Origin of the sequence: Rhizobium sp. IY2 (assembly GCF_047532935.1) — a bacterium.
GTDB classification, from domain to species: Bacteria; Pseudomonadota; Alphaproteobacteria; order Rhizobiales; family Rhizobiaceae; genus Rhizobium; species Rhizobium anhuiense.
Genome location: NZ_JBLKNU010000010.1, coordinates 169,476 through 262,939, shown reverse-complemented (window position 1 = coordinate 262,939; position 93,464 = coordinate 169,476). Strand labels below are relative to the sequence as shown.

Genomic DNA, 93,464 nt, shown 5'->3' with positions numbered 1-93,464 from the left:
AGAAGCTCGTCATGCTCCGCCCTTGCCGGACGACGTTCAATCCAGGCGCAACCTCCAGCCTATGCCCTCTATCTCAACCGCAGACGCCCTCCCGCGCAGCGGGTTCGTTCTACGGCCCCAAATCGGTCGCTCCAGGATGCCGGCCAACGACTTCCGCTGGCGCGCAGCGGCCCTTGTAAGTTTGGCGGGATTCATCGGCGAATCCCGCACATCAGCAGGCCGCCCGACGCTTTAAGCGCGCTGCCCTCGCCTCACATGGAATTTCGAACGACCCACGCCAAATCCCGGCACGCGCCGCCTGGGCTATTACCTGATCGCGCCGGAATACGCCCTTCGAGTATCGGAGCCAGTCGATCGCCCAGCCCTGCTTGACCAGCCAGGAATTCACGCTCTCCCCATCGGCTCTGAAGCAATCGGCAACAACGCGCCGATATTTGTCCTTGCCTTGGCCCACGCAGCGGATCGGACGCGATTTCGAAAGGAACTCGTCGAGTGCGAACGCGGCATCCTTGCCGCAACGGTACGGCCTCCCTGCCGCGTCGCGACAGACCTGCCAGCTTTCCGGGGCATCGATCCCATTCAGCCGGATCCGCTGCCCGGCGATCTCAATCGTGTCGCCGTCGATGACCGATGCGCGGCCGATAAATTGCTCAGCTCCGGCAGATACGGATGAGAGAACCAGCCCGGCCAAGAGCAACGGAAACAGCGAGATTCGCTTGGGCATCGACTTCATGAATATCCAGACAAAGCAGCAAGTTGGCGACAACGGAATCACTCTTTGGTCAAAACTATTGACATCGAGGCATATCAGAACATAATAAGAACATCCAGGTGACAGAGGTCGCCAATCAAAAAAATCCAGGTGGGAGAACGACGATGCAGAAGCATTCGAACGGCGGCGGAGCAGTGCTCATTGGTGTGCCCGTAGCTCCGATGACCGAGCTTTACTGGGGGCCACTCGCCCCGTTTAAGATAGTCGAGGCCCACGACGAGATGGTGAAGGCGATCCAGGGTAGACCCGACATCCAGCTTCTGACGGCAAATGTTCACAACAAGCACTCGGGCGCTCCGTCGGGCAGGTTCGATATCGCAATCGATGTTCGCTCGGGTGACGGATGCGGAATGTACCGCTCCCTCATGATGGTGAAATCGACTGGCGAAATGCATGACCTCGCTACGCCGCCCCTTTGGTACCAGTTCAACGATCCTCAGGATGTGATCACCAAGGTCTACAAATTCCTGACTGATATGAAATTCTTCGAAAACCTCGACGCTTTCGCCGATCACGCGATCAGTCTCGATGAGGCAGAGGCAAGCGGACAGATCCATTGACTACCTTTCAGCGTGAACCCGAGCCTGCGGGCAGACTGCAATGTGACCTGGGTTGACAAACGTCGCCGACGGCAAGGATTCTGGCGCTCGCAACTGACGTGCCGGAGGAGGTTCGGGCGAGATGTGCAACTTGTACCGCATGGATGACAAAGACTGGATTCGGAAGTGGGCGATCGATGCCGAGAGCATGATCAACTTGATGCCCAGCTATCAAATGAACCCTGACCAGATGGGGCCGATCGTCCGCAACACTGCCGACGGCCGCAAGCAGCTTGTCCATGCCCGCTGGGGTCTGCCATCTCCGACGCGCGTCCAAGAGGAAGCTGCCGAAGGCCGTGCCGCGAAACTCGCGGCCAAGGGGAAGTCTTTCGATATGGACGAACTGCTGCGGATGGAGCCTGATCGCGGCGTGACGAATGTCCGGAAGCTCAATCTCAAGCATTGGAGGCAATGGTTTGGTGTCGAGCATAGATGCATCGTTCCGGTGACAACTTTCGCTGAACCCGATCCCGACAGTCAGGAGCCGGGAGGGAAAGTCCCGAATGCCTGGTTCGGGCGAAACGAAAGCAAAGAGCTTATGTTCTTCGCCGGGATCCACGTGCCGCAGTGGACAAGCGTACGGAAGGTGAAGGACGGGCTGACAACAGACGATCTATACGGTTTCCTGACGACGAACCCGAACGACATTGTGAAGCCCATTCACTGGAAGGCGATGCCCGTCCTGCTGCTGACGAAGGAGGAGACGGATGTCTGGATGAGTGCGCCCTGGGAAGAAGCCCAGCATCTCGCGCGCCCGGCGCCAAACGATGCGATCATGATCACGTCGCGAGAGCCTTACGGATCCAGCATCACCTCGAAAGAAGGCGATCCCATTCAGGAAAGCTTGCTGTGACAGTACAGATCCTGTGGGTCGATACGACAACCAATGAAGAGGCTCGCGCGCTCGACCGCGCCATTTGGGATTTATCAACCCGGGAAGAACCTGACGGCACCATCATAATGCAAGCTCCAGGCCCGGCGCCCGAGAACGGCGAGTTCTGGTCGCACGCCCTCGACCGCATCAAGGACGATCCCGATCAGCGTTATGCCATGGCTCGTCGACACCTGCCCCTGCCCGCAGCATGGCGCGAGATGGCGATCGCTCTTCGTACGAAGATCCGGACGGCGCGCAAGGAGAAGGTGGGATACGAGGATCTACTCCGAGAGCTACACCACCTTGCGGCGATGGCGAGCTATGCCGGATACGGCATCATCCAGCGCGTTCCATATGCCCGCGTCGCCGCTCTCGACCTCTCGTATGACCGCGTCGGTTTCGACCAGCTCCTTCTCCTTGGAGCCACCGATGGAAAATGGATGCGGGAGCTGTGGGGCGAGCCGTCGGCGCATAGTACGGCGGCTGTACTGTATGCGGCCATGCTTGCCGCCGATCTCAAGCGGATCGACGCCGACAAGGAGCGCGAGGATGCCGAACGCATGGATTTGCTGTTCGGAGAACTCAGCTCAAAGACCAGAGTCGAGAGCCGCCCAGACCCGCAGCCCTTGCCTCCGAAGCGTCGCGGCCTGCTCGGTTGGTTGTTCGGTCGATAAGAACGCGGAGCCCCTAGTCGCTCTCATCGACTGCAGGCGTTTCCTTGACGTCCAGCTCCAGAAAGCGCTCGTCCTTCCGTTGACGACAGCGTCCTGCCACGCAGCGACCAGCCACCCCTCATGTTTCTTCGAGACTTGGCGGAGTCGCAATTGCTTGTCTGATTGATAGTAGGCGCCGAGCTTCTCATTGGCACCTTCGCCGAAATCGTCGGGGTGTGCCTTCACCGTGACGAGCAGTCCCGGCCGACCAAAAACATGCTGGGCTTCGCGGAGGAGCCGATGAGCGATGCCGTGCCCGCGCAGGGACGGACTCCGAGGGACATCTCGTGGCTGAGCTGCCGTTCCACTGTTTCAATCAGGTCCAATGACAAGGGTGGACGAAACGCCGACCCGCACATCCGAGACCGCACCTACTTGTGCGAATCCTTCGAAAATTTTCTCAAGGTTTCCCGGCGTTTTCCTTGTCCCACGATTTTGCGCCCACTTTTCGACGGTTTGAACCCGACCTTCAAGAGCGCTTCGCCCACCGTTTCACTCGTTTGCCGGGTTTCGCCGTTTGAGCCGATGGCGTCGACCTTGGGCGCATCGTTCGATCCATTGTCTGACATGCCAGCCTCCCGATCTTCAGATCGTTCTACTACCTGCCGAACACAAGGGCAAATCGGACGACTTCGATGGCAACCGCCAAGCCGGAGCTAACCAGAGACCACGAGCAAATGAGAGAAGCGTGTCCGAGCAGCAGGTGTCTCTAGCAGCCACTCGATTGGCAAATCTGTTGAACGCTGCGCTCGCAGGTCCGTGAGTGGATGCGAGCACCCCGGGGTCTGAAGTGCTTGCGTCCGTCCCCATCCCAGGTCACGCTTGATCAGTCAGAGAGGGGATCTCCATGCCAATGGATTGCATTTATCTAGTCGACGTAGATACCGACGTAGTCATTCCCATTGAGGCTGGAAGATATCGCGTCCTGCGCAACAACGACCAGTTGACATTCACCGTCCTCGAGCAAGGTGGCTGGCAAGTACGTCGCCCGGATGGGCTGCTCGCCGACGGAATGGGCTCCATCGATCTGCGATATGTCAATCTCGGCTAGGCGATCCAACCAACCCCTCCTCTCGCATAGACGAAATTGAGCAGCCGCGGTGTCTCGGACAGAGACCGAATCCGCGAATCAAACGCATTTGAACGAATGCCTTCCCGCGTCTTTAACATCTGTGCCGGTACGAGACATCTGCAGGTCGAGGTAAGCGTAGCGGGGTACCATGAATTCGAAGGCGGAGGCACTATCGGCTGCGAAGCAGCGGATCATCGCGCTCCAAAAGCAGATGGCGGCACGAATCCTCGAAATGGCCGCGGAGGTTGAGAAGCTCACCAAGGAGACGACGGAACGCGAAGCGCGCGAATTCTTGCGCGTCACCTGCAACATGCCGGCATCCGAGTTATCTACCTATGTGCGCTTCAGCAGCACATTGCGTGGCCGAGAGGAGCTGCTCGAGAAGCACCGGGTTTCGTTCCCAGTGTTGAAAGCGCTGGTTGGTGCGGACGAAGAGACTAGGTCAGAAGTGCTCGAGAGAATGGAAATCGGCGCGAGGATCGATCTCAAAGGTATTTCGACCATTCGGAAGCGTTTGCGCGAGGCCAAGCTGACTCCAGAGGAAGTGCTTGCCGACCAGGGGCGAAAGATCGCGTCGGCGGCAGCGCGCAAGCGAGTCCAAGATTCCTCGACCACCTTCCTCGATCGGCTCCATCACTTCGTATCAAACATCATCGATCAGCGATGCGCTGCTGAACTCGCGGCCGACGACGTCCGTCACGACGCCGGTGAGCTGCGGACTGGGTTCGAAGATCTGTTCGGCCCGGATCATCGCGCTCCTGAGGAACTTAAACCGCGGTCAGCGGCCTACGAGCTATCGGTGGCGTACCGCGCCCTGACGCATCTCGAGGAAGGCACGCTGCCCTTTGCAGGCGGCGTCGGCGAGATTGATCCCGACCAGGCGCATCCGTGGCTGCAGTCGCTAAATGCCCTGACGGGCCGAGCGTTGCCCGTGCGCAAAGAGGACGAGGCGAACGTTCGACAACTCCCTACAGATGCCGATCGCCTGACGGTCGTCGAAATCTGCGCGGGAGCCGGCGGGATGTCGATAGGTCTCGAGCGGGCTGGCTTCGAGCACGTTGCGCTCGTCGAGTACGACAATCATGCTGCTGCCACACTTCGTCGCAACCGCCGTGACTGGACGGTCATTCAGGAAGACGTGCGGACGATGGATTTCAGGCTTTACCGCCAGCTTGATCTCGACCTCGTGAGCGGGGGCCCTCCATGCCAGCCCTATTCGTCCGATGGGTACGGTCTCGGCAAGGAAGATCCCCGCGACCTGCTCCCGGAATGCGTTCGCATCGTCGATGAGATCCAACCGAAAGCGTTTCTGTTCGAGAATGTCGATGGCCTGCTACAGGCGCGCCACACGGACCATGTCGCCGACATCCTCCGTGGCTTCAAACGTGCCGGCTACGAGGTCGATATTCATCGCATCCAGGCAAGAGACTATGGGCTGGCTCAGGAACGAAGCCGTGTCCTGTTCATCGGAATCCGCAAGGATCTCGCACGAGCATTCCGAATGCCGCCGAAATTCCCACAGCGGCGCGCCAACATCGGCGACGTCCTCGTTGATCTGATGGCGGCAAACGGTTGGGGAGGAGCCTACGAATGGGCCAAAGAGCGGCGGGAGGCCAACGACGTAGCGTCTACCGTTGTCACGCGCCGCGGCAAGCCACGTGCCAAGGAGGCTGCCCGCTGGGGCTCCAAGGGCGTTGATATCGCTGGCCTCCCAGACGAGGCTCCTACCATGGCGCAGGCATCGAAGCCGGGCTTCATGCCCGCATTGACGGCAAGAATGCGTGCCCGGCTACAAGACTTTCAGGACGACTGGGAATTCGTCGGGGGCAAGCAGGCGACCGCAGATCAGATTGGCAATGCGGTGCCGCCGCGCATGGCGCAGGCGCTTGGCCTTGCTATCCACAGGGCGCTCAAGGACATGACTTGGGACTGGGAGGCGATGCTCTGGCCGGAAACTCCCACGGAACGGAAGTTCGTTGCAGCGCCTCCATTGGAGCCCGAAGAAATCATATCGCGCGAAACCGAGTTGAGTAGCTGATTGAGCTAAGCCCGCGACTTTCCCAGTCCGCCTTGGCTCATACTGTGGCGAAATCGTCGCTCGCGAGTGTGTGACCACGCCTTTCGCGACTAGAGCCAAGTGCGGGTGCCAGTTCTAGGGCGGAGCATTTCTCCCTAGGATTACCTTGTTGACCATTTCGCCTGGCAACACCTCGTGTTCCATGAGCGCTTCCGCGATGCGCATAACATCCGCCCCCCGCTCCTTGACGATCTCCTCCGCCCGCGCCAACTCCTCCGCGAGCAGCCGCTCCACCCGCGTTCGCAGGATAGCGTCAGCTCGTCGAAGCTGGTCGAGATCTCGTGAACGGGAGACGTCGGTGTATCCAAGCGCCTGCACACCGTGGCCGGCAATTAGAATTGTCGCAATGTCCGCTGCCCGATTAAGATCGGATCCCTCAACGCCACCCGAGCCGACGTACATCTCGTCTAGGACTGCCTTTTCGGCAGCCCTGCCACCGAGCAGCATCGCAATCTCGTCCCTATAGGCCCGAAGCGTCCGATTGCGTACATCCGGTCTGCGCCACTCCACGTGGCCGACGCTCTCGTCCCGGTGCGCAGCCTGACGCGCAACGACGATGGCCTCTACATCACCGATACCGAGCGCGAGCCCAACGAGCGCGTGTCCAGCTTCATGCACGCACACTGGCCATCGCTCCTTCTGGGTGAGAGCGGCAACGGGTGGCACGATCGACATGAAGTCGGAACCGCATACTGGCTTCCTGGCTTTTCTAGCGATCCGGCGCGCATCCCTGGCGAGCTGCCGTAGTGCCGCCCCGGAGTAGCCGCCAGTCGCCACTGCGATCGTTCTCAGTTCCTCCTCCGGCAGCGCCACGCCGACATGCGCTGACAGGATCTGCTCACGCGCGGCCTGATCCGGCATCTCCACCGCAACGTGGCGATCCAAGCGACCCGGCCTGCGGAGCGCTTCGTCGATATCGTCCGGGCTATTGGTGGCCGCGATCACGACGACGCCTTCGCGCCCCGCAGCACCGTCAAGTTGTTCGAGAAGTGCATTGATGACTTGAAGGCCATAAGCCGCGCTGTCTCCTCGAAGGTTTTTCCGGGAACCAAAAGAATCGAATTCGTCAATGAGTAGAATCGCTGGCGCGGCAGCGATCGCATCCTTGAATGACTTCCGCATCGCCCGCAACATATCGCCGAGGTGACCGTGGGATTGCCAGACCGCGCTCGATGCCGCGAAGAAAGAAGCTTCACACGATCTGGCTACCGCGCTCGCGAACAGGGTCTTGCCACAGCCTGGCGGACCACTCAGCAGCAATCCCGCATCCACATCGCGCCACTCGACGCCTCCCTGTCTCCACGCGGCGATATCCTCGACGAGGTCCAGCGCCCAATCCGTGGCCTTCCCATAGCCCGCAAGCTGTTCGATCCGCGGCTCCCACGCAACCGCACGCTTCACCTCCGGCACCACCGCTAAATCCCTCGAAGCTGCCAGCTTCTCCAGGGTGAGCTCGATCGGGCGTGATCGCCTCAGAGCGGCGAACATCAATGGCAAGGGATACGAGAACAGCGCGGTCGCCTGATCCCGGGTGATTACCGCATCAAGCACCGTCCTTGCCGCAGCGATCAGATGATACGGCTTGACCGCGGTCACCTGCTCGAGACGATCCAGTGAGACCAAGAGTTCTGGGGGCAGATCGGCACCGTGCGCGATCACGACGATAACTGCGTTGCTCAGCGAGACGGTCTTGACTGCGTCGTCCGCGTCCGTCTCCCGCTTGTAAGCGCTGACGCGCACCAGTGGGACGGCGTAGTGGAGGATCCCGCCGCCAACCAGGATCGATTTGACGGCCCGCTGGTAAGTCTCGAGGTCCGCTTCAGGCGGCAGTAGCAAGCCTACGGCCTTATCGCCCTTCAGAAAAATTCCGCACCGCCTCAACGCGATGCGCAGAGAATTGGCATAGGTAGTCAGTTCGAGCGAAATCTTCCGCTCATCAGGTTTTGCCGATTTCATCACTGAACTCCTACGAACGAGCGCGGCGGACGATCGTGTCCGGACCAAGCAGTTTCTCGTCCAGGTCGACCTCGATCAGGCCACGCAGGATCATGCTGGCGACAGACCCCATTGCTGTTCCCTCCCGGACCGCGGAGAGGCATTCGGCGAGTGAGAGCGATCCCATCTCGTCGAGGCCGGCCAGAATTCGGATGCGGTCGCCGAGAGTGACCTCACGATCCGCGTATCTGACGAGGTCACGCGCGTTCTGAAGGCGGATGGGATCCACGTCACACATGGCAATCGCTTGGTAGCGATAGCCCTTCCGGGAGGCGACGCTGGGAAGCCAGGTGATGATGTCTGGCTTTCCGCGCCATACATCCACGAGCAACGCCTCTTGCGCCGTCTCGACTGCGAAGTCGATGAAGTGATGGCGGGGCTTGCGAGCAGTGGACTCGTTGGTGACTGGCGTTGTTACGCAACGCCAGGAGACCACTTCTGGATCGAGATCGAGTAGGCAGGCATAGTCGCTCGCCTGCTGCGATCTAAACAGTGCGCGACCGATACATTTGACGGCGTTGAGCGGGAAACGAGGTTTGTAAGCATTGCGGAGATCGCAAGCGTCATCGCCTGCGACATGAGCAGTTGAGGTCGTCATGACCTACCCTCCGATGAATATGATGTGGTGGCGGCACCGGGATCCGTCCCGGTCCGGTCAACCTATTCGTATTCGGAAAGTGAGGGCGGTGAAGTTGCTCATAAGCGAACAATTAGAGAACGAAATTTCGGACGTCAACCACTTTTAAACGGGCATCAGCCGCTGGCTCTGCGCCGCCACATATTGCGGCCATAGGATCTGGATTTTTAAGGCCACCGGCACCCAACTCGCACTTGTACAAAAACCCGGTCACCGGCTAACGTTGCGTTCACTCATCATCGGGAATGGGGCCTGGCTTGGAGAAGAGATCTTCGAGTGTTCCCTTTACCGGGATGAAAGTAAGGCTGAAGGTTCCGTCCGTATCCCTCACCTCTTGTGGCCCCGCGGCCTTCGCGGCGTCGAAAAGCTCTCGGACACGTGCTTCGGCGTCGTTTCTGAGCCATGCAGTTTGTTGCTTCATAAACGATCCTCCATGGGTCAGCTAAGGCCTAGCCTCCCACCATACAACCGAAGGGAGGCAATGTGTTGATAATATTCGTACAACCGCAGCAGCCCACAGGAAATGCCGTGGAGAAAACTGTACTTTTACTAGATACAAACATCGTCAGCCTCATGGGCAAGCAGCGATCGCCCGCCGGACTTCGTCCTTGGCTGCTTCAGATAGGAATCGAGCGCCTAGGTATTTGCTTTCCTGTCATAACAGAGCTACTTCGGGGAGCCCATCTCAAAGAGGCCGAAAATCCTGAAAAAGCCCGCGCCATCGTCAAGTGGGTTGATCAGATTCTGAACACGAGTTTTCCCTTGATGGCAATGACCCCGGAGATCGCCTCGATCTATGCCCGGATGACAACGGTGCCCGCGCTTCGGCACATGTGGACCGTGCAGCGAAAGGAAAAACACAACAGGCTCGGACACGACCTGATGATCTCCGCGGTGTCCATATTCTACCAGGCGCCGATTATTACAAACAACATCGAGGACTTTCTCACGATCACGGAGCGATTTCCGCTTCCCGGTGTCTATGATCCCTTCTCGGAGCGGTGGTGCGTCGGGCCGCCGTTCGAGGTACCACTCCCGCCGTTCGACCGCACATCACTGGACCCGATGGAGCTAAAGCTGCCGACGCTTTGAGTGCCAGCACCCACGGGCTACTAAGGAACGCCAGGCCATTCCTGGGACGTTTCCCGTCACTCTCAACGATACGCGCTTTCTCAATGCGCTCGGCGAACTGCTCCAGCTCGATAGCGAACTGCTGGATAATGGAGCTTCTCCGGAGACATTGCGGCTCGTATTCCCAGGCATCTGACGAGGACCTCCGAGCCTTTGCGGCGCGCCGTAAAGCTAGGCGTCGCGGTTGGTACCGCGAAGTTTCAGCGAGTCGAATCCCGGCTCAGGATGCCCTGGTTTCCCGACCGTTTACCGTCTTCGTTTTAGAAAGTGCAACGCCTGGCTGGTAGGGCTCGTTGCACGCATTGCGATAGACACCAACAGGACAACCACCCTTCATGAGCCGGGCCGATCACCACCTAACCCACGCAGCATTGCAGCTTAAGGATCTGATGAAACAGATTTCGGGGCATTATTTCGCTGCCGCAAATGTCATGCGTGAGATACGCGAAATGGGTTCAGCCGACGAGATTGAATCCTTGGTGGGCTCAAGGGCTACGATGTCACCAAAGGATCTCCAGACATTGGGATTCGTGGCGCGTCTGATGCAGGAAATTCCCGACGTCCTCAACGACGCAACGATCTCGCCCGCCGCATTGACCATCCTGTCGCGGGCTTCTGAGGAAGTGCAGGAGCGAGCGCTCCATGTTCTCAAGCACAACAAGCGACTCGATGCATTCGATCTCGAGCAGATCTCGCAGCGCATGTCGCAAGAGTCAGAGACGGAATGGGAGCGCTCCGAAAAGGCCCGGTCGAGATACCTCGAGTCCTTGATGGCAGACCGTCTTTCTCACCTCGAGGGACTGGCGGGCGATCTTCAGGCGCGTCTTGACCGCTTCGTGCTACGCTATTGTCCCCACCCCGAGGACGAAGATGCGTTACTGCGCCCGGAGAGCGATGGATACGGCGAAGCTTTCAATTCTATCGTCGATCTTGCTGGTCGAATCCTTCCGATCATCGACGGCCTTTTTGGCGAGCTGCCTTTCGACGGCGGCTCACCTGATAGTACGGATCTGGCCAATGCCGCGCTGGCTGTACGCCGCCTTGCCGACGGGGCCTTCTCCCACAACGGCGGATTCGGCTTTGATGCCGTGCCGATACCTGTCTGGTCGACGGAACTTCGGGATGCCCTGGACTTTCTCGTCCCCGGCGCGGCGCCCGAGCCAGTTTCGATCAAGCCCACGCGGCGTCTCAAGGTTCTCGAGCTGTTCGCGGGCGCCGGTGGAACCTCGATAGGTCTCATGAGCGCAGGATTCGAGCATGCGGCGCTGATCGAGAAGAGCCCGATCCGCGCCCAGACACTCAAGCGCAACTGGCCGACGTGGAATGTCGTGAACAAAGACATTGCCAAGATCTCATATGTGAATCCGCAAGAGCGCGCCGAGATTGATCTGCTTGTCGCCGGCCTTCCGTTCCCACCGGGGGAGGAAAGCGTTCCGAAGGATGCTTCGATTCCTCAGGTGCTTCGCGCGTTGAAGGGGATTCTCCCACGCGGCGTCATGGTCCAGTTCGACCTAGGCCAAAGGCAAACAGGCGGCGAGGAGGCCATCGCGGCACTTCTTACAGAGGTCAAGGAAGCGGGCTACCGAGTACACGAATTCGCATTGGATACCATCAACTTCGGCATTCCTCATTCGCGCGAACATGGATTCATCGTCGGGATCCGCAACGACGTCGCAGGGGTGCTTCCGGATCCGCGAATGGTGACCCCAGTTGTCCGGGACGTGGTCAAAGCGTTGCAATCTTCGATCGCGCCGCATCAGACACCTCCACCGCTCAGCATGCAGGTTGAGCTGGGAACCCCTCAGCGTGTCTACGATATGTGGGCGCGCAACTGGGCCCAGGTACACAGGGGTAAGATGCTGCCAAGCATTTTCCGAGGAATAGAAAAGAGGAAAGATTGGATGCAGCCTTGGCTCGATGCCGGTTTCAATCCTTCCGATATCCGTGAACCACCGAAGGTTGGCTCCGATGATCTTCGCAACACGGAGTTCAAGCCGTTCATCACTTTGGAAATCCTGGCGGCAGCACAGGGATTCCCGCCCGGATGGAAATTCCTCGCGGAAAAAACGGGGATTATCGATATGATTGCGGATGCGCTTCCGCCCGTGATGGCGAAGGTTGTGGCTCTGTCAATCCGTGCGGTGCTCAGCGGTGAAACCGTGAATCTCGACCAAGCGGTCGTTGAGCCGATCATCGAATTGTCGCGCATCGGCCTCGGGGAGCTCCGTCCCAGGCTAAACGGACCGCGCCGCCGCTGGCCGGGAGATCGCGACACGCCTTCAGCGTGGATTCACGATCAGGCTACGCGGGTCATACTCGGCGCAAAACTGGCCGATGTGGAACGCAATCACAAGAAGCGCGGGGCTATCAGGAAGGAGATACCCCGCGTCTACGAAAAATGGGCCTATCTCATGGAGCTCGAACGGGAAGAGCGGGAAGAATCCGTGGAGGCCAACCGATGGGACGCGCTCAAGGCCACTGGCCAAATGCCCGACCCCTGAGAGGCGCCTGTCCCCTGGGCTGGACCTTGCTCAAGTCTCTGACGATCTCGTTGAAGCGGTCGTGCTCCCACTGGCAGAATTCTGTCTGGAACGCTCCGTTGATATAGACGGTCGCCCTCTGCTCACCTTTTCGCATCCCGATCTGGATCTCCCGGTCGCGACTGTCCTTCAAGACGAAGTACTCGAACGGATGGGGCGACTTTGTGACATTGGACTGCTTGATCTCCAGTTCCGGGAACAGCATGGCCGCACGGAAATACAAATCGCCGAAGTTTGAATTCACGACGCACTTCGGCCCGAGCGATTTGCCGGGAACGAGCCCGTTGTACTCGATCACGAATTTGAGCCAGTCCAACGCCTGCTGGCCCTCGCCCTTGATCTCGTGGCGGGCGGTGTGGAAACACTTCCAGGACACCCACCCGGTCTCGCCAAGTTTTCGGCATCCCCAGTTGTTGATTCTGAGATGCGCTTGATCCCATGCCAGCTCCCTGCCCTGGACCTCATCGAAGATGATCTTGACAGGTGAGAGCCACCCATCCTTTTCGAGCGGTGCGAAATCTATGACCGCGCGAGTTCTGCTCTCCCTTGTGAATGCAATCTCCAGATCCATGTCGGCGAGGACTGGCGCAAGGTGTTCTGCGATTTCAGTTTCCAAATTTCTGCCGGCGTTCGCCATGATGTCCTCCGTTGTGCTGTCACCAAGGATTCGGACGCCGCGTTGCAAGCGACAAACGTCCAGTCCTTGCCGATGGACAATCGGAAGGGCGGCGATCTATAGTAATAGTTGACAATAGTCGCGCACTACATCGAGGTTATAGATGAATAGTTCGCGCGCGCGGAATGATACACACGATGTATACAATATCAATCGCGGCACCCTTAAATAAATAATTAGACAAATAGCGATCATGAAGCTAGCTAAATTGCAGGTACGTCCGCATCAGTATTGGAAGCCGCGATGCTTAACTTAAGAGTTCTCATTATTCGAATACTCTAAGCTTCGTCTCCACAGGAACCATCCTGCGGCTGCGGCGATTTTTGCGCGGCATCGTCCCCGGATACTCCATCCGTTAGCAAGCGCTAATCTGCAAAAAACCTTCCGCAAGAATCCGCTCGAACATCGATGCTGACCCGTTTTCGTATGCCCTTTATACGAGCGGAAGTGAATTGGAGATGACCGATGCCGCTGCCAGTGCCGAACGTTCTCGATGCCCCTTCGCCCCGGACGCATCTGCAGCCCCGCGCCTCGAAAGTGGCCAGGGATCAGCTCCCATGCGTGCTTCCCGCTAAGGGCATAGCATCCCCTTGCGCGTATGCCTGGTCGACGAACGAAAGCGATATCGCTTCGGCCCGCCCCAGGTAGGTCCACTCCTCCCCTTCTGCCACATCCCCACCAAAGAAAGGAACTGCGCCATGCCGCAGAACGAAAAGCCGTGCCCAAATTCAGGCAACCTGATGCCGGAATTCATGAGCGTCAAGATCAGCATCTGGTTGTCCCAACCCAATCGCAGCGAGTTCTCTGACAACGAGTTGGCGCTTTTTCGCGCCGTGGCGCTTGCCTATGCGCATCCCACGCGTCCGAGCATCCGCAAACTCTATCAAACTCTATGCGCGATGCTCGACGAGGACGAACGCCGCAGCGGCCTCATGTCCCGGCGACCTTCCGCGTCGATGTTCCGCCATCTCGTGCTCAGCCTGCCAAGCGTCGTCGTCGACCACATGCGCTACGGGAGCGGCCTCACCCGCTTCCAGATCCTGAAAGGTGCGGAGCGCTTCACCGACCAATCGACCTGCATCTAACTCGACACCGAAGAAAAGGACTGCCATCATGAACCTCAAGAAACTCGCCTTCCTGCTGAGCCAGGCTGCGCTCCCCACCAAGTGTTCGCCGTCGATTGACGTCTCCGAGGCGGGCCGCCCCAAGGAATATATCGAGCTCGAATTCGCGATACTCGATGAGGCAGTTCGCACCGCCGAAGACTTCCCCGGCGAGGAGTGGCAGGTCTGGAGCGTCATGGCAGAGGCAGTCGAAAACATGAACGCGCAACTCACTTCGATCGCCGCGCCGAAGCTGAAGCTTGTGCCCTACAGCCTCTTCCTGGAGACGCTCGGCGCAGGTGACATTTCGCCGGAGGGCTTCGAAGGCCAGACGCTTCCCTAACAGCTTCCAACTTCCAACGTCGTAGCACTCAACCCGCGTCGACCCCGCCGGACGAACCCCGTTCTAAGACTGCCGCAACCCCGATCGCATCGGGGAGTGGCTCCGCACGTCCCGAACTCACCCAAAGGAGCCTGCCATGAAGACCACCAGTTCCGTTCCGACCCATCAGAGCCCCACGGCGCAGCGCCCCTACAGCTCGGAAGAGGCCTGCCTCCACCGGACGTTCGCGCGTCGCTGCATTCGTGCAAATCGCTTCGAGGAGCTCTCGTCCCGCTATCTTGCGATGAAGGACGAGTGCCAGCGCCTTGGGTTGCGCCACTGCAGCTTCACCGAATTCCGCAATGCTGTCCGTCTCAGCCGTCGCAAGTTCGTGCTGCCTCATGACAATGTCGGCGGACCGCAACGGCCCTCCGCGCTTCGTCTCCGAGGCAGCACGGCAGACGATGTGATGCGCGAGATTACAGGCTCCGCGAACATCCTGCGGGAGTGGTGATCCCATGAAAAAGCACATCGCGTCACGCGCGAATGGCCGCTCGGCCCTTTCCCTGAAGACCTCGCGACCGGGCCTGATCGAATCCAGCCTGCTTCAAGTCCTGCCAGACGGATTGGAGCAGGTTCGATGGGACATGCCTCGAGCGCTCCGCGCTGCTGGTCTCTGGAAATCGCTTTCCAAGGGACAGCGAACCAGCATCCGGAGTCTGGCGCCCGCACTCGTCACTGTCGACCTCTCCAAACCGGAAGGTGAAACGCCCTGACGAAAACCGCCGGGACCTCGGCCCCGGCGAAAACCTCCATCGATACAGCTCAACGCGACCGCAGCCGTCGCCATGCATGAAAGGAAATGCCATGTCAGTCATCCATTCACGTTCAGTCGCACGCAAGATCGCACGACGCCGCGCAGGTCTCGGCTTCCTGGATCGTCGCCGCCGCAGCCGCGAACAGCGTGTGACCGGAATGCAGGATCCTGCGCTCCGCAGCACCGTGCGCCTTCCCGAGGGGCGTCTTGTCCTCGCCCCCGAGAACCGTCCTTCGCTGGCGCCGGGGCTCCGCCGCGTCATCCACGACCGGACGCACGGCCTGGCGACCCGAGTTCCGCCGCTGAAGAACATGAAGACGGCACGCGGCTGGACGTACCATCGCGACGTCATCGTCTACCATGAAAGCGAACTCGAACATCGAGTGTCACTCCGGCTCCAGGTCCGCAACGACGTCGCCGCACTGCACTCGCAGTTCCCCGTCTTTCAATACCTCGACGACGACGGAAAACTGCGCCAGCACACGGCAGACCTGTTCGTCATCTACGACGACGGGTCACGGCAGGCGATCATCATCAAGCATGAGCATAAGCGCGAGGAGATGGAGGCCTTGATCAAGCGCATCGAGGCGCACTCGTCCTCGCAGCAGGTAGATGACATCGTGCTGCGCACGGAACTGTATGGCACCATCGAAGCCGCGGAGAACGCGCACATGATCCGGTGGTCGCGCGAATACCACGATGAGGACGACGTCGACGAGCTGATGGGCGTTGTCGGCACCCTCCACGGCTGGTTCCGGTTCGGCTCCCTGCTGAAGAATTGCCCGTCGGTCGAACGGCGGCGCGTCGCGATCTGGCGGCTGATTGACACCGGTTTTCTGTTCTCGATCACGGGCGAGAAGATCACGGAACTTACCTGGCTCGGTCACGCGCCTGCTGGCGGCGCTACCGGTCTCTGCGGCTGAGGGAGGAGATACTCATGAGCCGGACGAAACCTGCGATGGCGTTCCATCCTGACCAACAGTTTACGTTCGAAAAGGAGCGGTACTACCTCCTCGCGATGTCTCCCAGTGGCATCCGCCTCCAGCACCAGGAGCAGCCCTCACGGGCTCTCTTCCTGACCAACGAGCAGATCACCGAGGGATTGGCCAACGGAACCCTCCGGGCGGAATACCCGCCCCCGTAGGCGATCGCTGAGGCGCGTCCCACGACTCATTTATTCCATCCCGTTTGTCAGGATTCTCTCTTGGACTACTACCCTCTTCCCAAGGTCTTGCGACATCCCGTGCCCATGCTTGGCAGCGAGGATATTCTTCGCATCGGAACCGAGGCCTTTGTGCCTGCAGGGCGTCGCCTCGACGGCTATGAATTCTATCTTGAAGAGCATCCTGACCGGACGATCTTCCTGACGCACTCGGACATCAACGAGCGCGTCGACGCGGAAACAGCGCGGATTGAATATGGAGGCAACACGCGCGAGCTACAATTCCTCGAGCTTCTTTTCAGCGGACGGAAGTTCAACGAGTTTGAGGAAAAGGTGCAGCGCATCGCCCGGCTTCGCGAGCGCCTGTTCAAGAAATACGATGAAGAGTGCTTACTTTCCGGCCACGTCAGCCGTTCAAGCCAGGACTTTCAGTCCTGGATCGACCCTCACTGGAGAAAGCTGCTCGGGCCAGTTCGTTCAGACACGCTGAAGGGGATCAGTGCTCCCAGCGTTTCGACGTTCAACCGCCTCTACAAGGAGTGGGTGAAATATAATCGCAACATCCTCGCCATCCTCCCAAGACACACCGGCCCCGGACGAAAGACCCTGACGTTCACCGCGGAGTCCCTCGACTTTGCGGTACTCGAAGCGCGGAACTTCATGTCGCCACTCAAGCCTCGGAAGACCGACGTCTACGAGGGCTACAAGGCTGCTGTGCACAAGGAAAATGAGGCCCGCAAGGCCGCGGGCAAGCTTCAGTTCCACACGTTCGGGAAGACGAAATTCTACGAGATCATCGAATCCTTCGCGGCTTTCGACGTGATGGCGCAGCGCGAGGGTCCAGAAGCCGCCCGCAAGCACTTTGCGCCGAACCTCAGAATGCACGATGAGACCCTGCTCGGACAGCGGATCGAAATCGACGAGGTCAAGACTGACCTGATGACGATCTGGGCGTCAGCCGGGATGCTTTCCACGGCCACCGAAGAGCAACTCAAGATCCTGAAGAAAATCAGGCTTTGGGTTGTCGTGGTCGTCGATGTCGCCACCCGCTATGTCTTGGCCGCCAAGGTGGCGCCGTCCCCCAATGCGCAGGCGGCACTGGACACGCTGCGGCTGGTCATGACCGACAAGACGCACATTTCCGATTATCTTGGCGCTCAGATCCCATGGCTCGGGAAGGTCAAGCCGCACGGCACAGCCTACATGGACCACGGCTCCGCTTTCCTCGCCGAGGAGACGGTCGACGCCTTCCGCGCGCTTGGCGTCGAACCGACGCGGCCGGAAACGGGAAACCCGAAAAAGCGCCCCCACATCGAGAGCCTGTTTCATACGATCGGGCCGATGTTCACGCAGTTCTACCATGGACGCACCTTCCGCAGCATCGCCGAGAAGGGAGATTACGATCCGAAGCTTCACGCCTCGCTGGCGGCGGAGGAGTTCGCCGAAATCATCATTCACGGCATCTGCGACTACTACAACATCAAGGAACACAGCTCCCTCGGGGGACGTAGTCCTCACAATGTGCTGGTGGAGGCAATGGAAGGCTACGGCTGGATGCGCCCGCCACACCGGGAGGAATTGATCAGGGCCTTCGGCAAGCCGGACACGGCCACGATCGGCAACTACGGGATCGTGAAGTACGGAATCCCGTACAACAGCGATTGGCTCGTCGAGCAGCACATGGAACGTGGGCAGAAGCCGTTCGAGATCATCTCGGACCTGAGCTACCTCAACAGTATCCTCGTAAAGGGCAACGACGGCGGCTGGGTGGAGGTGGAGAACAAGATCGACCTTCCGGCGGACATGACCGAGCGCGAGTGGGCGGAGGCCCGCAAGGAAGACCTCGCGCAGAACCGCGCCGAGACTGCCGAGAACTACGTCGCCATCCGGGACTACATCCTCAAGAACCGCGAGAACGGCAAGGCCGCGACACTGCGCGCCGGTCTCGATCCGATCGCTCCTACGGCCGCAAAGCTCGAGAAGCAGCGTCGCATGCTCTACCGCAACTTCGCTGTCCCTCCTGTTTCCGGCGCACCCATTAAGCCGGATGTGCCTGTGCTGCCGCCGCCGGACGACATGCGTGGCGGAACGGTTGCCCGGACGCGGCCCGCGCATCTCGAGCCCGCGCCGATGCCGGCCGAAAAGAATTCGAAATTCAACCGCAACAAATGGGACGACTGATGACCATGATTGCTGCCAGCAACAATCTCCTGCGCGACCTGCGGGTGCGCGTCCGCAAAACCCATATCGAGAACCCACTCGACCAGGATATCGATGACGCGTTAGCCTACATCCTGGAGAACATCTCGGACTTCGAGGCCGGGGCTGCCTCGCCCCGTCGCGGCTACTTCATCACTGGGCCGGCCGGCACCGGCAAGACGACCGGATTCAGGCACGCGCTTTCGAAGGTTCCGGAACTCCAGCCGAGGGTTGATGAATACGGCGAACTTATCCAGCCCGTCATCGGCGCCAAGCTGCCGAAAAAATCCCTGACGCGCGACATCATCGTTGAGCTCCTAAAAGCCATGAAGCTTCCCTTTGAAGGCAAGAACGAGGGAGAGCTGACAAGGTTTTTTCTGGACCAGATCAAGCAGCGGCAGATCAAGATCATTTATCTGGATGAACTCCAGCATACCGTTCGGTCCAACACGACCGCGGCGTTCGAGGCCGCGCAGGATCTCCTCAAGCAGTTGCTCGATACGGAGGACTGGCCACTTCATGTCATCTGCAGCGGGATGCCCCGCATCGAGCGATTGCGCGATGATGATCAGGTTGGACGACGAACGAAGGTCATCCCCTTCCATCGGATGAACTTCTCCGAAGATGCCGAATGGATCGAAAGGGTAATCCGGGCAGTAGCGGTCGAAGGCTGCGGTCTCGATCTCGCATCTGAGCTGAAAGATGGTGAATTCCTGGAGCGACTTTGCCATGCAACCAAGGGCGCCTGGGGCACGATGATCGAGACTACCCAGGAAGCAAGCTTTCGCGCTCGTGCGCGCGGGAAGGCCGTGCTCACCATCTCCCACTTCGGGCAGCAGTACGAGGCATCGAGTGGGTGCTCTCGACAAGACAACATCTTCATCGCCCCGAATTTCCGCGACATCGAGCCCAGGAAATCGCTCGGGGCCATGGAGGAGGAATAACTCAATGACGTTGCCTGTTCCTGTCGCATTTCACTCCGACGAAATTCCCGGGAGTTACGCCGACCGTCTCAGCGCGGCAAACGGCTTTCCCACGAACCGCATGTTTTTCACGATGACCGCCATCGAGCAGAAGGCACTGGAGCGAGGGGAATCCGAACCTGTTTCCCGTCTGGCATACTGGTCCGGAGAGGATCCAGACTGCTTGAGCCGGTTCAGCGCACCACGGCCGCGGAAGCTCCATTGGTCAATGGGAGCGGCTGTTTTCAAACGAGAAGCTCGCGAGGGCAATCGCTTCCGGTATTGCCCAAAGTGTGTCGTGGCTGACTGGGAAAGCGGGCGCGGCCGGCCTGTCGCACGTCCATATGTGCGGGCCACATGGGCAACCCGCTCGATCCGCAGTTGTACGCTCCACCAGAGGCCGTTGGTGGAGGTTGCCGACGCGCCCGAAGTGGGCGACAGTTTCTGCCGATTTGCGATGCACCACAGGAAGATCATCGAGCTGCAGGCGGCAGAGGAAGTTGGGCAGCCTCACATGGGTCTCGACCTGTATGTTGCAGACCGCATTAATGGGCAGTCGAACGAACCATATCTCGATCGCTTTGAAACCCATTTGACGATCGATCTCTGCACATACTTCGGTAGCTTCGTTAAGCGCCACAAATACGCGCTTGCCGAGGTCCCGCGTCACTTGCGCGCTGCTCCCGCCAGAGAGATCGGGTATTACGTTGCGCGCCAGGGAGAGCAACGTATCCGGGAGGTCGCCACCCGGATCCTTGAAGCCGAGCGGCACAAGGCGCAGATCAAGCTGGTGCTGGGATCACTCGGCGCATGGGTTCGGCGCAATGTCGAGCGGGCGGACATGGCCGAGATCGTGGAGCTCTTCCAGGATGTGGCCGAGCGAACCCTAGCGTACGCGGTCGGAGAACCATGCTTTCTCAAAATCCGTCACAGATACCTTCACACGGTGAAGTCGGCTAGCGTCGAATACGGTCTCTTCGAGGATCGTGTGGTCCAGCTCCTCCGTGACGCAAAGTTGATCGACGAGACGGAACTTCCCTACGCGCGCATCTACTTCGATGCAGCGAAGGCTCATGAGATCCTGACGACCGCGAGCCGCACCCTGAACAGCAGAGAGGCCAGGGAGATGCTTGGCGTTACCGAGGAAGTGATGGCGAGGATCCTAGACAAGGGATTGCTTCCGCGTGTCGAAAATCGAAATGGAATCCGCGTGTACTCCCGTATCCTCCGTGAGGATCTTGAAGCGTTCCAAAAGCGCCTGTTCGCGAATGTCACTATGACCCCGCGAGTGAGCGCCCTTAAATCAATCACGACCGTGTGCCGTCTTGCCGGCTGCAACACGGAAGACATGCTATCAGCGATCATCAGTGGTGAGTTTGAGGGAGCTGAGGCTGCTGCCGGTGGCTGGGGGCGGATTGATGCCCTGCGGATCGACGCCCGAAAGGGCATCGACTTCTTCGTGAAGACCCGGAAGAGCTTGAGTGAAGTCGTGGGCGTACCCGTCATGACCCAGCGCGAGGGGTGCGGGTATATGCGCGTGAAACCTGAGACGATGCCGTGCCTGATCAAGCGAGGATACCTGGAAACCACTGCCGTAAACAACCAGGTCAACGGTCGACGCCAGACGGTAGTCACGATCGCCTCGATGGATGCATTCATGGCCGAGCACATGCGGCTTGGCGAGGTGGCGGAGTTCTTTGAAACGAGCCCGCAAACCGTCGCCGATAAGCTTGCCGATGTTGAGATCATGCCGATCTATGATGGCACGAAAGGAACCCGCTTCTATCGGAAATCCGAAATCATAGATGCTCCGATCGAAGTCTTCAGACCTCGCAGCTAGCAGTATCCGCCCTACCGTCATCGCTCGAAGCCCGCTTGCGCGGGCTTTTTTTTGCTTCCGCGCTGCTAGGCTCACAGCTATCGCGAACACTTAGGCGCATACCTACCGCGAACACACGATAAGTTAGCGAAATCAGTCAAAACCTACAACGCTAAAATATTGAAAATACTTCATTTTTAAAGATGCGAACCATTCTTAGGTGCAAACCTACGCGGATCTACTACGCCCCCTTACCGTTTTCACCTGTTTGAGGGTCGATGGCCGACGAGAAGACAGCTCACCCTCCACTTCAACAGGCGGGCACGCGCGCCTCGGATGCGAGAGCATGGATGTAGGCCCTGCGCAATCCTTCCTGCGCCTGATTTTTGTAAGCACGTTGATCCTCGAAGCGTCCGCCACAACCCTGACGTAGAGGCACTACGCAACTCAAAGATTGCCTTGTCATGAACGCCTATCCGCGGCGGTGAATACGGGACATTGTACATTCCGGGTTGGGCGATCTGCATCATCCCTTCCCTCCTGGAATGCCTGCCGGAGTTCGCTCCAGACAGGATTCGGAAACGCCCACTTTGCAGCATCGCCGAACCATCCGCGTCTGGCTCACTTCAGCGTGCGTAACGGAAAAACGGAGCAACACGTGCCTGCCACGTCCATTGGTGATCTAGTAGTGCAACTTCGGTGAACGTAGATACAACGTCCGCTTCGGATCGACCGCGACTGCGGTTTTGATATGCGTTACTCCACCGGATAATTCTACGGTAGGAGCTCCACGATTCGGCTCTGCTTGTGGCCGTTGACGGCAGCAGTGAGCGTGGCGGTCATATAGGCAGACGCATCAAGGGACGCATTGACTGATGGTGTCACCTCCGCTGCTGACATCGACGAATTATTGCGAGTGAGTCGGACTTCGGTCCGATGGTAGACAGCAATCTCTCTGCTAATTTCCGTTCCGCTGAGACTGCAAAACTCAGCACGAAAAGGGTGTCTGCCCCTGATCCGGAGCACCCTTTTCAAACTCGTTTTCGGGAATCCCCCTTAACCCTCGGCACCGACGGTTCGCGGGCGGCCAACCTCCCGAGTGATCATGGGCATAGGTACTCTGTCGGAGCATCCTGCGTGCGATGGTGCTGCCAGTTCCAACGCATCTTAAGCGGGCCGTCATCAAAGTCGAAGTCTGTGATTTCCTTCCACGGCAATAGCTTATCTATGGCAGTGAGTGTGGCGGTGAGATAGGTCTGCGGATCGACGGCATGGGGTTTGCCGGTCTCGATGAGCGAAGCGATGGTCGCCAGTTCTCGTGCCTTGCCCTCGTCTTCAAATCGAACGTAGAACGGGTCGCGCGCGTGAACACCACGTCCTCGCGCAACATCAGTCCGGGTTTGGTATCGGCTTACCCTCGTAGCGCACGCGAAAATTCCTCCTGTGAAAATCCTGCTCGAAGCAGACGAAGACGAGTTCCAGGTCGTTGGCGCTGTCACGCTTCCCGAGGAGGCTGAGCGTAACAACGATAACGCCGCTGTATCCGCGCGTCAGGCGGAAAGCCGCGTTACGGATGTCAGTCCCTTCTGGATCCTTCCGGTCTTCGCGGCGCTCATAAATGACCCAGAAGCGGGCAGCATCCCAAGTCTGTCGCAGGCTTTGGCTGACTTCTGCCTTGAACTCTTCGGCATGCATTGCCGGACCCCACGACAATGCCGTCTCGCCCGCATCGCTAACGACATTGAGATAACCGTCATATTGGTAAACGCCTGACAGTGACCGTTCGATCATCTCGAATGCGGTGTTTTCGCTGATTGTTGTTTTGAAGAGAATTGCCATGGAATCGATGCGTGTCACTGTCGATATGTCGATGAGACGGCGAGACTACTGGGTGTCGCTTGGGCGAGCAACGGAGACTTGGTCATCACGGTAATCGTAGCGAACGGTTGAAACGCGACCTCGTTTTCTTCAGACCTCGCCAGAATGTGAACTATTCGTAACTTGAAACACAACAGGCAAAGCGCTTTATCCGAGCGATGACTCCAAAGCACTTCATCTCGGCAATGAGCATCGCAGCCTTGGCGGCGTGCTCTCATATCGAGCCGCTTGAGACTCCCCTCGCCCAGTCAGCAATCCAGCACCAGACGCCTTTGACCGATCAAGCGGTGATCGCAGATGCAGTCGGTCGCGGTGCCGTCGGTGCGACTGCGCTTGCTTGGGCCAACCCATCGACGGGCAGCGCGGGCGTTATCGAACAGATCGATGCCAGTAACGATGGGCCGGACGGATGTCGCGGTTTTGTAACCAGTCGGCAATCGCTCGACGGCATGACGCGCTTCAACGGCGTAGCCTGTCCGTCTGGGAACAGTTGGAAACTGGGCGGGCAATAGGGTAGCGCTCGACGTCCGGTCTCGCGTCAACGGCATCTTCGCCGTGCTCTCTTCGGATAACGATCAATCGCAAGGGCGCCCCCATGCCCCCGGGGAGGCTACTAGCCTAAATCACACGGGAGGACGATCGCTGTTGCTTTACCGCGACGGCTTCAAGGTCACTACGGTCCCGCTGTCGACAATTATCCAGAGAGTCCGGACCAAATCTGCCGCTTCGCGACGGGTTGCCGAAATATTCGCTTGGGAAAATGTGACGATGCCTTTCGCCACGATATCCAGCCGGACGATTGCATCGTGTTCGGTACCACTTCGAGGGATGCCAGCTTGCTGGCGCAGATCGCGTACCGTGATCATCGCACGAGGCAACAAGCTCTCGATTTCGCCCGCGGTCGGCGGTCAACTTCATTCGCCGCACAAGTTCTGCGACGAACCCCGGGATGCTGCTCGTCTCCGCAGTTATCGTCATCACCCCTCGAATTCAGCGCCGGGCAGCCAACCGCGCGTATAGCCCTTGCTGATGCATGCCCGGGCCATTGCGTCGACGGGGTTGGATTCCGGTGTCGTATGACGTTCAGCAAGCATGTCGGATCCTCGTCATTTCAGGGAGAGCGTGCTCGGAGACAACGTTGCGGCAGCGAACTGCGAATGCGCGAGCATCGAAAAGCTAGACACCAGAACGAGTCGTAACAAGGATTCGTTGTCACTACGGTCAGATTGCGCCAACATCATCCCGCTTTTGTGTTTGGGGAGTCGCGAGGGGAACCATGGACGGCGAAAAGCAATCGGAGCCGCCGCCGCGTGTCGCCCGCCTGGTGCTCGTTACGCCAGAGGGTGCCGTGATCGGCCGACTGGCACTGGTCCCGGTTGATCTTCCTTGGTGGCAGGATGCGCAGTCGGTAGTCCTAGCCGTCCGCGAATACTATGGGATCGATGTCACGATCCTGCGGCTGCTGGAGGCAGTTCGCGACCGACCGCACGGTGGGGAGGTCACGTATCTGGCCGAGGTCGCACAGCCCGTTCCGACCGAGGTCTGGGCAGGGCGACTCGAGCCCCACCCGCTGCGCCAAAGCTACGCTGAGCCCGGCGGGCCTGCCGCCGATCTCGCTTGGGCCGCGCGCATACTAGCCGGGCATGGCTTGGCGCCCGCCGGGATGCCTGTCCAGATCCGAAGCTGGAATCTATCCAGCATCTGGCGCATTCCTGTCGCCCACCAAACTGTATGGCTAAAAGTCGTGCCGCCATTCTTCGCGCACGAGCCGCACGTCATCACAGCATTGGCCGGCCGTCCCGTTCCGGAACTGCTTGGCCACGACGGCGGACGCATGCTGCTCGCAGAAATCGCGGGCGAGGACATGTACGAGGCGCCGTTGCCGCGACTGCTCGAGATGGTGACCCTGCTAGTTGAACTGCAGTCATCGTGGACCGGCCGCGTTGATCAATTGCGCTCCATGGGACTGCCGGACTGGGGCGGTCCGGCTTTGATCGCTGCGATCGGCGATGTGACGGAGCGTGCAAGCGAAGAGTTGCCTCGGAACGAGCTTACGCTGCTCCAGCGTTTCGTCAGCGGTCTCGCCGACCGCTTTGCCGCGCTCGAGTCCTGCGGATTGCCTGATACGCTGGTCCACGGCGATCTTCATCCCGGCAATTTTCGCGGAACAGAACGAACCCTTACTCTACTTGATTGGGGCGACAGCGGGATCGGCCACCCGATGCTAGACCAGCCGGCATTTCTCGACCGCGTCGCGTCCGAGTACGTGGAGACGATCAAGGAGCACTGGGCTCGCGCATGGCTGGCCCGGCTGCCCGGCTGCGAGCCCGCTCGTGCGGCCGGCCTCCTCGCGCCCATTGCCGCGGCCAGGCAGGCCGTGATCTATCGGCGGTTCCTGGACAACATCGAGCCGTCGGAACAGGTCTATCACCGCCACGATCCCGCCGACTGGCTAAGGCGGACGGCGGCATTGCTGAGGGCGGGGAGTTAGAGCGCATATCCGGGTTTGGATCGGGTGATCCACGCCCGGAAGCCGAACGCCCGATGCCTCTGCGGGAAGCGACCTTTGGCTGAAAGACTGCTGGCCGAGCGCGGCCTGAAGTCGACAAGAAGCTGCTAAAGGATGGCTTCGCCAGGACGTGGAGCCCGAAGCCGCGGAACGAATGGTGTGACTGATTAAAAAAATCTGTCGGCACGGAACAATTTGCTCCGTTGATCGTAGAACCTTCGGGCCGTGCGGAGATTTGTTATACAACAGCCACACGACACTTAGCTGTTCGGCCCACCTCAACCTTAGCCCCGCTCAGAAGCGGGGTCTTTTTTGGCATTAGCAGGTCTCTTGACGTCGACAGGACTATTACCGTGCAGAATTGCACCGGAACTATTGTCATACAAAAGTGTTACCTGGCTCGGAGCGGATCGCGCAGAGGAGTCTCCTGTCTCCAGCAGCGCATCCCTCGCAATCTGCGCGATCTGCCCTCTCCTGCCGGTTAGGAGCCATTCATTGGTCAGGAACCTTAAGGAACTTTTCCGGCTATCTACTGTTAGAGCACAAGGATCGCACAGGCGCCCCATAACTGGGGTTGTCCGCTTCCCTTCCTTCCTGTGCGGTCCGTCCTTTCCACAAATAGCCGCGTTTCGGCGGGGCTCCTTTTTGATCCTCGGCGAGCAATGACGGCGCAACCCGCGCCAACATCCGCAAATTGCCGCCGAAACCGGCGTTAGCACAGTGTTAGCGCGAGCCACTTAATGTGGCGGTGACGCCATGGGAATCCCGGTTGTCCGTTGAAAAACAGAACAAGCAGAACGAAGACAAGCCCTGCCGCGGCTTACGGAGATGACATGAAACTGGTTTTAGGCAGCGTGATATTGGCATCTGGCATACTGCTATCCAGTCTGTCGGGATTCGCTGCTTCCGGCGGATGGCATTCGGATGGGCAAGGTACGAGATACTGGCATGTCACTCCGCCGCCCGGGCAATGCAATATAAGCCAAGCGAAAAACCGGGCGATTCGGGCCGGTATCTATCGTAGCGAGATTATACAGCAGGATGAGAATATCATCGTGCTCAGAGGTCTGGATGAATCCGGCGACCGGCGAACGATCGGTTTCGGCAACATCAGGGGGTGCCCTGAGTTGGAGGGCCATGAGAATAGTCCAAACTTCTGAGGACATAGAGTTTGTTCAGCTTTCAGAGCCTGAAGCTGAAGCTCGCTAAGGCGCGAAAACCGGTTCTGGGAAGATTATCGCGAGGTTTCCAGTCGGCCATCGCCGCGCAGAAGGTTCAGCCAGGCCCGCGACAGTTTCTCCGCGCCTGTGCCCCCGATATGGCAATCGTCGTAGCGGTCTTCTCCATCGAGCAACGCGTCGGAATTGACGCCCTCTCGGATACCGGGGCCGCTTCTTGATAGGGCCAGTTGCGCCCGTACTATCGCGTTGTCCGGAATATGCTCCTTGAAGCCGCCGTTGCTCGGTTCGAGGCATTTCGATGCGATCGAAATGTAAACCGGTGCTTCGACGCCGTGCTGACGCAATGTGTCAACCATCGACATGAAATGTTCCTGGTAGGCCTCCGCAGTGGTGCCGATAACGAGGTCCGCCTCTCCTTGCATCCAAAGGACGCTCGTTATCCGATAACCGGAATCCCGAAGCTGTCTCGTTGTATCGACCAGCACAGGATTGAGGTCACCGCCTCTCGCCCATCGCGCGACCTCAGATCCGGAATATGCGAGAGGTGCGAGGATGACGCTGTCATTTTGTCCCGATGCGATCAAATTGTTGCCAAGAAGCGTCCAATACTCTCCCTTGGTATCGGTCGATCCAAGAAGTGGCGACGCGGCGATGAAGCACCGTTTGTCAAAGGCGTTTATAACGCGAGCGCCATAATTTGACTTGTACCGTTGTCCACTGTCGTTGGCCGCGTTCGATTGGCCAAGAATGAGTAAGACAGCCGTTCGGTCAGTTTGAGCCGGGCAGGTCACAAGCGTTTTTGATTCATCCCCGATGAGTCGTTCCTTGTCGTCGAACGTATAACGGCTTGGAGCAGTCGCCTTCTCTCCGCCAACCATTTTCCTCATCGCGGAAAGTTGTGGCCAAGGAAAGGTCTCATGTCTCGCGCTCATGCCGCCGAGAAAGTACATGGCGATCAAGGCGGCGAGGCCGACTGCCATTGTTTTGCGCATGCCGTTACTTTCAACATCATCCGATGACATGGAGCCTCGGACCGATCAAGGCTGCTCCAGCCATGAGGGTTCCTTTACACCAGCCACATCCGCTTGCTTCGGGCATGATCTTTAAAAGAGCGTTCGTCGCGAAGATCGAGCCCAATCGACGACTATTTCTCATGGGGTCGCCGAAACCTGCTCAAATATAGACCGGACCGGTGATTTCAATAATCCGGTTGGGTGAGAGATCGCGCCTGCTATGGAGAAAACTCCCGTTGCTCGTCCATAGAAAGGCGGATTGGGGCGGCGAGGACAGTGTAGGAGCGGAGCACCGGTTACGCTTGTTAGCGATTTGTTGACCATAAGCTGGCTTTACTGGGCGTGATGGATGCGGAGGTTCCCGCACATCGTCGCGTGTTTGGTGTAGGCGGGATTGTTCGTGTTGAAGTATCCAGTGCGAGGATTATCGGGCGCAGGCTTGGGCGGAATTGCCACGCTGCTGTCGCGTGCGGAACGGTTGGTCGCGAAGACCATTCTGCCGGCTCTGTTTGCGCTGCCGGCGCTTGTCGGCTCGGCATCCTTTGCCTCGGCCGAAGACCGGGCCCTGAAGCTGTTCTTTACCCATACCGGCGAGAGGGCCACGATCACCTATAAGCGCGACGGAAAGTTCGATCCCAAAGGCCTTGCCCAGATCAATCGGTTTCTGCGCGACTGGCGAAGGAACGAGCCGACCCGGATGGATCCGCGGCTGCTCGACCTGGTCTGGGAGGTGTATAAGCGCAGCGGCGGCAAGGACTATATCCATATCGTCTCCGCCTATCGTTCGCCCACCACCAACAACATGCTCCGCAACCGCTCGCGCAGCACGGGCGTCGCCAAGAAGAGCCAGCATATGCTGGGCAAGGCGATGGATTTCTACGTTCCCGGCGTGAAGCTTTCGACGCTGCGGGCGCTGGCCATGCAGATGCAGGGCGGCGGTGTCGGATATTATCCGACCTCGGGATCGCCCTTCGTGCATCTCGACGTCGGCAATGTCAGGGCCTGGCCCCGCATGTCCCGGCAGGAACTCGCCCGACTATTCCCGAACGGGCAGACGATGCATCTCCCTGCCGATGGCCGGCCGCTGCCTGGATACAATCAGGCGGTTGCGAACTACAAGAAGCGCGGCGGCCCCGCCGCGATCCAGATCGCCAGCACCGCTGGCGAAGACGAAGAGGTGGGCGCATCGACCAGGCCGATCGGCGACACTGGAGATAACAACCTCGTGACGGCGCTTCTGCCCACGCCCCGAAGCCGGGCATTGAATGCGCTGGCGCTGCAGACCGGCGCGGTCGAGCGGGATGACAAACAGTCCGCTCCAGATGTTTCATCTTTGCCGATTCCGATACCGGCGATGCGGCCGGCCACCCTCGAACACGACGCTGATGTGGATGACAAACTGGAGACGGCATCGATCGGCCCAATTGAAGTGCTTCCGGAGAGACCTGCGCCTGCATTGCCGGGCTATGCGCGCTTCGAACCTCTCCGTGTTGCACACCAGGCCTCCAAGCAGGGCGCTGATATGATCGCCTCCCTGCCGATGACCGCTTCCTGGGAAGAAGCAAGTTTCTTTCAATCGACGTCCGAGGCGGCGCTGATGAAATGGGCGCTGCATTCTCCCGGCGAGGTGATGGAATTGAACGCGCCTCGCGTTTCCCCCCGCACGGTTCATCGTGAGGTCGATGCCGCGACCTCAGGTCAGGACATCACTCCGGTCGCCGCCACAGACCTGTTCGATGCCAGCCGCTTTGCGTCGCCCCCGGAGGGCTGACCGCAATCATCAAGGCTTGATGCGCTAGACGACGCCGATCACCGGCATAACGCCGCGCGCAATGTCAGCAACGAGCACAATTTTAAGTAAATATCTCAGCCGAAGTTAATCGCCCCAGGATAGAGATAGCGGATCATGGAGGATTTGATGATCGCTATCCGTTTTTGCGCCGCCGTTGCCGTCCTAACCCTCGCCGCATCCGGTGCGTATGGTCAAACTGCTCTCCCCCGAAATGGGATGATGCCCGAGGGCTATGTCTCCGTTCAGTCGAGTATTTCGCTGTCGCTACCTTTTGATCAGAGCGCTCCGCTGGACGAGCAGGTGCAAAAGGCCCAGAAGTCGCTCTACGACATTGCGTCGAGGAACTGTTCGGTTGTCGTGGAGACGATCGCGGAGGATTGCAAAATCACAGGAGTGACCAATAACGTCGATATGCAACGCGGCAATAATCGTGACGGTTTCCTCTCGGTTCGCGGTCAGATCAACATGGCGATCAAGCTCAAAGCTTCGATGCAGGGTTTGAAATAGCGGTCGCTATCGCCGGCTCAAGGTCGGGAATACAGATTCTCCATGCCGTCGGCATAAGAAAACTGCCTACAGAAATCTCAGTGAACGACCGCGATGACGCGAATTCCGGCTTCTTCCGCAGCGTGAATGAGTGCTGCGCGGGCTACCGTGGCCGGAATATTGCCCTGGATGGCATCCAGGCATGTTTTTATGGCTGCAATATATTCCTTGCCGTCGTCTGTCGGCCAGGCGGCAATAAGGGCGTCGGCGACCTCATGGAGAGATCGAACCAGCCTGGGCTTGCCGCCGATGACAAGCATCACAGGCGCGAAGTCTTCGCTCCTGCGCCAATCCACTATGCCGATCTTTTGCATGGATAACCGCCTTTTATCTAGCGCCGATCGGCACCTGATGCTTCACCAGGGAGGTTCTGACTGGAGTTCAGCTACAACGACCGAACCTCCCTGATGTCCTTTCAACAAGGATGAGGAGAATCTAGCCCAGAAGGCGCCCAGGGAAAGCCGGACCTAAGTCGGACTGGCGGCCTTAGGACCCGCTGCTCATATATTGGCTTGAGGCAACGTAAGGTCCGTGGAGGGGGCGGAACAGGAGGAGTATATGAAGTTCGGCCCCGAAAACCACAGCCATGAAGAGAGCTGTCCGCAAGGCCATAGTTCTGCATCGACCATCGCAACAATCGAAGCAGCTCTTTCCGCCGATCCGGATCTCGACAGCAGTTCCATAGAGATCAGGATGCTCGGCCCTGTCGTGCTGCTCGAAGGCTATATAACAAAACCTGAAGACCGGGAAAAAGCCACCTCGCTGGCAGCGATGATCGTCGGCCCGGCGAACGTCCAGGATCGGATGTTAAGCCGGTTCCCGACGCAGTGACGGGCACTGTCCGACCGGGCTAGAGGCTCTAGGACCATAGTCCGGGCCAGCCCGGGATGAAGTCCCGGCCCCAGGAACACTTCCTCCATTTTCAGGTTTGCTCTCCAGCGGAACCAACCGCACGAAGGAGGAAAACGAATGAATATCAAAGCAGTAGGAATTGCCGCCAGCGTTCTGTTGGCATCGACATCTGCCTTTGCACAGTCATCGACAGTCACAGGCGCGGCGGGCGGTGCTGCAACGGGCGCGATTGTCGGCGGCCCGGTCGGTGCTGCCGTCGGCGGCATCGTCGGCGGTGTGGCAGGCAGTGTCATCGATCCGCCGCCGCAGAAGGTGGTGACCTATGTTCAGCAAGCTCCAGCTCCGGCCGAACGCATCGTCGTGAAGGAGAAGGTCGTCGTCGAGCAACCTCTGCCGGAGACCGTCGTGTTGACGCCAATTCGCGACGATCCGAAATATGCATACGCGATCGTCAACGATCAGCGTGCGATCGTCGAACCTTCCTCCCGGAAGGTCACCCAGGTCATCCAGTGACCGACGGGCGGCTGCGGCCGCTCCTTCCAACCAACAGGGTACGGATACGACGCATGAGAATGCGGGCGGCATGGCGTGCCCGAATCCTCGGAGTTGATTATGAAAAGCAACCATTTCACCATGATCTTGGCGGCGCTGTCACTTGGCGTATCGCCGCTTGCAACACTGCCGGCCACAGCCCAGCAGGACACCAAGAGCAGCGGCGAGGCGCAATCCGGCTCTCAGACGGGCACGGACGCCGGTTCGCAACCCGGCGCCAGCAAGACGGGCACCGACTGCACCCCCGACGCTTCGGGAGCCTGCCCGCAAGGCAAGGGCCAGTCGACGCAGCAGAAATCCAGCCAGGGTTCCGACATGCAGAAGAACGCCGAGCAGCCTGCAAACGATAATGCGAAGAGCGGAAGTGCATCCGGCAAGGCTTCGACCGAAACCAAGTCCGGATCGCAAGACGCCAGCGGCGGTGGCACGGCCGAACAGAAGCCAGCCGGCAAGTCCGGCACCACGGATGGCAGCGGCACCGCCACCTCGAAGAGCAGCACGCAGAATGCCAAGCCGGCCGAAGGCACGGACAGCGGCAGCGCCACCAAGAGCGGTGATGCGTCGAAGCAGCCGGCCGAGCAGAACGCGACGACGACGAACAAGAGCACGTCCGAAACCAACGTCAACATCTCCGTCGAGCAGCAGACCGAAATTCAAACGGTGGTGAAAGAGGTGCATGTCGCGCCGGTGAAGGAAGTCGATTTCACCGTCTCCGTCGGAACGAAGATCCCGAAGAAGGTCCGGCTTGAACGGTTGCCGACGCGCATCGTGAAGATCGTTCCGCAATATGAAGGCTACCGCTTCTTCATCCTTGCGGACGGTCGGATCGTTATCGTCGATCCCAATGCACTGACGATCGTCTACATCATCGAGGCCTAAACGAAGCAGACGCTGCCGGCGGCGTCTTTGCGCCGCCGGCACGGACGTAGGGATGTTCCTTTCAGCCGATGCCGGAGGCCAGGCGCCATCACCGGCACCAGAAGCTTGTCATGAGCGGTGCAGGCAGGCGGTGATGCAACCATCGCCTTTAGCGCAAAACCGCTGCGCATCTTTGCCCGACATGCTTTAGTATTTTTTAGAGACTCCTAAAAACCCATCTGACAGGCAGCGCTCATACATCGCCAAAAATCGAAAACGATTTTCGGGAACAATGAGGTTGATTCAATGCCTTAGCGCATTATCTCTGCGCCTGAAAAGACCCGCAGGTGCATAGATGAGGACCGTTTCCGCGCAGGGAAAACTCAGACCAAAGTCCGATCCACCCCCGGACTTCGTGCCCATACTAAACTTTCGATCACTGTAATAACAATAATATATTATCAAGTAACGAAGCGAGATGATGTGATAAACGGGTTCGGATTCATTGGATCGCATTTATATGACGAGTTCTACTTGGACGATGATACCCAGAAACCGGTTGTAGTTAACTATCTTTGCACCGGAGCTTTCGAAAACATAGCACACATCAGGGATGCCGCGTTTCCACCGAGCCATATGCTTTTCGATGAGGCAACCTCGGCTCTCTCGATTCGGAACTCGTCGGAGAGGCTCTCGATGCCATGCCGATTCCTTCGATCGAACCGCAAATGGCGGCGGCCGTCTCATGGAACGGATCGTCGAGAGCGGGCAGGTCGTGAAGTATCCGGCTGCTCATTATCGAGCACGGCATTGGCAACAACACTTTAAAGTAGGTACTTCTAATAATTAACATTAATAAGCGAGTAATTCTTAGAACTCTTCTAAAGAATTGTCATGCATTACAGGTGATGCTAATAAACAACTACCTTAATTTCAAGTCACGAGGCACGAAGCAATGAAAAGCGTATTGATTTCTGGCGGGGCTGGCTTCATCGGATCCCACTTGTGTGATCGACTTTTGCTTAGAACGGATATCGAGAAGCTGGTCGTTGTCGACAACCTCTGGACCGGGCTTTTCGAAAATATCGCGCACATCCGGGACCCCCGTTTCCACTTCGTGAAATCCGACGTCGAGACGCTGCAGACCTCGGATAAATTCGACGAAATCTATCACCTTGCATCCCCCGCATCGCCCCCGTGGTACATGAAGGAGCCGAAGAGGACGATCTCCGCCAATCTTCTCGGGGCATTCCGGTTGCTCGACTTGCTGAAGAAGGGCGGACGTTTCGGTTTCACCTCTTCTTCCGAAGTCTATGGCGATCCTCTGGTGTCACCGCAGCCGGAATCCTATAAGGGTCAGGTCGACTGCACCGGTCCGCGCTCGTCCTATGACGAGAGCAAAAGGTGCACGGAGTCGCTGCTGTTCGAGATGCAGCGCACGCAGGGGCTCGATGTCAAAGTCGTCCGCCCCTTCAATATCTACGGTCCGCGGACACGCTTCGACGATGGCCGCGCGGTCTCCAACTTCATCACCCAGGCGCTTTCGGGCCGCCCGATTACCGTGTTCGGCGACGGCCTGCAGTCACGCAGCTGGGGTTATGTCGACGACATTGTCGACGGTTTCGCGCGCTATTTCTGGATCAATCAAACCGACTACAAGGGGCCTCTAAACGTCGGCAACGATCGCGAGATTTCGGTTCTCGAGGTCGCGCAATATGTCTCCAGACTCGTCGGCGGCGTGCCGATCGTCTTCGAGCCGTCACCGCCGCAGGACCCCACGAATAGACGGCCGGACTTGACCAACGCGCATTATGTCATGCCCGAGTGGTCGTGCAAAATCACCTACGAACAGGGCGTGGCGATGACGCTCGATTGGTTCAGGGAGCAAATGAAGGCGCACGCGGCAGAATAAACCATGATGGCTTTCGAGACTCGCGTCCTGAATGCAGTTGGCGTATGTTCACGGTGCGATTGAGAGAGTAATGATGCGAGAACCCATTCCGTCCGATCTGAAGGATATAAGTTTTCCCGTACCGATCGACTATCTTGATCTCGCCACCTCTCACCTCGATGCGGCTTCGCCCCTGGTCTCCGATGGGCTCGTGGTCTTTCTGTCGGATGGTCTTCCCGTTGGACAAGCCTATATCGAAAGGCCCGAGACGGCGGCGGCACTCGCCGAGCGTGTCGTGCGACCCGAGACGCTCGAGCATGCGCGTCACGTCGCGCAAACTCCTGTGCGCAACCGCGACGTCAGCATTCTGATCTGCACCAAGGACCGGCCCGAGGAACTGCGCCGGTGCCTGGCCTCCATCCCCGAACAGTCGCTTGAGCCCGTCGAGATCATCGTGGTCGACAATGCCTCAACAGGCGATGCGACGCGCCGCGTCGTGGAAGAAGCGGGCGCCACCTATGTCCGTGAAGACCGGGTCGGGCTGGATTATGCCCGCAATGCGGCGGTTCGGGCGGCGAGAACCGAATTCGTCGCCTTTACCGACGACGACGTCGTTCTCCACCAGCGATGGCTGGAGAACCTGATGAAGGCTTTCGATCTGCCTGAGATCGCCTGCGTGACGGGATTGGTCCTTCCCGGAGAACTGGCAACGCCGGCACAGTTCATCTTCGAAAAGCATTGGAGTTTCGGCCGAGGTTATCTCAGGCAGGATTTCAATCAGGATTTCTATACCAGGGACACGCGTTACGGCGCTCCGGTCTGGACGATCGGCGCCGGCGCAAGCCAGGCCTTCCGCCGCAAGGTCTTCGACGAGATCGGCCTGTTCGATGTCCGTCTCGACATGGGCGCGGCCGGCTGCTCGGGCGATTCCGAATACTGGAACCGGCTGCTCCATCACGGCCACGTCTGCCGCTACGAGCCGACGGCTGTGGCCTGGCACTTTCACCGCAAGGACATGAAAGGGCTGGCCAAGCAGATCCACCAATATATGAGCGGCCATGTCGCAGCTCTGCTGGTGCAGTATCAGAACACCGGACATAACGGCAATCTCAGGCGCATCCTCATCTCCTTTCCGAAATACTATGCCGGAAGGCTCCGCAAACGACTTCGCAAAGGCGCGACATCGAACGACTTCTTCCTGAAGCAGGAGATGCTCGGCAGCGTGAATGGCGCTTTCTATGTTTTGCGGCGATGGAAGATGCCTGCATGGTGAGCGCTGCGACGCCTGAGATCTCATTCCTCATTCCTGCCTATAATGCAGACGATACGCTTGCCGAATGTCTTGCCAGCCTGCAGCAACAGACGCGCTCGAACTGGCAGGCCGTCGTCGTCGATGACGGCTCAACCGACCGGACCTGGGAGGTTATCGAGGCCATCGCAAGAAAAGACAGCCGCATTCTGCTCGCCCGCCAGCCGAATGCCGGTGCGGCCGCGGCGCGAAATCATGCCGCACGCCTGGCGGCGGCGCCCCTGCTCTGCATGCTGGATGCCGACGACTGGCTGGATCCGACCTTCATTGAAAGCATGCTGCCTGTGGCAGAGGATGCCTCCACGCCTGTTATCGCCTATTGCGCCTACCGCAGAGTCGCCCCGGACGGCCGGCTGCTGCGGGCGGAAGCAGCCCCCATCCTGGCGGGCGATGTCGCCAAGCGCGAGTTCTCCTCCTTCTGCGCGCTCGCCATCCATACGGTTGTCTTTCCCAAAAGCCTTTTCGAGCGGCTGGGAGGCATGGATGAGACCCTACAGACCGGCGAGGACTGGGATCTCTGGATGCGCATGGCCTTTGCGGGCGCAGAATTTCGTCGGCTCGACACGTGCCTGGCTTTCTATCGCATGAAGGCGGGCTCGCTGTCCGGCGATCCGGTCAAGATGGTGCGTGACGCCATTAGCGTGACGGCGAAGGCGCAAGCGCTGCTGAGGCAACAGGGCTTGTCGGCCGAGAGGCCGGAGACAGGCTGGATCACGCCCGCCATCAGCCAGCTGCGCATGCTCGCCTGGGTCATCGCGGCCAAGCGCGACCCGAGCTTGGATGTAGCAGCCCTGACCGCACTGCTGCCCGATATGCCCGATGCGGCGGGCTACGAAAGCTTTTTTGCCGGCGTGATCCTGCACGGCTTGCGGACGGGATTGTTCACCAATGACACCGACGATCTCGTCGATGCGCTCGATCAATGGTTGCCGACTTTCCTTTTGCTCACCCAGCTGATCCAGCGTCATTCCTTCCCCGGCACCGGCCGCAAGATCATTGAGGCCGCCGCCTGGGAAATATCCGCCGCGGATCTCCTGCGATCCTTCACACTTTGCAATGTCCAGGTGGTCAGTGTCGAGCTAGGCGCGCTTTCCAGGCTCGCCAAGGCCGAGCAGGCCGATACGCTCATCATGCACGCTTTCTCAGGCGGGCAGCATGTCGGCACCTTTGTCGGGCCGCTCTGGGGCGATCTTTCGATCCGGGCGCAGATCCGGCTGATCATGCAGGAGATGCAGGCAGGCGAGCATCTCCAGACGCCGCCGACGCTTGCCTATATCAGTTCCTGGACGAGGGAAGCGCTGCGCGGATACCGAGCCTTCGGCGGGATCATCATCCGGCACGGCCGGCGGCGCGGCCGCCTGGAAAGACTGATGGTGGGCCTTGGGCGCAAGGCGCTTCTTGCCTCTGTGCCAAGCGACAGCGATGACAATGATGCGCGGCTCGCCGACAGCCTGCGGACCCTCCAGCGCGACCCGGAGCCACGCCCCCTAAACCCCTCCGGGCCGCGCCCAGAGGAAGAAAAGGCAGCTCCTGCCGTTCACTCGGAGGAGGAATACTGGGAGCATATCTTCGAACGACCGGATCCGTGGAACTACGTCTCGGTCTACGAGCAGGTGAAATATGCCCAGACGCTGAGCCTGATCCCGGAAGGGATCGAAAAGGCGCTGGAGCTCGCCTGCGCCGAGGGGATCTTCACCGAAAAGCTGGCGCAAAAGGTCGCCCGGCTGACGGCGACGGATATTTCCCAGCGAGCGATCGACAGGGCGGTGGAGCGGTGCCGCGACCATCGCAATATCGAGCTTCGCGTTCTCGATTTCGTCAGACAGGATCTTCCGCCCGAGCAAGATCTCATCGTCTGCTCCGAAGTGCTGTATTACATGAAGGATGAGGAGATGCTCGCGGCTGCCTGCCGGAAGATGGCGGCGGCGCTGAAGCCGAACGGCTACCTCATCACCGCCCATGCGCATATCCGCCGCGACGAGCCCACCCGGACGGGTTTCGACTGGGGCAATCCTTTCGGTGTCGGGACGATCCGGCAGGTTCTGGCCGCGCAACCTGGGCTGACCCTGGAAGAGACGATCGAGACCGAACTCTATGCCATCCACCGGTTCCGAAAAGGCCCGGTTGCCGACGCTCTCCTGCGCATCGAGGGGCATGGAATACCATTGGATGCGGATGTGGCAAAACACATCATCTGGGGGCCCGATGGCATCGACCGAGAGGCGGCATGGACGACGGAGGTCACGACCTCGGTTCCCGTCCTGATGTATCACCGGATCGCAAGGGATGGCCCCGCCGCACTCCGGCGCTTCCGCACCTCGCCGGAGATTTTCCGCAAACAGATGCAGTTCCTTCGGCGCCAGGGTTATTACACCGTGACGGCACAGACCCTGGCGGAGCTTTTGCGCAGCGGCAAGCCGATCCAGGGCCGGCCGGTCATGCTGACCTTCGACGACGCCTATTTGGATTTCCTGACGGAAGCCTTCCCGATCCTTGCCGAAAATGGTTTCAGCGCCGAGGTATTCGTCGTGACCGACAAAGTCGGCGGCCGGTCGGACTGGGACTCGGCCTATGGAGAGCCTGCACCGCTGATGGTGTGGTCGCAGATTCAGGAACTGCACCAAAAGGGCATCAGCTTCGGCTCCCATCTCGCATCCCACACACCGGCAAGTGCGCTGGACAACCAAGCTCTGCTCGGCGAAGCCGTGCTGTCGCGCAATGCGCTGCAGAGCCGGCTGGGCATCTCCGCGGCATCCATCGCGCTGCCCTATGGCGCGACGGACTTCCGGGCCCCGGGCATTCTGGCGATCGCCGGCTACAGGGTCGGCTTCACGACACGGCATGACAAGGCCGGCTTTTCCGACAATATCTTCGGTCTGCCGCGCCTCGAAGTGCGAGGCGATCATCCGCTCGAAGCCTTCCCTGAGCTTATGGGCCTGCCGGGAGCCTTTATCGGATGACAATATCAGGCGCAGCCGCCCCTCTCATCACCGTCGTCATACCGGCTTACAATGCCGAGAGGACGCTTGCCGAAACATTGCGAAGCGTCTCTGCCCAGTCCTATGACAAGCTCGAAATCCTGGTGGTCGACGACGGATCGCGGGATGGGACCTTCGAACTTGCGAGCGATTATGGCCTGAGCGACCGCCGTATCCGGGTTCTCCGCCAGAACAATGGCGGGGTTGCACGCGCGCGCAACCACGGCATAAGGGAGGCACGCGGCCCCTATATCGCTCCCGTCGATGCCGATGATGTGTGGCATCCCGAGAAGATCGAGCGCCAGCTTCAGGCGCTGAGGACATTGCCCGGCGGACACGGGGTCGTCTACAATTGGTATGCGGCGATCGACGAGAACGGCATTATTTTCGGCCATTCACGGCCGGTCCTGCATGAGGGGAATATCTTCGAGCCGCTGCTGCGGGAAAACTTCATCGGCAATGGCAGCACGCCCCTAATGCCGCGGGCGGAGATCCTTCGCTGCGGCGGCTATGACGCCGGCCTGCGCGACAATGGCGCCGAAGGCTGTGAGGATCTGAAGCTTTATCTGGCGCTCGCCGAGATCCTGCCCTTCGCCCTGGTTCCCGATTTCCTCACCGGCTATCGCTTCACCAGGGGCAACATGTCCAGCAACGCCTACCGGATGCTGAAGTCACATAGCCTGGTGATGGCCCCGATCATCGCGCGTTATCCGCAGCTTGCGCGGGATATCCGGGCAGCCCAATTCAACACAGCGCGCTGGTATTTCAACAAGGCCCTTCTCGGCGCCGATTATGCGCAAGTCGGCAAACTCACGCCGATGATGGCAAAAAAATACATCCCGCAGCTGATCCGCCATGGCATGCAGCAGGGCTGGCGCCAGACGAAACGCCAGGGCATCCGTATGGCAAGGCATGTCCTTGGAAAGCCCGCCCGGCCAACGAAACGCTTCGCCGCGGAGATTCCGCAAGCCGGAACGGCATTCAGCGATCGTTTCACGACCGTGCCCGCCGAGCAGGCGATCAGCCCGACCTCTTCACGGACGGTCGGCCATGAATAGGTTTCGAAAACCAGCTTCCGCTAAACCGACAGGCGCCTATCTGGTGGTCGCGGCAAGATTTCGCGAGCTTCGCCAACTCGTCCCCTCGCTGCGGCTCAAGATGACGGTGATGATCGTCCTGGGCATTCTCACGGGGTTCTCGGAAATGGTCGGGATCACCTTTCTGGTTAGCCTCGTCTTTCTTCTCGGGCAGGAAGGCCCGGTTGCCGGCAGCGCCGTCGCATGGCTTCCGGCGTTTTTCGGCGGCATCGACCTCAGTCTTTCCAAGCCTGTGCTCATCGGCATCCTGATCGGCTCGATCCTGTTCCGGATTCTTCTCGGATGCGCCAATTCGCTGATTGCAAGCGCCGTCAACCATCGGATCAGCGACCGCATGCGGGACCGCCTCTACGCCAAGGTCCTGACCATGCCCTTCCAGCGCTTTCAGGATTATGAGCGCAGCGACCTGATCAATGTCATCGCCACCGAATCCTACGCGGTGTCGTCGGCCCATGCCAGCCTCGTTCGACTGGGGGTCAATTTCGGCACGATCGTGATCTTCGGCGTCGGCATGCTGGTCATGGCCTGGCCGATTGCCTTGCTCGGGCTCGCCTTCGGCTTCATCCATAATTTCGCATTGGGGTTCTTCGCCGGCGCCTACCGCCGTCTCGGCACCTCCGCCCTGGCCGCGGTCGAAGCCTTGACGCAGCTGAGCTGGACAACGCTGCAGACGTTGAAGGCTGTCAAAAGCTTCGGCCTGGAGAAGCGCCACCAGCAGCTCTTCGAGACGCTTTCCAGGGAGGTCGGTCAGACCTGGCGCCGGTCGGACTGGATGGGAGCGACGACCTCGCTTCTGAGCGAAATCCTGACCTTCGGGGTCATCCTGACGATCATCCTGTCTTCGGAATTCCTGCCGGTCGATTTCAAGGCCGCACTCTCGGCCACCATCCTTCTCTACCGGCTTCAGCCGCATATCAAGGGCTTCGACTCGCAGATCCTCAGCCTTTACGAGATGGAAGCCTCGCTGCAGAACGTCCTGGCGCTGCTTGCCGAAAAGGATGACATCAAGCAAGGGGAGAAGGTCACCCGCCTGGCCGAGGCGATCGTCTTTCACAATGTCTCCTTCGCCTACGAGCGCTCGAACGCGCCAGCGGTTCACGATCTGAGCTTTGCGATCAGGGCAGGCGAGACGACGGCTCTGACCGGGCCAAGCGGCTCCGGCAAGACGACCATCCTCAACATGATCCTCGATCTCAACCGACCGACCCAAGGCGTGATCACGGTCGACGGCCGGGATCTGACAAGCATCGACCGCTCCAGCTGGCTGCAACTGCTCTCCGTGTCCGGCCAGGATGTCGAACTGATGGAGGGCACGGTCCTCGACAACATCCGGTTTCGTCGCGATATCCCGGACGAGGATATCCGCTGGGCCGCCGATGTGGCGTGCGCCACGGAGTTCATCGAAGATCTGCCCTATGGCTTCGATGAATGGCTGGGCGACGAGGCGATCCGGCTTTCGGGCGGACAGAGGCAGCGCATCGGCCTGGCGCGCGCGCTCGCCGGCCGGCCCCAGATCCTGCTTTTGGACGAAGCCACGAGCGCGCTCGACGAAGACACCGAGATGCGGGTATTTTCGGCGATGAGAGAAGACGCGGGCAGAACGCTGATCGTCGTCAGCCATCGGCCGGCTGTGGCCAGGCTGATGAAGAACCGGATCGATCTGCGTCCGCCCGCACTCACATCCAAGCTCGGGTGACGGTGATGGAGATGCCAACCACATCCAACATTCCAGTGGCGGTGATCGTTCCTGCCTATAACGCCAGCTCCTACCTTGCCGAGACGCTGCAGTCGGTCGTCGACCAGACCCACAAGACGCTGGAGATCGTCATCATCGACGACGGCTCGACGGACGATACCGCTTCCATCTGTCGCCGCTTCGCCGATGGAGATCCAAGGATCCGGATTCTGTCGACGGAAAACCACGGCGTCGCTGCCGCCCGCAACACCGGGATTCAGGCATCGAACTCCCCCTATATCGCTTTCCTCGATGCCGATGACATCTGGCATCCGACCTATATCGAAAGAATGCTTTCGGCGCTCCATCGCCTGCCGGACAGCTGGGGCGCGGTCTATTCTCTGCACCGCTTCATTGATCCTGAGGGATATTGCACGAAATCCGGCTCGTCGCTGAGCGCCCGGGACTCCATTCTCAGCCGTCATCTCGTATTCCGCTTCGTCGGCAATGGCAGCGGTTTCATGGTTCGCCGCGCCGTCATCGACAAGATCGGCGGCTACGATCCAAGTTACGCAAGACAGGGGATTGGAGGGTGCGAGGATTTCGATTTCGAACTTCGCACTGCCGAGCATTTCAAGATCGAGACGGTGCCGTTGGGGCTGGTGGGATATCGTGTTCACTCCGAAGCCATGTCTGCCGATAGATCGCGTATGGCGCGATCCCTTCTCGCTGTGAGCGAGCAGTGTATTGCCCGTAATCCGACACTTCCGGCCTTTGTCGTCAGCTGCGCCCGCGCATCGGCGCATCTTTATGCATTTTCAAAATTTGCCGCTTTGAAAGATTGGCCCAGCGCCGCTGCCTCGCTCAAACAGATTTATCATCATAGTCCACTGCTTGCTTCCGGCGTCATAGTCAAATTGATCCTGTCAAAAGCCAACAGGGCCGCACGCAGGGCCTTGTCCAAAGCCTGGCCGGCCAGGCAACCAAAGCAAAAGAATTTCGGGAAATTCGATGAGATAGACCCGCTTATCCCATTGGTCGGCGGTTGGTCGCGCTTTAGAACCAAGGCATTGCTCAGGCGCTTGTCGGAGATCGACCGGTCTGGCGAATGCTCGCCGGCGACCTCGCCGCAGGACGCCTGAGCCTATCGGCTATTAGCTCTGGCGCCTTTGGCTCGGCGCCCATATCGCGCCAAGGATCGAGCATTGTCAAATGTCTAAAGCTTTGACAAATAACACCTCCATCTGCCTCTGAATATCTCGTCATTCCATATTCGAAAGCTCGATTTCAAAGCAGAATTACCGTCAGTAAAAAACAATTAATCTATAAAAATAACAATCATCCCAATAATGATCTGTGACAATATCAAATTTAACTGTCATCATAGCCGCGCACTGTGCAAACATTCCTACCAGAGGACCCGTCACCCACCCCGACGGGTCCTCAACTTTGCCTGATGGCAGGTTGCCGCAAATACGATCGCTGTAATGGCTGCATCAAAGCCGTGGATCGGAGTGGGGGGTGACGATATTGCCCCATTGAGATCGGCCCGACGCGAAACTCCCGCAGCGGCAAATGTCGAAGCGCCGGCTCTCCTTGGTCGATATTCTAACCGAGGCCTCAATCGATTTCAGGATATTTTCGGAGGCGAAACAGTCTTCATCAATCTGATGTCATCACCAGATAGAACTTTATAAGTATCGCAAAACTCATCAAGAATAATGCATCCTGAGACTATTGTAATAGAAGCCCTATATCGTTTTGCAATTGATACTTAAATACAACCATTATTTGAAATCCATAATTTTACCTTTTGATAAATTTGAATTTCTTTCGTAAATTGGCCATCTCAGTCTATTCGGTACATTTCATGTTCACCGATGTCGGCTTTAGCTTTACTTTGGAACCGGAAAATCTGCCGAAAGCGATGTCCGCTTCGAATTCTCAACATCTCCCACAACCTGCCGGTATTGCTGGTGAGGTTACGACAGCCGATGGTCCAAAATTCGGGGATGGCCGCGCCTCGGAAACTTGCCGATACAAAGCCATACGACCAAGCAAAAGGCAACATATTGATAAATATACATTTTTAATAGATTTCCGCGGGTTGAACCGACAAACCCGGCCAGCAACATTCGCTCTATCATTTCGAACGTCGGCATATGGGCTCGCCCTCGCCGCTTGAAATACCGACGCAAAATCCGCGACGTAGGAAGCATCGGCCGTCTTTGGCGAGTGTCCCGAAACGAAACAATAGATATGCCCGAGCGTAGTCAAAAACCCCTGTTTCAATACGCCGGATCCTCGACGACATGCTTAACCTGTGTCGAAATGGTCTCACCTCGGCAGCGAATTAACCGTTCATAAAGCATTTGCTTGCTCAACTTATAATTTGTGTCATGGTCACTGTAAGTAGTGAGGGAGCCGACCTGATGAGTGATATAGCATCGCAGATTCCGGAATTTGGTTACGATGAGCGCGTGATGATCTGCCGGAAGCAGATCGAGAAGGCGGTCTATCAGTTCATTGCAAATACCAAGGTCGACGGATGCGATCCGGCGGAAGTGGCAATGGCCATCGCAGACATTGCCGACGATTACATTTTGCTGCTGGCTCAGAAGCGCAATTTGACCCACTGAAAGCAGGGATCGGCCGGCAAGCGGCCGATGTCCAGAGCACAAGTGAAACCCGAAATCGCCGCCGCTTCCCTGCCGGGAGGCAACGTCAGCGAAAGCGCTTACCCCTCGCTTCGAAGCCATCCGTGAGATGGATATCGAACAGCTTCTAAACCAAGCGCCAGCGGCCGGAAACGAGCCGGCCTTCCCCAACCTAAAATCGACATTAAGCGCCGAACCATGGGCCCGTACCGGGCGTCGGCTTCAGCGCGTTGCCTCACGGCGGTTGAAACAAGCGGCTCCGTTCGATTGACGATTGCCCGGTTGCGCAAGCGCAAGAAATAACCCCGAAAATCGAAGCCGATTTTCGGGGTTATGCGCGGGTTTGAAGCGGTGGAGTTTCTTCAGCCCGTCCGATCGGACGCGCCGTACTAATGACTTCTCACACTCACTTGCGGAACCGGAGAACTCAATTCAGCCAGTTCCCTGGTCAAACCCTCCCCCACCTCCTGCTTGACGGCCTCGAGCGCCAGGTCGAGGCAATTCGTTGCGAATTGCAGTTTGACATCCTGAGCGACCTGTCGCGCATAGGCAATCATTCGCGCCAATGCGACAAGCTCCTCCAGACCGTCTTCCGCCCCTTGGTCTGCGTCTATCTTGACAACCGATGTCACGCCCATGCCCATTTCTCCAACGAATTGAAGGCATGATACGCGCGCAAACGTGATCGAGCCCGTGAAAAAAGCGTGACACAACCCCCGGTGACCATCGTCATCTTCGATTCACAATGCTGGGCGTGTCCGGAACGGCGTTTCGTGCAGTGTCCAGGGCAGATCGGCATTCGAACGACTGTCGCGCGCCTCCTGCACGGCTTTCAGCAATGCCAAGGCATCGATGCGCTTTTGATCGACGGCATTCGACAGAAGGGCCGCCAACAGTCGCGGACGATCCGGTTCGGTCAGCCCTGCGCATTGCTCGACGATCGCCCGCCATGTCCGTTTCTTGAAAAAGATCGCGCCTGCGGCATCGTCGAGCTCCCGGCGCAACCCGCTTGCCAGCAGTCCGCCATCCTCCATCGCATCGAGCGTTGCGCTGACATTGACGAGGGGCACCGTCAGCGCCTTGCTGCCAAGCGCGCTTGGCGCATGCGTAAGTGCGACGGCGGCATCGTCAACCAACCGGCCGCTGCGATAATCGTCGAAAATGCGACCGATCCCGACCATGCCGAACGAATGGCATTCGGCAGCCCGCAACGCGCCCATGCTTGCCGCCCCGAGAACCGTGACGCCCAGCGAAAGAGCATGGAGAATTTCCTTGTGCCAGACCGGCGCGGCATATTCGAAGCCGCCGTCGATCAGGCCGATGACATTGGCGCCCTGCTCCACCTGAGCCAGGACATCGCCTTGCGTGGCAGGCGGCATGACGCGGATCCCCTCGCCGGCCAGCGACGTCGCATCGGGAAGACTGGGGCCTGCGAAAATGATCTTCAAAAGCCTATCGCCCTGGCAAGCGCCCGCGTTCCAAACCGCCGGGCGCGCGCGCCCTCCGGATTTTCAAGTTCGGGGATGACAACCTTGACGACACTGAAGGGAAGCGCCTCCTCGCTGAGGCGCACGGCAATCACCGAAGCGATCTGCCTCTGTCGCAGCGCATCGAGCACGTGCTGCAGCAGCTGCGCCAGATCCCATTGCCGAGATCCGGCCTCCCCACCGCTGCCGATGGCGGCAACAGGCGGTGCGGCAACAGCATCGAAGGCCCGCCGCATCAGCGGCGGCAACGATCTTGAGAAAGTTGCAGGGGTAATATCGTCCCTGGCTCCGCTGATATAGGTCAGCCGGGACTGCACGGCCTCCGTCACCGCCCGAATGGCCGCGCGCACGGGAGACGGATGCGCACCGGCGCCGCCGGTGACCTCGACAAGGCGAATGTCCATGTCGCCGCCAATATCCCGCGGGCCTAGCGTGGCAGTGAAACAGGGGATGCCGATATCGCTGGTGATATCGAAGAGCTTCAGTGCCAATCCCGATGCTTCGATCTTGTCGATCAGCCCGTCCAGGGCGCCATCCTCAAAGCCGCGGGGATCGACGCAGCCGGCATAACGATCCGCTTCCCCGCTCACCTGCCACAGCACATGGGCATCACGCTCGATGCGTTCCAGGACGCCGTGAAGGATCGCCTCCTCGATATTGTTTCCCGATGCCAGACCGTCCGAAGACATCCAGTATCGCGCGTCGCGTGTCCGGTCGAGCACCACCGCTTCAAAAGGGATATAAACCTCATCGCCGGTGAGGATATTAACGCCGGCAACCCATTCAGTCTCCTCGTCCGATCCGAGATCGGATTTATGAAGAGCGGTCAGGCAGTTCAGCGTTTCGGCCTTGTGCCCCATCGCCTGCAGACGGGAAGCAGTGCCGCGGACGAGATCGACGGAGGGTTCGCCCGCAACCGCCCGCTCGAGCGCTTCCATGACGGTGGATACTTTGGCGTCGAGATCGGTCAGGCCCTTTCCCTGGGCAATCACGATCGACCGCGAATTCGGGGCGTATGCGCACCAGACGGGGATTCCGGTGTCATCCAGCCCGGTATGTCGCGCGACCCTGGTAATGCCGAACCTGGCCAAAAGAGGTTCGACGCGGGAAAGAGTTTCCCGCGGCGACATGCTTCTATCGGAATATATCGACCGGTGCGTCAGAATGCTGGCTCAGCCGTCGACGTGACCGGAAAGGGCGACCTGCGCCGACGAAACGGCGACGCCGAGGTCGACGTTCTTTACGAATGTGCCGCCGGCTTTGCGCAGGCCGTTTGCGGTTGCCAAATCCCCCGTCGGATTGAGAGGCTTGACCGTGCCCGCATCGAGGTCGGCGAGCCAGAGACCTGCTTCGCCGGGTATTCCAATAATGACTGCCTTTGCCATGTAATGCCCCTAAGTGATTGTTAAAAACCAGCCCTCAACAGGCCCTCCCGATAAAGCTCCTTTTGCCATTGCTCCTTGAAGGGAACGATGGCGAGCCACTTCTCGACGTCGAACACCGGGTTGATGCTCTCGGCGCGCTGCCGATGGAAGAGCGCCCGTTTTCGATCGCCGATCATTGCGCAACTGGCCGCAGCGATGCGATGGGCCGGCGCTTTGTCTTTCATCGCCTCGACATAGGCAATGGCCTCCTCGTACTGTTCCAGAAAGAAGCTCGCTCCCGCAGCACACCAGAGATAGGCATCAGGCGCGATCGGATTGAGCGAAATCGCTCTCTGGATCTTGGCGAGCGCATCGCCCGGCCGGGATGCATGCACGAGCGTGTCGGCATGGCTGTAGATGACGTCGGCAAAATGCGGGCTGAGCTCCTCCGCCAGATGAAGTGCGGCGACGCTGGCATCGACATCGCCGAGATAGAGTTTGGTGACGCCAAGCTCGCGATGGCCCGCCGCCGATGCCGGATCCCGCTCGATCGCCCGAAGCGCATTCTGCTCTGCCAGATGCAGCAGCTCATTGTTCCCCTGCGCCGTCACAAGCCATTCGCTGGTGAAGGTTCTCGCCAGCCCGGTAAACGATGGAGAGAAATCCGCCTTATGCGACAGCGACTGCTTGAAAGCCTTCCGTGCCCGGCGGATATGCGGCAATGTTAGCTTGCTCATCAGGCTCGAGCCGACGAGATAAGCGTGATAGGCCTCAGGGTTGGCTTCGAAGCGTAAGCGCTCTTCCTCCTTTTCAGCCAGTTCGCGGGCCACCGACAAGGTCAACTGCTGCGCGATCAGCCGTCTCTGCCGGGGCAGCGTATCAGGCGTCATCACAAAGCGATGGGCCCAGATGATCTCGTCCGTGGGGAAGTAAATCAGCTGCGCGAACAATCCTTCGTCGGAGAACCGCGTATCCAGGAGATAGGCGATCGAATGGCGGGCGACGACGGTCGCCTTCTCGGAATCCCGGCGGATTTGTCCGGCCGTATGCGGTGCAACGATGGAAATATTTCGAAGCGCGCAGAGTTCGATCGTGACGTCTTCGATCAGGGCGCTCGCAAGCGCCAGCCCGGCATCTGCGTGTTTCGAAGTCGGGGGAAGCAACACCAGCCGAGGCAGGATCAGCGGCAGCGATGCGCGTTCGATATCGGCAGAGGTCGCGCCACCGGTCTCAGCGCGCTTCACCTCCACCCTTGCAGGACCATTGCCGCTTGGCAATCTCTCGCCGAACGATGAACCGCCCGATAGCTGTTGCAGCAAGGCTCGGACCTGCTCGTCGTTCGGATCCCGTTCGAGGATCTGCAGAGCGGCGCTCGAAATGATGCGCGCAGCCCCCGACTTCTCTACATCAGGCAGCGCATCCAGCAATGCTTGCCGCAGTTGCAGCGCCTGAGCGTCCCGTTGCGCCTTCATCCAGGTATCTATTAGCTTTGTCGCTGGTTTGATATTTCCGATGAAGCCGCGCTGGGTCAGTTCGGCGATCGCATTCAGCCGCTCCAGCGGCGGACCGGCGGTGCGAAAGACATCCAGATCGCTGGAAACCGCCTGCGTGTTGAGACGAACCGTGGTGGCGGTGAAATCGAAGGGTATTTCGGCCCGCCCGCCGTCCGTCTCGCGGATGCGGGAAATCAGTTTGCGCAGATTGAGCCGCGCCAGTTCGGCTTCGACATCGCTCCATAGAAACTGCGCCAATTCATACCGGCTGAGCTCATGGCTCGCACCCGCGTAGAGATGGGCCATCATCAACAGGCCCTTGATCGGATAGCGAACCGGTTCGCCATTCGCGTCGATCAACCGTAGATCGCCGAACGTCTGCAAATGAAGCAAGGTGCACCTTCAGCCGTTCACAACCGGATCCTGCAACTCACCGTCGATGTCAGTCAATCCCGCGACCGCCAGGCTTTTGGCCAATGCTACCAGCTTTTGCCGGATATTCGGGTCCTCGATGGCGATGAACGCCTTGTTGAGCGCCAGCCCCTCCTTCGAGGACAAAAACTTGTTCAACTCGCTCGTCTCGCCCTCGATCGGTCCAGCGCCGCCGTTCTCGAAGAAAAAGCCGACGGGCACGCGAAGAATCTCGGATATGCGCTGAAGACGGCTGGCGCCGATTCTATTCGTTCCCTTTTCGTATTTCTGGATCTGCTGGAAGGTAATGCCCAGAAGTTCGGCCAAACCGTGCTGGGTCATCCCGAGCGTCTTTCGCCGAACTCTCACGCGATTGCCAACATAGACGTCGATAGAATTCGGCGATTTAGCCTTCATGTGAATAAGTCTCCCGCTTTATCAGCACGCCAGCTGTATAATGGAGAGTTTAAGCAAGAATGCAACTAAAAGTAAATATTTCGTAAGGATTTTTTTCAGCATCACACACAGTAAAAAACAACCTGTGGATTATTACAGCGGGCGCCGCTTGGCGCGGATATGCGCTGCGCTCTATCGCCCATTTCGCGGGAACGAATGCTCTCTGGGAGATGCGCCACTGCGACGCCGCCGCCAAAGAGGTTTTTGAGCGACGGCGATCATCGACTTGGCGAAAACAGGAATCCTTCCGACATATTCAAAACGAATATTGTCGAAGCCGGCATCCAGCAGCAGCGTGCTCAATGTGCTTTTCGACCAGAACTTGATATGACCATGTTCCTTCAACGGCATGAAATGGTCGTCCATTTTCCCCAGCGCAGCCAGGGCAAGATTCTTCAGGTAACCATGATAGGGCGTCGACATGACTGCGATACCGCCCGGCTTCACGAGATCGTACACCGTCGAGATGAATGCCTTCGGATCGTAGACATGCTCCACCACCTCAAGGCTGATCAGGGCATTGAATGTGCCATATTCCCTGGAAAGGTCGTCATAGGCCGAGCCGACATTCAACGGCAGGTCGGGATAATTGACATTGGCCTTGGCGATGCCGTCGCTGGAAGGATCGACGCCGACGACATAATACCCATGTCGCGCAAGAGCCGCTGCGGCGCCGCCGGTGCCACATCCCAAATCAAAGACGTCGTTTTCTGCAGAACCTTCGAAATGGCTCTCGAGCACGTCGAGCACGGAAGGCAAGATGTAGGAATGCGCGGTTGTCGGCTTGGCGTGAATATAGGTGGTTGCATCTAGCTCGACGGACATGCCCCTCCCCCTCGGCGATTGCGCGGCAGACCCTATCCAGGAATACGTCGAAAATTTGATTAAACCTGACCAGCAACCGACAGACAATAATAATAGTCAAATTATAATCTAAAGTTTTATAATAAAAAACAAAACCTATACGCGATAAAGGAATTTACAACGCAGAATAGGCAAAAACAATTGTAAGTATTATTTACTTAAACTAGGTTATACATAAATAAACGCCCAACATCCGAAATAACGCTAAAAATCCGTGGGGTTGCCAAGAAAACAAAACGATACAATCGCTTCGAGGTCATCCTGGTATCCATCCCTGCAATTGCAGGGCTGCATTGGAGATTGTCGCGTGTGACGGTGTTGAAGCGTCCCTGCCGAAATCTGCAGCCCTCCCCCGATGCCGGCCCTTAAAGTGCCCAATTGCCGACACGAAGCCAAAGATATTTAACGGATGAATGTATACTGCTTGATTTAGACAGCCGATCGAAACCCTTCTCGCGTGCCGGAGAAGACAAGCTTGCCCGATAATTCGTCGTCCGCATATGCGAAACAGCCGTTGGGGAAACCGCGGGTTCCCGTGGTCTTCTGGTTGCTGCTGACGATTTCCCTCTCGCTAATCATGGGAACGGTGCTTCTTTCCAACGACATGAAACACTTGAAGACGGTCGGCCATTATTTTGGCTACGATCTCTTTCCTCCTGAGGTTAGGCCTCCGCCCAAAGCCCTTCCCCGCCCGAAACCACCTGTCACCTTCACGCTTCCCGTGCATCTCATCGAACCACTGGCGGCGCAGACCGCGTCGACTTTTCTACGGACATGGCGGATATCCGGCGCCGCAATGTGCGCGGCGCTGCGCGATGCCGGTATAGAAACCAGCGATTGGGCGGCGGCGAGCTTCAACGCCGATACGTTCGAATGCTTTTTTGAGCACAGCGGCAAGCGACAGAAGGACCAGCTCCCGAACTCTATCTTTGTGATCGTTCGGGGTGACGCCGCTGGCACGATCAACAATATGCGCGTGAAAATCATCAATCCCGAGACGGATCAAAATGGCCAGCTCGATCCCGGCATTCTGCAAATCTTCCAAATCATGCTGCGGCAGCCACAATGGCTCGATTTTCACGAGACGCTCGACGCGATCAAGAATCTGAAGGACATCAAGGAAGACGGCTTCGGAGCGAGCATCAGCTTCACCCGCGAGGTGCTCAATCCCGGGAATTATAATTTTACACTGTCGTTGGATGCCACTTCAGGACCTCAGAAAAGAACGAGAAATTACTTTTCGAGCAAAATATGGCTTCCATCGCCAGACCCCGCAGCCGAGATCGGCAGCGAGCAACCGGAATCGGTCTCCACGCCACCCGATCCCGAGGCGCCGGCAGAGAGCCGTGAGCATCCGCATTAGCGCTGATCACGCCATGTAACTTGCATCGTCGTGATGTCTGGCCAGAAGCCTGTAAAGCTCTTTCAAACTGTCCGCACTCGGCCGTTCGGTGCTGTCCCCACCCGCCAGACGCCAGACACGCTCGACATTGAGATCCTGCGTGACTTGCGCAAGATCTTCGTTCAGCGAGCGGATGACGATCTCCGACCGACGCAGCCGCCACGACATTCTGACGAGCGCTGCAGAGAGGAGGAAAATGATGCCGATGACGCCGAGAGCAAGGGCTATGAACTGCCAGTCATCGAGAAGGGATAGAGCGTTTCGTGCAGTCGCCATAAAAAAAACGGCATTATGAAATGCCATAGGAAAACAGCTCATCAGATAGCTAAACCAATCTTCCATCACGAGCGACCCTCCGCAAAGATTCATATCTTGGAGCATCCTGAAAAGTCTATCAGATACTGACAATATCCCCTGCGGCGAAAGTATATTTGAGGTTGCATTACTCTACTCAATTGAACGCGAACCCCGCGATGGATCATTGCCGACGAGCCCGGCCCTTCAATTTCCACCGCGGACATGAAAAAAGCCAACAGTGAGAGATAGAATGAATAGAAGACGTTTCCTCGCCTCGGTTCCGCTCGCTCTGTTATATGCCAGGGCGGGCCACGCCTTTGCACAGGTGCCTCCGGCTGCAGGGCTACGCGCCCTTGCCGACAGGAAGTCGTTCCGATTCGGATCGGCAATCGATCTGCAAAACATCAACGATCCAATCGCTTCCGAGATCTACATCGACAACGTCAATTCAATAACGCCGCGAAACGAGCTGAAGTGGAATGCCACGGAAAAGAGACCCGGCGTTTTCAGCTTCGGCAGCGCCGACCGTATGGTTGCATTTGCACGCAAAAACAACATGAGGGTTTATGGACATACGCTGATCTGGTATCGCGTCCCGGAGTGGGTGTCTGATATCACGGATGCAAAGACCATTCAGGCGACCATGAACCGTCACATAAAACAGGTTGTCACTCGCTATAAGAACTCGATCGATGCTTGGGATGTGGTGAACGAGCCGTTGGAGTATGATGCACCGGACCTGCGGGATTGCGTTTTCCGACGCCTTCTTGGCGATGAATATATCCGCATGAGTTTCGACATGGCGCACCAGGCCAATCCCGACGCGACGCTGGTGCTCAACGAAACGCATCTGGAGAAAAAATCCGACGTGTTCGAACAGAAGCGCGCGCGGATCCTGAAAATCGTCGAGGATCTCGTCGCGAAGAAAACGCCGATCAATGCGGTCGGGCTGCAGGCGCATTTCCGCCCCGGCCTCGACCGGATCGATCCGGAGGGAATGGGGCGCTTCTGTGCGGCGCTGAAGGAGATGGGAATCGGCGTTTTCATTACCGAGCTCGATGCCTCCTGCCACTTCCTGAACCGCGACAAAGGCTTCACGCCGGCGTCCTACGCCGATATTTTCAGCGACGTGATCACCGTGGCGGCTGAGCATGGCGACTTGAAAGGCGTGACAGTATGGGGCATGTCGGAAAAATATGCCGATCGCGATGAGAAGGGGGCCGATCCCAATGCGGCTTGCACTAAGCGCGTTAATCTTTACGACGACAATAATGCGCCGAGAAGTGCGATTGATGGTATCCGGCGGGCAATAGAGGCAATGTGATGCGCAAGACAACGGAGACGCGAACAGATTCATGAAAAAGGCCGTTATTTATGTGGAAAAATTTTTGCCTGCCAGCCAGGCATTTGTTCTCAACCAGGCAGTAGCGTTTCGTTCTTTCGAAGCTGAAATTCTTGCCGGCTCGCGCATTTCTTCGGCCCATACGAAAAAATCCACTGTTCCGGTTCATGACATCCGTCGATCCCCCGTTGCGCGAGTCGGTGAACTGCTTCTGAAAATCCCGCAGATCGGCCTTCCCTTCCTCTTTCCTGCGATCGGCAAAGCCGATCTCGTTCACGCCCATTTCGGCAAGAACGGTTATGTCATCGGTCCCTTGGCGCGCGCCGCCGGCAAGCCGCTGGTCACGACGTTCCACGGCTTCGACGCCACCTATGGCGGCGATCCGAAAAAGCCGGGCGGCTTCAATCAGGTGCGCTTCTTCGCCAAAGGCCGAAGCGAGATGGCCGGCTGGAACAGCTGGAACATCGCCGTTTCCGATTTCATCCGCGACCGGCTGCTAGCGCTCGGCTTTCGCGCCGAGCGCGTCTATCGCCATCATATCGGCATCGACCTCGACCTCTTCAAAATGGAGCCTCGTCCGCGAAAAAAAGGGCTCGTGGTTTCCATTGCCCGTTTCGTCGACTACAAGGGCCATCGTTTCATGATCGATGCGCTTTCGCGCGTGGCTGCCGCCGGTACCCCGGTCGAATTCGTCATGGTCGGCCAGGGTCCGTTGAAGGAGGAAATCGAAGCACTGGCACGTCGTTCCTTGCCAAGCGTCACGATCCATGAAAATCTGTCGCAGACTGAGATAAGGGATCTGCTCGCCAGTGCGGAGCTTTATCTCCATGGAAGCGTGACCCTCGATAATGGTCACGCCGAAGCTTTCGGCCTCGCCAATCTCGAGGCGGAAGCCGTCGGGACTCCGGTCGTCGCATTTCGCTCGGGAGGCGTGGGCGAAGCGATCGAAGAGGGGAAAACTGGTTATCTCGTGGAGGAGCGGGATGTCGCGGGAATGGCGGAGGCGGTCGGAAGGCTGCTCAACGACCAGGCCTTGTGGACAGCCTTTAGCGCGCGGGCACCGCTTCTGGTGGCCGAGCGCTTCGACTTACGTCGTCAGACGGGGATGCTCGAGGACTATTACAGTTCCGTGCTAGACGAATTTGCCAGCCGGGGTCGGACTTGATGGTGCAGACAGGAAAAAAGCCGAAGTGGGGACTGAACGTATTTCGCCCGCTGCGGAACGGATTTGTGAAGGCCAAATGGCTCTATTATACGAAGTTCTGGGGAATGGACATCGATCCGACGGCCAGCTTTTCGTTGAGCGTGCGGTTCGACAAGACCAATCCGAAGGGATTGCATATCGGCGCGGAAACCTATGTCGCCTTTGAGGCGGCTATCCTGACCCACGATCTCACACGCGGGCTCTATCTTCACACGAGAATCGGCAAACGCTGCTTCATCGGCGCCCGCAGCATCATTCTGCCCGGCGTCGAGATCGGCGACGAATGCGTCATCGGCTCCGGCTCGGTGGTGACCAAGAGCGTTCCGCCGCGCTCGCTCGTGGCGGGCAACCCGGCAAAGATAATCCGCAGCGACATCAAGATCATTTCGCGTTACGGACGCATGGCCCGCGAAGACGACACGGTCTCGCAGATCGTGACGCACTTGCCGACTGGAGAAGCACGATGAAGATGTTTGCCTACCGGGGGAAACACGAGAATTTTGGCGACGAACTGAACCATTGGCTTTGGGAGCGTCTGCTGCCCGGCTTCTTCGACGAAGACGAAAGCCAGCTCTTTCTCGGCATCGGCTCGATCCTCTACGACAATTTCGATCCGAAGATGCAGAAGATCGTCTTCGGCTCAGGCTATGGCGGATATACCAACCCGCCGAAAGTCGACGGCAACTGGACGTTCTATTTCGTGCGCGGAAAGAAGACCGCGGAAATCCTCGGCATCGACCCAAGCTACGCGATCGGCGATTCGGGCATCCTCACGCGCAGCTGCTGGGATGCCAAAAGCATCGAGAAGCGTTATCCCGTCTCCTTCATGCCGCACTACGAAAGCGCCATGTACGGCAGCTGGGATAAAGTCTGCGATCTCGCCGGCATCCACTATATCGATCCCCGCTGGTCGGTGGAAAAGGTTCTAACCGAGATCAGCGCATCGCATAAGGTCGTCTCCGAGGCGATGCATGGCTGCATCATATCCGATGCGCTCCGCGTTCCCTGGCGGGCGATCCGGCCGATCGCACCCGGCAATCGCGCCAAATGGTATGATTGGGCGAGTGCGCTGGATCTGGAGATCGATTTCGATCCGATCGGCCCGTCGAACCTGGTTGAAGCCGGAGCGTCGCTGGTGCGGAAGAACACCTACCTGTTGAAAAACATCACGTTCCGCCACCGCCGCATCCGGCAGCTGACCGGCAACTATGTCTTCGGCTCTACCGTCAAGACGCTGCAGCGGGTAGCCGAGAAGCAAGGACAGCTCAGCTCCGACGAGGCTATCGTAAGAGCGCACGAGAAAATGCTGGCCGAACTGGGCCGGCTGAAGCAAGATTTTTCCACGCAGACGGCAAGCGCCCTTTAATGTCGCAGACCCCGTGACGAGGCAACAAAGCATGATGCTTTCCAACTCCATCAACACCCTTTGCTCCTGCAAGAGGGAGACGCACTCGGAATGGGTGTGCAGCCCGCTTGGACGGTCGATGTTGTTGACCTCAGGAGCCGTTCGCCCATGAGCAGTGTTACCGACCGCCTGATTCAGGGCAGCATGTGGCTGAGTCTGTCCCGCGCCATCGTCAACGGACTTTCGGCACTCAGCACCTTTGTGCTCGCATGGTATCTCGTGCCGGCTGATTTTGGTCTCGTCGCCATTGCAACGACGATCCAGGTCATCTTGAGTTCGGTCACCGAACTCTCGCTCAATCAGGCGCTTATCCGCCACGAATCTCCAAGCGAAACGCATTTCAGCGCGGTGTGGACGTTGAGCGTGACGAGAAGCGCGGTATTGGCGCTGCTGTTTGCCGCCGCCTCCTATCCGATCGCCGAATTCTATAACGAGCCGCGGCTGACGAGCGTGATGCTTGCCTTGAGTTTCAGCCTGCTGCTCAGCGGGCTAGCCAATCCGCGCCGTGTCATGCTCCAGCGTGACCTGATCTTCTGGCAGGAATTCGTCCTCAACGTCTCGCAAAAGCTGGTCGGATTTGTCGTCACGGTGGGAATCGCGGCCATCTATCATAGCTATTGGGCGCTCGTTATCGGCACCCTCGCCTATCAAGTGACCAATATCATCGTTTCCTACACCGTCCTGCCGTTCTGGCCTCGCATCACCTTTCGTCATGCACGCGAATTGTTTTCGTTCTCGGTGTGGCTGACGGCCGGACAGATCGTCAACACGCTGAACTGGCGCATCGAATACCTGCTGATCGGCAAGATGCTGGGCGCCACACAGCTTGGCCACTATACGGTCGGCAACACCCTTTCGACGCTGCCGACGCGCGAAGCGACCGCACCGTTGAACCAGACGATTTATCCGGGCTTTTCGAAAGTCCGCAACGACCCGGTCCGGCTGATCGCGGCCTATCAGCGCGCGCAGGCGCTTTTGGCGGCGGTGGCGCTTCCGGCGGGAATCGGCATGGCCGTCGTGGCCGATCCAATGATGCGGCTTGCCCTGGGAGAGAAGTGGGTTCCCGCGATCTTCATCGTCCAGGCGCTCGCATCGGTCTTCGCCCTGCAGACCCTGGGTTCGCTCGTGCAGCCGCTGGGCATGGCAAAGGGCCATACCAAGATGCTGTTCATCCGCGACACGCAGATGCTGGTGGTTCGCGTTCCCATCATCATCGCTGGTCTCATGATGGCCGGGCTTCCTGGCGTCGTTTATGCGCGCGTGTTGACGGGCCTGATTTCCACCGTGGTCAACATGCTTCTCGTCAAGCGCTTGATCAACTTGCCATTCTTCCAACAGCTCGGCGCCAACTTCCGCGCGCTTGCCAGCGTTGCCTTGATGGCAGTCGGCGTCCTAGGATTGTCGCATTTCCTCAGCATGCCTACTGATAAGCTGGGCTTGACCCTTCATCTGGCTATTCTGCTCATCACCGGCGGCATCATCTATATCGGTTCCAGCTTTGTCCTTTGGCTCGCGATGAACAAGCCAAACGGGCCGGAAACCGAAGTTCAGCGTATCTTTGTCAAGTTCCTGTCAAAAGCCAAACGTATTGCCGTAGCCAAGTCGGCCTGAAGCTAAACGAACACAAACAAGAGAGGCAGAATGACCAGCCAATCCAGATCGGAGCTGATCGCAAAACTCAATGGCATGATCCATGATTGCCTGAAGGACTATGTCTCGCGCGACGAACCGCTTGCGATTCTCGATTTTCCCGACATCCGCAATTGCGGCGACTCGGCAATCTGGCTGGGTGAGATGGCCTATCTCAAGGATCGCTTCGGCAAGCGCCCGGACTATGTTTCCAGGCTGTACGACTTCTCCGCCGACGAACTGAAACGACGGGTACCGACCGGTCCGATCTTCATTCACGGCGGCGGCAATTTCGGCGATATCTGGGTTGCCCACCAGGATTTTCGCGAAGCCATCATGGAGCGTTTTCCGGATCGGCAGATCATCCAGTTCCCGCAATCGATCCACTACAGCTCGCCTGAACGCATCGAGCAATCCAAACGGGCAATCGGGCGCCACAAGAATTTCGTGCTGCTTGTGCGCGACGAGGAATCGAAGGAGTTTTCCGAAAAACACTTCGACTGCGCCGTACGACTGTGCCCCGATATGGCTTTTGCCATCGGCCCGCTCCCGGAAAGGGCGACACAGATCCCCGTCCTCGCCATGTTGCGCGAGGATGCGGAACGGGTGGGCGGTACCGATCGCGAGATTCCTTCCGATATTCCTGTGGAAGACTGGATTACCGAGTCGAAACGGAAGGTCGATATCGCCAAGAGGTTGGGGGTAGCTTCGGCTTATCTCGCATTGAAGCCGAGCGAAGTTGCCTTGCGCAGGTTGGATGCTGCGGCACACAACCGCTTCGAGCGCGGCATCAGTCAGATTTCGCGCGCCCGCGCAATCGTGACCGATCGCCTGCACGTCCATATCTGCTCGCTGCTGCTCGGTCGCCCGCATGCCGTGCTTGATAACAGCTATGGAAAGATCCGCCGCTTCATGAATGCTTTCTCCGGCGGAACCGACCTTTCATATAAGGCAACCTCGCTCGAGGACGGAATCGAGTGGGCGCGTGGTCAGGCGTCCAAGGGGCGTGCCGATCAAAAAGAAGCTGTGAGCTTGCGGGCTTAAGGGGGTCATTCGATGCCACTTGTCACCTTCATTATCCCGGTTCGACATCAGGACAATGCCCGTGATTGGAGCAGGCTGAAGGCGAACCTCAGCCAGACCGTGACCTCCATTTCCAACCAGACCAATGGAGATTGGCGCGGAATCATCGTCGCAAACGAAGGGGCCGACTTGCCCGATTTGCCGGAGAAATTTTCCGCGGTGCGCGTCACCTTTCCGCCGAACGACCTGCATGAGCTCGGAAAGGGCAGCAAGGAAGACTTCCTTGATGCGTTCCGGGCAGACAAAGGCCGTCGCGTACTCAGTGGCATGTTGAACGCCACCGACAGTCGTTTCTTCATGATTGTCGATGACGATGACTTCGTCAGCTCCAGGATCGTTCAGCACGTATCCGATCATCGGGACGCCAACGGATGGACGATCGACCACGGTTACATCTGGGACGATGGCGGCAATTTCCTGTTTGGCCACGACGACTTCAGCCATCTCTGCGGTACCTCGTTGATCATTCGTGCCGATCTCTATGAACTGCCGGAACGCTTTGAGGATGCTTCGCTCGACTGGATCAAGTCGATGCTCGGCAGCCATGTCCGCATTGCGAACATCCTTGCCCAACGCGGAGCGCCGCTCACGAAGCTTCCCTTTCGTGGGGCGGTCTATCGGGTTGCCCATGGCGGATCGCATAGCCAGGCACCGAGCCTGCTACGACAGTATTTCCTGAATCGCGGCGTGCTGACCAAACCGCGGCGGTGGTTGCGCAATCTTCGTAAGCTGAGGGTACTCGGTGAAAGTCATAGGCGCGAGTTTTTCGGCAAGACGCGGTCAAACCCCGCGTAAGGAATCAGTCCCGTTCGAACATCGCACAGGCAGTCAAAATATGACGCTTTTCTCTTTCGACTTCACCAAGAGGGTTGGTAACTGATGTCGGATCTATTCGTCAGCGTGCTCTTTGCATCCTACAATGGCGCCAGCCGGCGGCTGCGCCACATGTTGGATTCCTTGGTGCGCCAGGAGCTTCCCCATGACCGATGGGAATTGATTGCTGTCGACAACAACAGCAATGACGGCACCTTTGATCTTTTGAAATCGTATAGCGAGACGCTTCCAATCACCATCCTGCAGCAGCGCAAGCCGGGGAAATCCGGCGCGCTGAATTTGGGTTTGGATCGGGTAAAGGGAGATCTCGTTGTCTTTACGGACGACGACATACGCGCCGAACCGAACTGGCTGAAAGCGATCGTTGATTGCGCCATCGCTCATCCGGCCTACGGCGTTTTCGGAGGCCGTATCGTCCCCGATTGGGAAAAAGAACCGAAGGGCCGCTTTATCGACTGGATTCCGATGGGATCCACCTTCGCGATCGTCGACGAAACGCAAAGCGGACCGTGTGATCCGACGAAAGTCTGGGGTCCGAACACGATCATTCGGCGGGAGCTGCTTGGAACGAGCGTGCGCTACCGGGAAGATATCGGTCCTCTTCCCGGAAAGATGTTCGCCATGGGTGAAGATGCGGAGATCATCATTCGCCTGGCGGCAAATGGCGCCAAATCCTATCGATGCGCCGAAGCCGTGGTCCATCACTGGATTCCGGCATCAAGTGTCACCGAGGATTGGGTACAGAAACGGGGCGAACGGCTCGGCTACGGCATGCCGGCACTCTTCCCGGATGAGGTTCCCGAAGGGATGAGGCTAAGTGGCGTTCCGCTGCAAACCTGGGTCGAAAGCGCGCAATGGGCTTGTCGGGCAGCCACGCTTTATCTCCTGCCGCAATCGAAGAAGCGTTTCTGGGCCATCTGGAAATATTACTACATGCGTGGTTATCGTGCCGGAATTCGCAGATACGCGCCCCAGACGCTGGCGCGGTGATCGATTGGTCCAGGAGACGATAATTTGAAACTCTCGGTGCTGATCAACAATTTCAATTATGGGCAGTTTTTGCGCCCATGCATCGACAGCGTTCTGTCGCAGAGCTACCCTGATTTCGAAGTGGTGGTGGTCGACGACGGGTCGACGGACGATTCCCGCGAGATCCTTGCTTCCTACGGGAAACAGATCCGGACCGTATTGAAGGAAAACGGCGGCCAGGCCTCGAGCTTCAATGCAGGCTTCGCGGCGGCAAGCGGCGACATCATCTTTCTCCTCGATGCCGACGATGCGTTTTTGCCCGGCAAGCTCGCGCGGATCACCGAGATCTACGATCGCAACGAGATCGACTGGTGCTTCGATCGGGTGACGACCAATGAAGGCGACCAGCCTCCTGCAGAACTGCAGGTGACGCTGTTCGACAAGCGGGAAACGCTTGGCAAAGGTGGCTTCCCCTCTCTTCCCGTTCCGACATCGGGCTTGAGCTTCCGCCGCGACCTGCTGCGCCAGATCCTGCCGATGTCCGCGGCAGATGGCGTCGTGCTCAGCGACAACTATCTCAAATTCGCCGCTGCCTTTCTCGGCCGCGGCGCCATCGTCGAAACGCCTCTGACATTCCAGCGCATTCATGCGTCGAACCGCTACACGGGCACAAGCAGGGCAAAAACGCTACGCCCGCAGATCATGATCGCGACCGGGCTGGAACTGGCGCGTCGCTATGATGGGCTGCAGGCGCTCGGCAAGAGCCTGGTCGCCGGCGGCATTGCCGAAACGACTTCGCTGCTGAAGCTTCGCAGCGAAGCGCGCAACACGCTGGCCGGCGGTCCGTTCGGCGAGGATGCCGCAACCCAAGTGGCCTTGATGGCCGCGCGCAAGCGCTTGGGAAATATGCTGCGGAGAGGACGGTCATGAACCAGCAAGAAACCTTCCCGCATTCCTCCGTCGGCGCCGGTCAGGCAGGTGTTTCGCCGTTGAAGATCGCCGTCGGCGTGCTGACCTATCGGCGCCTGGACGGGATCGCCAAGCTGCTCGACGTGATGACGCGCCAGGTCAGGCATCCAGATCGTCCCTATCATCTCACCATGGTGATCGTGGACAATGATGCGACCGGCAGCGCAAAGGCGACAGTGGAGGGCTTTGGCCAGACAGGCGCCTACGACCTGATCTATGTCGTGGAACCGAACCAGGGCATACCCTTTGCGCGCAATCGCGCGCTGGATTCGGCGCCTCCCGGCACCGACCTCTTCTGCTTTCTCGATGATGACGAATGGCCGGTCGACGGCTGGCTGGACGCGATGCTGGAGACCCGGGAGAAAAACCGCGCAGATTGCGTCTACGGTCCCGTCCAACCGGTCTATCCCGAAAATCCGCCGGAATATTTCATCAGGGCAAGGGTGTTCGAGCGCAAGAAGAACACCGACGGTCAACGCATTTCCTATGCGGCCTCGAACAACGTCATGTTCGACTATCCGCTGATCCGCTCATGGAACCTGCGTTTTGAAGAGAAGATGCGCTTTACCGGGGGCACGGACTACCTTTTCTTCAACCAGGCCATCCGCCGGGGCATGCAGGTTTTCTGGGCTGACAAGGCACTTGTCTACGACATCGTGCCTGCGAACCGGATGACCTGGAAATGGGTGTTGCAAAGACAATACCGGCTCGGCAATACCTTCGCAGTCAGCGAAGTCCTGCACGGCAACCTGAAGCGCCGGATCTACCGCGCGGCCTATGGCGCCACGAGAGTCGTGCTTGGGTTGGTCATGCTGCCGGCGATCCTGATTTCCCCCTATTGGGGCATGCGTGCCCTCACCCATGTTCTGCGCGGCGCGGGCATGGTTAACGGGATTCTCGGACATGCATATCAGGAATATAGGCCCAATGCTGCTCACTGATATCGTATGCGGAGCGCGCTTGAGCGAGTTTTGGCCGTTATTCTGTTTCGGACGAAAACATCATGCGTAATTGGCGGTTTATCAACTTCAAGGCTTCAACCGACCGGGCCAAAAATGGTACACTTCCGCTGAACGATCGTGACACCACCCGCTGTTCGAACGGAATGGTTTTTCGCTCTTATCATCGGTCAAATATAGGAGATGCCTGTCAATGACTGAGAAAAAATTGAAGGTTCTCGCAGCCTCGTCAGGAGGCGGCCACTGGGAGCAGCTTATGGCCATGCGCAGCGCATTCGAGGGCTGCGATATCATCTTTGCAACGACCATCCCCGGGCTGCTTGCCAAATACGACATTCGTGACGGTCTGGTGCTTCCCGATTGCAGCCGCGACTCGATTCCGATGTCGATCCGATGTTTTTTCAGCGCCTTCTCGATCGTCCTCCGGCACAGGCCAGACGTTGTCATCTCGACCGGCGCCGCGCCCGGACTTTTTTGCCTGCTTGCCGGCAAATTGACAGGCAAGCGAACGATCTGGATCGACAGCGTCGCCAATGTCGAGAAGCTTTCCCTATCGGGTAAATTGGCCGGCCATATTGCGACACTCTGGCTCACGCAATGGCAGCATCTTTCACGGCCGGATGGTCCCCACTACGCAGGAGCTGTGCTTTGATCCTTGTCACCGTCGGAACGCAGCTGCCATTCGATCGCCTCGTCAAGGCTGTCGACACCTTCGCAAAGGATTTGTCCAAACCGGTTCTGGCACAGATCGGCAGGGGCAGCTACACGCCACAGAATATGAAGTGGATCAAGAATATCGAGCCGCAGGACTTCGACAGAGTCTTTCGCGATGCAACCATCATCGTTTCTCATGCCGGGATCGGCACCGTTCTGACGGCCAAGCGTTTTGGGAAACCGATCATTCTCGTCCCCCGGAAAGCGGCTCTCGGCGAGCACCGAAACGATCACCAGCTTGCCACGGTGAGCCAGCTTGCGGGCCGGCCGGGAATCTACGTCGCGCATAGCGATGACGATCTCAGAAACTATCTCCTCGAAGACCTGGATAGTCCGTCTCACGAAGACCCCTCGGAAGCCGGTCGGGCTTCGCTGGTCAGCTACCTGAAAAACTATATCGCAACGGCCTGAACCCGGCTGCAGTCACCGACGGTGACGGGCAAGTCAGGAATTTTCATTCTCCGCAGTTGTTGCCAGCGATATGTTTGACAAGTTCAGGCGCGATGATCCTGGACGCGATGTCGGGCAGAGGATGCGAGCCATCAGGAATCGCCGCGGCCAGGTCATCCGGCGCAAGACGCTGCCAGTTGGGCCGGTGGTCGACAAACTCCAGACCCCGTTTTTGCGCCTCCGCCTGATGAACCGAAATGTAACTATCCACAAAGGGGCGGATCAGCCCACGTAATCCTGAAAACGGATTCATCGCCATGACGATGATCCGAGCTTGCGGCAGGCGCTGCCGAAGCTGGTCGAGAATGTCGCCGATATTCTTTCGGCTTTGTGCGAGCGACACGAACCGCTGCAATGCCGCATCATTGGCATAAAACTCGATGAGGATGATATCCGGCCGCTCGGCAACGACGCGATCAACTTGGGTAAGAGCCCATAGCGACGTCTCGCCGCTCTTTGCAACGCTGTCGACCTTCACGGGCCGGCGCAGACAGGCTGCAAGCTCGGCCTCCAAGGCGGGCTGCCATCCCCCGCGGGCCGTCAAGGATGTTCCGAAAGCCACTATTTTCAACGGCGCAAGACCCTCGGCATAACTGTTCCTGGTGATTGAAAACATCCCGAGGCAAGCCAAAAGCAAAACCAGCCCAGAAGCCCGTCGTCTCCGAATTCGCACTGTTCGCCAAAGCCGCAAACCAATCATCGGGAGACCCTGCAGCTGGCTTGAGACAATTTCGTGAAATGGCCGCTCATGCCTGTTCGATCGTGGCAAAATAACCAAACCCAAGCCTCGAGCATGTTCCGCAGAACTGTGCAGCGGTTACGATATCGACATGCATTAACATAAAGCGCGTCGCGAATCTGAAAGATTCTCGACGCGCTTTAGCGGATGACAACGGCTACTTTGAAACGTTGGCGTTCTTGGCGATCCGATACGACCGCCAATCACTCCTCACGAAATACGTGCTGCATCTGATCGGTCAGCGGCTTCGTGAGATAGGAGATAACCGTCCTGTCGCCGATCTTGATAAAGACTTCAGCCGGCATGCCGGGATAGAGCTTTATTGACTTCAGCTTCGCGATGCTCGCAGCCTCCGGCTTGACGCGAAGAGGATAGTAGCTGATGCCGGTCCGTTCATCCTTGACGATATCAGGCGCAATGGAGGTGATCTCGCCACGCACATCGGGCGTCGTGCGCTGATCAAAGGCGCTGAATCGCACATCGACGAATTGGCCGACGTGAACCTGATCGATATCGCGAGTAGCGACTTTCGCCTCAACCGTAAGGTCGTCATTTTCAGGGACGACGAGCATCAGCGTCTGGCCCGGATCGATGACGCCATTGACCGTGTGGACCGAAAGTTCGTGAACCCGCCCGCTCAGCGGCGCGGTAATGTCGAGACGGCGGAGTTGGTCGACCGCGGCCCCACGGCGCTCTTCATTTTCGGCTATCTTCGCCTCGACGTCGGTCAGATCCTTTGCGATCTCCGAACGACGATCCTCGTCCAGCTGAATCGACTGACGATCGATCTCGATCGCCTTGCCTTCGGCTTCCGCCTTTGCGGCAATTTCCTGGCCACTATTGCCCTGGAGATCGGCGCGCGCGCGCTTGAGCTGATTCAAACGCTGAAGCGTTACGAGCCCCTTCTTGTAGAGAGTGTCGACTCCTTCGAGCTCCTCTTCGATCAAACCCAGGGAATCGTTGGTGGCATTGATCTGAACGACCAACCCTTTGACCTGCTCGGCCAGCTGATCCTTGCGCGACGCCAACTGACTCTTCATTCCGATAAGCGCCGACCTGCGGCTGTCGAACAGTTTCCGCTCGCCATCGAGAAGATCCTGCGCGGCTGTGCCGGATGATGTGAGATCGCTGATGTTCTCCTGAACCTCGAACGAATCGGCACCGATCCGTTCCGCCTTCAGACGGGCGCGGCGCGCATAGAGCTGGGCGAGCGTGCTTTCGACGATCGAAAGGTTCGCTCTCGTCGACGTTCCATCGAGCCGTATCAGGACCTGCCCGGCCGACACGTGGTCATTTTCGGAGACCAGAAGTTCCGACACGATGCCGCCAGTCAGATGCTGGATTTTCTTGACATCGCCGTTGACGACAACCACGCCCTCGCCGATGACTGCGCTCGAAAGCTCTGTCGTCGCCGCCCAACCTCCAATGCCGCAAACGAGGGCTATCGACAATGCGCCGACAACCGCGACATGGCGATTAAGAGAACGCCTGGATTCACTGATAAGCTTAGTCACAATCTTCCCTCCGGCCTATTCGGCCGCATTCATGCCGTCGACGACGACTTTGAGCTGAGCCACGCGCTCGGCAATCGGCGTGCGCGCCGTTTCCGGTCGGCTAACCCGCGCCATAACTTCCTCTTTGGGACCGAATGCGATCATCCGGCCGTCCTGCATCATCAGCACGAAGTCGCACACCGCCAGAACGCCGGATCGATGCGCGATGACGACGACGATGCCGCCGCGTGCACGCACGCTCATGATCGCGGCACTCAGCGCCCGCTCGCCTTCCTCGTCGAGATTGGAGTTGGGTTCGTCGAGCACGACGAGGAATGGTTCACCGTAAAGGGCTCTTGCAAGTGCGATACGCTGCCTCTGGCCGGCGGAAAGCGCAGCACCGCCTTCGCCGATCTCGGTTTCATAACCGTTCGGCAGACGAAGGATGAGATCGTGAACACGCGCCGCCCGCGCCGCGGCTACCACCGCCTCAGGCGACATTTCCTTCGCAAAACGGCAGATATTCTGCGCGACGGTTCCTGAGAAAAGCTCCACGTCCTGTGGGAGATAACCGATATGCCGGCCAAGTGCGTCGCCATCCCATTGGTCGAGTGCTGCGCCATCGAGACGAATGGATCCTCTGACGGTCGGCCAAATCCCCATCATCGCCCGAGCCAGGGACGACTTGCCCGAGGCGCTGTAACCGATGATCCCAAGCGCGCTTCCTGCCCTCAGGCCGAAGCTGACATCGGAAATGACGAGGCGCTGGCCCGCCGGCGGCCCGCTTGCCACCCCCTCGACCGTGACCTGCTTGGTCGGAGCCGCAAGCGCAAGCGGAGTCGGAATCTCCGGAATTGTCTTCAACAGGTTCGACAGCCGCGCCCAACTCTGCTGGGCGGAAACGAAACCGCGCCAATTTCCGATCGCCGCTTCCACAGGCGCCAGAGCCCGAGACGTCAGGATCGAACCCGCAATGATAATGCCCGAGGACGCCTGCCCCTGGATGACCAGGATCGCGCCGGTCGCCAGCGTTCCCGATTGCAGGGCAATACGGAAAATCTTCGACAGCGTCGCATAGCCGTTGCCGACATCCGAAGCTTGCCGGGTGATGCTGCGATATTCCGCGTTTTTGCGATCCCAGATTTCACCCATGGTGCCGGCCATGCCCATGGCATGAATGACCTCCGAGTTACGGATCGAGCTCTGCGCAAAGGCATTGCGCATATTGGCGGCTTCGGATTGCTGTTTTGAGAGCGTGCGCGTTCCCTGGTTGGTCATGAACGTCAGGATGGCGAGAACCAGCGATCCGCCGATCGCGATATATCCGATCGCCGGATGGAACAGGAAACAGATCACAATATAGAACGGAAGCCAGGGCAGATCGAACATCGCCGTCGGGCCCATGCCGGACAGGAAGGTTCTGATCTGGTCAAAGTCGCGCAATGGCTGAAGCCCGTCCCCGCCGATTTTGACCTTCAACGGTGCCTTGATGAGCGCCCGGAACACACGTCCGTTGGTCATCTCGTCGAGCGCGCCGGCAACGCGCACCAACATCCTGCTGCGCAGGACTTCGAACGCCCCCTGAAAAGCGTAGAGAAAGAGCGCAAGTATTGCCAAAGCCGCCAGCGTCGGTATGCTTTTGCTGGGTATGACGCGGTCATATACCTCAAGCATAAAGAACGAACTTGTAAGATAAAGGATGTTGACAAGCGCGCTTGCTATACCAATGAAGACAAGCCCTCCCTTGCATTTCCGCAAGGCTTTGGACGGCTCGTTGACATCCGCTGCTGAACTCTGAAACACGAAATAATCCCTCTCTTACTGCATCGCACACAAGCAAATATGCGAGCGCGCACCGCAGCTACGGGTCCATCAAGCCCGATCAATCACACGACTGCCTTTGGATCCCGGCGTCGGCGCCGAACTCCGCTTGCAAGCCCATAGCTTATTGCATGAATCCAACCGAAAAGTGACCAAATATTCCAATTTATAGCGAGCGATTTCAGGGATTCTAGCCTAACGCTACGCTAAATACACCGGCCGAAGCAAGTGAAAATCGCAAACCGCCCAATAACGGCTCAGAAAGATGAACGTGTCGCGCGCATAGACCGGATGTTTACTAGGCTATTAACTATAAATTCGACCTATAGTTTATTCTTCTGATGAACGGCGGAAATCTTTTGTCATCGACTAGCTCCCCGGTCCCGACCCCCGACATCAATTCATGATCGGGCCTTCAAGCCGGGAACGGTCGGCCGGCCGAAGACGACCGACACTCTCTGGCATTGGCGGGACTCAGACCAGCAGGTGCGAAGCCTGGCTGCTATGGAACGCGTCCACATTGATGCCAACGCTCAACGAGTCCGTATCGATGTGCGACGCACCATCTGAAATCTTGTACTGGAAGGATTCGCTGACTTTTCCGCTAAGGCCGGCGAGTTTAGCGGCATCGACCGTATAGGTATAGTCGCCATCGCTGTCGACATGGATGACGCCGTATTTCCCGGTCAGCGTCAGGCCATGCTTGTCCACCGCGCTGTCACCGAAACGCCGCAGCAGCACGGTCCCGTTGACGGCACTGTCGTTCTCAAGGAGATTGCCGTGATAGGCGCTGCCGGTGTCGGCCGAGATCTTCAGGCTGTCATGGACCGCGACAATCTTCGGAACGACGGCCGCAGCCACCGTGGCGGTAGGCGTTTCGGTCGTGGCCGGCGGGGTGCTTGTCTGCGGCTGCGCCGGCGCTTCCACATGCTGCTCGACGACGGGCACTGCGGGCGTCTGCTCATTGTTCGATGACGTATCGCTGCTTGTGCTGCCAGCGGCGCTGTCGAGTTCGGCCTGCGCTTGTTCGAGCGTTTTGTTTTCGCCGATCGAGAACGTGTTCTGAGCAGCAATTGCTGCCGGCATCGTCAGCGTCGAGACCAAGCTGTCGATGATATTGTCATAGAAGGACCCTGATGCAGGCCTGTCAACCTTCAGCGCTGACGAAGACAGGTCGTCAAAGACATTGTCATGGATATCGATGTTCTCACGGATATAGCTGGGATTGCCAGCGGCGCTGACGAGGACGCCATACACGCCACCATGTACATAATTTCCGCTGATATCATAGTTCTTGGCGTCACCCTGATCGCCAAGGCCGATGCCGTAGGACCAGCTATAACCGCCGTATCCCGAGATATCATTGTCATGGATGGCGATGTTCGTGCCTGCCTGAGCACTCAACCCAAAGCCGCCTCCGACCAGCGTGTTGCCCTCGACCACGGCATTTACAGCCCGAACCAGCACAAGGACACCCTTGGCGCTGTTGGTCTCCGTCTGCTCCAGATGATTGTCCTTGACCAGGATATTGCTGCTGTTGTTGAGTTGGATGGCGTCTGCTGCTGCACCCTGGCTGTTGGTGACGGTATTGTTGATCAGGGTGACACCGTTGACCTTGTCCATCCAAATGCCATCGGCATGTACGCCGGTCAGGGTGCTGTTCTCAATCGTGATGTTTTGGCTGCTTTGGAAGCTGATCGAGCCGGGCTTTCCAGAAAGGCCCGTATTGGTCACCTCGACGTTGCGCACCGTCCAGTTCGACACATTCCCTGCATATATCGCATTGGCGCCGGTATCGGCGATCTTGATATTCTCGATGACGATATTCGAAGCCTTGGAACCGTGGATGCCATCATTGCTGCTGTGAATGACCGGCGCATCGCCGATACCGTAGCTGCCGATCGTGATCGGAGCGGTAATGCTGCCTGAATATTTCAGGTCGAACTGTTCATTGAATACGCTTCCGGCAGCAAGCAGCACGCTGTCGCCGGGGTTCAGCCTCAAGGATTCGACGGCAGATAACGTCGCAAAAGCTGAACTCTCGCTGGTTCCGCTATTGTGGTCGGACCCTGTTGCTGAATTCACGTAATAGACGGTCATGCTGCGATCTCCCAAAGGTATTGGAAAATCTTTTAATCGCGCATCTCTCTCTGCCTGCTAAAATGAAACACTAAAATGCGTGACATCTCGCAATAATTCTTACGCCTTCCACATAAACATCTTTATGTATTGAATATATCGCGTTGCAACAAAGGTGCACCGCACAATTGCGAGATCCGTTACCTCACACCTGTAGAGGATGCAAGTCTATCTTCCAGGTCACTCGGCAGAATTTCGATCAGCAAGAAACGTTACTTGGTAAACATATGTGACAAGGAAATGACATCAGTTACTTCGGCGGATCGAAAGCGCCAAGCTGAGGCTAGTCGAACAAGATCGAACCGCCACATCGATAATCCGAAGTGGTTATATCGAAATTTCATCTGCGCATCAGCCTGGATTCGTATTCTTATAAATTGCTTTTGAATAAAGATTCTTACACCCTGAAGAAATATGAATTCATGTCTACACATCGGCGTTTTCACTTATTATTAATGAAATAATAACCAGGCGTTTCATCGTCTTGTGCACATTGTACGTGTGTCATTATTACACGATACACCCGAAAATGTTCATCTCCTGTTAATTGCGCCCTTGACTCTCTGTATTAAGATATCCTTAATCGAGCCGCTCGCTAAAGGTCAGAATTGACCAGTGAAGAACAATTCAAGGAGAGACATTAATGGCCATTCATGCAACCGATGATACTGCAACATTCTTGGAAACTGACGCCATCTCGGGGAATTTGCTTGCCAACGATACCTCCGACGGCAACCTGTTCCTTCGCTTCTTCGACCAGCAAAGCGTTGGCGCCAAGCAAGGCAACAGCCAGGTCACCGAAATCCAGGGCGACTACGGCACCTTCTTCGTCAAGCCGGACGGCAGCTACACCTATGTCCTGAGCGACGCTGCCAAGGTCAACTTCACCAATGGTGAACTGCTTCAGGAGAAGGTCTCCTACAAGATTTCCGACGGAGCAGGTCATACCGACGTCGGCCTGTTTACCCTGAATATTCAGGGCGTAACCCAGGTGAAGCCGATCGCCGTCGACGACCACTACAGCTTCAACGAAGGCAGCGCCATCGGCGGCAACGTTCTGGACAACGACATTGCCGGCGACAATGGTCATCTCTTTCTTCGCCAGTTTGCCGGCACGAACGTTAGCGGCAGCCCGAGCGCAACGACTGACGTCGCCGGCACCTATGGCACGTTCCATGTCAAGGCGGACGGCAGCTTCACTTATGATCTGGCTGCAGATATCGCCCCCGGCGATCACGTCACGGAAACCATCCAGTATTACAAGATCTCCGACGGCGAAGGCCACACCGATGTCGGCGTTCTGACGCTGAATATCACGGGCACGGATTTTGTTTCGGGCGTCAGCGTCTGATCGTCAATAAAGCAATCCAATGAGCAACGCCCCCCTAAGCGGCGGGCGTTGCTGCCCGTAAACACTTGGTCCAAAGCCGACGTGCATCTGGAACTGTTCTCGGAAAAACTGCCGGCGGATTACTTGCGGCAGCGTTGCCGAAATCGCGCTGTCGCTCCATCACCGACGGCTGCCCAGGTTCGATCGAAGACAGGGCGGAGTTGCGGGCTGATCTCTTTTATGGTGGCGTTGACCCGGCAACGATCGCCCCGTTTCAGCATCGTCATAAGATCGCTATCGAGGGCACTCTTTGCCGCCAAAAGCGTCGCATCGGTAAAATCGTTCCAGAAATAGAACCGGGTTAGAATCATCGACTCGTCGTAAGGCGCGAGAGCGACCGAACGCTTCATCATTCCCGCAAGCGAAAGCGGCTCTTCGGCGATGATCGACTGCACGGCCGCAAGACGAAGCCAAAAATTGCTGTTCGTCGGCATGCACGAAAGCGCATACCGCAGGTATCGGTCCGCACTCGACGCCGCAGCGGCCCAGGCGTCGTAGTTGACATTAACGTTCTGGCGGTCAAGTTGCGCCAGAACAAGGGTCACGCCAGCAGCCACAATGTCGGATCGGCAGTAATGCTCGTCAACCACGTCGGCACTGCGTGACGCATATCTGGTCACGACATCGTCACTTACGGTGTCGCCGTGCTCGATCCTTTCGGCGACGATCGAGATGCTGGCCGTTCTGATCGAAGCGTAGAGCTCCCGACCGGCCAGCATCACAAAGACGACGGTGACGATGATGAAAGCGATCCTGCTGACCGAAACGAACTGACTGCGGATCATCAGCTTTCGGTATAGTATCGCGAATAACGCTTATAATAATATTCGCTCGAACCGAATGTCCGGTAAAGTTTCATCTGCGACGGGTCGACCTTGGTCAATATGGTGCCGACGCACTTCGCGTAGAGTTCCGGCTCGGACAGCAGGGTCGACTGCACGACCTTGCGCGACGTCTTGCCCCACTCGATAACGAAAACCACCGCATCGAGCTTCGAATTGATTGCGCGCGCATCCACAACCGGCGCGAGGGGTGGAAGGTCAACGATAATATAGTCGAAGCTTTGACGCGCCGTTTCAAGAAGCTGATCCATGCCGCGTGACGCAAGCAGTTCCGACGAGTGCGGAACACGATACCGTGCCACCGTCGGCAAAAATGCAAGCTTAGTTTTCGGATCGAGAAGGATCAGATCCTTGAGCGGACGACCATCGACGATCGCCTCGAGCAAGCCGGCCTCGGCATGGCGGCCGATCGCCCGGGTGGCGCCGGGATTGCGCATGTCGCCATCGATAAGCAAGCAACGCGCACCCTGCATTGCCAGAAGCTTGGCAAAATTGATGGATGTCGTCGACTTACCCTCGCCGGGCAAGCTCGACACGACGCCGATGACCTTGCAGCGCTGATCGGCTGCACTGAGGTCGATGGCAATCTTGGCGCTTCGAAGCGTCTCGGCAAATGCCGAAAGCGGATGCTCCTCGACATAGGTCGTGGTCTTCCCGCCCCTGGCGATGCTGCGTGGATTGCTGGGATCAACGAGCGTCGGATCCTCGACGTTATTTTCAACCAGCGGCATGACGCCGAGAGACTCGACGTCGAGGACCTCGCGGACATCATCGCCGGTGCGGAAGAACCGATCCCGGAATTCGCGGAAAGCGCCTATGCCGCTTCCGACTGCACATCCCAGGAACATCGCAAAAGCGACGACCAGGGCGCGCTTCGGAGCACTCGGCTTCGTCGGGGTCTCCGCCGTCGTGATGATGCGTGCGGCGGTGATCGGGAAGCTCTGTTGCTGAATGGCTTCCTGGTAGCGCGTCAAGAAGCTCTGATAGAGATTCTTGTAGGTATCGCGCGTGCGCTCGAGCTCGCGAAGCTGCACCTGCGTTTCACCGGCAGACGCGGCAACGCCCGTCGCCTGCGTCACACTGTCGCGCAGAGAATTTTCCCGCGATTTGGCGACCTGCAACTCGCTCTGATAGCTCTCGGCGATACGGTTCAACTCATCGAACATGAGCCGTTTATATTCGTCCATTTCCGCACGAAGCCGCACCGCCTGGACGTGATCGGGACCAAGCCGCGCCTCGATTTCGGTCTCGAGCTTGGAAGCCTCCAGATATTTCTTGCGCAGGTCGTTCGAAATGGAGCTGTCGAGCACATCTGTGACGATCGCATCGGTCTGCTTGGCGTCGATGATCGACTTGACGCGCGCATATTTTGCCTCGGCCTTCGCCGTCTCGGCTTGCGCATTGATCAATTGGGTGTTGATCTCGGAGAGCTGCTGCTCGCTAAGCAGCGTACCGGAGCCGGCCTCGACAAGCCCATGCTCGCTGCGGAATTTCTGAACCGCAAGGTCGGTGTCCAGCGCCTGCTGGCGCAGCTCTTCGATACGCTCCTGCAGCCACTCGCCGGCCCGGCGTGTCGCCTCATATTTCGAATTGAGCTTGTCAACCAGATAGACGTCGGCGATGGCAGCCGCGATATCACGCGCCAGATCCGGCGACTGCGAGGTATAGCTGACATCGAGAACATAGGATTTGCCGACGCGTTCGACATCGATGTTGCCTGCGACAGTCTCCGCAGCACTTCGCCGCTTCGCTTCCGGATCGGGTGCGACGACTGCGTCATCGGCAAACCATGACCGGAAATTCACGAAGGATTTCAGCGTCGAGACGGAAAAAAGCGAGTTTTTCGGCGCCATGAACACCGGATTGTCGACGAGTTTGAGTTTGTCGACGACGGCATAGGCGATCGTGTCGGACTTCAACAGTTCGACCTGACTGAGCACAGTCCCTTCGTCATCGTCCATCTGGCCGAAAGCCGCCAACTGGTTGATCACCTGACTGTCGCTGCGGTCGATCAGCACGCTTGTATCAGCGGTGTAGACCGGCACCGAAGTCAGGACATAGACAATGCCGAGAATGGCGAAGGCGAAAGCGCACGCCGCAACCATCCGCCACTGTCGGCGGGCAATTGCGATGAGCTTATCGAAATCGATGAAGTCAGCTTCGTTTCCCGTATCGCGGGAGGGGTCGATACGTGGCGTAAGTTTATCTGGCGATAGCAATTTCGATCTCCAACAAAGGCGTCAAGCGCTAAGATCTAAGGGCAATTCCAGCTATTGTATGACCGGCACACTTTGACTCGTCGACTCCGTCGTATCGGTAGACGACTGCCCTCCCGAGCCTGTGCTAACGATGACAGTCGTGGTCGTTGAATCCGAGTCGGCATTCGAAACCTTCAGCGTACCGGCAGTCGTCTCGGCGCCCTCGAAGGGCGTACCGTCGTCGGAACCCGGCCCCGTCTGACCAACCGAGCCGTCGTTGCCGATACCTGCTGCTGCAGAAGCACTTGCACCCGGGCCGAGTGCCGCGGTCCCGCCTTCGGCGAGAACCTTCGCAAAGGCTGCAAGCAGCGGCGCCAGATTGGGATCGGCGGTGGCAGCGTCGGCGACCGCCTTTTCGATTGCCAGCTTGAACTGCGGATCCGACACCAGGCAGCTGTTTGCAGCCCGGCCAAGACCGGAACCGATCGCCGCCATCTGTGCGGCATTGGCCTTTTTGGCCTGCTCGATGACCGGCGCAAGCGCGTCATTGCTGCTTCCGACCAGCGCACGGACACGCGATGACAAAACCAGCGGATCGGACATATCGAGCAGAACGGCCGGGTTAGCCGTAAATCCATTGACGTCGACCGGAGTCAGATTTGCCGGACCCAAACAAGCTGCTGCAAAAGCGCTTGAATTCATGCCGGCAACCATCGCGATGACAATTCCGCTATATGCAAGCTTACGATAAACACCTGACCTTGCCACAACCATAGCCCTTCATCAAATCCGCTATATAGGCCGCCGGCATTGAACATTCGCGATCGATGCCGGCACCTATTTCAAATCAATTTCCAAGATCCTGTACCGCGTTGCGGGTATCATTCGCATCGTCGGCCACTCCGGAAACAGTGGACGATACCGAGTTTACGATGTCAAGGAACTTGACCAGTTCAACAGAGGCCGAATTGGAAATATAGATAATATCCTTGTCTTCCATCTTGAATTGCTGAGCAGCAAACAAGGTGGCCGGATCGCGAAGATTGGCACGGACGATCACCGGAACTGTTTCACCCGCAAATCTCGTCGTGTCCACATGCATCGCCTGAACCGTCTTCTTGGGGACGAGGCGATAAAGCATGACCTGGGCCGGATCCGCGCGGTCGTCACGCAAGCCACCCGCCTTGGCGATAGCCTCGCCGAGGGTCAGGTCGGATTCTTCGAAATCGAAGCGCCCGCTGGTGCCTGTGGCACCCAGGGCAAGGAATGTGCGACGCTCGTGATCGATCGAGATCGTATCATCCGGCGCAACATAGATATTCTCCGCCGGGTTCTTCAAGAGCGTATTGTAGGCGACGGTTGCCGTCTTGCCGCGGCGCTGCAGCGTCACATTCGTTTCGATATTGTTGGTGGTCAAACCGCCAGCGGCGGAAATGACGTCGAGAACACGCTCGCCGGCCGGGCTGATCTCGATACGCTGGGGATTATTGACATCACCGAGCACAGCCACCTGACTGGAGCGGCTCGTCGTTGTCGTAATAACCACCTGCGGCTCGATCGCGCGGCTCGCCAGGCGATCCTCGACATCCTGCTCCACGGTCTCCTTGAGGCGACCGGCAGCCGGAACCCTGCCCGCATAGGGAATTGTGATCGTTCCGTTTCTATCGATAGTCTGGCTCGGCAGAGAGATGTAGTTGCCGGGTCGGCTGCCAGCATCGGACGGAATGAACAGACCGCCGGACTGAGCTTCGAAGATGGCGACCTCAACGACGTCACCGTACCCAAGCGGAATTTCGGGCGCCCCGCCTCGACCACCGCCAAAGCCCTTGAAGGAGGTTGGCTGGGGAGAAGTAAAATACGGGAGAACGTTCTTGCTGAGATCAATCAGGGCGTAGTCGATACCGACGCGACGCTCCTTCGTTGTCACTTTCACTGCCGCATCCCGATCAACATCTTTGTGATCAGGACCGGATCTTGGCAACGAGGTGCAGCTTGCCAATATAGTCGTTAGCGCTACAACAATGGCGACGCGTGTACTACCGATACGAGAACAACCCATAGAATAACCTGTGTTGACGCCCCTGAAGCTACTGCCCCGCAATCTGACAAAATACAAGACGATCCCCGATCAATAACACTGAAAGCCGATTAACATTCCCCTAACTGTGGCAGGCTGGCAACGCCGAGCCCCTTAGGAAGCGAAAAACGACTTCGGTCCGACTTTTCTGGCGTCGCAACAATCCGAAGGCTGCACCCGCTATAAAATTTCTTGGGTTTCAGAGTCAACCGTTCGCACCTGCACAATCGATCTTTTCCGAAAATCTTATTAAAATCCATCCATTTAAACTTTAAGTGGTTAACGGCCGCTCATATGCCATGTCCGCCTCTCCATTGTTGCGCCCGAGACTTATCGCGACAACCGCACTGAGAAAGGCCGAATAAAACACGGCGAAACCCGGTATCTGCAGCGAGAAATCGACCGCTGCATGAAGGGCGACCAAAACCGTCCCCGCCAGACCAAGAAGAACATAATGCCTGAGGCGCCGCCTTTGGGCGAACCCGCGCCAGAAAACTTTGGCAAGGACCGAGAAGGCAAGGATCGCCGCGATCGGGAACAATATTCCGAGGCCCAGAAATCCTTCCAGATAGAAATTGTGTGCGCGGTCGAAGATCCCGAAAATCCCGCAGGCCGGATCGCGGTAGGCGGAAAACACGGTCCGGAAGGTTCCAAGCCCCGTCCCCGTCAACCAATGGTCCGAAACGGCACGCAATATGCCCGGCAGGATGCAGAACCGATCATCATCCTCGAGCCGCCGCTCTTGCGCACGCAAAATCGCCTGGCCTGCAAACATCGCCAAGAGCACCACGACGAAACCAATCGCCGAAAGGAATTTCAGCATCGAACGCCATTTTGGCGCCGGCTTCAGATGACGCCTCGATCCGCGCCAATTGAGAACAAGCCATGGAAAATAGATGAGGGCGGCAACAAAGGTGGCAAATATCCCGGCGCGTGAGCGGCTTAGCATCAGCGCGGTGAAGCATGCGCATAAGAGCAGGATGTAGATCCACGATCTCAAGAGAAGCGCGTTTCGGCCCGGTTCGCCGGGCGGATAGTTCGAATAGGTTCGGAAAATGTCCCGGACCAGGGTCAGCATGAGCAGCGTTCCAAGCCCGAGGAAGGTCGCAGCGGTATTGCGGTTGACGAAGACCGCGGTCAGGCTGTCGAGATAGGCGTGTTTATCCACGACGATCAGGATGTTGGGAAACAGCGAAAACTGCAGCAGACCGAAAACAGCGATGATGCCTGCCGAAAGCCCGAGGCCGGCGAGCACTTTCCGCGCGCGCTGATCTGTATCGCATAACAGAAGCCCGGTCAGGAACGTGACAAAAGGCAGCGCGACCCAGAGGGTCGACGCGAGCGTATCGGCCGGTTCGACCGAGATCGCCGCATACTGGACATCTGCCAGGTCCCGGGCAGCATTCCAGGCAGGATTTGCCAGCCAATCGGAAGGCAGCTCGATGGTCTGGACGAAGGTCCACCCCGTCAGCACGACAAGCAAAAGCAAAGCGACACTGAAAACCCATCGGCTTTGTCGCGGCTCTCCGAACAGCAGTGCTGAAATGATGGCAAGCGCAAACATTGCGATCGCGGCGAAGGCGAAGGGAAAGGGCGTGACGCTGCCGAACGGAATGAGTGTCAGTATAACCAGGCTAATAAAGGCGGAGAGAAGAACCTCTCGCAAGACCGGCCTGTTGATCAGATTGGACAGCATCAGAGTTTATTTACCAAAGCAAACGCGATCAAAAGACGTGAGGCAACCGCTGCGATCATTTATTCATGCTAATTTAAGTTGCAGATCAAGCGCTTGAATGTTAAGGTCTGACAGAAATCCATATCGTTTAAAATTGTCGCGAAAGGTTTAAACCAATCGAGACAAGCCCCGGCTATGCTCCTTCAAGCAGCAGGAACGGGACAGACGTTCTGCAGCCAATACTTGGCAGATCACTAAATCGCCATGCCATTGACTGAGACAAAAGGCAAGCCTGATCTCAATCGGTTGCCCGTAACGGGGATTTAAGAGATGAAGAAAACAGTCGTTACACTTGTGGCACTGGCCTTTACAGCCGGCAATGCATGCTCGGCATTTGCCGCCGGTCCCGCAGGATTTGCCCGCGGTCTGACCGATAGTTCGTCGGTCAGCTATATCTCGGAAAAAGACAAGATCATTCCGCCTTTTGCCCAGGTGCTGTTCTGCGCCCAGAACCCGGCCGAATGCCGCGACAACAATGGCTTGGCAGTCATTGCGCTGACGGACAAGCAAATGCTGCAACTGAAGGATGTCAACACCGCCGTCAATCGTACGATGATCGGCCGGAACGACTCCCGCAGCGAACTGAATGGCGACGTCTGGAAAGTGAATGTGCGCAGCGGCGACTGCGAAGATTTCGCATTGACCAAACGCAGCCGCCTGATAGCGATGGGCTGGTCGTCGCGCGCGTTGCGGATCGCGACCGCATATACGCCCTCCGGTGAAGGACATGCGGTCCTCGTCGTCAGAACCGACAAGGGCGATCTCGTCCTCGACAACAGGAAAAGCACCATCAAGAACTGGCGCGAGACCGACCTGCGCTGGGACAAGATTCAATCGGGAACAGACCCCTACGTCTGGTACCGGCTGTAGCAGCCGAGCAACGACACAGACCGATTGATCCTGTTTCCGGATTGAAGTCGAGCCGCTCTGACGAGCGGCTCGACTTGTCATATCTTCCACATAAACCTATGTTTTGGCTGTCGACGGGGTAGCCGACAGCAAGCTGCGATGCCCGGAGTTCGATGTCCGATGTGGGTACCAAGGCGATCTTCGGTATTGTCTTTTCGTCCAGATTAACTAAGACGAACTCATGCTGCGACGCAGCATGACGTTCTACTCTAATGATTTGAGGGAAATATGCGCATCACGATGATTGGATCAGGCTATGTCGGCCTCGTTTCAGGCGTTTGCTTTGCGGATTTCGGCCACGACGTCATCTGCGTCGACAAGGATCTGAGCAAGATCGAAGCCCTTCGCGAAGGGCGCATTCCGATCTACGAACCGGGCCTGGAGCAACTGGTCGCCGAAAATACCAGCACCGGCCGGCTGTCGTTTTCGACGGATGTCGGCGAAAGCGTCCGCAGCGCCGACGTCGTGTTCATCGCAGTCGGCACGCCGTCCCGGCGCGGCGATGGCCACGCGGATCTCTCCTATGTCTACGCCGCAGCGCGCGAGATTGCCACCTACGTGGAAGGCTTCACCGTTATCGTCACCAAGTCGACGGTTCCGGTCGGCACGGGAGACGAAGTCGAACGCATCATGCGCGAAACCAACCCTGCGGCGGATGTCGCCGTGGTTTCCAATCCCGAATTCCTGCGCGAAGGCGCGGCGATCGAAGATTTCAAGCGCCCTGACCGCATAGTCGTCGGGCTGAACGACGATCGGGCGCGTGAAACCATGACTGAGGTCTATCGTCCGCTTTATCTCAATCAGGCCCCCCTGGTCTTCACCACCCGCCGCACCTCGGAACTGATCAAATATGCAGCCAATGCATTTCTCGCGATGAAGATCACCTTCATCAACGAGATCGCCGATCTCTGCGAACGGGTCGACGCAAACGTCCAGGACGTCTCGCGCGGCATCGGTCTCGATGGCCGTATCGGCGCCAAGTTCCTGCATGCCGGCCCGGGTTACGGTGGCTCCTGCTTCCCCAAGGATACGCTTGCCCTTGCCAAGACGGCGCAGGATTACGACGCGCCGGTCCGGCTGATCGAGACGACAATCTCGATCAACGACAACCGCAAGCGCGCGATGGGACGCAAAGTCATCTCGGCCGTCGGCGGAGACATTCGCGGCAAGAAGGTCGCGATTCTCGGCCTGACCTTCAAGCCGAACACCGACGACATGCGCGACAGCCCGGCGATCGCAATCATCCAGACCCTGCAGGACGCCGGAGCCCAGGTGGTCGGCTACGATCCCGAGGGCATGGAGAATGCCCGCAAGGTGATCGAGAGCATCGAATATGCAAGTGGCCCCTACGAAGCGGCGGCCGGCGCGGATGCGCTTGTCATCGTCACCGAATGGAACCAGTTCCGCGCGCTCGATTTCAATCGCCTGAAGCAGTCGATGCGCGCTCCGATCCTGGTCGATCTGCGCAATATCTACCGCAGTGATGAGGTCCGCAAATACGGCTTCACCTATACCGGTATTGGCACCAATCTCTACCAGGACGTGACCCACTCCTGAAATAGATGAACATCTGATCGTCCTGACGCCGCGGAGCATAGCCCGCGGCGTTTGCTTTTAGAGCGTGATGTCGAAACAGTGTAAGCGGTTTTTGGCCGACACCGGGCTCGTCGATTTAGAGCGCCGCGCGTCCTTTTCGGACGCACAAAGGACGCTCTAACACGTTGAACCTGCGCATCATGCTTTCCGAAAATCGATTCCGATTTTCGGAAAGCATGATGCGCTAGAGGATCCCGACCCGCGTCCCTTTTATCGTCAGCACGGTCAGCCGGCCCGTCGCCGAAACCGCGGTGTCGATGCCGATGCGTTGCGGACCGAATGTCGGGGTTCGCGCCGGGGTATGGCCGTGAATCACGAGGACGGGAAGCTGCGGCCCTTCCTCCAGGAAGGGCTGACGGATCCACATGAGGTCGCTGTCCTTTTGCTTCTTGAGGTCGATGCCCGGCTTGATGCCCGCATGGACAAAGAGGACCCTTCCCATCCGCAGCATGATCGGCAGCGATTCCAGGAATTCGATATGCCGTTCGGGAATCATGTTCCGAATGACGCGGGCAATCGTTTCGCTTCCGGCCGCCGACTGCAGCAGATGCTCGATATCGATACCGTATGAGTGCAACGTCTCCGTTCCGGCAAAGCCGAGCCATTCGAGAATACGCGCCGGTTTGCGATAGAGCTGCACCAGTTCCGAATCGTGATTGCCGCACAGGACGAACCGCTGAAATCCCGGCGGGGGGCTCTTGCTCAGGAACTCCAGCACAGCACTCGAATCAGGCCCGCGATCGACATAGTCGCCGAGCATGACGATGAGTTTCGGTCCCGGAATGCGGGCGGCGTCCGCCTCGATGCGGCGATGCGCCTCGACAAGCTCATTGTAACATCCGTGAACATCGCTCATCGCGTAGACCGCAGCGAATTCGCCTTCGGCAAACGTCAGCCGAGCGCGTCTTTTACGGTTGCCAGCCAGTATCGGTATCTGTTGTCGCCACGGCCCTAGATAGTTAAACATGTAACCCATTTATGAGACCCGACCGGATGACGGGCTGTCGGAAATAATCCATCTCTTGTCCATCGCTGCAACGGCATGAGGCTCAGTGAAGGATGATTGTCCATCCTTGTAGCTGCCGATTGAAAGCGCAAGGGAATCCTGCGTAGTCTTCGCCTGAGCGCGTAGCGCCTGACCGGTTTGCGTGTCGCGGTGAACGGACGACAATGCATTCTCGACCTCTTCGATGGCGCTTTCTCGAAATTTTGCAGGCAGATCGGTTGTCGGAGGCACGTGGCCACGCCCACTCAAGCAACTCGCCAGTGATAGTAACACTACTGTCGCGAGAAACAGCAATCTGTAATTGTTCATATCTGGGAGAGCGCTACGGTTAATATTCCGCTATATTTTAATATATGACGGTTAATCCGTCGTTAAGCGGAGCGCATATGGTGTTTCACGTCATCCTTGCGGTTAATATTTCCCGAGTGGAAGAATCGCGGCTGTCGGATTTCCACAGGAGAGACCTTCGAAAAAGCTGTATTAATCAACTATAACGAGAGCGTACACGAAAAAATGAACGTTAAAGAAGATCGCGCTTGACGCCCCCGCGGGGCAGCATAAAGATGGTGCGTTGCGAGCGTGAATGACATTCTTGATTGGGAATCTCAGATCCAAAATTGCGGGGTGCAAAGTGGAAACTGCGGTTGATTCGAAACTTATCGAGGCAATCACCTACGACGAAGACAGCCGGCATCTACGGGTCTATCTGACCAACGGTCAGAGACGAGAATATGAAGGCGTTCCCAAGGGTGTCGTCGTCGGGTTGACGATGGCGGAATCCCCGGGAAATTTTTATATGAAGGCAATCAGGGGCAAATATCCTCCTCGCCCCTGAAGTCTTATCGATAACGGACGATGGGATCATCGTGCCAGCAAAGATGCGGGACCGGCAATCGTCGGTCCCGCAAATCAGTCTCCCGCCAGCTAAAGCTTGTCGCCCAAAAGTGTGCAGCGGTGTTACGACAATGACATGCGTAAAACCAAGGACCTAAAGCGCCAGGAGCGAATCTGTAAAGATTGCGACGCGCTTTAGCGGTGTACGTTTCAATAAGCGCCGAGAAAATCGCGGACCGCATTGATCTCAAGCGGCGCAATCTCGTGGCCACCGGGATGCCAGATCACCCTGACATCAGCCCCGCGGCTTTTAAGATGGTCGGACAGCGCCTCGGTCATGGGAACGGGAGCGATCGGATCTCGCTGCCCTGCCGTCACCAGCACCTTTTTTCCCGCAAGCGTCGACTGGGCTTCAGGTTGAAACGGAATGAGCGGGTGCATCAAAACCGCAGCATCGAAGATACCCTTCTCGATCAGCACGTTGGCAAGAATATTTGCGCCGTTTGAAAAACCCAGGCCGAGAATCTTGGAAGCCCGGTGCTCGTCGGCAAACGCCTTGACGTAGGCGGCCATCTTTTCCGTCGCTCGCAAAAGGTCGGGCATATCGTAGACCCCCTCCCCGGTGCGGCGAAAGAATCGCGCCGCGCCATGTTCGGAAACATCTCCGCGCGGCGAGAGAATCGTCGCCTCGGGCAGCAGGCGCCGGCCGAAGTCGAAGAACTGGTTTTCGTCACCGCCGGTGCCGTGCAGCATCAACAGGATGGGTTTATCCGGTGCACCGGCATACAGCCGGTGCACATATCCGGTTTCGGTCATATCGCCTCTCCTTACGCTTCGAGCGGCTGCAGATGCTGCTCGAGCAGCGCGCGAAGATGGGCGTGCTGCTGCGGCAGCTTCAGGGCTTCGCCGAGATGGGCCGTATCTTCGTCGCGATCGAAGCCGGGCTCATTGGTCGCGACCTCGAACAGCACACCGCCCGGCGTGCGGAAATAGATCGCCCAGAAATAATCGCGGTCGATCACTGGTGTGACCTGGTAGCCGGTGTCCATCAGTGCCTTGCGCACTTCGAGCTGCTTCTCGCGGTTTTCGACGGCGAAGGCGACATGGTGAACGGAGCCGGCGCCGGGAAGCGCGCGGGCAATGTTCGGCATGGTTTCGAGATCGATGAGATGCGCGCCATTGCCGGAGGGTTTGATCAGCCGCTTGACGCCATCCCTTTCCTCAGAGACCTCGTAGCCCATGAACTTCAGGAGTTCGGCCGTGGCGCCCTCGTCCCTCAGCCGCATGGCGACAGAGTGGAAGCCGCGAATGGCATGGTCCTCGCTGATGCCGCCCTGTGTCCAGGGCTGACGCGCATCATCCCTGACCTCGACGAGCGCGAAGCCGTCGCCATCGGGACCGGAGAAGTTCAGCCTCTTTTCGCCGAAACTTTCCTCCGCCTTCAGTCCGCCGAGACCAAGCGCGGCCAAGCGATCGCTCCAGAAGCCGAGCGAGCCTTGCGGAACGGAAAACACAGTCGTGCCGACCTCCCCGGTGCCGGGACGGCCCTGCGCCATCTTCGGGAACGGGAAATACGTCATCACGCTGCCGGGCGTGCCGATCTCGTCACCGTAGTAAAGGTGATAAACGTCAGGCGCGTCGAAATTGACAGTCTTCTTGACCCGGCGCAGGCCGAGCGCATTGGTGAAAAACTGGTTGTTGGTGCGGGCGTCCTGCGCCATCGACGTGACGTGGTGCAGACCCTTGATCTGATCGAGCATGTGAGACCCCTTTCATGCCCGCCGTTGCGGGCTTTCGATGAGGCTAAGATGCGCGCTGCAGCTCCTGCGGAACAGACCCTTAGATCAAAACGCATTGTCTTCTTTTAGTGAACGAATGCTCGCTTACGTTCACATCTAGGCTTCATGGGGATTAGCCGGCAATTGCCAGTCGATCGGGTCGCGTCCGCGCGACTGCAGGAAGGCGTTCGCCTTCGAAAAATGCCCGCAGCCGAAAAACCCGTTATGGGCCGAAAGCGGCGAGGGATGCGGCGCCCGGAGCACGAGATGCCGCGTCGTATCGACGAAGGCGGCCTTGCGCTGGGCATAGGAACCCCAGAGCATGAAGACGACGGATTCGCATTCATCATTGACCTTGCGGATGACGGCGTCGGTGAAGCGCTCCCATCCCTTGCCCTGATGAGCCGCCGCCTGTCCTTCCTCGACGGTCAGCACGCTGTTCAGCAGGAGCACGCCCTGTCTTGCCCAATGCTCGAGAAAACCGTGACGTGCCGGCGCTATGCCGAGATCCGTTTCCATCTCCTTGTAGATATTGACGAGGGAGGGCGGGATGCGCACACCCGGCCGGACACTGAAGCACAGCCCATGGGCTTGCCCGAGCCCGTGATAGGGGTCCTGGCCGAGGATGACGGCCTTGACGTTGGAGATCGGCGTCAGATCGAGGGCGCGGAAATATTCGCTGCCCTTGGGGAAAATCCGCTTTCCGACTTGCTTCTGCGCGACGAGGAAAGATTTGAGTTGTTGCATGTAGGGGCTTGAAAACTCCCCCTCCAGCGCAGCCTTCCAACTCTCCTCGAGACTGACGGATGTATCGCTCATCTAGGAAAATCCTTCGCATAGGACGAAACAACAGACACACGGTTCTAACAAAATCGATCTACGCTGCAATGCCTGCTGGATCAGCAATGGGTCTACCCCCTCAGAATTCAGCAAGAGAAGATTGCAAAAGCCTGCGTGAAACATCATCCTCCGTGTTTAACTATATGTGAGCTTTGGTGTTTACGCCGGCAGGCGGCCTGAGTAGAAACTTGATCGTGCAATCGGAGCCATGTCTTCCTATGAAATTCGGCACGAGCGGCCTTCGCGGACTTTCAGTCGATCTCAAGGGACGCGCCTCTGCTCTCTACGCCACCGCGTTCGGCAAATATCTGTTGCAGACCGGCAAGGCGCAGGCCGGCGACGTCATTCTGATCGGCCGTGATTTTCGCGATTCAAGCCCCGAAATTTCGGGAAATTGTGCAGGTGCGCTCGCCGCGCTCGGCTTCCGGATATTCGACTGTGGCAATGTCCCCACACCCGCTCTTGCTCTCTATGGCCTCGAGAGCAACGCCGCGTGCCTGATGGTTACGGGCTCGCATATTCCGGCGGACCGCAACGGCATCAAGTTCTATCGTCCCGATGGCGAGATCGACAAATCGGACGAGACCGCAATTACCGCATCGGCGGCCGAGATCGAGCGAACCGGTGAAGCGGTGACGCAGGCGCCGGCCGAGACGGAGGATCATGAAGCGATATGCCGGCAGCTCTTTTTTGAACGCAATGCCGCCCTGCTTCCGCAAGGCGCGCTGTCCGGCCTGAAGATCGGCGTCTACCAGCACAGCACCGTCGCCCGCGATCTGCTGGTTGACGTTCTCGCTCATTACGGCGCTGAGATCACCGCTCTCGGACGTTCGGAGAGTTTCATCCCCGTCGATACCGAGGCTGTTTCCGACGAGACGATCACGCTGATGAAGCGCTGGGTGTCCGAGCACAAGTTCGATGCAATCGTCTCGACCGATGGCGACGGCGATCGTCCGCTGGTCGCTGACGAAACCGGCGCCCCCTTGCGCGGCGACCTTCTCGGCCTTGTGGCAGCCAATTTCTTGCGCGCCGGGACGGTGGTGACGCCGGTTACGTCAAATTCCGGCATCGAGGCCGCAGGCTCTTTCGCCGTCAGGCGCACCCGCGTCGGCTCGCCCTTCGTCATATCCGGTATGGAAGAGGCCGTAGCCGCCGGCGAAGATCATGTCATGGGCTTTGAAGCCAATGGCGGGCTGCTGACAGCAACCCCTTTCGATATCAACGGCAGAGCCGTGCGCGCCTTGCCGACGCGTGATTGTTTTGTCCCGATGCTCGCAATCCTGTCGCTCGCCGCTATCCGCAGGCAGCCGCTCTCAGCCATTGCCGCCTCCTATCACCTGCCCTTTGCCGCTGCCGATCGGCTGGAGAATTTTCCGGTGGAGACGAGCGCGGCACTGATGGAGCATCTGCGCACCTCGGAAGAAAATCTCCGGGCTTTCCTGCAGCCGATCGGCGAGGTGGCCGCGAAATCCGATATCGACGGACTTCGGGTGACGCTAGGAGACGGCGGGATCATTCACTTCCGCCCATCCGGCAATGCGCCTGAGATGCGCTGCTACGTGGAGGCCGGCAGCGAAGCTGCAGCCCTGGACTTGCTGAAGACAGGGCTCAATCGAATAAGAGACTGGGCAAGCGCCCGGTGACATGTGACGAACAAGCCGTTTATCTCAAGGAACCCGCCTATGACGCAGAAAATCGTTCCCGTGATCATGGCCGGCGGCAAAGGCACGCGGCTCTGGCCGCTTTCCCGTGCCACCGCACCGAAACAATTCATCCAGTTCGTCGGCGACAAGACGTTGTTTCAGGAAACTCTCGAACGCGTTTCCGATCCCGAACTCTATGAAGCCCCGATCGTCGTCACCAATGAGGAATTCCGCTTCCTGGTCGCCGAACAGGCTCGAGAGCGCGCCATCCCGCTCGCAGCGATCCTGCTCGAACCGGTCGCCCGCAACACAGCCGCAGCGGTGGCCGCGGCCGCAACGCTTGCAGCTGACCTCTTTGGCAAGCACACCATCATCCAGATGCTCGCCTCGGATCACGAGATCCTCGCCGACAAGAGCTATTTCGATTGCATCCGCATCGCCCGCGATGCCGCTGCCGACGGCAAGCTCGTAACCTTCGGTATCACGCCGACGGAGCCAGCGACGGGTTACGGCTATATCGAGATCGGCGATGCCCTCGAAAATGGTGCGCACAAGGTCGTCCGCTTCGTGGAGAAGCCGGCATTGGAAACGGCCGAACGGATGCTCGCCGACGGCGGCTTCTACTGGAATTCAGGCATCTTCATGTTCCCGGTGGCGGAGCTCGTCGCCGAACTGCAGGAATATGCGCCCGATGTGCTGAAGGCGGCCAGCAAGGCCGTTTCGAAAGCAAGCCGCGACCTCGATTTCACCCGCCTCGACGCCGACCATTTCGCCAAGAGCCCCGATATCTCCATAGACTATGCGATCATGGAAAAAACGTCCAAGGCGGCTGTCGTCCCCTCACCGTTCAAATGGTCGGACATGGGCAGCTGGGATGCCGTCTGGAAATCAGGCGCACGCGACGACAACGGCAACGTCGCCGCCGCCAACACCACCGTCGTCAATACCCGCAACTCGCTCGTCATGACCCATGGCGTGCATCTTGCCGTCCAGGGCATGGATGATGTCGCCGTCATCGCCAGCGAAGACGCCGTCTATGTCGGGCCGCTCAAAGACAGCCAGAATGTCGGACAATTGGTCAAGATGCTGGCCTCTAAGTCCGCCACGGCGAAATTCGCCGAAACCCATCCGACGTCCTACCGTCCCTGGGGCGGCTATACCTCCATCTTCAACGGCGATCGTTTCCAGGTGAAGCGCATCTTCGTCACGCCGGGCAAGAAGCTCTCGCTGCAAAAACACCACCATCGCTCCGAACACTGGGTCGTCGTCAAGGGAACGGCCGAGGTGACAGTCGGCGAGACCGTTCGGATGCTGCGCGAGAACGAGAGCGTCTATATTCCGCTCGGCGAAGTTCATCGTCTCGCCAATCCCGGCAAGATCGTCCTCGAACTCATCGAGGTGCAGACCGGCTCCTATCTCGGCGAAGACGACATCATCCGTATCGTCGATGAGTTCGGAAGAACGTAAAATCGCAGCCGCAGCCGCTGGTCGGCCCGCGGCGCGACCACCTTCGCTGTTGAATTCGCTCTCGGAGTTCTCGTAGAATGGGCGCACCGAAAGACATGACTGGAGATATCCCCCTGATGCGTATCATGACCGCCCTCGCCGGATTTCTTTCAGTCATGTTGCCGGGAATGGCGTTAGCCGAAACGGGAAAGATGCGAACCGCAAGCGAGGCTGAAATTCGCCAGCACCTGCCGGGCACGTCGGAGCTGAAAGAAAGCAGCAACGGTTACGAATATCGCAAGGGCAACGCCAATGGCTATAAGATCACCAACGGCCAAGTGTGCGTCCGGTTTCCCAACAAGTCGACCGACTGCGTCAGCGTGAAGACCGACGGCGAGAAATTTCAGATGATCGACAAAAAAGGCGGCAGAACGAGATTTTGACTTTGCCCCGGGCAAGCTCTCTTGCCCCCGGCAAGGTCACTTTGCCGGTGAAGTTTCGCCATCCTTGTCGAGAACGAATTCGGCGATCAGGCCTGCATGGTTCGAGCCGAGATTGTCATCGAGACGTTTCAGCGATCGCAGATGAAGCGGCGTGCGGGCAAATATGTGGTCGATGGCGATCCCGAGCGCGCCGGCGGCAACCGGCCATGTTGCCGGTTCCGGCACGATCGTTATCAGCTTCTGTTCACGCAGAAAACCTTGGATGCTTGGAGCGATCACCGAGGAGTTGAAGTCGCCTGACAACACCAGAGGGCCGTCGATCGAACCCAGCACTTTGCCGAGATCTTCCAATTCGGCCATCTGGAAATCGTCGAAATATGGTTTGGTCAGGTGCGCCGACACCAGATTGATGGTCTCGCCGCCGAAGTCGACGCTCGATATCACCAGCCTGTTTTTTCGGAGGCTGCCCATGCTGGCGACCTGCCGGCTAACGAACGGGCGCTTGGACAGCACCAGCGTATCGCACGTATCTTTCCCACTGTCGCAGCCGATATGATAGGGATAGGCCTTGAACAATTGCTGCAGATGGAATGTCAGCGGCTTGGCTTCGAGCAGATTGACGACATCGGCATTCGACGCAATCACCATATCGGTAATTTCGGTCGAGTTTTTCCAGTTGTCGATCGCAATGTTGAACGACATCAGACGAAAAAGCGGCGGCGTGTCCGCTGCTCTGCCATCCTGCGAGAACTCGCGCAGCATGACGACGCCGTGAGCGATGAGAAGAAGCGAGACAAGCAGAAGGATAAAGCCGTAGATCTGTCTTTTGACGGCCAGAATGACGAGGCTGGCGGCAACGAAGACGACACCGAGGTGGAGTTGAAAGCTGTAGACGAAGGACAGCAGCCAGAAGTTCGTCACATAGCGCAGCGACACGATCGCGATGGCAACGGTCAGAAACGCGCAGAGAATCCAATAGATTATGTTTCTCATCGATCCTGACCTGCTTGCAGACGACCAGCCGGCCATAACATGCAAGCCTCAATGTTGCAATGCAGCATAATGCCCGGGAGGGATGGCTGCCGGCAGGGCAAAGATCGGCGGCCGGCCGTCATCCGGCAAGACAGCGGCGGGCGGGCCGACGGCAGCCGAGACGAAGCTGTTGCCGTCTCTTTCAAAGACCTATCGACTCGGCCTCTTTTTATCTTGTAAGTGGGGGCACTTTGATGCGGAATCGGCTCTTTGCCGTCGGCAGGGAGCCGAGAAAAGGTGGGAATGCGCTACTTCATTACCGGTACGGCCGGCTTTATCGGTTTTCATCTGGCCAGGCGCCTGCTGCAGGAAGGGCATGACGTCACCGGCTTCGATGGCCTCACTCCCTATTACAACATCAAGCTCAAGGAGATGCGCCATGCGGCACTCTCCCAGTTTCCGGCGTTCAAACCCGTCATATCAATGCTCGAGGACCGGCCGGCGCTGGAATCGGCTGTTCTGGCAGCCAAGCCCGACATCCTGATCCACCTCGCCGCGCAGGCCGGCGTGCGTTACAGCCTGGAAAATCCCGAGGCCTATCTCCGTTCGAACGTCGAAGGCTCGTGGAACATCATGGAAATCGCGCGGCGCGTCGACGTCCGTCACCTGATGCTGGCTTCCACGTCATCGATCTACGGCGCCAATGAGACCGTCCCCTTTCGCGAGACCGATCGCGCCGACGAGCCGCTGACCATCTATGCCGCGACGAAGAAATCGATGGAGCTGATGGCGCACAGCTATGCCCATCTTCACAAGATTCCGACCACGGCCTTTCGCTTCTTCACCGTTTATGGCCCATGGGGCCGGCCCGACATGGCGCTGTTCAAATTCGCCAAGAACATGCTGGAAGACCAGCCGATCGAGATCTACGGCGAAGGCAATATGAGCCGTGACTTCACCTATATCAACGATCTCATAGAAGCGATCGTCAGATTGTCGGCAATCACCCCGAGCGAAGAAAACCGCCTCGACGACGCGGGCATCGAAACGCTTTCGCGCCAGGCACCCTTTCGTGTCGTCAATATTGGCGGAGGCCAGCCGGTCAGCCTGATGGATTTTGTCGAAACGGTGGAAAAGGCGCTCGGCCGTCCCGCTATCCGCAAGATGCTGGCGATGCAGAAGGGTGATGTGCCGCGCACATTCGCCGCCCCCGATCTGCTCGTCGCGTTGACGGGATACAAGCCGGATACGCCCCTGGATGTCGGCGTCAAGGCCTTCGTCGACTGGTATCTCGACGTACGCGGCGAACTTGGCGCCTAATTTTTGCTGAACTGTTTCCAGTCGATCCCGTCAGCGGAGAAATGTCACCGCGCTCACGACATCGACCGCCTTCGAAAACATATAGTCGACGACAACGGTCAGGCTCCGCGAATAGGTCTTGAGCCGATAACCCTCGCCCTCGACCGTCACGGGGCTGCGCAGGACGAGGGGAATGCCGGGGCGCACGAAACCGGCGCGTGTGGTCAAGGGAACCTCAGGCGAATGGCCGATGGCGGATGTGTACATCAGGTCGCGGGCAAGGCTGGCGGGGCCCATAGCGAAGGCCGGCCCGGCAGCGGCACTGATGGTCACGGTCAAGGCGATGGCGGTAAGAGTTCTGCGCATGTCGAGGTCCCCGTTTGCGGATCGGCGGGCTTTCAGCCCGGCTCCAAACGATCGATGCGTCTGTCCACGCTTCGGTCGCTTTCATGAGATCACTCTACACATCAGTATTTTCAGCGCTTTTAAGCGGATCGGTCAAATTTTAAGAAATTTGATTTTCTGTCCGGAAGGGCTCGATACGCAGAAAGAAACAGGGTCCCGGCCGCGGGCCGAGAACGCAATCGGCAAGGACCTGGGAGCTGCATCGCAGTCTACAGAATGCGATCCAGCTTCTTGTTGATATGCAGGTTCGGCATCAATCCCGCGCTTTGCGCGGCATGATAGGATTCCCGGGCCGCATCGAATGAGATCGACCACATGATGGCGCTGAGCAGGAGCGCAATGATATAAATCTGAATACGCATCGAACCGGCGATACGGAAAGAGCAAGGCAGTTTTGTGTCAAAACATGGCCATAGGCTTCACGAAAAAGTGGCAGGCTTTTGGGTCGCAGCCGGCTGATACCAGACACATTAGTGTCGTGAAAATTAGCGGTATTGCAGCGCTACCTGTTAGCAGCCGACCCCGAGGCTTGGTTCCTCTTCCCACTCCGAGAACCCTGAGAGCTCCGTTCCCCACGGGCCTCTTTGCTTCCTTTCCAATCGTTTTCCAGAACAGCCGAGATCGCCTGATCCGATCCACGCTGAACCGCTGAACGCCCATCTCGATCCCAATCCGGCCAACGCATCCACCACGAAACGATGCCACGTTTCTGCCTTTGCCTTTGTACCAGCGAAGGCGTAGGCCGCCGGCTCGGCTCAATAATATATCAATCGATTGACTTATTTGTTTGGCGGCGTTATAAATCTGTCATGACCCAAGAACATGACGCACAGGCACCGGCCTCCGCCCGCGCCGATATCGCGCGGCAGAAGATGCTCTCCGCCGCTCTCGACGTCTTCGGCCGGTACGGCTTCGACGGTGCTTCGACACGCCAGCTGACAGAGGCCGCCGGCGTGAACCTGCAGGCAATCCCCTACTATTTCGGCAGCAAGGAAGGTCTCTACATCGCCACCGCCGAGTATCTGATGGCCCGCATCGACACGCATGTCGGCGACATGAGGGCGCGCATCGGCACGCATCTGCTGGCGCTCGACGCCGCCGGCGAACGCCTCGCCGAAGCTCAGGCCCGCCTCTTCCTCACCGAAATTCTACAGACCATGGTGACGCTTTTCGTCGGCAAGGAATCCGAATCCTGGGCGCGCTTCCTGATCCGCGAGCAGATGGAGCCGACCGAGGCTTTTGCGAAGGTCTACCAAGGTATTATGCGGCCGATGATCGAGATGGGCCGGCGGCTGATCGGCGCGATCCTTCGCGAAGACCCCGCCTCGGAACATGTGCGCCTGCGCACCTTCAATCTTCTCGGCAGCATCCTGGTCTTTCGCGTCACCCACGCGGCCGTGCTTGCTCAGATGGAATGGGACACCATCGGCCCGGAACAGGTGGAAACCCTGCGCGGCCTCGCCGCCGAACTGGTTGATGTCCTCGGCCCGCCGAAGGGAGGCGCAGCATGAAACGCATCCTTCCTCTCGCCATCCTCCTCCTTGCGGCGAGTGCCGCCGCCTGGTGGTACGGCCTGCCCGAAAAGCTCGGCTGGCAAGCCGAGGCCCGCCGAGAATTCGTCCTTTACGGCAATGTCGATATCCGCCAGGTCTCGCTCGGCTTCCGCGTCAGCGGACGCCTCTCCGAACTGCGCGTGGACGAGGGCGATGTGGTCAAGAGCGGAACGGTTCTGGCGAAACTCGACGCCGCCCCCTATCAATTCGCTGTCCGCTCCGGAGAGGCCAATGCAGCAGCCCTTCGAGCGACGCTCGACAAGCTGAAGGCCGGCCCACGGCCGACCGAAATCGCCCAGGCGCGCGCCGCCTATGACGAAAGCCTCGCCGATCTCCAGAATGCCAACCTTGCCTATGACCGCGCCCGCCAGTTGCGCCCGCAGGGCACGATTTCCGAGGCGAGCCTCGACCAGGCGACCGCTGCACGGGCGATGGCCGCCGCCCGCTCCCAATCCGCCAACGAGGCGCTGAAACTGCTGCAGGAGGGGTCACGCGTCGAGGATATCGCGGCCGCCGACGCGCAGGTGAAGGCTGCCGAGGCAACCCTGGCCTCGGCCCGCACCTCGCTGGAAGATGCCGAACTGCGCGCCCCGAACGACGGCGTCATCCTTTCCCGCGTGCGGGAAAATGGCGCCATCGTCTCGCCGGCGGATACCGTTTTCGTGCTGTCCCTGACCGAGCCCGTCTGGGTGCGCACCTATGTTGCGGAGCCCGAT

The 93,464-nt window shown here is 58.2% G+C and carries 88 protein-coding genes and 1 pseudogene (1 of these 89 only partly in view); 54 read left to right on the top strand and 35 right to left on the bottom strand.

All coding sequences use genetic code 11. The features are described 5' to 3' along the window. Nucleotides 1-211 precede the first annotated feature (211 nt). Nucleotides 212-724 (bottom strand): thermonuclease family protein, encoded by a 513-nt coding sequence (locus ACMUVN_RS26455; RefSeq protein ID WP_130827908.1) that lies wholly within the window; start codon nucleotides 722-724, stop codon nucleotides 212-214. A 152-nt stretch (nucleotides 725-876) separates the two neighbouring features. Between ACMUVN_RS26455 and ACMUVN_RS26450 the strand changes: the two genes are divergently transcribed. The 3 genes from ACMUVN_RS26450 to ACMUVN_RS26440 all read left to right on the top strand — a co-directional run bounded on the left by ACMUVN_RS26450 (nucleotide 877) and on the right by ACMUVN_RS26440 (nucleotide 2,919). Continuing rightward, nucleotides 877-1,332, top strand: coding sequence for a hypothetical protein (locus ACMUVN_RS26450; RefSeq protein ID WP_130701927.1), 456 nt, complete (start codon nucleotides 877-879; stop codon nucleotides 1,330-1,332). Between the two features lie 121 nt (nucleotides 1,333-1,453). Beyond that, a complete protein-coding gene (locus ACMUVN_RS26445) occupies nucleotides 1,454-2,224 on the top strand; it encodes an SOS response-associated peptidase family protein (RefSeq protein WP_414815660.1) in 771 nt (256 codons plus the stop codon). After that, a complete protein-coding gene (locus ACMUVN_RS26440) occupies nucleotides 2,221-2,919 on the top strand; it encodes a hypothetical protein (RefSeq protein ID WP_414815659.1) in 699 nt (232 codons plus the stop codon). Before ACMUVN_RS26445 ends, ACMUVN_RS26440 begins: the two co-directional genes overlap by 4 nt. A 410-nt stretch (nucleotides 2,920-3,329) precedes the next feature. Here ACMUVN_RS26440 and ACMUVN_RS26435 read toward each other — a convergent pair whose 3' ends face one another. Then, nucleotides 3,330-3,527, bottom strand: a complete 198-nt coding sequence (locus ACMUVN_RS26435) for a hypothetical protein (RefSeq protein WP_130827856.1) — start codon at nucleotides 3,525-3,527, stop codon at nucleotides 3,330-3,332. Between the two features lie 278 nt (nucleotides 3,528-3,805). Here ACMUVN_RS26435 and ACMUVN_RS26430 point away from each other — a divergent pair, with 278 nt between their 5' ends. Beyond that, nucleotides 3,806-4,009: a hypothetical protein gene (locus tag ACMUVN_RS26430; protein WP_414815658.1), complete on the top strand. Its 204-nt coding sequence runs from the start codon at nucleotides 3,806-3,808 to the stop codon at nucleotides 4,007-4,009. Nucleotides 4,010-4,087: 78 nt separating this feature from the next. On the opposite strand, the gene ACMUVN_RS26425 is transcribed toward ACMUVN_RS26430, so the two are convergent. Continuing rightward, nucleotides 4,088-4,342, bottom strand: a complete 255-nt coding sequence (locus ACMUVN_RS26425; protein WP_414815657.1) for a hypothetical protein — start codon at nucleotides 4,340-4,342, stop codon at nucleotides 4,088-4,090. A gap of 619 nt (nucleotides 4,343-4,961) precedes the next feature. Here ACMUVN_RS26425 and ACMUVN_RS26420 point away from each other — a divergent pair. Next, nucleotides 4,962-6,068 (top strand): DNA cytosine methyltransferase, encoded by a 1,107-nt coding sequence (locus ACMUVN_RS26420; RefSeq protein WP_414815656.1) that lies wholly within the window; start codon nucleotides 4,962-4,964, stop codon nucleotides 6,066-6,068. Between the two features lie 114 nt (nucleotides 6,069-6,182). Here the strand turns inward: ACMUVN_RS26420 and ACMUVN_RS26415 are convergent, their stop codons facing one another. The 3 genes from ACMUVN_RS26415 to ACMUVN_RS26405 all read right to left on the bottom strand — a co-directional run bounded on the left by ACMUVN_RS26415 (nucleotide 6,183) and on the right by ACMUVN_RS26405 (nucleotide 9,160). Next, nucleotides 6,183-8,063, bottom strand: a complete 1,881-nt coding sequence (locus tag ACMUVN_RS26415) for an AAA family ATPase (RefSeq protein WP_414815655.1) — start codon at nucleotides 8,061-8,063, stop codon at nucleotides 6,183-6,185. Between the two features lie 10 nt (nucleotides 8,064-8,073). Then, nucleotides 8,074-8,700 carry a hypothetical protein gene (locus tag ACMUVN_RS26410; RefSeq protein WP_280817709.1) on the bottom strand — a complete coding sequence of 209 codons (627 nt, stop codon included), beginning with the start codon at nucleotides 8,698-8,700 and terminating at the stop codon, nucleotides 8,074-8,076. A gap of 268 nt (nucleotides 8,701-8,968) precedes the next feature. Further along, nucleotides 8,969-9,160 carry a hypothetical protein gene (locus ACMUVN_RS26405; protein ID WP_128408362.1) on the bottom strand — a complete coding sequence of 64 codons (192 nt, stop codon included), beginning with the start codon at nucleotides 9,158-9,160 and terminating at the stop codon, nucleotides 8,969-8,971. A gap of 107 nt (nucleotides 9,161-9,267) precedes the next feature. Between ACMUVN_RS26405 and ACMUVN_RS26400 the strand changes: the two genes are divergently transcribed. After that, nucleotides 9,268-9,831 (top strand): type II toxin-antitoxin system VapC family toxin, encoded by a 564-nt coding sequence (locus ACMUVN_RS26400; RefSeq protein WP_414815654.1) that lies wholly within the window; start codon nucleotides 9,268-9,270, stop codon nucleotides 9,829-9,831. 374 nt (nucleotides 9,832-10,205) lie between these two features. Continuing rightward, the gene (locus ACMUVN_RS26395) at nucleotides 10,206-12,371 is read left to right on the top strand and encodes a DNA cytosine methyltransferase (protein WP_280817708.1); all 2,166 of its coding nucleotides are present in this window, start codon (nucleotides 10,206-10,208) and stop codon (nucleotides 12,369-12,371) included. On the opposite strand, the gene ACMUVN_RS26390 is transcribed toward ACMUVN_RS26395, so the two are convergent. Then, entirely contained in the window at nucleotides 12,340-13,047 is a 708-nt protein-coding gene (locus ACMUVN_RS26390; RefSeq protein ID WP_128408360.1) for a hypothetical protein, read from the bottom strand. The genes ACMUVN_RS26395 and ACMUVN_RS26390 overlap by 32 nt on opposite strands. A 737-nt stretch (nucleotides 13,048-13,784) precedes the next feature. Between ACMUVN_RS26390 and ACMUVN_RS26385 the strand changes: the two genes are divergently transcribed. The 9 genes from ACMUVN_RS26385 (at nucleotide 13,785) to ACMUVN_RS26345 (ending at nucleotide 21,491) form a co-directional block, all read left to right on the top strand. Then, nucleotides 13,785-14,171 carry a hypothetical protein gene (locus tag ACMUVN_RS26385; RefSeq protein WP_414815653.1) on the top strand — a complete coding sequence of 129 codons (387 nt, stop codon included), beginning with the start codon at nucleotides 13,785-13,787 and terminating at the stop codon, nucleotides 14,169-14,171. 28 nt (nucleotides 14,172-14,199) lie between these two features. Continuing rightward, entirely contained in the window at nucleotides 14,200-14,532 is a 333-nt protein-coding gene (locus ACMUVN_RS26380; protein ID WP_128408358.1) for a hypothetical protein, read from the top strand. Between the two features lie 136 nt (nucleotides 14,533-14,668). Next, the gene (locus ACMUVN_RS26375) at nucleotides 14,669-15,025 is read left to right on the top strand and encodes a hypothetical protein (protein ID WP_128409353.1); all 357 of its coding nucleotides are present in this window, start codon (nucleotides 14,669-14,671) and stop codon (nucleotides 15,023-15,025) included. Between the two features lie 4 nt (nucleotides 15,026-15,029). Further along, a complete protein-coding gene (locus ACMUVN_RS26370; protein ID WP_414815652.1) occupies nucleotides 15,030-15,287 on the top strand; it encodes a hypothetical protein in 258 nt (85 codons plus the stop codon). A 91-nt stretch (nucleotides 15,288-15,378) separates the two neighbouring features. Next, a complete protein-coding gene (locus ACMUVN_RS26365) occupies nucleotides 15,379-16,251 on the top strand; it encodes a hypothetical protein (protein WP_128409351.1) in 873 nt (290 codons plus the stop codon). Nucleotides 16,252-16,265: 14 nt separating this feature from the next. Next, on the top strand, nucleotides 16,266-16,472 hold the full coding sequence (locus tag ACMUVN_RS26360) for a hypothetical protein (RefSeq protein ID WP_128408357.1): 207 nt from the start codon (nucleotides 16,266-16,268) through the stop codon (nucleotides 16,470-16,472). Nucleotides 16,473-16,532: 60 nt separating this feature from the next. After that, nucleotides 16,533-18,671 (top strand): DDE-type integrase/transposase/recombinase, encoded by a 2,139-nt coding sequence (locus ACMUVN_RS26355; protein ID WP_128408356.1) that lies wholly within the window; start codon nucleotides 16,533-16,535, stop codon nucleotides 18,669-18,671. Next, entirely contained in the window at nucleotides 18,671-19,633 is a 963-nt protein-coding gene (locus ACMUVN_RS26350) for an ATP-binding protein (protein ID WP_164903061.1), read from the top strand. The genes ACMUVN_RS26355 and ACMUVN_RS26350 overlap by 1 nt, the downstream gene beginning before the upstream one ends. Before the next feature lie 4 nt (nucleotides 19,634-19,637). Beyond that, nucleotides 19,638-21,491, top strand: a complete 1,854-nt coding sequence (locus ACMUVN_RS26345; protein WP_128408354.1) for a TniQ family protein — start codon at nucleotides 19,638-19,640, stop codon at nucleotides 21,489-21,491. Between the two features lie 1,187 nt (nucleotides 21,492-22,678). Here ACMUVN_RS26345 and ACMUVN_RS26340 read toward each other — a convergent pair. Then, nucleotides 22,679-22,792 (bottom strand): annotated as a pseudogene (locus tag ACMUVN_RS26340) (transposase domain-containing protein); the annotation flags it as partial. Between the two features lie 67 nt (nucleotides 22,793-22,859). After that, the gene (locus ACMUVN_RS26335) at nucleotides 22,860-23,309 is read right to left on the bottom strand and encodes a hypothetical protein (protein WP_047614370.1); all 450 of its coding nucleotides are present in this window, start codon (nucleotides 23,307-23,309) and stop codon (nucleotides 22,860-22,862) included. Between the two features lie 197 nt (nucleotides 23,310-23,506). Between ACMUVN_RS26335 and ACMUVN_RS26330 the strand changes: the two genes are divergently transcribed. The 3 genes from ACMUVN_RS26330 to ACMUVN_RS26320 all read left to right on the top strand — a co-directional run bounded on the left by ACMUVN_RS26330 (nucleotide 23,507) and on the right by ACMUVN_RS26320 (nucleotide 27,017). Beyond that, nucleotides 23,507-23,860, top strand: a complete 354-nt coding sequence (locus ACMUVN_RS26330; protein WP_414815651.1) for an RT0821/Lpp0805 family surface protein — start codon at nucleotides 23,507-23,509, stop codon at nucleotides 23,858-23,860. A 764-nt stretch (nucleotides 23,861-24,624) separates the two neighbouring features. Further along, nucleotides 24,625-25,839: a phosphotransferase family protein gene (locus tag ACMUVN_RS26325; RefSeq protein WP_414815650.1), complete on the top strand. Its 1,215-nt coding sequence runs from the start codon at nucleotides 24,625-24,627 to the stop codon at nucleotides 25,837-25,839. An 851-nt stretch (nucleotides 25,840-26,690) separates the two neighbouring features. Further along, nucleotides 26,691-27,017, top strand: coding sequence for a hypothetical protein (locus tag ACMUVN_RS26320; protein WP_047614374.1), 327 nt, complete (start codon nucleotides 26,691-26,693; stop codon nucleotides 27,015-27,017). Between the two features lie 74 nt (nucleotides 27,018-27,091). On the opposite strand, the gene ACMUVN_RS26315 is transcribed toward ACMUVN_RS26320, so the two are convergent. Beyond that, nucleotides 27,092-28,030: a sialate O-acetylesterase gene (locus ACMUVN_RS26315; protein WP_414815661.1), complete on the bottom strand. Its 939-nt coding sequence runs from the start codon at nucleotides 28,028-28,030 to the stop codon at nucleotides 27,092-27,094. A gap of 415 nt (nucleotides 28,031-28,445) precedes the next feature. On the opposite strand from ACMUVN_RS26315, the gene ACMUVN_RS26310 reads away from it, so the two are divergent. Both ACMUVN_RS26310 and ACMUVN_RS26305 read left to right on the top strand, forming a co-directional pair. Continuing rightward, nucleotides 28,446-29,822: a DUF882 domain-containing protein gene (locus ACMUVN_RS26310; RefSeq protein ID WP_414815649.1), complete on the top strand. Its 1,377-nt coding sequence runs from the start codon at nucleotides 28,446-28,448 to the stop codon at nucleotides 29,820-29,822. 147 nt (nucleotides 29,823-29,969) lie between these two features. Continuing rightward, nucleotides 29,970-30,350, top strand: a complete 381-nt coding sequence (locus tag ACMUVN_RS26305; RefSeq protein WP_097542033.1) for a hypothetical protein — start codon at nucleotides 29,970-29,972, stop codon at nucleotides 30,348-30,350. 77 nt (nucleotides 30,351-30,427) lie between these two features. On the opposite strand, the gene ACMUVN_RS26300 is transcribed toward ACMUVN_RS26305, so the two are convergent. Continuing rightward, nucleotides 30,428-30,703 carry a DUF982 domain-containing protein gene (locus ACMUVN_RS26300; protein WP_047611492.1) on the bottom strand — a complete coding sequence of 92 codons (276 nt, stop codon included), beginning with the start codon at nucleotides 30,701-30,703 and terminating at the stop codon, nucleotides 30,428-30,430. A 244-nt stretch (nucleotides 30,704-30,947) separates the two neighbouring features. Between ACMUVN_RS26300 and ACMUVN_RS26295 the strand changes: the two genes are divergently transcribed. The 10 genes from ACMUVN_RS26295 to ACMUVN_RS26250 all read left to right on the top strand — a co-directional run bounded on the left by ACMUVN_RS26295 (nucleotide 30,948) and on the right by ACMUVN_RS26250 (nucleotide 44,240). Next, nucleotides 30,948-31,220, top strand: coding sequence for a BON domain-containing protein (locus ACMUVN_RS26295; RefSeq protein WP_047611806.1), 273 nt, complete (start codon nucleotides 30,948-30,950; stop codon nucleotides 31,218-31,220). Between the two features lie 138 nt (nucleotides 31,221-31,358). Beyond that, nucleotides 31,359-31,754 (top strand): DUF1236 domain-containing protein, encoded by a 396-nt coding sequence (locus ACMUVN_RS26290; protein ID WP_414815648.1) that lies wholly within the window; start codon nucleotides 31,359-31,361, stop codon nucleotides 31,752-31,754. Nucleotides 31,755-31,853: 99 nt separating this feature from the next. Continuing rightward, nucleotides 31,854-32,672, top strand: coding sequence for a DUF1236 domain-containing protein (locus ACMUVN_RS26285; protein ID WP_414815647.1), 819 nt, complete (start codon nucleotides 31,854-31,856; stop codon nucleotides 32,670-32,672). Nucleotides 32,673-33,606: 934 nt separating this feature from the next. Continuing rightward, nucleotides 33,607-34,563, top strand: a complete 957-nt coding sequence (locus ACMUVN_RS26280; RefSeq protein WP_047611499.1) for an NAD-dependent epimerase/dehydratase family protein — start codon at nucleotides 33,607-33,609, stop codon at nucleotides 34,561-34,563. A gap of 31 nt (nucleotides 34,564-34,594) precedes the next feature. After that, entirely contained in the window at nucleotides 34,595-35,815 is a 1,221-nt protein-coding gene (locus ACMUVN_RS26275) for a glycosyltransferase family 2 protein (protein ID WP_047611501.1), read from the top strand. Next, nucleotides 35,809-38,811 carry a glycosyltransferase gene (locus ACMUVN_RS26270; protein ID WP_414815646.1) on the top strand — a complete coding sequence of 1,001 codons (3,003 nt, stop codon included), beginning with the start codon at nucleotides 35,809-35,811 and terminating at the stop codon, nucleotides 38,809-38,811. The genes ACMUVN_RS26275 and ACMUVN_RS26270 overlap by 7 nt, the downstream gene beginning before the upstream one ends. A 2-nt stretch (nucleotides 38,812-38,813) precedes the next feature. Continuing rightward, nucleotides 38,814-39,887: a glycosyltransferase family 2 protein gene (locus tag ACMUVN_RS26265; RefSeq protein WP_097542365.1), complete on the top strand. Its 1,074-nt coding sequence runs from the start codon at nucleotides 38,814-38,816 to the stop codon at nucleotides 39,885-39,887. After that, nucleotides 39,880-41,622, top strand: coding sequence for an ABC transporter ATP-binding protein (locus ACMUVN_RS26260; protein ID WP_097542027.1), 1,743 nt, complete (start codon nucleotides 39,880-39,882; stop codon nucleotides 41,620-41,622). Before ACMUVN_RS26265 ends, ACMUVN_RS26260 begins: the two co-directional genes overlap by 8 nt. Continuing rightward, complete coding sequence (locus tag ACMUVN_RS26255) at nucleotides 41,619-42,743, top strand: glycosyltransferase family 2 protein (RefSeq protein ID WP_097542026.1); 1,125 nt, start codon at nucleotides 41,619-41,621, stop codon at nucleotides 42,741-42,743. Before ACMUVN_RS26260 ends, ACMUVN_RS26255 begins: the two co-directional genes overlap by 4 nt. 1,290 nt (nucleotides 42,744-44,033) lie before the next feature. Beyond that, on the top strand, nucleotides 44,034-44,240 hold the full coding sequence (locus ACMUVN_RS26250; RefSeq protein WP_028758125.1) for a hypothetical protein: 207 nt from the start codon (nucleotides 44,034-44,036) through the stop codon (nucleotides 44,238-44,240). Nucleotides 44,241-44,647: 407 nt separating this feature from the next. On the opposite strand, the gene ACMUVN_RS26245 is transcribed toward ACMUVN_RS26250, so the two are convergent. The 7 genes from ACMUVN_RS26245 to ACMUVN_RS26215 all read right to left on the bottom strand — a co-directional run bounded on the left by ACMUVN_RS26245 (nucleotide 44,648) and on the right by ACMUVN_RS26215 (nucleotide 50,294). Further along, a complete protein-coding gene (locus ACMUVN_RS26245; RefSeq protein WP_028758126.1) occupies nucleotides 44,648-44,896 on the bottom strand; it encodes a hypothetical protein in 249 nt (82 codons plus the stop codon). 102 nt (nucleotides 44,897-44,998) lie between these two features. Then, the gene (locus ACMUVN_RS26240) at nucleotides 44,999-45,706 is read right to left on the bottom strand and encodes a TfuA-like protein (RefSeq protein WP_183904771.1); all 708 of its coding nucleotides are present in this window, start codon (nucleotides 45,704-45,706) and stop codon (nucleotides 44,999-45,001) included. Then, nucleotides 45,703-46,875, bottom strand: a complete 1,173-nt coding sequence (locus ACMUVN_RS26235) for a YcaO-like family protein (RefSeq protein ID WP_414815645.1) — start codon at nucleotides 46,873-46,875, stop codon at nucleotides 45,703-45,705. Before ACMUVN_RS26235 ends, ACMUVN_RS26240 begins: the two co-directional genes overlap by 4 nt. 42 nt (nucleotides 46,876-46,917) lie before the next feature. Next, the gene (locus ACMUVN_RS26230; RefSeq protein WP_028758129.1) at nucleotides 46,918-47,130 is read right to left on the bottom strand and encodes a hypothetical protein; all 213 of its coding nucleotides are present in this window, start codon (nucleotides 47,128-47,130) and stop codon (nucleotides 46,918-46,920) included. 20 nt (nucleotides 47,131-47,150) lie between these two features. Further along, nucleotides 47,151-48,995, bottom strand: coding sequence for a peptide antibiotic resistance protein (locus ACMUVN_RS26225; protein ID WP_414815644.1), 1,845 nt, complete (start codon nucleotides 48,993-48,995; stop codon nucleotides 47,151-47,153). 9 nt (nucleotides 48,996-49,004) lie between these two features. Continuing rightward, a complete protein-coding gene (locus ACMUVN_RS26220) occupies nucleotides 49,005-49,430 on the bottom strand; it encodes a helix-turn-helix domain-containing protein (RefSeq protein ID WP_028758131.1) in 426 nt (141 codons plus the stop codon). Nucleotides 49,431-49,601: 171 nt separating this feature from the next. Next, a complete protein-coding gene (locus ACMUVN_RS26215) occupies nucleotides 49,602-50,294 on the bottom strand; it encodes a class I SAM-dependent methyltransferase (protein ID WP_245433173.1) in 693 nt (230 codons plus the stop codon). A gap of 514 nt (nucleotides 50,295-50,808) precedes the next feature. Between ACMUVN_RS26215 and ACMUVN_RS26210 the strand changes: the two genes are divergently transcribed. Beyond that, nucleotides 50,809-51,696 (top strand): DUF6030 family protein, encoded by an 888-nt coding sequence (locus ACMUVN_RS26210; RefSeq protein ID WP_414815643.1) that lies wholly within the window; start codon nucleotides 50,809-50,811, stop codon nucleotides 51,694-51,696. Between the two features lie 6 nt (nucleotides 51,697-51,702). Here the strand turns inward: ACMUVN_RS26210 and ACMUVN_RS26205 are convergent, their stop codons facing one another. Then, the gene (locus tag ACMUVN_RS26205) at nucleotides 51,703-52,077 is read right to left on the bottom strand and encodes a hypothetical protein (protein WP_244604782.1); all 375 of its coding nucleotides are present in this window, start codon (nucleotides 52,075-52,077) and stop codon (nucleotides 51,703-51,705) included. Between the two features lie 205 nt (nucleotides 52,078-52,282). On the opposite strand from ACMUVN_RS26205, the gene ACMUVN_RS26200 reads away from it, so the two are divergent. The 12 genes from ACMUVN_RS26200 (at nucleotide 52,283) to ACMUVN_RS26145 (ending at nucleotide 63,551) form a co-directional block, all read left to right on the top strand. Further along, a complete protein-coding gene (locus tag ACMUVN_RS26200; RefSeq protein WP_047611512.1) occupies nucleotides 52,283-53,356 on the top strand; it encodes an endo-1,4-beta-xylanase in 1,074 nt (357 codons plus the stop codon). 31 nt (nucleotides 53,357-53,387) lie between these two features. Further along, on the top strand, nucleotides 53,388-54,539 hold the full coding sequence (locus ACMUVN_RS26195; RefSeq protein ID WP_028758135.1) for a glycosyltransferase: 1,152 nt from the start codon (nucleotides 53,388-53,390) through the stop codon (nucleotides 54,537-54,539). Continuing rightward, entirely contained in the window at nucleotides 54,539-55,045 is a 507-nt protein-coding gene (locus ACMUVN_RS26190; protein WP_047611515.1) for an acyltransferase, read from the top strand. The genes ACMUVN_RS26195 and ACMUVN_RS26190 overlap by 1 nt, the downstream gene beginning before the upstream one ends. Further along, on the top strand, nucleotides 55,042-55,944 hold the full coding sequence (gene pssM / locus ACMUVN_RS26185) for an exopolysaccharide glucosyl ketal-pyruvate-transferase (protein ID WP_047614392.1): 903 nt from the start codon (nucleotides 55,042-55,044) through the stop codon (nucleotides 55,942-55,944). Before ACMUVN_RS26190 ends, pssM begins: the two co-directional genes overlap by 4 nt. Before the next feature lie 147 nt (nucleotides 55,945-56,091). After that, a complete protein-coding gene (locus tag ACMUVN_RS26180; protein ID WP_047611816.1) occupies nucleotides 56,092-57,594 on the top strand; it encodes a lipopolysaccharide biosynthesis protein in 1,503 nt (500 codons plus the stop codon). A gap of 30 nt (nucleotides 57,595-57,624) precedes the next feature. Continuing rightward, nucleotides 57,625-58,656 carry a polysaccharide pyruvyl transferase family protein gene (locus ACMUVN_RS26175; RefSeq protein WP_047611520.1) on the top strand — a complete coding sequence of 344 codons (1,032 nt, stop codon included), beginning with the start codon at nucleotides 57,625-57,627 and terminating at the stop codon, nucleotides 58,654-58,656. A gap of 12 nt (nucleotides 58,657-58,668) precedes the next feature. Then, complete coding sequence (locus tag ACMUVN_RS26170) at nucleotides 58,669-59,490, top strand: galactosyl transferase (RefSeq protein WP_028758140.1); 822 nt, start codon at nucleotides 58,669-58,671, stop codon at nucleotides 59,488-59,490. Between the two features lie 84 nt (nucleotides 59,491-59,574). Beyond that, on the top strand, nucleotides 59,575-60,519 hold the full coding sequence (locus tag ACMUVN_RS26165; protein ID WP_414815642.1) for a glycosyltransferase: 945 nt from the start codon (nucleotides 59,575-59,577) through the stop codon (nucleotides 60,517-60,519). A 24-nt stretch (nucleotides 60,520-60,543) separates the two neighbouring features. Then, nucleotides 60,544-61,428 carry a glycosyltransferase family 2 protein gene (locus ACMUVN_RS26160; RefSeq protein ID WP_028758142.1) on the top strand — a complete coding sequence of 295 codons (885 nt, stop codon included), beginning with the start codon at nucleotides 60,544-60,546 and terminating at the stop codon, nucleotides 61,426-61,428. Further along, on the top strand, nucleotides 61,425-62,408 hold the full coding sequence (locus tag ACMUVN_RS26155; protein ID WP_028758143.1) for a glycosyltransferase: 984 nt from the start codon (nucleotides 61,425-61,427) through the stop codon (nucleotides 62,406-62,408). The genes ACMUVN_RS26160 and ACMUVN_RS26155 overlap by 4 nt, the downstream gene beginning before the upstream one ends. Before the next feature lie 211 nt (nucleotides 62,409-62,619). Further along, nucleotides 62,620-63,078 (top strand): glucuronosyltransferase, encoded by a 459-nt coding sequence (locus ACMUVN_RS26150; RefSeq protein ID WP_025554622.1) that lies wholly within the window; start codon nucleotides 62,620-62,622, stop codon nucleotides 63,076-63,078. Further along, nucleotides 63,075-63,551 carry a glycosyltransferase gene (locus ACMUVN_RS26145; RefSeq protein ID WP_025554624.1) on the top strand — a complete coding sequence of 159 codons (477 nt, stop codon included), beginning with the start codon at nucleotides 63,075-63,077 and terminating at the stop codon, nucleotides 63,549-63,551. The genes ACMUVN_RS26150 and ACMUVN_RS26145 overlap by 4 nt, the downstream gene beginning before the upstream one ends. Before the next feature lie 43 nt (nucleotides 63,552-63,594). On the opposite strand, the gene ACMUVN_RS26140 is transcribed toward ACMUVN_RS26145, so the two are convergent. The 4 genes from ACMUVN_RS26140 to ACMUVN_RS26125 all read right to left on the bottom strand — a co-directional run bounded on the left by ACMUVN_RS26140 (nucleotide 63,595) and on the right by ACMUVN_RS26125 (nucleotide 69,743). Beyond that, the gene (locus tag ACMUVN_RS26140) at nucleotides 63,595-64,290 is read right to left on the bottom strand and encodes an SGNH/GDSL hydrolase family protein (RefSeq protein WP_414815641.1); all 696 of its coding nucleotides are present in this window, start codon (nucleotides 64,288-64,290) and stop codon (nucleotides 63,595-63,597) included. Nucleotides 64,291-64,532: 242 nt separating this feature from the next. After that, complete coding sequence (locus ACMUVN_RS26135) at nucleotides 64,533-65,843, bottom strand: HlyD family type I secretion periplasmic adaptor subunit (RefSeq protein WP_025554628.1); 1,311 nt, start codon at nucleotides 65,841-65,843, stop codon at nucleotides 64,533-64,535. 15 nt (nucleotides 65,844-65,858) lie between these two features. Continuing rightward, nucleotides 65,859-67,625, bottom strand: coding sequence for a type I secretion system permease/ATPase (locus ACMUVN_RS26130; protein WP_025554630.1), 1,767 nt, complete (start codon nucleotides 67,623-67,625; stop codon nucleotides 65,859-65,861). 492 nt (nucleotides 67,626-68,117) lie between these two features. After that, nucleotides 68,118-69,743, bottom strand: a complete 1,626-nt coding sequence (locus ACMUVN_RS26125; protein ID WP_063474429.1) for a right-handed parallel beta-helix repeat-containing protein — start codon at nucleotides 69,741-69,743, stop codon at nucleotides 68,118-68,120. A gap of 682 nt (nucleotides 69,744-70,425) precedes the next feature. Between ACMUVN_RS26125 and ACMUVN_RS26120 the strand changes: the two genes are divergently transcribed. Continuing rightward, the gene (locus ACMUVN_RS26120) at nucleotides 70,426-71,133 is read left to right on the top strand and encodes an Ig-like domain-containing protein (protein WP_047611531.1); all 708 of its coding nucleotides are present in this window, start codon (nucleotides 70,426-70,428) and stop codon (nucleotides 71,131-71,133) included. Between the two features lie 119 nt (nucleotides 71,134-71,252). Here ACMUVN_RS26120 and ACMUVN_RS26115 read toward each other — a convergent pair whose 3' ends face one another. The 5 genes from ACMUVN_RS26115 to ACMUVN_RS26095 all read right to left on the bottom strand — a co-directional run bounded on the left by ACMUVN_RS26115 (nucleotide 71,253) and on the right by ACMUVN_RS26095 (nucleotide 77,985). After that, entirely contained in the window at nucleotides 71,253-71,957 is a 705-nt protein-coding gene (locus tag ACMUVN_RS26115; protein ID WP_168332816.1) for a hypothetical protein, read from the bottom strand. Further along, nucleotides 71,957-74,233: a polysaccharide biosynthesis tyrosine autokinase gene (locus ACMUVN_RS26110; RefSeq protein ID WP_414815640.1), complete on the bottom strand. Its 2,277-nt coding sequence runs from the start codon at nucleotides 74,231-74,233 to the stop codon at nucleotides 71,957-71,959. The genes ACMUVN_RS26115 and ACMUVN_RS26110 overlap by 1 nt, the downstream gene beginning before the upstream one ends. A gap of 51 nt (nucleotides 74,234-74,284) precedes the next feature. Next, complete coding sequence (locus tag ACMUVN_RS26105) at nucleotides 74,285-74,986, bottom strand: hypothetical protein (RefSeq protein WP_047614403.1); 702 nt, start codon at nucleotides 74,984-74,986, stop codon at nucleotides 74,285-74,287. A 73-nt stretch (nucleotides 74,987-75,059) separates the two neighbouring features. Then, a complete protein-coding gene (locus ACMUVN_RS26100; RefSeq protein WP_047614405.1) occupies nucleotides 75,060-76,271 on the bottom strand; it encodes an SLBB domain-containing protein in 1,212 nt (403 codons plus the stop codon). Between the two features lie 289 nt (nucleotides 76,272-76,560). Further along, nucleotides 76,561-77,985: an O-antigen ligase family protein gene (locus tag ACMUVN_RS26095; RefSeq protein WP_183904765.1), complete on the bottom strand. Its 1,425-nt coding sequence runs from the start codon at nucleotides 77,983-77,985 to the stop codon at nucleotides 76,561-76,563. A 309-nt stretch (nucleotides 77,986-78,294) separates the two neighbouring features. Between ACMUVN_RS26095 and ACMUVN_RS26090 the strand changes: the two genes are divergently transcribed. Beyond that, entirely contained in the window at nucleotides 78,295-78,894 is a 600-nt protein-coding gene (locus tag ACMUVN_RS26090; protein WP_063474426.1) for a transglutaminase-like cysteine peptidase, read from the top strand. Nucleotides 78,895-79,161: 267 nt separating this feature from the next. After that, nucleotides 79,162-80,490 carry a UDP-glucose dehydrogenase family protein gene (locus tag ACMUVN_RS26085; RefSeq protein WP_047611541.1) on the top strand — a complete coding sequence of 443 codons (1,329 nt, stop codon included), beginning with the start codon at nucleotides 79,162-79,164 and terminating at the stop codon, nucleotides 80,488-80,490. A gap of 223 nt (nucleotides 80,491-80,713) precedes the next feature. On the opposite strand, the gene ACMUVN_RS26080 is transcribed toward ACMUVN_RS26085, so the two are convergent. Then, complete coding sequence (locus ACMUVN_RS26080) at nucleotides 80,714-81,505, bottom strand: metallophosphoesterase (RefSeq protein ID WP_047611543.1); 792 nt, start codon at nucleotides 81,503-81,505, stop codon at nucleotides 80,714-80,716. Between the two features lie 613 nt (nucleotides 81,506-82,118). Here ACMUVN_RS26080 and ACMUVN_RS26075 point away from each other — a divergent pair. Further along, nucleotides 82,119-82,370 carry a KTSC domain-containing protein gene (locus ACMUVN_RS26075; RefSeq protein ID WP_029868399.1) on the top strand — a complete coding sequence of 84 codons (252 nt, stop codon included), beginning with the start codon at nucleotides 82,119-82,121 and terminating at the stop codon, nucleotides 82,368-82,370. Between the two features lie 209 nt (nucleotides 82,371-82,579). Here the strand turns inward: ACMUVN_RS26075 and ACMUVN_RS26070 are convergent, their stop codons facing one another. The 3 genes from ACMUVN_RS26070 to ung form a co-directional block, all read right to left on the bottom strand. Next, nucleotides 82,580-83,185, bottom strand: coding sequence for an alpha/beta hydrolase (locus ACMUVN_RS26070; protein WP_097542015.1), 606 nt, complete (start codon nucleotides 83,183-83,185; stop codon nucleotides 82,580-82,582). An 11-nt stretch (nucleotides 83,186-83,196) separates the two neighbouring features. Further along, a complete protein-coding gene (locus ACMUVN_RS26065) occupies nucleotides 83,197-84,129 on the bottom strand; it encodes a VOC family protein (RefSeq protein ID WP_047611547.1) in 933 nt (310 codons plus the stop codon). Between the two features lie 135 nt (nucleotides 84,130-84,264). Then, the gene (ung, locus tag ACMUVN_RS26060; protein WP_097542014.1) at nucleotides 84,265-84,966 is read right to left on the bottom strand and encodes a uracil-DNA glycosylase; all 702 of its coding nucleotides are present in this window, start codon (nucleotides 84,964-84,966) and stop codon (nucleotides 84,265-84,267) included. Nucleotides 84,967-85,205: 239 nt separating this feature from the next. Between ung and ACMUVN_RS26055 the strand changes: the two genes are divergently transcribed. From ACMUVN_RS26055 to ACMUVN_RS26045, 3 genes are all read left to right on the top strand, one after another. Beyond that, nucleotides 85,206-86,630 (top strand): phosphomannomutase, encoded by a 1,425-nt coding sequence (locus ACMUVN_RS26055; protein ID WP_414815639.1) that lies wholly within the window; start codon nucleotides 85,206-85,208, stop codon nucleotides 86,628-86,630. 39 nt (nucleotides 86,631-86,669) lie between these two features. Then, the gene (locus tag ACMUVN_RS26050) at nucleotides 86,670-88,097 is read left to right on the top strand and encodes a mannose-1-phosphate guanylyltransferase/mannose-6-phosphate isomerase (RefSeq protein WP_063474422.1); all 1,428 of its coding nucleotides are present in this window, start codon (nucleotides 86,670-86,672) and stop codon (nucleotides 88,095-88,097) included. 116 nt (nucleotides 88,098-88,213) lie between these two features. After that, entirely contained in the window at nucleotides 88,214-88,519 is a 306-nt protein-coding gene (locus ACMUVN_RS26045) for a hypothetical protein (protein ID WP_047611819.1), read from the top strand. A gap of 36 nt (nucleotides 88,520-88,555) precedes the next feature. On the opposite strand, the gene ACMUVN_RS26040 is transcribed toward ACMUVN_RS26045, so the two are convergent. Then, nucleotides 88,556-89,512, bottom strand: coding sequence for an endonuclease/exonuclease/phosphatase family protein (locus tag ACMUVN_RS26040; protein ID WP_063474421.1), 957 nt, complete (start codon nucleotides 89,510-89,512; stop codon nucleotides 88,556-88,558). A gap of 282 nt (nucleotides 89,513-89,794) precedes the next feature. Here ACMUVN_RS26040 and ACMUVN_RS26035 point away from each other — a divergent pair, with 282 nt between their 5' ends. Then, nucleotides 89,795-90,811 carry an NAD-dependent epimerase/dehydratase family protein gene (locus ACMUVN_RS26035; protein WP_063474420.1) on the top strand — a complete coding sequence of 339 codons (1,017 nt, stop codon included), beginning with the start codon at nucleotides 89,795-89,797 and terminating at the stop codon, nucleotides 90,809-90,811. A gap of 30 nt (nucleotides 90,812-90,841) precedes the next feature. Here ACMUVN_RS26035 and ACMUVN_RS26030 read toward each other — a convergent pair whose 3' ends face one another. Next, on the bottom strand, nucleotides 90,842-91,156 hold the full coding sequence (locus ACMUVN_RS26030; protein WP_047611556.1) for a hypothetical protein: 315 nt from the start codon (nucleotides 91,154-91,156) through the stop codon (nucleotides 90,842-90,844). Nucleotides 91,157-91,404: 248 nt separating this feature from the next. Then, complete coding sequence (locus ACMUVN_RS26025; RefSeq protein ID WP_009988813.1) at nucleotides 91,405-91,557, bottom strand: hypothetical protein; 153 nt, start codon at nucleotides 91,555-91,557, stop codon at nucleotides 91,405-91,407. A 447-nt stretch (nucleotides 91,558-92,004) separates the two neighbouring features. Between ACMUVN_RS26025 and ACMUVN_RS26020 the strand changes: the two genes are divergently transcribed. Next, nucleotides 92,005-92,706, top strand: coding sequence for a CerR family C-terminal domain-containing protein (locus ACMUVN_RS26020; RefSeq protein WP_047611558.1), 702 nt, complete (start codon nucleotides 92,005-92,007; stop codon nucleotides 92,704-92,706). Next, nucleotides 92,703-93,464, top strand: the 5' portion of a protein-coding gene (hlyD, locus tag ACMUVN_RS26015) for a secretion protein HlyD (RefSeq protein ID WP_028758587.1). The gene runs 249 nt beyond the window's last position; only the first 762 of its 1,011 coding nucleotides appear in the window; its start codon is at nucleotides 92,703-92,705; its stop codon lies beyond the right edge, outside the window. The genes ACMUVN_RS26020 and hlyD overlap by 4 nt, the downstream gene beginning before the upstream one ends.

Coding starts and splice junctions, on each gene's coding strand:
- ACMUVN_RS26080 (WP_047611543.1), bottom strand. CDS start 81,505: ATGGGTTACATGTTTAACTATCTAGGGCCGTGGCGACAACAGATACCG.
- ACMUVN_RS26280 (WP_047611499.1), top strand. CDS start 33,607: ATGAAAAGCGTATTGATTTCTGGCGGGGCTGGCTTCATCGGATCCCAC.
- ACMUVN_RS26120 (WP_047611531.1), top strand. CDS start 70,426: ATGGCCATTCATGCAACCGATGATACTGCAACATTCTTGGAAACTGAC.
- ACMUVN_RS26385 (WP_414815653.1), top strand. CDS start 13,785: ATGCCGCAGAACGAAAAGCCGTGCCCAAATTCAGGCAACCTGATGCCG.
- ACMUVN_RS26245 (WP_028758126.1), bottom strand. CDS start 44,896: ATGGGCGTGACATCGGTTGTCAAGATAGACGCAGACCAAGGGGCGGAA.
- ACMUVN_RS26305 (WP_097542033.1), top strand. CDS start 29,970: ATGATCGCTATCCGTTTTTGCGCCGCCGTTGCCGTCCTAACCCTCGCC.
- ACMUVN_RS26045 (WP_047611819.1), top strand. CDS start 88,214: ATGCGTATCATGACCGCCCTCGCCGGATTTCTTTCAGTCATGTTGCCG.
- ACMUVN_RS26315 (WP_414815661.1), bottom strand. CDS start 28,030: ATGCGCAAAACAATGGCAGTCGGCCTCGCCGCCTTGATCGCCATGTAC.
- ACMUVN_RS26215 (WP_245433173.1), bottom strand. CDS start 50,294: ATGTCCGTCGAGCTAGATGCAACCACCTATATTCACGCCAAGCCGACA.
- ACMUVN_RS26040 (WP_063474421.1), bottom strand. CDS start 89,512: ATGAGAAACATAATCTATTGGATTCTCTGCGCGTTTCTGACCGTTGCC.
- ACMUVN_RS26380 (WP_128408358.1), top strand. CDS start 14,200: ATGAACCTCAAGAAACTCGCCTTCCTGCTGAGCCAGGCTGCGCTCCCC.
- ACMUVN_RS26105 (WP_047614403.1), bottom strand. CDS start 74,986: ATGGTTGTGGCAAGGTCAGGTGTTTATCGTAAGCTTGCATATAGCGGA.
- ACMUVN_RS26260 (WP_097542027.1), top strand. CDS start 39,880: ATGAATAGGTTTCGAAAACCAGCTTCCGCTAAACCGACAGGCGCCTAT.
- ACMUVN_RS26405 (WP_128408362.1), bottom strand. CDS start 9,160: ATGAAGCAACAAACTGCATGGCTCAGAAACGACGCCGAAGCACGTGTC.
- ACMUVN_RS26430 (WP_414815658.1), top strand. CDS start 3,806: ATGCCAATGGATTGCATTTATCTAGTCGACGTAGATACCGACGTAGTC.
- ACMUVN_RS26085 (WP_047611541.1), top strand. CDS start 79,162: ATGCGCATCACGATGATTGGATCAGGCTATGTCGGCCTCGTTTCAGGC.
- ACMUVN_RS26360 (WP_128408357.1), top strand. CDS start 16,266: ATGAGCCGGACGAAACCTGCGATGGCGTTCCATCCTGACCAACAGTTT.
- ACMUVN_RS26035 (WP_063474420.1), top strand. CDS start 89,795: ATGCGCTACTTCATTACCGGTACGGCCGGCTTTATCGGTTTTCATCTG.
- ACMUVN_RS26140 (WP_414815641.1), bottom strand. CDS start 64,290: ATGATTGGTTTGCGGCTTTGGCGAACAGTGCGAATTCGGAGACGACGG.
- ACMUVN_RS26050 (WP_063474422.1), top strand. CDS start 86,670: ATGACGCAGAAAATCGTTCCCGTGATCATGGCCGGCGGCAAAGGCACG.
- ACMUVN_RS26285 (WP_414815647.1), top strand. CDS start 31,854: ATGAAAAGCAACCATTTCACCATGATCTTGGCGGCGCTGTCACTTGGC.
- ACMUVN_RS26180 (WP_047611816.1), top strand. CDS start 56,092: ATGAGCAGTGTTACCGACCGCCTGATTCAGGGCAGCATGTGGCTGAGT.
- ACMUVN_RS26070 (WP_097542015.1), bottom strand. CDS start 83,185: ATGACCGAAACCGGATATGTGCACCGGCTGTATGCCGGTGCACCGGAT.
- ACMUVN_RS26345 (WP_128408354.1), top strand. CDS start 19,638: ATGACGTTGCCTGTTCCTGTCGCATTTCACTCCGACGAAATTCCCGGG.
- ACMUVN_RS26075 (WP_029868399.1), top strand. CDS start 82,119: ATGACATTCTTGATTGGGAATCTCAGATCCAAAATTGCGGGGTGCAAA.
- ACMUVN_RS26230 (WP_028758129.1), bottom strand. CDS start 47,130: ATGGCAAAGGCAGTCATTATTGGAATACCCGGCGAAGCAGGTCTCTGG.
- ACMUVN_RS26165 (WP_414815642.1), top strand. CDS start 59,575: ATGTCGGATCTATTCGTCAGCGTGCTCTTTGCATCCTACAATGGCGCC.
- ACMUVN_RS26320 (WP_047614374.1), top strand. CDS start 26,691: ATGAAACTGGTTTTAGGCAGCGTGATATTGGCATCTGGCATACTGCTA.
- ACMUVN_RS26330 (WP_414815651.1), top strand. CDS start 23,507: ATGACTCCAAAGCACTTCATCTCGGCAATGAGCATCGCAGCCTTGGCG.
- ACMUVN_RS26195 (WP_028758135.1), top strand. CDS start 53,388: ATGAAAAAGGCCGTTATTTATGTGGAAAAATTTTTGCCTGCCAGCCAG.
- ACMUVN_RS26290 (WP_414815648.1), top strand. CDS start 31,359: ATGAATATCAAAGCAGTAGGAATTGCCGCCAGCGTTCTGTTGGCATCG.
- ACMUVN_RS26295 (WP_047611806.1), top strand. CDS start 30,948: ATGAAGTTCGGCCCCGAAAACCACAGCCATGAAGAGAGCTGTCCGCAA.
- ACMUVN_RS26270 (WP_414815646.1), top strand. CDS start 35,809: ATGGTGAGCGCTGCGACGCCTGAGATCTCATTCCTCATTCCTGCCTAT.
- ACMUVN_RS26275 (WP_047611501.1), top strand. CDS start 34,595: ATGCAGTTGGCGTATGTTCACGGTGCGATTGAGAGAGTAATGATGCGA.
- ACMUVN_RS26100 (WP_047614405.1), bottom strand. CDS start 76,271: ATGGGTTGTTCTCGTATCGGTAGTACACGCGTCGCCATTGTTGTAGCG.
- ACMUVN_RS26350 (WP_164903061.1), top strand. CDS start 18,671: ATGACCATGATTGCTGCCAGCAACAATCTCCTGCGCGACCTGCGGGTG.
- ACMUVN_RS26415 (WP_414815655.1), bottom strand. CDS start 8,063: ATGAAATCGGCAAAACCTGATGAGCGGAAGATTTCGCTCGAACTGACT.
- ACMUVN_RS26055 (WP_414815639.1), top strand. CDS start 85,206: ATGAAATTCGGCACGAGCGGCCTTCGCGGACTTTCAGTCGATCTCAAG.
- ACMUVN_RS26150 (WP_025554622.1), top strand. CDS start 62,620: ATGACTGAGAAAAAATTGAAGGTTCTCGCAGCCTCGTCAGGAGGCGGC.
- ACMUVN_RS26235 (WP_414815645.1), bottom strand. CDS start 46,875: ATGTCGCCGCGGGAAACTCTTTCCCGCGTCGAACCTCTTTTGGCCAGG.
- ACMUVN_RS26335 (WP_047614370.1), bottom strand. CDS start 23,309: ATGGCAATTCTCTTCAAAACAACAATCAGCGAAAACACCGCATTCGAG.
- ACMUVN_RS26370 (WP_414815652.1), top strand. CDS start 15,030: ATGAAAAAGCACATCGCGTCACGCGCGAATGGCCGCTCGGCCCTTTCC.
- ACMUVN_RS26450 (WP_130701927.1), top strand. CDS start 877: ATGCAGAAGCATTCGAACGGCGGCGGAGCAGTGCTCATTGGTGTGCCC.
- ACMUVN_RS26090 (WP_063474426.1), top strand. CDS start 78,295: ATGAAGAAAACAGTCGTTACACTTGTGGCACTGGCCTTTACAGCCGGC.
- ACMUVN_RS26300 (WP_047611492.1), bottom strand. CDS start 30,703: ATGCAAAAGATCGGCATAGTGGATTGGCGCAGGAGCGAAGACTTCGCG.
- ACMUVN_RS26115 (WP_168332816.1), bottom strand. CDS start 71,957: ATGATCCGCAGTCAGTTCGTTTCGGTCAGCAGGATCGCTTTCATCATC.
- ACMUVN_RS26445 (WP_414815660.1), top strand. CDS start 1,454: ATGTGCAACTTGTACCGCATGGATGACAAAGACTGGATTCGGAAGTGG.
- ACMUVN_RS26250 (WP_028758125.1), top strand. CDS start 44,034: ATGAGTGATATAGCATCGCAGATTCCGGAATTTGGTTACGATGAGCGC.
- ACMUVN_RS26170 (WP_028758140.1), top strand. CDS start 58,669: ATGCCACTTGTCACCTTCATTATCCCGGTTCGACATCAGGACAATGCC.
- ACMUVN_RS26325 (WP_414815650.1), top strand. CDS start 24,625: ATGGACGGCGAAAAGCAATCGGAGCCGCCGCCGCGTGTCGCCCGCCTG.
- ACMUVN_RS26435 (WP_130827856.1), bottom strand. CDS start 3,527: ATGTCAGACAATGGATCGAACGATGCGCCCAAGGTCGACGCCATCGGC.
- ACMUVN_RS26365 (WP_128409351.1), top strand. CDS start 15,379: ATGTCAGTCATCCATTCACGTTCAGTCGCACGCAAGATCGCACGACGC.
- ACMUVN_RS26200 (WP_047611512.1), top strand. CDS start 52,283: ATGAATAGAAGACGTTTCCTCGCCTCGGTTCCGCTCGCTCTGTTATAT.
- ACMUVN_RS26175 (WP_047611520.1), top strand. CDS start 57,625: ATGACCAGCCAATCCAGATCGGAGCTGATCGCAAAACTCAATGGCATG.
- ACMUVN_RS26095 (WP_183904765.1), bottom strand. CDS start 77,985: ATGCTGTCCAATCTGATCAACAGGCCGGTCTTGCGAGAGGTTCTTCTC.
- ACMUVN_RS26395 (WP_280817708.1), top strand. CDS start 10,206: ATGAGCCGGGCCGATCACCACCTAACCCACGCAGCATTGCAGCTTAAG.
- ACMUVN_RS26455 (WP_130827908.1), bottom strand. CDS start 724: ATGCCCAAGCGAATCTCGCTGTTTCCGTTGCTCTTGGCCGGGCTGGTT.
- ACMUVN_RS26190 (WP_047611515.1), top strand. CDS start 54,539: ATGGTGCAGACAGGAAAAAAGCCGAAGTGGGGACTGAACGTATTTCGC.
- ACMUVN_RS26425 (WP_414815657.1), bottom strand. CDS start 4,342: ATGTTGCAGGTGACGCGCAAGAATTCGCGCGCTTCGCGTTCCGTCGTC.
- ACMUVN_RS26125 (WP_063474429.1), bottom strand. CDS start 69,743: ATGACCGTCTATTACGTGAATTCAGCAACAGGGTCCGACCACAATAGC.
- ACMUVN_RS26025 (WP_009988813.1), bottom strand. CDS start 91,557: ATGCGTATTCAGATTTATATCATTGCGCTCCTGCTCAGCGCCATCATG.
- ACMUVN_RS26020 (WP_047611558.1), top strand. CDS start 92,005: ATGACCCAAGAACATGACGCACAGGCACCGGCCTCCGCCCGCGCCGAT.
- ACMUVN_RS26030 (WP_047611556.1), bottom strand. CDS start 91,156: ATGCGCAGAACTCTTACCGCCATCGCCTTGACCGTGACCATCAGTGCC.
- ACMUVN_RS26205 (WP_244604782.1), bottom strand. CDS start 52,077: ATGGAAGATTGGTTTAGCTATCTGATGAGCTGTTTTCCTATGGCATTT.
- ACMUVN_RS26065 (WP_047611547.1), bottom strand. CDS start 84,129: ATGCTCGATCAGATCAAGGGTCTGCACCACGTCACGTCGATGGCGCAG.
- ACMUVN_RS26220 (WP_028758131.1), bottom strand. CDS start 49,430: ATGAAGGCTAAATCGCCGAATTCTATCGACGTCTATGTTGGCAATCGC.
- ACMUVN_RS26155 (WP_028758143.1), top strand. CDS start 61,425: ATGAACCAGCAAGAAACCTTCCCGCATTCCTCCGTCGGCGCCGGTCAG.
- ung (WP_097542014.1), bottom strand. CDS start 84,966: ATGAGCGATACATCCGTCAGTCTCGAGGAGAGTTGGAAGGCTGCGCTG.
- ACMUVN_RS26390 (WP_128408360.1), bottom strand. CDS start 13,047: ATGGCGAACGCCGGCAGAAATTTGGAAACTGAAATCGCAGAACACCTT.
- ACMUVN_RS26375 (WP_128409353.1), top strand. CDS start 14,669: ATGAAGACCACCAGTTCCGTTCCGACCCATCAGAGCCCCACGGCGCAG.
- ACMUVN_RS26410 (WP_280817709.1), bottom strand. CDS start 8,700: ATGACGACCTCAACTGCTCATGTCGCAGGCGATGACGCTTGCGATCTC.
- pssM (WP_047614392.1), top strand. CDS start 55,042: ATGAAGATGTTTGCCTACCGGGGGAAACACGAGAATTTTGGCGACGAA.